Raw genomic sequence first — 113017 nt, 5'->3', positions numbered from 1 at the left:
CCCGCTGAACCAGATGCCGTCCATGACCTGGGCGGCGAGGGCGAGTGCGACAGCGGTGATCGCCCAGCGGGCGAGGAACGCGAGCATGGCCTCAGTGTGGCAGCGGGTCTGGAGACGGCCGCAGGACGACGTCCTCGACCCACCGGTCAGGTGAGGGCCAGCGCCTCGACGATCTCGTCCGCCGCGTCGTCGATGTGGCGGCGCAGGAACTCGTAGGCGCCCTCGAGGTCGTCGTCCTCGAGGAAACGCACCAGGGGCTCGTGCGACTCGGCCTGGTCGTGCGCGTTGCGGCGTACCCGGTCGACCTGGGCGAGCGCGAGCTTGAGCTCGTCCATCAGGCTCTCGGCCATCTGGACCAAGCGCGGGCTGCCGGTCAGCTCCACGAGGGAGACGTGGAACGCGAGGTGGCGCTCGTTGAGCTCCTCGTAGGACGCCCGCCCGCTGCGGACCGCGGTCGTGTAGGCCTCGAGGGTCAGGCGGACCCGCTTCCGGTTCTCGTCGGAGGCCGTTGGCCACGCCCGGACGCCGGCGCCCTCGAGCACCCACCGCGCCGCGCAGACGTCGCGGACCGACTCGGCCCGCGGGGTCGCGACGCTCACGCCCCGGTTGGGCTCGCGGGTCGCGAGGCCCTCCGCCACCAGTGCCATCAGGGCCTCACGGACGGTCGGTCGCGAGACGCCCAGCGACTCGGCGAGCGCGAGCTCCCGCAGCGGGGTGCCGCTCTCGACCTCGCCCTCGAAGACGGCGCGCCGCAGCTCGGCGGTCACGCGCTCGACCGTCGAGGCGTGCTCGACGCTGAGGGAGTCGAACGGGGGCTGCGCGGTCGGCATGCGGCCATTGTCGCGCACCTGCCCGTGACCTGTATGCTGTCTCATTGTCAGATTGTCTGACAATCCGAGAAGCCGCAGAGGGGAGCTGGAATGACGCTGGAGTGGGGTCGGCACTACGCGATGGTGGAACCGACGGAGTACCGGATCGAGTACGCCATCAACCCCTTCATGGATCCTGCCGTCCAGCCCGACCCCGAGCGGGCGACCGCTCAGTGGCAGCAGCTCGCCGACACCCTCCGCGCCGCCGGGGCCACGGTCGACGTGATCCCGGGCCGGCCCGACAGCCCCGACATGGTCTACGCCATGAACCTCGGCCTGGTCCTGCTGCGCCCCGAGTGGGAGGGCGCCGGACGCCGGTCGGTCGTGATGTCCCACATGCGCTTTCCGCAGCGGCGCAACGAGACCCCGAGTGCGCAGCGCTGGTTCGAGACCCACGGGTTCGCGACGTCGTACGTCGGACGCGACGGGGTGGGTGCCCACTTCGAGGCGGGCGACGCCTTCCCGTTCGGCGGCGACCTCGTCGTCGGTGTCGGCCCGCGGACCGACGAGCTCGCCCTCAAGCACCTGGCTGCCGACCTCGGCGTGACCGTGCGCGGGGTCCGGATCACCCACCCGGGGATGTACCACCTCGACCTCGCCTTCTGCCCGCTCGACGAGCGCCGCGCGATCATCTGTCCCGACGCCCTCGAGCCCGCCTCCGCCGAGGCCCTGCTCGCGCTCGTGCCCGACCCGCTGGTCATCACCGAGGAGGAGGCCGTCGGCAGCCTCCTCGCCAACTCGGTCGTCGTCGGCCGCACGGTCGTCATGCCCGCCTGCCCGCCGCGGATCCGGGCCTGGCTCGAGGAGCGCGGCTTCGAGATCGTGCTCGTCGACGTCTCGGAGTTCCACCTCGGCGGCGGCTCGATCCGCTGCATGACGAACCCGCTCGACATCACCCTCGGTCGCGAGCTCACGCCGGTGCCGGGCGGCCAGGTCGTCCTGCCGCCTGCGGAAGAGTTCACCGCGGCATAGGGTCGCGAGCATGGTCGAGCCGCTGCCCCATGTTCGCGAGATCCCGCCGTACGTCCCTGGCAAGCCGCCGACGGCGCAGCCGGGGCTGACGACCTACAAGCTCTCGTCGAACGAGAACCCCTACCCACCGCTGGCGGGCGTGCTGGCGACCACCGAGCAGGCGGTGGCGGCGATGAACCGCTATCCCGACATGGGCTGCGCCGCGCTCTACGACGCGCTCGCCACCAAGCTCGGCGTCGGCACCGACCAGCTGGCCGCCGGCACCGGGTCGGTGGCGCTGATCTACCACCTGCTGACCGCCTACTGCGGACCCGGCGACGAGGTGGTCCACGCGTGGCGGTCCTTCGAGGCCTACCCGATCGCGGTCACCGCGTCCGGCGCGACGGGCGTCCGGGTGCCGGTCACGGCCGACGGCCGCCACGACCTGGCCGCGATGGCGGACGCGATCACCGCGCGCACCCGGGTCGTCCTGCTGTGCACGCCCAACAACCCGACCGGGCCGGCGCTCGGTCACGCCGAGGTCGCCACGTTCGTCGCCGGGGTCCCGGAGGACGTGCTGGTCGTCATCGACGAGGCCTACCTCGAGTTCGTGCGGATGGCCGACCCCGTCGACGGGCCGGCGTTGCTCCGCGCCCACCCCAACGTGGTGCTGCTGCGGACGTTCTCCAAGGCCTACGGCCTGGCCGGGCTGAGGGTCGGCTACGCCGTCGCGTCGGCCGACGTGGCCGGCGCGCTCCGTGCCGTCGCCCTGCCGTTCGGGGTCTCGTCCGTCGCCCAGGCGGCTGCCGTGGCGTCGCTCGCCTCCGAGGACGAGCTGTTCGCGCGGGTCGAGTCCCTCGTCGCGGAGCGGGACCGGCTGGTCGCCGGGATCACTGCCGCCGGCTGGTGGGTCCCCGAGCCACAGGGCAACTTCGTGTGGTTCGACCTCGGCGAGCGGACGGCCGAGCTCGCCGCCGCCGCGGGGGAGGCGGGCATCGCCGTACGTCCGTTCGCCGGCGAGGGCGTGCGGGTCAGCGTGGGAGAGCCCGAGGCGACCGACCGGCTCGTCGAGCTGCTCGGCCGCCTCGCGCCACCGGCCTGACGGTCCCCGTCCGGCTGCCGGCGAGGGCTTACGGTTGGGCCACACCCGACCGATGTCGCGAGGAGTCCCGGTGCCCGGACCCACCCCCAGCCAGCCCGGCTGGTACCCCGACAACAACGGCACGATGCGCTGGTACGACGGCGCCGCGTGGACCGACCACGTGCAGCCCGGCTCCGCCGGACCGGCCGAGGCCACCGTCGTGAGCGGGGCCCCTCCCGAGCCCACCCGGCCGCTCGGCCAGCACGAAGGCCCTCCCGGCTGGCAGGGCGGGCAGCCTCCCTCGGGTCCGCACTCGAGCCCGCCGCCGAGCCCGCCGTCGGGCCAGCCGGTGGCGCCGTACGGCGCCGTCCCGCAGCCGTCGTTCCCCGGTGGCCCCGGTGGCCCCGGTGGCCCTGGGTTCCAGCCGTCGTCCGGCGGCGGCAACAAGGGCCTGCTGATCGTCCTCGCCGTCGTCGGCGCGATCGTGCTGATCGCGGTCCTCGCGGTCGGCGCGTGGGCGGTCTTCCTGCGGGACGACGACAGCGACGGCGGGGGCGGCGACAGCGGCGGCGGTGACGACAGCTCGCTGCCCGACACCCCGCCCGAGGAGGTCGTCGAGGCGTTCTTCGACGCGGCGCGGGACGGCGACTGCGAGGCCGCGCTCGAGCTCGTCAGCCAGAACTTCATCGAGGAGAACGACGCGAACTGCGACGACGAAGAGGACTTCATGGAGGCCGGGGAGTTCGAGGCCGAGGTCGGTGAGGCGACGATCGACGAGGAAGCCGACCCGCCGACCGCGTCCGTCCCGGTGAACCTCACCATCGAGGGCTTCGGCGAGCAGGAGGTGCCGCTCGGCCTCGTGGTGGAGGACGAGGAGTGGAAGATCGACTCCTTCGAGGAGGAGGACGGCGGCACCGAGGGCACTGAGGGCACCGACGGGGCCGACAGCCCGTCGGCGCCACTCTCCACGCCGGAGCTGTCCATCCCCACGGACGGGATCGAGATCCCGAGCTTCCCGACCGACCCCTCGGAGATCGAGTCCTACCTGTCGGAGTTCTCCGAGTACCTCACTGTCACTCCGTAGCCGGGCCGGCGGGAGTTTCACCGGCCGGCCGGTGAAACTCGCGCTGGGCGTACGAAGGTTCATCGGCCAAGCGCGAGTTTTCTCGTCCAAGTTCGGCCCCTGGTAGGGAATTCGGGCGATTCGGTGGACAGGAGCGACTCGTCTCCACAGTCTTGACCCATGAGCCAGCCCCCGTACGGTGTCCCGCCCCAGCCCGGCCAGCCGGCGCCCTACCCCGGCCAGCCGGCCCCGCAGGGCTACCCGCAACAGCCCGGCTACCCGGCCGCGCCGCCGCCCCAGGGGTACCCGCCGCAGCCCGGGGGACAGCCGCCCGCGTACCTCCAGGGCGGCGCCCCCGGCGGTGCGCCCGTCGGCGCTCCCGGTGGGTACGCCGGTGGCGGCCACGGCCCGGCGCTGCCGCCCCCGCCGCCGAGCAAGAAGCGCACCATCGGCTTCCTGATGGGTCTGCTGACCGCGCTGGCGCTGATCGCCATGGTCGCCATCGTCCTCATCATCAGCCTCACCAACTAGGCCCGGTCGACTTCCCAGCGGCGTCTGACGTTTGGGGTACGCCCCGCCATGCAATGATTCCGGCCATTGCGGCCTTCGCCTGACGGGCCGTCCCGACCTGCAGGAGCGCGCGATGTCCGACCCCAACCAGCCCTCGACCCCTCCCGGGTGGTACCCCGACGGCCAGGGTGGCCAGCGCTGGTGGGACGGCAACCAGTGGACCGAGCACACCCAGCCTCCCCAGGGCGGCGCCCCCGCCGCTCCGGCAGCGCCCGCCGCGCCCTCGTCGCCGCCCTCGGGCACGCCCGGCGCCGACCTGCCCACCCAGGTGGCTCCCAACCGCGCTTCCGGCTATCCCCAGTCCGGCCAGTCCGGCCAGTCCGGCCAGCCGCAGCAGCCGCAGCAGGGCGGGTACGGCGCACCCGCCGGAGGCTACGGCCAGCCGACCGGCCAGCAGCAGTACGGCGGCTTCCCCTCCGGCGGCAGCGGCTCGTCCGGCGGCGGCAAGGGCAAGCTGATCGCGATCATCGGCGGCGCCATCGGTGCCCTCCTCCTGGTGGTCATCCTGCTCGTCGTCCTGTTCTCGGTGATCGGTGGCGGCAGCCCCGAGGACGTCGCTAACGACTACCTCGAGGCGTCCGTCGACGGTGACTTCGGGCGCGCCTGTGAGCTCGTCACGAAGGACGACCAGGAGCAGGCGTTCGAAGATCTCGACATCGACGAGTGCGGCGACGTCGAGGACGCCGTCAAGGACAGCCCGGAGTACGACGAGGAGGAGTTCGAGGAGTACCTCGACGACTTCGAGACCGAGTACGAGATCGGTGACGTGAAGGAGGAGGACGACACCGCCGAGGTCGAGTTCACCTCCACGACCGAGTACACGGGCGACGACGAGAGCGTCGAGGACTACTTCGAGGGCGGCGAGCAGGACGGGACGATCTACCTCGTCAAGGAGGACGGCGACTGGAAGGTCGACGCGGAGAAGTCCGACTCCGTCGGCATCTTCTGACGCGTCCCCCGGATGCGACTCGTCCTGGCCGCGTTCGCGGTCGTCCTCTCGACGGTGCTGGTGCCGTTGGGGATCACCTCGACCTGGCTGTCGCTGCAGGTCGACAGCACGGAGGCGTACGTCGACACGGTCGCTCCGCTCGCCGAGGACGAGGAGCTGCGGGAGCGGCTCTCCGTCGAGGTGGCCAACGCCGCGATGGCGGACCTGCGGTCACGCGTGCCGGACGCCCTGGTGCCCGGCGGCGTGGACGCGCTGGTGCAGACGTCGACGCGTGCGGTGATCGAGAGCCCGGGCTTCCCTGAGTTCTGGCGCGAGGCGAACGCGGACACCCACCGCGAGTTCCTGGCGATCGTCCACGAGCGGGACCACCAGCTCGACGACGACGGCTGGGTGGTCGTCGACCTGCGGCCGCTGCTGGACCAGGTCCTCGCGGAGTTCTTCGAGCAGGCGGGGATCCCGGCGGTCGACCTTCCGCAGACCCCACTGCCGCTGCCGGTCATGCCGGAGTCCAAGCTCGAGGAGGCGCGCGGGCTCTACCAGGTCCTGGAGGGGCTCGCCCTGTGGGTCCCACTGCTCTGGGCCGGGCTGGTCACCCTCGCCGTGCTCGTGGCGCCGGGACTGCGCGGGCGGCTGCGGACCGGCGCGGCCTGTGCCATCGGCGTCGTGCTCGGCGGCGGCCTCGTCCTGCTCCTCACGCCTCCGGTGACCGACGTCGTCGTCGACCAGGTGGAGCCGGAGAAGCGCGATCTCGCACGGCTGGTGATCGAGGTCGTCGTCCAGTCCCTCGACGAGACCGCGCTGGGCGCGGTGGTCATCGGGCTCGTCGTGGCGGTGGCGCTGTTCGTCGTCTCGTTGTTCACGCGCCGGCCCGCGCACGGCGCTCGTTCCTGAGGACGGTTCCCGGCGCAATCCGCCCCGGCTGACCGGTGCCAGGCCTTAGCCTTCCCCCGTGAGCAACCAGTACCCCGGCCAGCCCGGTGACCTCCCCCCGACCCAGGTGGCGCCCGGCGGTGGCGGGGTACCTCCGCAGCAGCCCGGCTACCCCCAGGGCTACCCGCAGCAGCCGCCGCCCCCGCCGCCGTACGGCGCGCCCGGGGGTGGCGGTGGCTACCCGCCCGGCGGCGGTTATCCCGCCCCGCCCACCGGTGGTGGCGGTGGCAAGAAGCTCGGCCTGATCCTCGGCATCCTCGGCGGCGTCCTGCTGCTCGTCCTCATCCTGATCGCGGTCCTCTTCTGGCCGATCGGGCTGCTGACCGACGACGACGGTGACGACGACGCCACCCCGAAGGTCACCCGGACCATCACCGCCAGCACCGAGGCCAGCTCCCCGACCACGTCGCCGACCGAGGTCACCACGACGCCGACCACCGAGCTGACGACCGAGTTGACGACCGACGCCGGCACCCCGCCGCTCGAGGACGCCGAGATCACCGCGATCGCCTACCTGAACTCGCTCGTCGAGGGCAACTGCCTCGCCGTGCAAGGCCTCTCGACGGAGGAGTGGTGGGGCAGCACGTACGGCAGCCAGCGGGCGTGCGAGCGCGACGCGGGCGACCAGGAGATGTCGACCGTCCAGTACGACGAGTTCGAGGAGCCCGTCGACAACGGCGACGGCTCCTACACCCTGGTCGCGTCGGTCCAGGACTCGACCGACACCACCGGCACGACCTACACCGCGACCTGGATCGTGGTGCCGTCCGACGACAACTCGACCTGGCTCGTCAACCAGTTCCAGCTGGCCTGAGACGGCGCGCCTAGGCTGGTCGCATGGCCAGCACGCCCAGTCCGTCGTCGTACATCGCCACCGGCGGAGCGTTCGAGCGGGACGCCAGCTACGTCTCCGACCGGATCACCAAGGACGCCCGGCGTCCTGAGCACGGCCCGGTCGACGGGGACCTGTGGCCGGTGGAGCCGGGCCGCTACCGGCTGATCGCCGCTGCGGCCTGCCCGTGGGCCAACCGCACGCTGATCGTGCGCAAGCTGCTGGGGCTGGAGGACGTGATCTCGGTCGGCATGCCGGGGCCCGTCCACGACAGCCGCAGCTGGAGCTTCCACCTCGACCCCGACGGGCGCGACCCGGTCCTCGGCATCGAGCGCCTCCAGGACGCGTACTTCCGGCGGTTCCCCGGCTACCCGCGCGGCATCACGGTGCCAGCCGTCGTCGAGGAGTCGACCGGCCTCCTGGTGACGAACGACTTCCCGTGGATCACCCACGACCTCTTCCACGAGTGGCAGGAGTTCCACCGTCCCGACGCCCCCGACCTGTGGCCCGCCGAGCTGCGCGCCGAGATGGACGAGGTCATGGAGCGGATCTACACCGAGGTCAACAACGGCGTGTACCGCTGCGGGTTCGCCGGCACGCAGGAGGCGTACGACGCGGCGTACGACCGCCTCTTCACCGCGCTCGACTGGCTCGAGGAGCGGCTCACCGACCGGCGCTACCTGATGGGGGAGCGGATCACCGAGGCCGACGTCCGGCTGTTCACGACCCTCGCGCGGTTCGACGCCGTCTACCACGGCCACTTCAAGTGCAACCGGCAGAAGCTGACCGAGATGCCGGTGCTGTGGGCCTACGCGCGCGACCTCTTCCAGACCCCGGGCTTCGGGGAGACGATCGACTTCGACCAGATCAAGGCCCACTACTACGTCGTGCACAGCGACATCAACCCGTCCGGCATCGTCCCGAAGGGACCGGATCCCGAGGCCTGGCTGACCCAGCACGGACGGGGCTGATGGGGGTCGGGCACGGCCACGGCCACCAGGCGTCGCGGGCCGCCGACCGGGTCCGGCTGCGGTGGGTCCTGCTCGTCACCGGCACGGTGCTCGTCGTCGAGCTGGTCGGCGCCTGGATCACCGGATCCCTCGCGCTGCTGGCCGACGCCGCCCACATGGCGACCGACGCGGGCGCCGTGGTGCTGGCGCTCGGGGCGTCGTACGTCGCCGCCCGGCCCGGCGGTGCCCGCTCCACGTTCGGCTACCACCGGGTCGAGGTCGTCGCTGCGCTCGTCAACGCCGTCGTGCTGCTGGGCGTCTGCGGGTACCTCGCCTGGACCGGCGTCATGCGCCTCACCGACCCGCCCGTGGTCGACGGCCCGGCACTGGTGGGGTTCGCGCTGGTGGGCCTCGTCGCCAATGCGGTGGCGCTCAAGGTGCTGTCCGGCGGGGACGGCACCTCGCTCAACCTGCGCGGCGCGATCAACGAGGTCATCGCCGACCTGCTCGGATCGGTGCTCGCGGTCGCGGCGGGCGTCGCGATCTGGATCGGCGACTGGCACCACGCCGACCCCGTGGCGTCCCTCCTCATCGCCGTGATGATCCTGCCGCGGGCCGCGCTGCTGATCCGCGACTCCGGACGCGTCCTCCTCGAGATCGCGCCCGCCGACCTCGACCTCGACGACGTGGTCCACCACCTGTCGCACGCGCCCGGCGTCGTCGAGGTCCACGACCTGCACGCCTGGACCATCACCAGCGGCATGACCAGCCTCTCCGCCCACGTCACCGTCCGCGACGACGTGCTCCAGGAGCGGGGCGTGGGCGCCATCCTCGACGCCCTCGGCGACTGCGCCGCCACCCACTTCGACGTCCGCCACACCACCTTCCAGGTCGAGCCCGAGTCGCACCAGGAGCACGAGGACCTGGGCGAGATGCACTGACGAAGCGCAGCGGCGCTGCGGCTGGTCGTGTGTCGCGCGTGGATGGGGGCGGTGCGGAGAAGTCGCTCTGGTCGTATGACCCGCGTCCTTTTCGTGCCGACGGGTACTGGTCAGAGGCGTGTCCGTCGAGTCTTGCCTTCGGGTGAGACACGCTCACACCCCGGTGCGAGCGCGGCGGGCACGCCCTGTGTCCGCGCTGCCCGCCGACACGATGCCCCGAGACTGCCCCGAGGTCGCCCCGAGATTGGTGGTGGGGCGCCGGAGCGCTACCTTTGGCCCAACGACCAGTGTGGTCCGGATCACGTCACGCCACCCCTGTGACCTCCTGGCCGCACCGACCCGACGACCCGATGCCGCGGAGACCCTGCGGCCAGGTGACAAGGAGTGGTGTCCCATGAGCGACGGCGCCGTACAGCCCGAGTTCGGACCTGATCTGGCCGAGGTGTTCGGCCCTGCGCACGCCGACGGAGGCCCCGAGCTGATCCAGCTGCTGACGCCCGAGGGGGAACGGGTCCACCACCCGGAGTTCGACCTGGACTTCAGCGCCGAGGAGCTGCAGGGCCTCTACCGCGACATGGTCCTCGTGCGGCGCCTCGACGTCGAGGCGACCGCGCTGCAGCGCCACGGCGAGCTCGGCATCTGGGCGCAGCTGCTCGGCCAGGAGGCCGCACAGATCGGCGCCGGCCGCGCGCTCCGCTCGCAGGACTTCGTGTTCCCGACCTACCGCGAGCACGGCGTCGCCTGGTGCCGCGGCCTCGACCCGCTGAAGCTGCTCGGCCTGTTCCGCGGCGTCGACCACGGTGACTGGAACCCGTCGGACTACAACTTCAACCTCTACACGATCGTGATCGGCGCCCAGACGCTCCACGCGACGGGCTACGCCATGGGCATGCAGCGCGACGGCGTCGTCGGCACCGGCGACCCCGACCGCGACGCGGCGGTGCTGGCCCACTTCGGTGACGGCGCCAGCAGCCAGGGCGACGTCAACGAGGCGTTCATCTTCGCGGCGTCCTACAACGCCCCGGTCGTGTTCTTCTGCCAGAACAACCAGTGGGCGATCTCGGAGCCGATCGAGCGCCAGAGCCGGATCCCGCTCTACCAGCGGGCGCTCGGCTTCGGCTTCCCCGGCCTGCGGGTCGACGGCAACGACGTCCTCGCGACGTACGCCGTCACCCGCGCCGCGCTGCAGCGGGCCCGCGACGGCCAGGGCCCCACCTTCGTGGAGGCCTACACCTACCGCATGGGTGCGCACACCACGACCGACGACCCGACCCGCTACCGGCTCACGGCCGACGTCGAGCACTGGAAGCTGAAGGACCCGATCGCGCGGCTGGAGGTCTACCTCAAGCGCAACGGCCTCGGTGACGACGACTTCTTCGCCGACCTCACCGCCGAGGCCGACGAGCTCGGCCACACGCTGCGCGAGGGCTGCAAGGCGATGCCCGACCCGGAGCCGCTCGAGATCTTCGACCGTGTCTACGCCGAGACACCACCAGAGCTGGCGGCGCAGCGTGACGGCTTCGCCGACTACCTCGCGAGCTTCGAGGGGGCACACTGATGGTCTCGACAAGCTCGACCGGCCAGAAGGTCACCCTCGCGAAGGGGCTCAACCTCGGCCTGCGCAAGGCGATGGAGGCCGACGACAAGGTCCTGCTCATGGGCGAGGACGTCGGCAAGCTCGGCGGCGTCTTCCGCATCACCGACGGCCTGCAGAAGGACTTCGGCGAGGACCGGGTCATCGACTCGCCGCTGGCCGAGTCCGGCATCGTCGGCACGGCGGTCGGCATGGCGATGCGCGGCTACCGGCCGGTGGTGGAGATCCAGTTCGACGGCTTCGTCTACCCGGCCTACGACCAGATCGTCTGCCAGGTCGCCAAGATCCACTTCCGCAGCAAGGGCCGGGTCAAGATGCCGATGGTCATCCGGATCCCGTTCGGTGGCGGCATCGGCGCGGTGGAGCACCACTCGGAGTCGCCGGAGGCGCAGTTCGCGCACACGCCCGGGCTCAAGGTCGTGGCGTGCTCCAACCCGGTCGACGGCTACTGGATGATCCAGCAGGCGATCGCCCACGACGACCCGGTGATCTTCCTCGAGCCGAAGCGGCAGTACCACGCCGACAAGGCCGAGCTCGACGAGACCGCGACGCCCGCGCCGCTCTTCACGTCGAAGGTGGTGCGCCCGGGCAGCGACGCGACGCTGCTGGCCTACGGCCCGACCGTGAAGACCTGCATGAAGGCGGCCGAGGCCGCTGCCGGTGAGGGCCGCTCGCTCGAGGTGATCGACCTGCGCACCCTCTCGCCGCTCGACATGGGTCCGGTCCTCGACTCCGTACGCCGCACCGGCCGCGCCGTCGTCGTCCACGAGGCGCACGTCAACCTCGGGATGGGCGCCGAGCTCGCCTCGCGCATCACCGAGGAGTGCTTCTACTCGCTCGAGGCCCCGGTGCTCCGCGTCGGTGGCTTCGACACGCCGTACCCCGCGTCGCGGATCGAGGAGGAGTGGCTCCCCGACCTCGACCGAGTCCTGGACGCCGTCGACCGCAGTCTGGAGTTCTGACCCGTGCCTGAGTACCTCCTCCCCGACGTCGGCGAAGGCCTCACCGAGGCCGAGATCGTGACCTGGAAGGTCAAGGTCGGCGACGTGGTCGCCGTCAACGACGTCGTCGTCGAGATCGAGACCGCCAAGTCCCTGGTCGAGCTGCCCTCGCCGTACGCCGGCGAGGTCACCGCGATCCTGGTCAAGGAGGGCGAGACGGTGCCGGTCGGCACGCCGATCATCGCCATCGGCGCTCCGGAGAGCGCGCCCGTCTCGGCCCCCGCCGAGCCGGCTCCGCCGATGGAGATCGACCTCTCCAACCCTGCCGCCAGCGGCAGCGGCGAGGGGGAGTCCCTGGTCGGCCGGATGAAGGCCGATCGCGGTGCACAGCGACGGGCCCGGACCCGTCCGGCTGCGGAGGCCGCGGGGGTGCACACCGCCCGCGCGGACGTGCACGACGTGTTCAACCAGCACGCGACCGACCAGCACGGCAAGGTCGAGCAGATCGTCTCGGCGGTCGTCGACGACGCCGAGGGCCAGCGCCGCGCGGCCGGTGAGCCGGTCCCGACGCCCGAGCCTGCAGCGACGGCCGTCGGTGAGGCGGCCCCGGGCGACCTGCGGGTGCTCGCGAAGCCGCCGGTCCGCAAGCTCGCCAAGGACCTCGGGATCGACCTCCGATCCCTGGCGCCGAGCGGCCCGGGCGGCACGATCACCCGGGCCGACGTCGAGCAGGCCGCGGCGGCGCCGGGCTCGACGGGTCTCGAGACGATCGCCAGGGCGACCTCCTCGACCACCGGTGGGGAGCGGGAGACGCGCGAGCCGATCAAGGGCGTGCGGAAGATGATGGCGTCGGCGATGACGGCGTCGGCATTCACCGCCCCCCACGTGACCGAGTGGGTGACCATCGACGCCACCGGCACCCTCGACCTGGTCGCCAGGCTGAAGGAGCGTCGCGAGTTCAAGGGAGTGAAGGTCTCGCCGCTGCTGGTCTTCGCGAAGGCGGTGCTGCTGGCGCTGCGCCGTACGCCGATGATCAACTCCACCTGGGACGAGGCGGCGGGCGAGGTCGTGGTCAAGCACTACGTCAACCTCGGCATCGCGGCGGCGACGCCGCGCGGCCTGGTCGTGCCGAACGTGAAGGACGCCCAGGACCTCGGCCTGGTCGACCTGGCGCGGGCGCTGGAGGAGCTCACCTCCGTCGCGCGGGAGGGCCGCACCCAGCCGGCCGACATGGCGGACGGGACGTTCACGATCACCAACGTCGGCGTCTTCGGTGTCGACGCCGGCACCCCGATCATCAACCCGGGTGAGTCGGCGATCCTGTGCATGGGCGCGATCAAGCCGCAGCCGTGGGTGGTCCCTTCGACAGGCTCAGGACAAGCGGAGTACCAGGTCGTGCCGCGGCAGGTCACCACCCTTGCGCTGTCGTTCGACCACCGCCACATCGACGGCGCGACCGGCTCGCAGTTCCTCGCCGACGTGGCCGGCATCATCGCCGATCCCGCGACGGCGCTCCTGTTCTGAGCTCGGGCCTGCCTGTGGACGGCTGACGACGGGTCGGCCGTCCGCAGGGTAGGAACGGGTGCGTGTCCACGCCGCCCACGGACGGGTTCCCGGGGCCGGGCGAGCGGATCGGTCAATACGAGATCGTCCGCCGGCTCGGGCTCGGCGGCATGGGCGTGGTGTTCGAGGCCGTCGACACGGTCCTGAGGCGGCGGGTCGCCCTCAAGGTGATCGCGCCGTACGTCGCCGACGACCCGGCGTTCCGGGCGCGGTTCACCCAGGAGGCGCAGGCCCAGGCGTCCCTCGACTCGTCCCACGTGGTCCCGGTGTTCGCCCACGGGGAGGCCGACGGCGCCCTCTACATCGCGTCACAGCTGATCCCCGGTGGTGACCTGGGCGCGATGCTCCGGGCCTCGGGCGCGCCGCCACCGCGGACCGCGCTCGACCTGGTCGCTCAGGTCGCGACCGGTCTCGGTGACGCCCACGCGACGGGGCTCGTGCACCGGGACGTCAAGCCGGCCAACGTGCTGGTGCGGACCCGCGGCGAGGAGGTGTCGGCGTACCTCACCGACTTCGGGATCGCCCGGCGCACCGGCGTCGACCCCGCGCTCGCCTCCGACGGGTGCGCGGACGGGACGCCCGGCTACCTGGCGCCGGAGCTGCACACGGGCGGGACGCCGGGACCGTCCACCGACGTCTACTCGCTCGGCTGCCTGCTGTGGGCGGCGCTGGTGGGGCGCGCGCCGTACGCCGGCGCCCCGGACAGGCTCGCCGGCGCCCACCGGTCCGCGCCGGTCCCGCAGCTCGCCGTGGGCGGGCCGTTCGAGCAGCAGGTCAACGCCATCCTGTGCCGCGCCATGGCGAAGAGCCCTCGCGACCGCTACCCGTCGGCGCACGCGCTCCGCGACGACCTGCGCCGCGTGCTGCGTGACTGCCCTGCCCCGCCGAGGGTCCAGGCGGCGGACCCCGAGGAGGGGCGGCCGGCCGGCCGCACCCGTCCGCGGGGTCTGGCCGGCGTGCTCGCGTCGACGTTCGTCGTCCTCCTCGCCGGCGGCGGCATCGGCCTCGCGCTCACCCTGCGCGGTGACAGCACCGACGAGCAGCGGGCGGTCACCAACATCGCGGCAGCGCTGGTCGAGGATGCCGACTTCGAGGAGCCCGAGGCCGAGTGCACCGCGCGGCGGCTCGTGGAGCGGTCCGGCGTCCAAGCGCTCCGGGAGCAGGGCCTGCTCGACGGCGACCTCGAGCTGACCGCCGACTCCGGCGGCAGCATCGACCCGCGGGTGCTCGCCGACGTCATCAGCGTCGGCGCCTCCTGCGTCTTCGAGAAGGTCGGCGGCGGTCAGCCGTCCGCGACGCGCACGAGGCCGGCCACGGTGGCGACGTACAACGTGCCGTCGGGTCCGAGGTAGATCGCGGCGTAGTGGTTGTTCCACTGGATCCCGGTGCCGGTCAGCCGGCTCCAGACCACCTTGCCGGTCCGGATGTCGATCGCGGAGACGTACCACGCGTCGACCAGGTCGTCGCGGACCGGCTTGGTGTAGGCGTAGACGAGCCCGTTGCCGAGGGACGCCTTCGCGACCGACGTCGGCGCGATCACCTCGTCGTTGGTCCAGGCCACCCGGCAGCCGTCGGCGCCGATGAGCACCCGTGCCATGCCGGGCGTCGTCGAGCGGCCGAGCATCGTCGACTGCACGCCGCTGTAGCCGTAGTTGTTCTCGATGATCACCGAGCTCCCCGCCGCCACGAGGCTGTTCTCGGTCGTGCTCGCACCTGAGGCGAGGACCGGCACCTTGCAGTGCTGCCGCCGCGTCACGCCGAGGCGCCGGTCGTAGACCACGACGTTGCTGCGCGGCTCGGCGTTGTCGGCGATCGCGAGCCACCTCCGGCCGATCAGGGTCGGCGACGTCCCGGATCCCTGCGAGAGCATGCCGGGCTTCTGGGTGGTGCCGCGGTCGTAGGCGCGACGCCAGGTGACGCGCGGCCGCCCGGAGTCGTCGGCGTCGAGGCGGTACGCCGCGTGCGTCGTGACCGCGTACATGCCGCCGGTCTCGTCGGCCGACACCGAGTTGAAGATCCCCTCGCCCGCCGGGAGCCGGACTACCCGGACCGTGCCGGTAGCGCGGTCCAGGGTGCCCACCGCTCCCTGCTGGCTGAACCACCAGAGCCGGCCGTCCCAGTCGACGCCGGTGGCGACCAGGCAGTCGTCCTCGGCGATGTACGACGCCATCGGCCAGTCACGCAACCGGGTCAGCGTCCCGCCCTCCGACACTGCGATCTCGGCGATCGTCCTGTCGGTGGTGGTCGCGAAGGCGTGGTCGTGAGGGTCGAGGAAGAAGTAGGTCCCCCCGCAGATGTCGGTCAGCGGGTTGGCGCCGCTGGTGAGGTCGCGGCCGGACACCAGCAGCTCGTCGACCGCCTCGAGCGTCACCGGGTCGATCACCATCATCGTGAAGCCCTCGAGCCCGCCGCAGAGCCCGACCAGCCGGTCCCGGGAGTCGAACGCGATCGTGGCGCACTCGCGGATGCCGTAGCTCCGCGACCGGACCGACAGCCGGCGCCCGAGCGGGCCGCTGACGTCGTACGCATCGGTGCTGTAGGCGTCGTTGTGCATGCTGCTCGTGCCGTTCGGCGACAGGTACGGGTGCTGCGGGACCTCGGGAGCGGCCAGCGGCCGCGGGGTGGCGGCGGAGCCCTCGAACTGCGGCACCAGCAGGTCCGTGGGGAGCGACGGGATCGGCAGCCCGGGGACCGCCGGGATCGGCGGCAGCGCCGGGTCGTCCGCGACCGCGGGTGTCGCCGGCCCGGTGAGCAGGACGAGGCCGAGGACGGCCGTCGCCGCGGAGAGCGTGCGCATCCCCGGAGTGTAGAACGCGTTCTACCTCTGCGTCAGGGGGTCAGTCGCGGGGCGGCGTCGTCCTGCCGAGGAGCCAGTCCTCGAAGAACGCGGTGAGCTCCTCGCCCGTGTGCTCCTCGATCCAGGCGAAGTACTCCTCGCGGTCGGCCGTGTCGTTCTCCTGCTCGGCCGGCCAGTCGCGGACCATGGCGAAGAACGCCTCGTCGCCGATGCGCTCGCGGAGCTCGTGCCACATGAGAGCGGGGCCGAAGTAGATGTTCCCCGACCCGAAGTTCCTCGGGTCGTAGTCGGCCGGCGGGCCGGCGTACGCCCGCTCCTCGCCCTCGAAGGCGGCCCACTGGTCCATCTTCTCGTCGACGGAGATGCCCTCGTCCTCGGCCTCCCACATGCCCTGGAGGTACATCGCCATGCCCTCGTTCATCCAGACGTCGCTCCAGTCGGCGGGGCTGACCGTGTCGCCGTACCAGTGGTGCGCGAGCTCGTGGACCACCACCGGCTTCGAGGTGGCGTACGGCGTCGCGCCGAGCGTCACCATCGTCTGGGTCTCCATCCCGCTCTCCCCGTCGTAGATGAGGATCCCGAAGGTGTCGAACGGGTAGGGGCCGAGGTACTCCTCCAGCCAGTCGATGGCCTCGGCGGCATACTCCGTCTCGCCGATGGCCGACGGGTCGTCGGTCGGACCCCAGATCGTCACCGGCACGCCGCTGTCGGACGCGAGCTCGATCGGCGTGTAGTCGGCGAACGCCACGGTCACGAGGTACGACGACGCGGGCTCGGCGAGGTGCCAGGTGGTCGTGCGCAGGCCTCCCTCCGTGGTGGTGTCGGTGAGCTCCCCGTTGGCGACCCCGGTCCAGGGCTCGGGGACGGTGAGGGTGAAGTCGTAGAGCGCCTTGTCGGCGGGCTGGTCGTTCGCGGCGAACCACGTGAACGCGCCGTACGGCTCCTGGATCGTCCAGACCTCGTGGTCGGGGGTGACGTGCCAGCCGACGCCCAGCTCGAAGTCCGACCGCAGGGTCGGCGCGTCGTAGGGCTCGGGGGTGCCGGAGTAGGACATCTCGAGCTCGTACTGCTCGTCCTCGGTGACGGGCAGCCGGACGAACAGGTCCTTGTCGTCCCGGTCGTAGCCGACCTCCTCGCCGTCGACGGTGAGCGAGTCGATCGCGAGCGCGTCGTCGAAGTCGAGCTGGAAGCGCTCCGCGTCGTCGGTCGCGCGGAAGGTCAGGACCTCGGTCGCCACCAGGGTGTCGGACTCGGGTGTCCACGCCAGGGAGAGGTCGTAGTGGAGCGCGTCGACGAGGGGGTCGCCCACCTCGGGATAGACCGAGTCCTCCCGCGTCTCGCTGACCGCCACGGCCGTGTCCTCGGCCATCTCGGTGTCCGGGGCCTCCGGTGTGGCGGTCCCGCTCGGCGGCGGTGTGGTCGGTCGGTCGGCAGTCTCGGCGCCGTCGCCACCACAGCCGGCGAGGACGAGAGCGAGGGCCGCAACGGGAAGAAGAATCGGAGGCCGGGGCAGGGACACCGCCACATCATGCCTGGAACCCGTGTCGTGACACCGTGTCCACCGTTGTTCCATTACGCCACGAGCGTCCTGGAGGAGGGGTTACGATCCGGACGCCGCTCAGCGGTCCCGGGGAGGGTCGCTGTCTCTCATTTGCGTTTAGGAGCTCCAGCCATGAAACGTCTTGCCCTCAGGGGCGCGCTGTTAGCCATGCTCGGCAGCGTCATCCTGCTACCGGGTGGTCCGAGCCACGCCGCGCCCGTCGTACCCACCAAGGCCGCGGCCGCGGCCCCGCGCCCGACCGACTTCGGCCTCCACGCGATGGGCTACGGCACCGCCATCAAGGGTGGGGACATCCCGCTCTCGTCCGGCGCCACCGGCTACGCGCACATCAGCTGCACGACGCTGGCCGGCCTCAACCGGTCCAACGGCCTCGCCCAGGTCGAGCTGCCGGGCCTCGGCACGATCGAGACGCTCGACACCAAGGTCGCGACGATCAAGAGGGGCAAGAAGGTCACCTCCATCGCGCGGCACTCGCTGGCCGGCATCACGCTCGTCGAGACCGAGCTCGGCAGCCTCGCGCTCGGCGCCGTGTCCTCGAAGGCCAAGGTCTGGCACGACGGCTCCGGCTTCCACTCCGAGGTCGACAGCCAGGTGGCCGGCATCGTGCTGACGCCTCCGGGTGGCGACCCGCAGGTGATCGAGATCCCGACGCCCGGCCAGCCGGTCGAGATCCCCGGCCTGCTGAGGATCACCCTCGGCGAGTCCAAGGTGACCAAGAAGCCCGGGTTCATCTTCGCCCGCGCGCAGGCCCTCCTCATCGAGATCCTGCCGACCAAGACCAAGGTCAAGGTCGCGCTCTCCCGTGCGCGCATGACCGACGACGTCGTCAACTCGATCATGAGCGGCTACGCCGCCGGCCTGAAGGGCAAGGTCCTCAACACCGGTGACGACACGATCGTCACCCTCGGCCGGACGCCCACCCGTCCCATTCCGTGCGAAGGGACCAACGGCGAGGTCAAGGCGACCAAGACGGTCGACCTCAACATCCCGTCGGCCATCGAGGTCGGTGTCGCCCAGGCCAAGGTCTTCGGCACCCAGTGGGGCCGCCGCCGGGCGCGCGCCTGGGCCGAGGGTTCGATCGCCAGCGTCTCGCTGGGTGGCGGTCAGCTCGTCATCGAGGGCATCAAGGGCCGCGCGAACGTGAAGCGGGTCCCGGGCAAGCTGGTCCGCAACACCAGGGGCACGGCGACGCTGAGCATCACCGCCGACGGTGAGCAGCACACCATCCCGCCGTCCGGCGTGCTCGAGATCCCCGGGCTGGCGAAGCTCGAGGAGAACGTCACCACGATGATTCGTGGCGGCATCGAGGTGGTCGCGCTGCGGGTCACCCTGCTCGACGGCGCCGGTGCCGTGATCGACCTCGGCGTCGCCCGCGTCCAGGTCAAGAAGGCGATTCGCTGACGCTGAACCGCTGACGCGCGACGGCCGCTCCCCGGCAGGGGGCGGCCGTCGTACTTTTCGGGTGGCGGGCGGGGCGAGCCGTGGCCGTGGAATACCCGGTCGACCGGGTATCCCACGGGTTGTCAGCCATTGCAGAGGCGGACAACCCGTGGAACAACCGGTCGACCGGGTATTCCACGCACGCCCCCGGCCAGCCGCCTCCCCGATTCAGGACAATTGACCTAGAACCCGTTGCCTCGGCGGTGCTCCGTCGTTGACGATGTGGCGGCGGTCACCGCGACCGCTGCGGGCTGGCGACAAGGGGTCGACGTGGGGCGCAGGCAGTCGGTGCGGGTCGGACTGGCGGTCGTCGCAGCGGCGACCGTGGTGGCGGCCGCGATCTCGGTCCCCGGCGGCACGAGCAGCGGTGCCCTCGACCTGACGGCCGCGGCCGAGCAGGACCGGAGCAGCAGCGACGTCCCGCACGTCGACCAGCCGGGCACGCCGCCGCACAGCCACCACGACCCGAGCACCAAGAACCTGATCTCCCGCGCCGGGTTCGAGGAGGGCACGGTCGACCCGACGACGGCGGAGCAGCGGAAGGCGGCGACGGCGTACGTCGAGCGCGAGCGCGCCCTGCCCGACCCCACGCTCACCGACGTGCGTGCCTACCCGGCGCGCACCACCGTGCCGCAGACCCGCTACGCGATGGCCGGTGCCTGCTACACCCTCCAGGCGCCGTCCGGCGCCTACGTCGTCCGGGACGGTGCGTCGGTCGCCCTGGCCGAGGTGCGGGCGTCGGCCGCTGCCCGCTTCTACTTCAAGGCGACCCGCCTCGGCGGCTACCTCCTCCACACCGCCGACGGGGTGCTGGCGAGCAGCGACGGAGCCATCGAGATCGTCGCCGAACCGAGCCGCGACGCGGACTGGACCGTCAACCGGCGCGCCACCGGGCGGTTCACCTTCCGTACCGTCGAGGGCGCCGCCCTGACCGCCCGGCGCGGCGACCTGGTCGCCGGTGACCGGGCGACGGGCTTCCGGTTGCAGCACGCGACCTCCCGCTGCTCCGCGTACCCGGAGGCGGGGATCAACATCGCCGGCCGGCCGCACGGCGGCGTGACGTCCTTCCAGGAGGTGCGCGGCTACGTCGACGCGCACACCCACGGCATGGCCTTCGAGTTCCTGGGCGGCGACGTGCACTGCGGGCGTCCGTGGCACACGTACGGCGCGCCGTACGCCCTCGTCGACTGCCCGGACCACACCCTCACCCAGGGCAACGGGGCGATCCTCGAGTCGTTCCTGTCCGGCGAGCCGTCGCACGACCCCGTGGGCTGGCCGACGTTCAAGGACTGGCCGGCGCCGAACTCGCTCACCCACGAGGGCACCTACTACCGCTGGCTCGAGCGCGCGTGGCGCGGCGGGCAGCGGCTCTTCGTGAACCTGCTGGTCGAGAACAACAAGATGTGCCAGCTCTACCCGATCAAGCACAACTCCTGCGACGACATGGACTCGATCCGGCTGCAGGCGAAGGACATGTACGAGTTCCAGGACTACGTCGACGCGCAGTTCGGGGGGCCGGGCTTGGGGTTCTACCGGATCGTGCGGACGCCGTTCGAGGCCCGCCGGGTCATCAACGCCGGGAAGATGGCCGTGGTCATGGGCATCGAGACCAGCATCCCGTTCGGGTGCACGTTCAAGGAGGTCCTCGGCAAGGACCAGCCGGCGTGCGACGTCGCGGAGATCGACGCCAACCTCGAGGAGATGCACACCCTCGGCGTCCGCCAGATGGAGCTCGTCAACAAGTTCGACAACGCGCTCTCCGGGGTGGCCGGGGACTCCGGCGAGGTCGGGCTGTTCGTCAACTCCGCCAACTTCCTCGAGACCGCGAGCTTCTGGCAGATGGAGCACTGCGAGCCGGCCGACGGCGAGAGCCACGACAAGAACCAGACAGCGCTGCCGACGCTGCCCGAGCAGGACGCGATCTTCGGCGCGATCTACGCCCTCTTCGGAGACGCGGTGGCGCTGCCGCAGCTGCCCGTCTACCCGCCGCCGGCACACTGCAACAAGCGCGGCCTGACGGATCTCGGCAAGCACCTGATCCGGGGCCTCGCGAAGCGGCACATGATCTTCGACCCCGACCACATGAGCGTGAAGGCGCGGCAGGCGTCGATGGACCTCATCGAGGAGATCGACTACCCCGGTGTCATCTCGAGCCACTCCTGGTCGACGCCCGACACCTATCCGCGGATCTACCGGGCGGGCGGGTTCATCACGCCGTACGCCGGTGACTCGACCGGCTTCGTCGACAAGTGGCGTCGCCACGTCGAGTGGGCGGACCCGCGCTACTACTGGGGCATCGGCTTCGGCGCCGACATCAACGGCCTCGGCGCGCAGGGCGACCCGCGCGGCAGTGACGTCCCGAACCCCGTCACCTACCCGTTCACCGGCATCGGTGGTGTCCAGGTCGCCAAGCAGCGGGCAGGGGAGCGGGTCTGGGACATCAACGTCGACGGTGTCGCGCAGTACGGCCTCTACCCCGACTGGGTCGAGGACCTGGGTCTCGTCGCCGACGCTCAGCACGCGGGCGACGGAGCCGCGATCCGCGACGACATGGGGCGCGGTACCGAGGCCTACCTCCAGATGTGGGAGCGCGCGGTCGGCATCGCGCCCGACTCGTGCCGCAACCCCGGCCTGCGCCGGTCGGTCGCCAGGGTCCGGAGCCTGGTGCAGCCGGGCATGAGCACGACCGAGGTGATGCGGAGGGTCGGTCAGCCGTTCCGCCGGCTGGGCCGGACCTACGGCGTCTGCGCGAAGACCGCCGACGACCCGCGGGTGATGGTCCGGATCGTGTTCGACAGGACCGGGCACGTCGTGCGCGTCGTCGCGCCGTAGGGGCCGCGTGGGAGTGAGGTCTTCCTCACTCCGTCCCGGACGTTACCAGCGGGTAGGATCCCGGCGACGGTGCGCTCGAGCCTCGGGTGTGCCCACGCCTCGGGCAATCAGCCCGGGACCTGGAGTCGGGATTCCGTAGTCTGAGCCCGATTCCCCGGATATTGGAGTGCGACGTTGACCCTGACGCTGATCGTTGGCCTGCTGCTCAACGCGATCATCCTGCCGCTGGCGGCCAAGCGGGTGTGGTTCCTCTACCGCCTGATCTCCCACGGGCAGCCGGCGCCGGACCGCCTCGAGAACGTCACCAAGCGCACCGCGGGCGCCATCCGCGACCAGCTCCGTGAGGTCGTCGGACAGGGCCGCCTCCTGAAGTGGTCGGTGCCCGGCATCGCCCACGCGTTCGTCATGTACGCGTTCCTGATCCTCGCCTCGGTCTACCTCGAGGCCTACGGCGTGCTCCTGTCGCGCAACCCCGAGTGGGCGATCCCGGTCATCGGGCACTGGGACGTCATCGGCTTCGGCCAGGACCTGATCGGCGTCCTCTGCCTGGTCGGTCTCGCGACCTTCACGATCATCCGGCTGCGCAACGACCCGGCGAAGATCGGCCGGAAGTCGCGGTTCAAGGGCTCCCACCTCGGCGGCGCCTGGCTGACGCTGTTCATGATCTTCAACGTCATCTGGACGATGTTCCTGTTCCGCGGCGCTGCGTCGGCCGCCGGCAACTTCCCCTACGGGAAGGGCGCGTTCGCGTCGTACGGGCTCGGCACGATCTTCGACGGCCTGAGCCACGATGCCCTCGAGGTGGTCGAGCACGTCGGCCTGCTGCTCCACATCGGGGTCATGCTCGTCTTCCTGCTGCTGGTGCTGCACTCCAAGCACCTCCACATCTTCGTGGCGCCGCTGAACGTCATGTTCAAGCGGCCCGACGCGGCGGCCAACGGCGAGAACCCGAGCTCGGTCGCCCTCGGCAAGGTCAAGCCGATGATGAACGACGGCAAGCCGGTCACCCTCGACGACGTCGACGACCTCGACGAGGACGCCACCCTCGGCATCGGCAGCATCAACGACTTCTCGTGGAAGGGCGTCCTCGACTTCGCGTCCTGCACCGAGTGCGGCCGCTGCCAGTCGCAGTGCCCCGCTTGGAACACCGAGAAGCCGCTCTCCCCGAAGATGCTCATCATGAACCTCCGCGACCACGCGTTCGCGGCGGCGCCGTACAACCTGGCGTCCGAGGAGAAGCGCGGCTCGCTCGACCCGGCGATCGTCGCGGAGGCGGAGCGGCCGCTGGTCGGCGAGACCGAGGGTGTCGCCTGGCACCCCGACGGCGGCGCGGTCATCGACACCGACGTGCTGTGGTCCTGCACGAACTGTGGCGCCTGCGTCAACCAGTGTCCGGTCGACATCGAGCACGTCGACCACATCACCGACATGCGCCGCTACCAGGTGCTGGTGGAGTCGAACTTCCCCTCCGAGCTCAACGGCCTCTTCCGTGGCCTCGAGAACAACGGCAACCCGTGGAACATGTCGCCCCGCGGCCGGATGGACTGGGCGAAGGGCCTGCCGTTCGACGTCAAGGTCGTCGGAGAGACCATCGAGTCGCTCGACGAGGTCGAGTGGCTGTTCTGGGTCGGCTGTGCCGGCGCCTACGAGGACCGCGCCAAGAAGACCACCCGTGCGGTGGCCGAGCTGCTCGACCTCGCCGGCGTCTCGTTCGGTGTGCTCGGCAACGGCGAGACCTGCACCGGTGACTCCGCGCGCCGGGCCGGCAACGAGTTCGTGTTCCAGGGCCTCGCCCAGCAGAACATCGAGACGCTCAAGGACGCGAAGGCCAAGCAGGTCGTGTCCACGTGCCCGCACTGCATGAACACGCTCAAGAACGAGTACCGCGACCTGGGCATCGAGCTCGAGGTCATCCACCACACCCAGCTGCTCAACCGGCTGGTCCGTGAGGGCAAGCTGACGCCGGTCGCCGACGGCGAGGGCGCGCACCAGCGCAAGATCACCTACCACGACCCGTGCTTCCTGGGTCGCCACAACCAGGTCTACACGCCGCCGCGGGAGCTCCTGCAGATCATGCCGGGCGCCGAGGTCACCGAGATGGAGCGCAGTGGCGAGCGGTCCTTCTGCTGTGGCGCCGGTGGTGCCCGGATGTGGATGGAAGAGACCATCGGCGAGCGGATCAACGTCAACCGCACGAACGAGGCCGTCGCCACCGGCGCCGACCAGATCGCCGTCGGCTGCCCGTTCTGCCGCGTGATGCTCGCCGACGGCCTCACCGAGGCGCAGGACACCGGCAGCGCGCGGGCCGAGGTCGAGGTCCTCGACGTCGCCCAGATGCTGCTGGCGTCGGTCAAGGGCGAGGTCGCGACCAAGCTGAAGCCGGGCGAGGGCGCCGACCCTGGCGCCGTCAAGGCCAAGAAGGCCGAGGAGCAGGAGCTCGACGACCCGGCCAAGGTGGGCGCGGCTGCGAAGGCCTCGGCCGACTCCGGGGGCTCCTCGCTGTTCGACGAGGCTCCCGCAGAGGCCCCGGCCGCCAAGGCCGAGCCGGCCGGTGGCTCGCTGTTCGACGAGGCTCCCGCGGAGGCCCCGGCGGCCAAGGCCGAGCCGGAGTCGGGCGGTTCGCTGTTCGACCAGGGCGGCTCGCTGTTCGACACGCCGGCCGAGAAGCCGGCTGAGAAGCCTGCCGAGAAGCCTGCCGAGAAGCCGGCACCGGCCGAAGCCAAGGCCGAGCCGGCGTCGGGTGGCTCCCTGTTCGACCAGGGCGGTTCGCTCTTCGACGCCGTTCCTGCCGAGGAGGCGCCGGCTGAGAAGAAGCCCGAGCCGGCCGAGGCCAAGGCCGAGCCGGCCGCGGAGAAGCCTGCCCCGGCTGCGGAGAAGCCCGCTCCGGCAGAGGCTGCGCCTGCGGCCGACCTGAGCGGGAGCCTCTTCGACATCCCGGCCGCCTCGGAGCCCACCCCGGCTCCGGCCGCGCCTGCTGCCGAGGAGCCTGCCGCGGAGGAGGAGCCTGCCGCGGAGGAGGAGCCCGTCGCCGAGGAGAAGAAGCCGGCCGCACCGGCCACGCCTCCGGCAAGCTCGTCGGGCGAGAAGAACGAGCCGCGCACCGACGTGGACATCTCGGGATCGGGCTCGCTCTTCGACCTCTGAGGAACTGCCGCGACGCCGCTGGGTGCGGTCGGGTAGGAATGGCGCGTGGACGACATCGCGAACCTCGCCGACGAGTACCAGCAGTTCCGCTACCGACAGAACCCGATGTGGGCCCACATGTCGGGGGAGTACTCCGTCGCCGGCACCTACACCGACGTGAGCGCCGCCGCGGAGGAGGCGGCGGTCAAGGAGGCGCGGGAGTTCGCAGCCCGTGCCGAGGCGGTTCCCGAAAAGGGCCTCGACGAGCAGGAGCGGCTGTCCCGCGCGGTACTGGTGTGGGACGCGAGCTCGACGGCCGAGCTCGGCGAGCTCCGCTCGGCGGAGTACTCCGCCAACCCGATCTTCGGCGCCCAGGCGTCCCTCGGGATGTACCTCCCGAAGCTCTCGATCCCGACTCCCGAGGTTGCGGACGCCATGGTCGACAAGCTCCGGGGCATCGCGCAGTACTTCAACGATCTCTCCGACCGGCACCGTGACGGCGTTGCGGCCGGGCGCACGCCCGCCGCCTTCGCGGCCGCCGACACCATCCAGCAGCTCGACGAGTGGCTCACCACGCCGGCGGGCGAGGACCGGCTGCTCCGGATCGCCGCGACGCCCGACGGCGTCGACCGCGACGCGCTGCTCGCCGGCCTGCAGCAGGTGGTCGAGGACGATGTCCGGCCCGCGTTGGCGACGTACCGCGCCGTGCTCCACGACGAGGTGATGCCCGTCGCGCGCGAGGACGAGCAGGTCGGACTGCTGCACGTGCCCGGCGGGGAGGAGGCCTACGCGCGGCTCACCCGCTACTACACGACCACCGACCTGACCCCGCAGGAGATCCACGAGATCGGGCTCGAGCAGGTGGCCGAGCTCGAGCGGCAGTACTCCGAGCTCGGGCCGGACGTCGTCGGGACCGACCACGTGCCGACGATCCTCGCCGCCCTGCGCGACGACCCGTTGCTCCACCACACCAGCGGCGACGACATTGTCGAGGCGTCGAAGGCGGCGATGGCCAAGGCGCGGGGCGTGATGGGCGACTGGTTCGGCCGGCTGCCCAAGTCGGACTGCGAGGTCGAGCCGACGACCAGCGGTGCGGTCGCCTACTACTTCCGGCCCGCCATGGACGGCAGCCGCGGCGGCGTCTTCTTCATGAACGTGTCCGATCCCGAGGGGTGGGGCCGCTACGAGATCGAGTCGACGTCCTACCACGAAGGCATCCCGGGCCATCACCTCCAGATCGCGATCGCCCAGGAGCTCGAGGACCTTCCGGACTTCCGCAAGACGGCGTTCGTGACGGCTTACAGCGAGGGCTGGGGCCTCTACACCGAGCGGCTCGCCGACGAGATGGGTCTCTACGGCTCACCTCTGGACCGGATGGGCATGCTCGCCGCCGACTCGATGCGCGCGTGCCGGCTCGTGGTCGACACCGGCATGCACGCCCTGGGCTGGACCCGGCAGCAGGCGATCGACTACCTGCTCCAGAACTCGGAGAAGTCCCTCGGTCACGCCACCGCCGAGATCGACCGCTACGCCGTCACGCCCGGCCAGGCGCTGTCCTACATGATCGGCCGGCTCGAGATCCTGCGGATCCGTGAGGCCGCGCAGCAGCGGCAGGGCGACCGGTTCGACATCAAGGCGTTCCACGACGCGGTGCTCGAAACGGGCGCGCTGCCGCTCTCGGTGCTGGCCGACCACGTGGAGCGGCGCCTGGCCTGACGCTCAGGAGGAGCTGCTGGCCTTCCCGCCCTTGCGGCCGGCCTTCTTCTTCTGCGCGGTGGTGCCGCCCTGGCTGCTGTTGCCGCCCTTGCCGGACTTCTTGCCACCGTTCTTCGAGGAGTCCTTGGAGTTGGAGATCTTCGCGGCGCGCTCCTTCGACATGCCCTTGTCCTTCAGGGCCTCGTACTGCTTCTCGTTCTTGACGTTCGCCGACTTGCTGGGCATCGCTGCCTCCTCCGGTTGTGCCTCACAGGAGTGGTACCCAGATGCGCCCGAGGCATGGCCGATCCGCCGGGAACCGGCGAGCTGTCGCAGGGCGTGGGCGGTGGAGCTCTGGATCGACGAGGACGGCGAGATCTATGCCGTCAACCAGGCAGGCGCGCCGCCCGCGGATTAGGGAGCGGGGAAGACGTACCCCAGCACCGACAGCTCCCGGCCGCCCTCGCACTCGCCGTCGACCGAGGCGTACCCGTCCGCCCGCTCTGCGCACCGGTGGAGCGGGACCGTGCCCGGCTGCTCGGACAAGAACGCGTAGCCGGCCAGCCGTCCCCTCTCGCCGGACTCTCCGCAGCTGGCGGCGAGGAACCGGTCGCCGTTCGCGGCGGTGCACTCGAACAGTGCCTGGCGGCCGGGCTGCGGCGTGCCGAGCAGGTAGCCGGCGGCCGGGCGGGCGTCGTACAACCTCTTCACGGGGGCAGAGGTGTCGAACCGGTCGCCGTCGCCGACGTAGCGGGTGAGGGCCACCATCGAGCGCGGCGCGTCGTCCTCCTCCACGTCGGTGACCGACACCCGGCGGCGGACCAGGTAGCGCTCGCCGTGAAGGGTGTCGCCGGGGAAGACGTAGAGATGGAACAGGTAGAACTCGTCGGACCAGTAGCGGGAGCCGTTCTCCGCGACGATCGAGGTGTAGCCGAAGATCTGGCCGTCGTCGACCTCGCTCCAGTCCACGCGGATCTGGCTCGGCAGGAACGGGACGATCGGCTCGGGCAGAGCCGTGAAGTGGACGCCGTCGGTTGATGCCTGGAGCACGATGCCGCCGCTGGCCGGGTGCTGCCGGGTCAGCACCACCTCGCCCGAGGGCAGGTGGAGGCTCGCCGAGGACGCCGTCAGCGCGGTCTCGAGCGCGGCGGCCCGGCCGCCGCGAGCATCCTGGGTCCAGCGCGCGCGGCCGTACTCGTCCACGGTGTAGCTGTGCCACGAGCCCGGCACGCCGCCGGACGAGACCGGCGCCCGGGCGACGCTGGTGACCGTCCTCAGGTCGGGCAGGACGTTGCGGTAGTAGAGGTAGTAGTAGCCGCCCCGACGGACGATCGACGGCTCTCCGCGCCCGGTGTGGTGGCCCTCGACCGAGCCCGTCGGGCTGCTGAGCACCTGGTTGTCGGGGTAGCCCGGCTTCGTGAACGTGCGACCGCCGTCGCGCGACTCGGCGTAGGCGACCGACTTGTCGGTCTCCTTGTTCGGGTAGTCGCACTTCCACTCGGCGTGGTACCAGCCGCGGAGCAGCCGTGGGTTCTCCTGGTCCCGCTCCACGGCCTTCAGCCAGGCGCCGCAGTCGTCCCACAGCGTCGGCTCGGAGCCCGCCTCGATCGCGAGGTCACCGGTCGGCTCGACGTCGGCGACGCTGCTGCCCTCGAGGAGCATCGTGTGGGTGTTGCCGACGTAGCCGCGCACGGTGTCGCCGACCTTGATGCCGTTGAACAGCGAGTCGACGTACCTGCTGGGACCCATCACGATCTCGGGCGGCCCGACCCAGAACGCGGCGTCGGCGAGCGCCGGCCCGGTGTCGGCCGGCGACTGCTCGCCGGTGGCGTCCGGTCGCTCTCCCGGCGCGTCCGGGCCGCGTGGGTCGTCGCCGAGCGTGCAGGCGGCGAGCACCGCCACCAGCACGAGCAGGAACGATGCCCCCCGTCGACCCGTCATGGTCACCAGCCTGCCTGACGACTGGCTGACGTCAGTTTTGATGTTGACATGACGTCACTATGACGTCATAGTGATGCACATGGACATCACCCCGTACGTCGACAGCCTCCGCCGCGACCTGCTGGCCGCTGCGGAGAGCGCGGGGGAGGAGGCGCGGCAGATCGCCGAGCGCCTCGGCTACGCCCTCGATCCCTCAGCCCGGCTCGCCCTGATGGAGGCGATCAGCCAGGCTGCCGCCGAGATCACCGCGGCGATGCCGGCCGGCGGGGTCGACGTCCGCCTCGACGGCCGCGACCTCGACTTCGTCGTCCAGGCGCCGCAGGCCACGCCGCCGGCGGCGCCGCTGCCCCCGCCGCCGCCCGCCCCTCCGGTCCCCGGGGAGGCGATCGAGGAGGGGCTGGCCCGGATCACCGTCCGGATGCCGGAGTCGGTCAAGACCAAGGCCGAGGACGCCGCGGCTGCCGCCGGTCAGTCCCTCAACACCTGGCTGGTCAACCTGGTGCGCTCGGCGACCAGCGACACCGCCATCCACGTCGACGTCGACCTGTCCAGCATCCCGTTCGGTGGCGACTTCCCCTTCGGGAAGCGCGGCAACCGCCGGGTCACCGGCTGGCTCTGAGACCACCAACCCCCACCGATCCAGGAGATCCCCATGCCCGAACACAGCTTCGACACGCCCCGGCCCGTCCAGCTCTACGTCGAGAACGGCAGCGGCCACGTCCACGTGACGGCCGCCGACGTCACCACGACCGAGGTCCGGGTCGAGGGCAAGCACGCCGACCAGGTCGAGGTGGAGTGCTCGACCAGCGGCGAGGTCAGCGTGATCGCCCCCAAGAACCGCGGTCTCTTCGGTGACCAGAAGCTCGCGATGGACATCGTGCTGCCCACCGACAGCTCGCTGGTCGTGAAGAGCGGCAGCGCCGACGTCCGCGTGGCCGGCCGGGTGGCCGACGCCTCGGTCAAGTCCGGCTCGGGCGACGTCAGCGTCGAGCGGGTCGCCGGCGCCGGGTCGATCGACACCGGGTCCGGTGACGTCGCCCTGACCGACATCGCCGGCGAGCTCCGGGTCCGCAGCGGCTCCGGCGACGTGGTCGCCGACCACCTGCGCGCCGCCGCGTCGATCTCGACCGGCTCCGGCGACGTGCGCGTCGAGCACGCCGAGGGCCCCCTCCGGGTCAAGACCGGCTCCGGTGACCTCGACGTCGCCCGCGCCGAGGCCGACGTCACCATGACCACGGGTTCGGGCGATACCGTGGTCCGGCAGGCTTCGCGCGGCCGGATCACCAGCAAGGGCGCCTCCGGCGACATCCGGATCGGCGTGCCCGTCGGCACCCCGGTGTGGACCGACATCACCACCGTCAGCGGCACGGTCCGCTCGGGGCTGGAGGGGGTCGGCGAGCCCGAGCCGGGGGCCGACTACGTCGAGGTGCGGGCCACCACCGTGTCCGGTGACGTCCACCTGCTGCCGGCCTAGCGGCCGACGCGAACGAGCCCATCCGCTGTCGGTGGCGACTGCTTGAGTAGACCCATCGACACGACGCGCAGCGAGAGGAGGAATCACGATGATCGAACCGAGTTCCGAGCTCCGGGTCCGCCAGGAGATCGCCGAGAAGATCGCCCGTGCCGACCGCCGCCGGGTCGCTGTCCGGGTCAAGGCCGGCCGCCGCGCGCGCCGCGCAGGCCTCGACTCCCTCTGACCCCATCGGCCGCTCTCTCTGCGGTCGTCCCGGCCATCCGCGCCGCGCTCGTGGCAGGGTCGGTGCAATAACCGTGCACCTGACTTGTCGTTGAGCCTGGGCACGGCTTACGAGGGAGCCTCATGAACTACCTGCTGCGTCACGCCCTGCTCGCTGCCGCCCTGTCCGCGGTGGTCGGGGCCGGCCTCGCCGCGCCGGTCACCGTCGCGGCCGCTGCACCGGACCGGCCGGCCGCCGTCGTGCCTGCCGCGGCCGCGCCGGTCGCGAGCCGGTGGAAGCCCCGGCCGACGGAGTACCCGGACACGGTCACGACCACGGACCTCCGGATCCGGATGGACGACGGCGTCGTCCTACGGGGTGATCTGATCCGGCCGGCCGACGCCGCAGGTGAGGCGGTCGACAAGAAGCTGCCCGTGATCGTGATGATCACCGCCTACAACAAGACCGTGATTGCGCGCGGGGGCGGTGGCCTGGCGGGCGCCGGACCGGCGTACCTCGTCCGGCGCGGCTACAACTACCTCGTCGTCGACGCCCGCGGCACCGGCAGCTCCGGCGGCACCTGGGCGGCGTTCAGCGCCCGGGAGAACAAGGACGCCGGCAAGATCGTCGGCTGGGCGCACCGCCAGGACTGGAGCAACGGCAAGGTCGGCATGGCCGGTGCGTCGTACATGGGCATCAGCCAGCTCATGGCAGCCGGCCACCACCCGCCGGGGCTCAAGGCGATCTTCCCGCAGGTGCCGGGTGCCGACGTCTACCGCGACATCGTGGCCTCGGGTGGCCAGATCGACGTCGGGTTCATGCCGCTCTGGCTCGGCCTGGTGACCGGGACCGGCCTGATCCCGCCGGCCTACGTCGGCAGCGACCCGACCTCGGCGATCGGCGTGCTGATCGACCACCTGGTCGCCGGCGGCCAGTTCACCCTGCCCCTCGCGCTGCAAGCGCTCTTCGGCCAGAGCCCCGCCTACGACGGGCCGTTCTACCGCGAGCGCTCGGCCATCAACTACATCGACGACGTCACGGTGCCGACCTTCCTGATCGGCGGCGAGCACGACCTCTTCCAGCGCGGCACGCCGATGCTGTTCGAGAAGCTGCAGCGCAACGGCGCACCCGTGCGGATGATCGTCGGCCCCTGGGACCACCTCGAGGGGTCCTCGGGCGCCAAGGTGGGCGAGGCGGGCCACGGCTCGCTGGCCGAGCTGCAGCTGCGGTGGTTCGACCACTGGATCAAGGGCCGTGACGGCCGGCTCGGTGAGATCGCGCCGGTCACCTACTTCGAGCAGGGCTCCGACCGCTGGCGCACCGCGCGGAAGTGGGTCGACCGCCGGAAGGGCGTCCACACCCGGCTCCTGTCCGGCACGTCGATGCAGGGTGGCAAGTACGGCGGCCTCCGCAAGGAGCGCGGCCTCGCCGGTGAGTCGACCCTGGTCCCGCTGCCGGTGTCGGGCCTCTGCACGAGGTCGGCCAACCAGTGGACGGCCGGGATCATGAACCAGATCTGGCCCACCAACCCCTGCCTCGTCGACAACAACGTCAACGACTACACCGGGCTGACCTTCCAGACCCGGCGCCTGGAGCGCCCCGTCCGCTTCCGCGGACCGATCAACGCGCGCCTCTTCGTCTCCTCCCTGGGCGGTGACGGGATGTTGTCGGTCGCGGTCGAGGACGTCGCACCCGACGGCACGGTCACCCGGCTCACGGGGGGCTGGCAGGTCATCTCGCAGCGCAAGCTGGTCAGGTCGAGGTCCCGCTACCTCGACGGGCGCCTGATCCAGCCGTGGCACCCCTTCACCAAGGCGTCGAAGGACCCGCTGTCGAGGGGCGAGATCGCCCCGGTCGACGTCGAGATCTTCCCGACCGCTGCGGTGATCCGGCCCGGCCACCGGCTCCGGTTCACCGTCCAGGGCTTCGACGTGCCGCACCTGCTCGCGCCGATCCCGGACATCCCGACCCAGGCGCTCCCGATCACGCTCCACACCGGGCCCCAGCACCCGTCGGTGATCACCTTCCCGGGCCGGCAGAAGCGCTAGCGGTCAGGAGCGCATCGCGACGCCCTCGCGCCAGTAGCCCATGAACGCGACCTGGCCGCGGTCGATCCCGAGCTCGTTGACGAGCCGGCGACGCAGCCCGGTGACGACCTTGGACTCACCCGCGATCCACGAGTAGAGGCCGGCGTACGGGGTGTCGTCCATCGGCACCCGGGTGGCTTCCGCGACCTGCTCCCCGGAGGAGGAGTGCACCGGGGTCTCCCAGAGGTCGGGGTCGATCTCGTCGTCACCGACCTCGGGCGCGGTCTCGGCGGTCCCGGTGAGCCAGGCGATCACGGCGGCGTGCAGGCTTGCGCCGCGCGGGGCGTCGCCGCGGGGCAGCCAGGTCAGCTCCAAGCCGGTCGGCCTGGCGACGTCGCGCTGGATGTCCTCCGCTGTCGGCACCTCGACGAACGCCGCGCCGGTGGCGTCGGCCGGCAGGTCGCGCAGGATGCCGCGGATCGCGGGTACGGCGGTCTCGTCTCCTGCGAGCAGCAGTCGGGTCGCCGTACCGGGCGACCACTCGACGCCGCCGAAGTCGTGGCCGAGGCGCGGCGCGAGGACCACCACCCGGTCGCCGGCGCTAGCCCGCAGCGCCCACTCGTTGCCGGGACCGGAGTGCTCGCCGGGCGCGTGCACGACGATGTCCACCACGAGCCGGGTGTCGGCGCCCGAGCCGACCAGGTCCCGGATGGTGTAGGTCCGCATGCAGCCGCGCTCGCCCTCGGGGATCTTCAGCCAGGTCGCCCACCAGGACTCGTCCATGTCCTCGAACGACGGCAGGGCCCCGGCGGCGTTCGGGAAGACGATCTTCATCCGCTGGTCGTAGAGGGCGCCGGGGGTGCCGCACTCGGCCAGGCCGGGGCCGGCGAGCTCCACCCTGACGAACGACGGCGAGACGCGCTCGGCACGGAGCACCTCGACCTCGTCCAGGATCATGGGGAGGCCGGCGAGGTACGCGTTCTTCGTGACGGTCACGAAGGTTAGGTTAGCCTAACTTCTGCGACGCCCTCAGATCTGGGTGCGGTGGAAGCTCAGGTAGGACCGCGACGGGGTCGGGCCGCGCTGCCCCTGGTAGCGCGAGCCGTACTTCTCCGAACCGTAGGGATGCTCGGACGGCGAGGTGAGCCGGAAGAAGCAGAACTGGCCGATCTTCATGCCGGGGTAGAGCTTGATCGGCAGCGTCGCGACGTTGGCGAGCTCGAGCGTGACGTGGCCCGAGAAGCCGGGGTCGACGAAGCCGGCGGTCGCGTGGGTGAGCAGGCCGAGCCGGCCGAGCGACGACTTGCCCTCGACGCGGGCCGCGACGTCGTCGGGCAGCGAGACCATCTCGTAGGTCGACCCGAGCACGAACTCGCCCGGGTGCAGGATGAACGGGTCGTCGCCCTCGGGCTCGACGATGCGGGTCAGGTCGGACTGGTCCGCCGCCGGGTCGATGTGGGGGTACTTGTGGTTCTCGAACACCCGGAAGTACCGGTCGAGCCGGACGTCGATCGACGACGGCTGCAGCATCGCCGGGTCGTAGGGATCCATCGCGATCCGTCCGGCGTCGATCTCGGCGATGATGTCGCGGTCGCTCAGCAGCACGTGCGGCACCCTATCCGTTGACTCCGCGACCGGCCGCCGGACAGTGCTGCACAATAGGCCGGTGACTTTCCAGAGGTACGTCGCCCTCGGCGACTCCTTCACCGAGGGTGTCGGGGACACCGACCCGACGCGACCCAACGGCTGCCGCGGCTGGGCGGACCGGGTCGCCGAGGTCCTCGCCCTCCGGTCGCCGGACTTCGGGTACGCCAACCTCGCCATCCGCGGCCGCAAGCTGCCGGCGATCATCGACGAGCAGGTCGGCCCGGCGATCGACCTGGCGCCGGATCTCGTCACCATCCACGGCGGCGGCAGCGACGTGCTCCGGCCGAAGGTCGACCTCGACCTGCTGGCGTCGGCGTACGACGAGGCGGTCGGCCGGCTCGCAGCGACCGGTGCGCGGGTCGTGATGTTCACGATCGCCGACCCGGGACTCAACCCGGTGATGCGGCTGATCCGCGGCCGCACGGCGGTCTTCAACGAGTGGGTGCGCGAGATCGCCGAGAAGCACGACGCGACCCTGGTCGACATGTGGCGGATGCGTGGCTGGAAGGTCGCCGAAATCATGGACGCCGACCGGCTCCACCTCAACCCTGCCGGGCACCAGGCGATCGCCATCGCCGTGCTCGACCGGCTCGGCGTACCCCACGACCTGGTGCCGCTCGCGGTGCCCGAGGTTCCGGAGCTCGCGCGGCGCGCCCAGCGGCAGGCCGACCTGGCGTGGGCCCGCGCGCACCTGGCCCCCTGGGTGGCGCGCCGGATCACCGGCCGCTCGTCCGGCGACGGTGTGGAGCCGAAGCGTCCGGGCCTGACCCCTATCGGGTAACATTCCGACCGCGCGGATGTTGCGCGCACGCGGACGTAGCTCAGTTGGTAGAGCGTCAGCTTCCCAAGCTGAATGTCGCGAGTTCGAACCTCGTCGTCCGCTCCGTAGCTGAGTCACTGTCGACGCGGCAGGAGCCACACCAGGACCGCCGCGACGACGAGCAGCAAGGCGCCGACGAGGCCCGCACGGGCGTACCCCGCGATCGTCGCGGTCGCGGCATCGGCACCCGCCGCGAGCTCATCCCTCGTCGTCAGGCTCATCACCGACGTCAGCAAGGCGGTGCCCAGTGCCGCCCCGACCTGCTGGGCGGAGTTGACCGCCGATCCGGCCACGCCGCTCTCTGCGCCTGCTCCCAGGGTGGCGACGTCGCCGGCCGTGATCATGACGACCGTCCCGCCTGCTCCGAGCAGCAGCATCGCGGGCAGCACGCCGCCGCCGTAGCTCGACTCGGGCCCGAGCACGGTGAAGGTCGCCACGGCTGCTGCTGCGAGAACCAAGCCGAGCGCGAGCACCAAAGCCGCTGAGGCGCGCGCCCGCAACGCCGGGAGCAGCCACGTGGTGAGGACGGCGCCGACGGCGAGGGGCAGGAAGGCCAGCCCGATCTGCACCGGGCTCAGGCCCCGGACCTCCTGGAGGAACGACGTCAGCACGAACATGCCCGCAAACATGGCGACGCCGACGAAAGCGGCCGCGACGTAGGCAGCGACCCGGTTCCGGTCGGCCACCAGGTGCAGGGGGACGAGGGGCTGCTCGACACGACGGAGCGCAGCGACGAACAGTCCGAGCCCGAACAGTCCGCCCGCCAGCAGGCCGAGCGTCCCGCCGTGCCGCCAGCCCCATGCAGTGACCCGGTCGAGACCCGCCACCAGCGCCGCGAGCGAGAGGCAGACGAGGACTGCGCCGACGACGTCGACGCGGCTCCCCTCGCGTCGAGGTCCTGCCGGCGCGGTCCGCAGGATGACCCCGGCCACCGCCAGGGCCAGCGGGACGTTGACCAGGAGGCACCAGCGCCACGACAAGACGTCCACCAGCGCGCCGGCCAGCAAGAACGACCCCGCGGTGCCGATGCCCATCACCACCCCGAGCACTCCGAAGGCGATCTCGCGGTCTCTTCCGTACGGGAAGCTGACCGACATCAGCGACACTGCCGTCGCGGCGACGAATGCTCCTGACCCGCCCTGCAAGGCGCGTGCGAGGAGCAGGATCCCGCCGTCGGGGGCCATGCCACCGATGAGCGAGGCACCCGCGAACCCGACCAAGCCCGCCACGAGGCAGCGCCGGAGGCCGACCACGTCCGCCAGGCGGCCCGCGAAGAGGATGAAGGTGCCGAACGCCAGCGAGTAGAGCGTGACCACTAGCTGGGTCGCCCCGGTGGAGAGCGCAAGGTCGGACCGTGCTGCCGGGAGGGCGACGTTCATGATCGTCACCGCAGCGAAGACGAGCAGGTTGGCCCCGGTGAGCGAAGCCAGGGCCCACCAACGCCGGGAGCCCCGTACGGCGTGGTCCGGGGTGGTGCCGACGGCCGTCATGCCACCTCCTCGGCCGGGACGGCCAACGCCTCGGCGAGCACGGCCAGGCGTCGGCCCTGCAGACGGGCCGCCGTGAGGACCTCCCGGCTCGGCGGTCCGTCGCCCCCGACGCTGCTGATGCCGTACGGGTTTCCGCCGGCGGCGTGCGCGACGTCGTAGTCGACGTAGCCGCTCGGAACGATGATCGACCCCCAGTGGCAGAGCGTGTGGAACAGCGCGAGCAAGGTCGCCTCGTGGCCGCCGTGCCGCTCGTAGGCACTGGTGAATCCGATCGCCGGCTTGCCGGCCAGCTGCCCGGCGTTCCAGGCGTCGCTGGTCGAGTCGAGGAACTGTTTGAGCTGGGACGCGGGCTGACCGAACCGGGTCGGCGTGCCGAAGGCGAACCCCTCGGCCCACACCAGGTCGTCGACGGTCGCGCAGGGGATGTGGGCGGTCGCTTCCAGGTGTGCACGCCACTCGTCGTTGCGCTCGATGACCTCTGAGGGCACCAGCTCGGCAACCCGACGCAGCCGGACCTCCGCGCCTGCTTCGCGAGCTCCTGTCGCGACCGCTTCCGCAAGCGCGTGGACCGTGCCGGTCGAGGAGTAGTAGACGACGGCGACGCGGGACATGGAGACCTCCTGACATCAGATAATGGAATATAATTCCAGAATCTATCTGGTTGAATGAGCCCTTCGCAAGAGGAGGTGCGGGTGGCCGTGCGACGAGGGCGACCGCGGGACGAGGCTGCGAGGTCGCGTGTCGTGCAAGCAGCGATCGAGCTGTTCGAGCGCCAGGGATATGTGGCGACGACCGTGGGCGACATCGCGGCTGCGGCACAGACGGCCGTGCAGACGGTGTACTCGGCCTACGGCTCGAAAGTCGGAGTGCTGGCTGCGGCTCACGACGTCGCCCTCGCGGGGGACGAAGAGCCGGTGCCGATCGCGGAGAGGGAGTGGTTCCGAGCCCTGGCCGAGGCATCGACCGCTGCCGAGGCGTGGCGGTGTGCCCTCGAGCAGATGCAGATGTCGACCGCGCGGGTCGCTCCGATCTACACCGCCATGATGGCTGCCGAGGCGGACCCCGACGTCGCCGCGCTGATGCGCTCGTTGCGGGCGCAGCGAGCGGAGTTCAGTCGGCTGCTCGTCGACCAGGTCGCGGGGCGCCCCGGAGGCGAGCAGGTCGACCGCGCTCGGGTGGCTGACCTCGTCTACGCAACCGAGTCCGTCGAGAGCTACTCGCTGCTGGTGACCCAGTGCGGTTGGTCCCGAGAACAATGGCGCGACTGGGTCCACGACCTGGTCGCGCTGGAGCTTCGCCGCGACGCCGGCCGGCCGCAGGACGCCGACTAGCGTGCAACCCGTGGAGTTCACCGGATTTCCGGTCGCCGCGCTCGACTTCTACGACGACCTCGAGGTCGACAACACCAAGTCGTTCTGGGAGGCCCACAAGGCCGTCTACGCCGACCAGGTCCGCGCGCCGATGGTGGCGCTGACCGACGCGCTGGCCCAGGAGTTCGGCGAGGCGAAGGTGTTCCGGCCCTACCGCGACGTGCGGTTCGCGAAGGACAAGACGCCGTACAAGACGCACCAGGGCGCGTTCGTGGGGGCGGCGCCGTCGACCGGGTGGTACGTCGAGGTGTCCGCTGCCGGCGTCCGGATCGGCGGCGGGACCTACCACGCAGCCGGTCCCGAGCTGGCTGCGATCCGCGAGGGCATCGCCGACGACCGGACCGGCAAGCTGCTCGAGCGGATCCTGCGGGACCTCGAGCGCGGCGGGTTCGACATCGCGGGGGACCAGCTGAAGACGTCCCCGCGGGGCTACGCCAAGGACCACCCGCGGATCGCGCTGCTGCGCCACAAGTCCCTGCTCGGGATGCGCTCCTACGGCTTCGAGCCGTACGTGCACACGGCCGAGCTGCTCGACCGGGTGCGCCAGGACTGGCGCCGGCTCCGGCCGCTGGTCAACTGGCTGGCCGAGCGGATCGAGGGCTGAACCTGACCCGCGCGGGCGAGGTCAGGGCAACGTGTAGGACGCCATCGTCCGCTCCGGCTCCCAGTACGCCTTCATCGACTTCACCCGGCCGCCGTCGTCGACGACGTACACCATGATCAGCTCGGTCACGGTGTAGCTGCCGTCGGGGAACGACGTCTTGATCCGGCCGATGTTGGCGCAGGTGCTGCTCTCGGGGTTGGCGAAGGAGTCGTGGATCTCGAACTCGAACCGCGCGATCGGCGCGATCGCCTTCTCCCAGAACGCCGAGATGCCCGCGTGGCCGTGGTGCCCGGCGCCCTCGGGGTCGAACATGGAGCGCCCGACGGGGTCCTCGAGCACGCAGTCCTCGGCATAGACGGTCAGCCACTCGTCCAGGTCGCCCTTGGCGACTGCCGAGTAGGAGCGCTGGGACGCGGCGCGGGCCGGGTGCGGGTCGTTCGGGGCGTTCCAGACGATCGCGTCGGAGGTGATCATGGGCCGATCCTACGACCAGAACTGGAACACGTTCTAGTGACGGACGTTACAGGTCCGCCTCATGTCCGGTTCGGGCGGCGTTCACGGAGCCGTCAGCCGGGTCCCGGACGCTGCTGGCATGGCCAAGAAGCGAAAGGTGTTCCTCCACGTCGGTCCGTCCGGCCCCGGGGACATCATCGAGGCGGCCCTGGTCCATCACCGCGACGCGCTCGTCGAGCTCGGGATCGACGCTCCCGCCAAGTCCGCGGACGAGACGTTCCTCGCCGCCGTCGAGGTCCTGCGCGAGCACAAGGCCTGGGGCTTCACCCGCAAGGAGGTCGAGGGGCAGTGGGCGACGTTGTGCCGGCGCGCCTGGAAGGGGAGCCAGACCGTCGTCCTCAGCCTGCCACTGCTCGCCGCCGCGACGCGGCCGGAGATCGACCTGCTGCTCGACGGCCTGGCCGGTCTCCAGGTCCATGTCGTCCTCACCCCCCGCCCCGACGAGGACGTCGACGCGATGGTCGACCGCTGGGGCGCTGCGGTCCGCAAGCCCGAGCGGCTGCACGTCGTCCGGCTCGAGGACCCCACCCCGAAGCGCGTCTGGAAAGCCTTCGGCAAGGTCGCGGGGTTCGGTACGGCGTCGCTCGGCCTCGCCGCCGTGCCCGAGCCGGTCAGCATCCGGCCGCTGACCTCCCTCGACGAGGCCCGCCGCGAGATCGAACGGCTGGCCCGGCGCAACCAGAGCCTGGAGCGCTGGCGGGACGAGAGCGACCGCAAGCGCAAGAAGCTGAAGAAGAGGCTCGGCTCGGTCGCCTGAGCGGGCTAGTGGGCCTTCCAGGCGTCCTCGTCGGCCGTGCGCTTGGTCACTGCCGGAGGCAGCTCGCCGTCGGCGAGCTGCTGGATCGAGACCTCCTCGAACACCTCGCGCAGCGAGCTCCGGGCCGCGATCCAGACGTGCTGGAGGACGTCGGCCGACTCGTTGTAACTGACGGCCTCGGGGCGCAGTCCGTAGACCGACACCAGGGGGCCGTCGACGGCCCGGATCACGTCGGCGACGGAGACGTCGGCCGCGGCACGGCCCATGCGCCACCCGCCTGACTGGCCGCGCTGGGACATCACGACGCCCGCCCGGCGCAGGTCGGCGAGGATCGCCTGGAGGAAGCCGTGGGGGATGTCCTGGAGTCGCCCCAGCTCCTCGGCGCTGACCGCACGTCCGTCCTCGCGGCCCGCCATCTCGATCAGGGCGCGGAGCGCGTAGTCGGACTTGGCGGAAACTCGCATGGGTCCAGTGTCTCAGATTTCTCGATCGAGTCACTTCACATGGGGGCTTGCTTGCCCGGAGCAAGCACCCCACGTATCATAAAGTTACTCGCGAGTAGGCCCCAGCGCCACTCGTGTCATCACCACTCACTCAATGAAGAAACGGTGGGACCGTGAGTCACTACAAGAGCAACCTGCGCGACATCCACTTCAACCTGTTCGAGCTCCTCGGGCGCCAGGAGATCCTGGGCGCCGGGCCGTTCGAGGAGATGGACGTCGACACCGCCAAGGAGATCCTCTCCGAGGTGGAGCGCATCTGTCGCGAGGACCTCGCGGCGTCCTTCGAGGACGGCGACCGCAACCCGCCGGTCTTCGACCCCAAGACCCACACCGCGCCCGTGCCGGCGTCGTTCAAGAAGAGCTACGACACCTGGATGGAGTCGGGCTTCTGGAGCCTGCAGACCCCCGAGGAGATCGGCGGCACCAACGCGCCGTCCTCGCTGGTCTGGGCGACCGCCGAGATGATCCTGGGCGCCAACACCCCGATCTGGATGTACGGCGCGGGCCCGTTCTTCGCGAAGGTCGTCTTCGAGAACGGCACCGAGCGCGACAAGCTGATCGCCCAGCACATCGTCGAGCGTCAGTGGGGCGCCACGATGGTGCTCACCGAGCCGGACGCCGGCTCGGACGTGGGCGCCGGCACGACGTACGCGACGCCCAACGAGGACGGCTCCTGGAACATCGTCGGGGTCAAGCGCTTCATCACCAGCGCCGAGTCCGACCTGCAGGAGAACATCATGCACCTCGTCCTCGCGCGCCCGAAGGGCGTCGAGGGCATCGGTGGGCCGGGCACGAAGGGCCTCTCGCTCTTCCTGGTGCCGAAGTACCACTTCGACCACGAGACCGGTGAGCTCACCGGTGAGCGCAACGGTGCCTACGTCACCAACGTCGAGCACAAGATGGGCATCAAGGTCTCCAACACCTGCGAGGTCACCTTCGGCGACCCGCAGATCGGCGGGGGAGAGCCGGCCAAGGGCTGGCTGCTCGGCGAGGTCCACGACGGCATCGCCCAGATGTTCGACGTCATCGAGAACGCCCGGATGATGGTGGGCACCAAGGCCATCTCGACGCTGTCGACGGGCTACCTCAACGCGCTGGAGTACGCCAAGGAGCGCGTCCAGGGCCCCGACCTCACCCAGGCCGCCGACAAGACCGCGCCGAAGGTGACGATCACCCACCACCCCGACGTGCGCCGCTCGCTCATGACCCAGAAGGCGTACGCCGAGGGCATGCGCTCGCTGGTGCTGTACACCGCGGCGGTGCAGGACCGGATCCAGCTGGCCGAGAAGGGCAGCGACGACTACAAGGCTGCCGCTGCGCTCAACGACCTGCTGCTGCCGATCGTGAAGGGCTACGGCTCCGAGCGCTCGTGGACCCTGCTCGGCACCGAGTCGCTGCAGACCCTGGGCGGCTCCGGCTTCCTGCAGGAGTACCCCATCGAGCAGTACGTCCGTGACGCCAAGATCGACACCCTCTACGAGGGCACCACCGCGATCCAGGGCATGGACTTCTTCTTCCGCAAGATCGTCAAGGACGGCGGCAAGGCGCTCGGCGACATCGCCAACCAGATCAAGGGGTTCGTGGAGGACGAGGCGGCCAACCCGCAGCTCAAGAACGAGCGGGCGCTGCTGGGCAAGGCCCTGGACGACGCCAACGCCCTGGTCGGCCACCTGGTCAACGACCTGATGAGCTCCGACGTGAACAGCGGCGGCGACCTCCGCAACATCTACAAGGTCGGCCTCAACACCAGCCGACTGCTGATGACGCTCGGCGACGTCGTCGTGGCGTGGCTGCTGCTGCGCAGCGCCGAGGTGGCCCTGGCCGCCCTCGCCGGCGACCCGGGCAGCGACAAGGCCTTCTACGAGGGCAAGGTCGCCGCGGCGCAGTTCTTCGCGGCCGAGGTGCTGCCGAAGATCAGCGCCGAGGTCGCGATCGCCCAGGCGACCGACCTGGCGATCATGGACCTCGACGAGGCGGCCTTCTGATTTGAATGGGCCGGGCGGTGTCGCAAATCGTGCGACACCGCCCGGCCCATCGCTTCGCACGGGCCAGGGGCGTCGCACGATGCGGGCTTCGCCCGCGTGCGCCACGCCGCCGGCCTCGCGGTTGACGTCGTCAGCGGTTGCGGCCCGCTGGCGGCAGGACGATAGGCGGCCCTGCTAGCGCAGGTGCGCGCGGGCGGCGGCGTGGACCGCCTCGGTGAGGCGGGCGAGGGCGGAGGAGTCGAGGCGCCAGCGCTGCCAGAAGAGGGGTACGTCCACGTGATCACGGCCGGGGAGCCGCACGAGCCGGCCCACCTCCAGGTCGGGGAGCAGCTGCGGCTCGGGCACCATGCACCAGCCGAGCCCCCGGCGGGCGGCCTCGTGGAAGTCGGTCGACGTCGGGACCCGGTGGACGGTCCGCGGCGTCACGCCGCGGGCGGCGAGCACGTCGTGCTGGAGGGTGTCCTTCTCGTTGAAGACCAGGACCGGCATCCGCTCCCAGTCCATGCCGCGCCCGCGGCGCCAGCGGTCGACGAACGCAGGGGCGGCGGCGGCGCCGTACCGCAGCACGCCGACGGGCTCCACCGCGCAGCCCTGGACCGGCGTCGGCTCGCTGGTCACGGCGGCCAGCGCGTCGCCGCTGCGGAGCAGCCCGGCGGAGTAGGCCTGGTCCTCGACCCGGAGCCGCAGCGCCACGCCGTCCCAGCCCGCCGCAGCGGAGAGCACGTCGCGGAACCACGTCGCGAGCGAGTCGGCGTTGACCGCGACCGGGAGGGTGAGGACGTGGTCGGCGGCGTCGACCTCGAGCCGCGCCTCGTCGTACAGGAGCCGGGTCTGCCGGCCGAGGCGGACGTACGCCGCACCGGCGGGCGTCGGCCGGCACGGTGACGTCCGGCTGACCAGGACCTGCCCGGCGATCGACTCGAGCGCACGGATCCGCTGGCTCACCGCGCTCGCGGTCACGTGCAGCGCCCGGGCGGCTGCCTCGAAGGAGCCGTGGTCGGCGATGGCGAGGAGCGCCTCGAGCTGGGCCGGCTGTGGCGTCATGAAGCAACGCTAAGGGATCCCAAGAAACATTCGCTGGTCTGAAGAGTGTTCCATCCCTACGGTCGAAGCGTGTCCACCGCTATCGCCGCCGGCCTGCTCACCGGTCTGTCCCTGATCGTCGCGATCGGGGCGCAGAACGCGTTCGTGCTGCGCCAGGGCATCGCGCGCGAGCACGTCGGCCCGGTGGTGGCGATCTGCGCGCTGTCCGACGCGGTCCTCATCGTCGGCGGCGTCACCGGCATCGGCAGCGTCGTGACGCACGCCGGGTGGGTGCTGGAGGTGGTGCGGTGGCTCGGCGTCGCGTTCCTGGCGGCGTACGGCGTCCTCTCCCTGGCCCGGGCTCGTCGCCCGGCCACCCTCGAGGCAGCCCGGAGCGGTGCCGCGTCCCGCGGCGCGGCGATCGGTCGCGCGGTCGCGCTGACCTACCTCAACCCGCACGTCTACCTCGACACCGTGCTGCTGCTCGGCTCGATCGCCAACCAGCACGGACCCGCCGACCGGTGGTGGTTCGCCGGCGGTGCCGCCGTGGGGAGCGTCCTGTGGTTCACCGGCCTGGGGTACGGCGCGGGCCTCGGCCAGCGACTCCTCGCGACCCCGCGTGCCTGGCAGGTGCTCGACGTGCTCATCGGGGTGACGATGCTGGCGATCGCCCTCTCCCTGGCCGTTTCCTGATCTAGAGTCCGGCGCGTGCTCAATCGCGTGCGCCTCACCGTCGGCGCGCTCCTCGTCGCGGCGACCGTCGGGCTCGTGCCTGCGGCTGCGGCGGTGTACCCCGACCCCATCCTCACCACGGACCGGACCGGCGACCCCAGCGTCGTCACCACCCGCAACGGCAAGGTGATGGTGGCCACCGGGCCGCTGCTCCGCCGTGCTCGCTGGGACGCGGGCGAGGGGTGGCGCTGGATCCGGCCGGCGCTCCGCCGGCTTCCGCGCTGGGCGAAGGACGGCGACGTGTGGGCCGCGGACCTCGCCCGGGTCGGCGACCGATGGGTCCTCTACTACGCGGCGCCCGTCCGCGGGCTCGGCAAGGGGCGCCGGTGCATCGGGGTCGCGACCGCGCCCACGGCGTACGACGCCTTCCGGCCGGTCGACGAGCGCCCGCTGGTGTGCCACCGGCGGGCCGCCACACCACCCGCGCACGACACGGTGCCGAACGCGCCGGGCCTGCCGCGGCGGGGCGTGATCGACCCGTCGTACCTCGTGGGAGAGGACGGCACGCCGTACCTCCTCTACAAGACCGACGGTGTGCCCTCGTCGATCCGGATGCTGCCGCTCGGGCCGCGCGGCCTGGGTCCGGCCGCCGGCGCCACCAGCAGCGAGCTGGTGCGGGCGGACTGGGTGATGGAGAACCCGGTGATCCTGCGGCGGGGCGCGTTCTACCACCTGTTCACGTCCGAGGACATCTGGTCGAAGTGCAGCTATCGCACGGTCTGGCGCCGGTCGGCCGACCTCGCCACCTGGCCGCTGCGGCCGCGTCGGGTGCTGCTCTCGCGGGTCACGACGGGCGGGCTCTGCGGTCCCGGTGGTGCCGACGTCCTCGTCGTCGACGGGACGCCGTTGATGTACTTCCACGGCTGGGTGCGCAACGGGACGACCGTCCCGCCGGACCCGCCGTTCGTGGCCGGCGAACGCGGCCCGGCCGCGCAACGCGTGCTCTACGGCGCCAAGCTCCGGTTCCGGGACGACGTGCCCTCGATCGCCCGTTACCTGACCCGCTGAGCCGCCTGAGCCCGTTGAGATGGCCTGAGGGCGGCGGCGGGGCGTCGTTACGATCGCCTGCATGAGCGATGCCGAGCGGCTGGCGACCTACGTCGAGACCTGGTGGCAGGCGATCGGTGACTTCACCGCCCTGCTGGACTCCCTGCCCGAGGACGCCTGGGCGCTCCCCACGGACCTGCCCGGCTGGGACGTCAAGGCCGTCGCGTCCCACGTGGCGCACCTGGAGAGCCTCCTGGCCGGCGGACCGGACGAGACCGCCGACATCGGCGACCCCCCGCACGTGACCGGGCCGATGGGACAGTTCACCGAGGTCGGGGTCGTCACCCGCCGGGACCGGGAGCCGGCCTCGATCATCGAGGAGATCCGGAGCACGACGTCGGCGCGGCACGACGCGCTCGTCGCCGAACCGCCGACCGACCCGTCCGCACCTGCCCCCGGGATCTTCGGCCTCATCGGGTGGACCCAGCAGACGCTGCTCCGCAACCGGCCGCTCGACGTCTGGATGCATGAGCAGGACGTCCGCCGCGCGGTCGGCATCCCCGGTGGCATGGACAGTGCGGCCGCCCAGCACACGGCCGACTACCTCAGCGAGGCGTTCGGCTTCGTCGTCGGCAAGTTGGTCGCGCCGCCTGCCGGCACCACCGCAGTGCTGGCGGTCGCGGGCAGCCCGGTCGTCGCCGTCGAGGTGGACGAGTACGGTCGCGGGCAGCGGCTCGCCGAGGAGCCGGCAGAGCCCGGGGTGCGGCTGAGCATGGACCGCGAGACGTTCGTCGTGCTCGCCGGCGGCCGTCGGGACGCCGGGCCCGGCGCCGTCACCATCGAGGGCGACGCCGCGCTGGGCGAGGCGATCGTCGCCCACCTGGGGACGACGCCATGAGCTGGAGCCCCGCCGACATGCCCGAACAGACGGGCCGCACCGTCCTCGTCACCGGGCCGACCATCGGTGGGCTCGGCCACTACACCGCGCTGGAGCTGGCCCGGCGAGGGGCCCGCGTCGTGCTCGCGGGACGGACCCCGGCGAAGGTCGAGGCGACCGTCGCCGAGATCCGGGCCCAGGTCCCGGACGCCGAGCTCGAGACGCTCCAGCTCGACCTGGCCAGCCTGGCCTCGGTCCGGCACGCCGCGGCAGCGGCCGCGCGGTTCGGCGCGATCGACGTGCTCGTCAACAACGCGGGCGTGATGGGGACGCCGTACTCCCGGACGGAGGACGACCTCGAGCAGCAGATGGCCACCAACCACTTCGGCCCGTTCCTGCTGACCGGGCTGCTGCTGCCGCAGCTGGCCGCGAGCGGCGACGGTCGTGTGGTCACGGTGTCGTCGCTGATGCACGCGACCGCCCGGACGGCGCCGCTCGGCGATCCTCGCCGGCCGCACGGCCGCTACCTCCGGTGGCCCGTCTACGGGCAGAGCAAGCTCGCGAACCTGCTGTTCACGGGCGAGCTCGAGCGTCGGCTGAAGGCGGCGGAGCTGCCGGTGCGCGCACTGGCGGCACACCCCGGCTTCGCGGGCACCCACCTGGCGGCCAACGGCCAGTACGGCCGCGCGAGCGGCGGCATCGCGTCGATCCTCGACGCCACGATCAAGGCGGTCTCGCAGTCGGCCGAGGCCGGCGCCTGGCCGTCGCTGATGGCCGCGACCGCTGACCTCCCGGGCGACACCTACGTCGGCCCGGGCGGCTTCCGCCAACTCGCCGGCCCCCCGCGCCCGGTCGGGCGGACCCGCCTCGCGCGGGACGAGGACGCCGCCCGCCGGCTGTGGGAGATCAGCGAGGAGACCGTGGGACTGGAGTACCCCTAGGCGCGGAGGGTCAGCGCGGCTCCAGGTGTGGTGGCAGGCCGAACCACGCGAAGACGTCGCTCTCGAAGGTCGTGATCTCGGCGACCTTGCCGTCCTCGACGCGCAGCACGTCCATCGCGAAGGCTTCGTAGGTCGGTGCTCCGGGCCGGCGGAGGTACATCGCGACGGCCGGTTGGCCGTTGGCCGTCGTGGTCCGGCACCTCCACTCGGTGTAGTCGCCCTGGCCGAAGCCGCCCTCGATCCAGCCCTGGACGGTCTCGTCGCGCCCGACCCAGACCCCGGGCTGGGGCGGCATCGCGAACCGCAGGTCGGCGCGGAGCAGCGCGGTCAGGCCGTCGATGTCGAGCGTCTCGTGGGCGCGGACGTACGCCGACACGAGCTGCCGCTCCTCCGCGCTCATGTCCTGCCTCGCTCGCGCGCTCCAGTCGAGCCGGCCGTCGGGCAGGTGGTCACGCATCGTGGCCCGGGCGCGCTGGAGGGCGCTGTTCGCGGACGCGAGGGAGAGCTCGAGGGTGTCGGCCGACTGCTGAGCCGGCCAGCCCAGCACGTCACGGAGGATCAGGACGGCCCGCTGCCGCGCGGGGAGGTGCTGGACGGCCACGATGAAAGCGAGCTCCACGGTCTCCTTGGCCACGGCCCGCTCGTGCGGATCCTCCGGCTGGTTGTCCGGCCACGGCTGCAGGTAGAGCACCTCGGTGCCCGATCCGCCCGCGCCCTGCAGCTCGACGGGGACCGGCGTGCGGTCCCGCCGCTTCTCGAGGAAGTCGAGGCAGGCGTTGGTGGCGATCCGGTAGAGCCAGGTGCGCAGCGACGCCCGCCCCTCGAACGACTCCCGCTTGGCCCACGCGCGCAGGAACGTCTCCTGGGTCAGGTCCTGGGCGTCCTCGTAGGACGCGAGCATCCGGTAGCAGTGCACCAGCAGCTCGCGGCGGTAGCGCTCGGTCAGCAACGCGAACCTGCCGGCATCGCCGCTGCGGGCCGCTCTCCTGAACTCGGCCTCGTCGGCGCCGGTCGGGCTGGTCGGGCGGGGGTCGGCTGTCTCCACGGTGTCTCCTACGGTCGCAGGGCTGTCACTTGATGTCGACGACCGAGAGTGCGAGATCTGAGCGGTCGGATGTGTCGGGGGCCGATCGAGGACCGATGAGCTTTGTCGGTGGCGACCGTCAATATGAAAGACGCGACGAGAGGACGATCCATGACCGAGCAGGCCAGCACCACCCCGAGGGCCGGGCGGCGTGAGTGGTGGGGCCTTGCCGTGATCGCGCTTGCCTGCGTGCTCTACGTGATGGACCTGACCGTCCTGCACCTCGCCGTGCCGGCGATCAGCGCCGACCTGCAGCCCAGCAGCACGCAGATGCTGTGGATCATCGACATCTACGGGTTCATGATCGCCGGGTCGCTGATCACGATGGGCAGCCTCGGTGACCGGATCGGCCGCCGTCGGCTCCTGCTGATCGGGGCCGCGGCGTTCGGGGTCACCTCGGTGCTCGCCGCGTTCTCCACGTCGCCGGAGATGCTGATCGTCACCCGTGCGCTGCTCGGAGTGTCGGGCGCGACGCTGGCACCGTCGACGCTCTCCCTGATCCGGAGCATGTTCCACGACCCCCGGCAGCGCACCACCGCGATCGGGATCTGGATCACGAGCTTCTCGGCGGGCGCTGCGATCGGGCCCGTGCTGGGTGGGGTGGTCCTGGAGTACTTCTGGTGGGGCGCGGTGTTCCTGCTCAACGTCCCGGTGATGGTCGCGCTGCTCGTGCTCGGGCCGCGGCTGCTGCCGGAGTACCGCGACCCTGACGCGGGCCGCGCCGACCTGCCCAGCGCCGCGTTGTCGTTGTCCGCCATGCTCGGGCTCGTCTACGGGCTCAAGCGGGCCGCGCAGGACGGGATGACGACTGCCGCGGTCGTCACCGCCCTGGCCGGGGTGGCACTGGCGATCGTCTTCATACGACGCCAGCGACGGCTGGTGGACCCGCTCATCGACCTGTCGCTGTTCCGGATCCCGGCGTTCAGCGCCGCGCTGGCGACGTACGGCATCGGGATCTTCGTCATCTTCGGCGGGTTCCTCTTCATCCCGCAGTACCTCCAGCTGGTGCTCGGCATGACGCCGCTCGAGGCCGGGCTGTGGACGCTGCCGTGGGCGCTGTCGTTCGTCGTGGGCTCCAACGTGACACCGGTGCTGGCCCGCCGGATCGACCCGACCTGGCTGATGGGCGGCGGCCTGGTGCTGGCTGCCCTCGGGTTCGGTCTGCTCCTCGGCATCGAGCCCGGTAGTGGGCTTCCGCTCATCGTCCTGGGGTCGGTCGCGTTCTCGCTCGGCATGTCGCCGGTCTTCACCCTCACCAACGACCTGATCATGGCGTCCGCGCCGCCCGAGCGGGCGGGGGCCGCGGCCGGTGTCTCCGAGACAGCGGCGGAGGTCGGTGGTGCCCTCGGCATCGCGGTGCTCGGCAGCATCGGCGTGGCGGTCTACCGCCGCGACGTCGACGACGCCCTTCCCGGCAGCCTTTCCTCCGAGCAGGGCGAGGCAGCCCGGGGCACGCTCGGCGGAGCCGTCGAGGTCGCGGAGGGGCTGCCCTCGGCGGCCGGGGAGGCGCTGGTGGCCGCCGCCGAGGCGGCCTTCACCACGGGTGTCCACCTCGGCGCGCTCATCGCAGCGGTCGCGTCGCTGGCCCTGGCCGCGTTCGTCCTCACCCGCGGCCGGGCCGGCCTGTTGAACGAGGAGCCGCAACCGGTCGACGAGCTGGTCGCCTGCGGCGACGACGGGCGGTCGTAGCGCTGCCCGAGGTGCAGCCGCACGTCACGGCGTCAGGCCGAGCTGGGCCAGCATCCCCGTCGCGTCGAAGTGGGCGTGCTCCTCGGTGATGCGGTCGTCCGGACCCAGGGTCCAGAAGATGCCCATGTCCACGGCGAAGGACCTGCCGGTCGCCGGGATCTCACCCTCGGGGCCGGGCATGGGACCCGTCATCGTGCCGGCGGCATGGACCTCCCACGCGATCGCCCCACTCGCGACGACCGGGTCGCCGGTGACGGTCCAGACCATGTCGGGGAACGCGCGCCGGAACGCCGCAGCGGTCGCGAGCACCGTGTCCCGCCCCTTGGTCGGCTCGGGCATCAGCGGATCCTCGAGGACGACGTCCTCTGCGTAGAAGGCGCCGAGCCCGGCTGAGTCTCCCGAGTTGTAGGTGTCGACGTACCTCTGGACCACGTCTGAGCCAGTCATCTCTCGCCTCCGGTCTCGAGCTGTGCGGACGTCCTCGAATCTGGTCCGAAGCGGTCCCGTCGTCCATGCCAGAAACCTGGCAATCTCGGCCGTCGCCTCGTTACCGTTGATGGCGTCGGAATCCGGAGGCCGCGATGGCGCGACTATCGATGGACGAAGCGGGCGGCCGTGTCCGCAGTCTCGCCCGCGCGGGCCTGGATGCCCACGCGTTCTTCGAGGCCGCCGGTGAGACCGTGGCCCGCGCCGTCCCGATCGGCGGAGCGCCGCCGTTCTGGAACACCGTCGACCCCTGGTCGCAGCTGATCACGAGCGTCCACTTCAGCGGCGACTGCTTCTTCGACGTCGGCGGCCAGATCGCGTGGGAGTACGCCGCCGACGACGTGAACAAGACCGCCGACGTCCTCGCCAGCGAGCGAGGCGTCCAGACCTTGCACGAGGTGACCGGCGGGCACCCGGAGCGCAGTCCCGTCTTCCGCGAGTACCTGCGACCGCAGGGCATCGACCAGGAGGTTGCCGTCGCGCTGCGCGCGAGGACGGGCGAGGCCTGGGGAACCCTGCGGCTCAACCGGTCACCCGGTCAGCCGGAGTTCAGCACCCACGAGCTCGCCTTCCTTCGCGCGCTCGCCCCTCATCTGGCCGAGGGCGTGCATCGCGCTCTGTTGCCGGGAGAGGCGCTGGAGCCCGACCTGCCGGACGCGTCCGGGTTGGTGATCCTGGGCGACGGTCTCGCGGTGGAGTCGGTCTCCGCGAACGCCCACCGATGGCTGGGCGAGCTGGCCGGTGACAGCGGCGGCATCCCGGTCGCGGTCCTGTCCGTCGCCGTTCGAGCCGGCAACGGGGACGAAGCCGCCGTCGTGCGGGTCCGGGCGGGCACGGGTCGGTGGTTCGTGCTCCACGGGACGTCGATGACAACTCCGTCAGGTCAGCGGGCCGCGGTGATCATCCAGCCGGCCGCACCTGCGCGGATCTCGTCCGTGCTGATGGCCGCCTACGGCCTCACTCGTCGGGAACGCGAGATCACGAGGCTGGTGCTGATGGGACGGTCCACGGCGATGATCGCCGACGAGCTGGTCCTTGCTCCGGTGACCGTCCAGCAGCACCTCAAGAGCATCTTCGACAAGACGGGGGTCCGCAGTCGCCGCGACCTGGTCTGTACGGTGTTCGACGGGCGGTCCCTCGACCAGCGGTGAGGCGAGCTCAGCGGCCGCGCGGGCCGTACTCCGGCCGCAACTTGTTGAACGCCGCCTCCCGGGCGGCCTTGGTGTTGCGCGCCGCGAGCAGGAAGGCCTGCTCGACGCGCTCGCGGGCGAAGGTACGACGCGGCGACGCGTGCCAGGTGTTGTTGAAGAGCCTCTTGGCGGCTGCCAGCGCGTCCGGCGACTTGGCGGCCAGCTCGGCGGCGAGCCGCTCGGCGCCGGCGGTCGGGTCGTTGTCGAGCGTGGTGACCAGGCCGAGCTCGGCGGCGCGGCTGCCGTCGAACACCTCTGCCGTCATGGTGAGCAGCTTGGCCCGGTCGATGCCGACCAGCTCGGCGATGCTCTGGATGCCTGACATGTCCGGGATCAGGCCCCACTTGCCCTCGAGTACCGACCAGCGCGAGTCCGGCGTCGCGATCCGGAAGTCCGCAGCCAGCGCGATCTGGAGACCGCCGCCGAGGCAGTGGCCGTGCACCGCCGCGATGACCGGAACAGGCACCCGGCGCCACGCCCAGCACGCCTCCTGGAACAGGTTCGTGCCGCGGAACGGCACCGGGACGAACGCCTTCGCGATCCCGGCCGGGTTCCGCATCACGCTCGCGAAGTCGAGGCCGGCGCAGAACGCGTCGCCCTCGCCGGCCACCACGACCGCGCGCAGGCTCTTGTCCTTGCGCAGGCCGTGGGCCGTCGCCGCGAGGTCGCGGAGGATCGGCAGGGTCAGTGCGTTGAGCTTCTCGGGTCGGTCCAGTCGCACGTGGGCGACGCCGTCCTCGATCCGGCAGGTCACGTTGCTCATGGAGCCAACCTTACCCGCAGGTAACTTAAGGCGGGAGGCCAACGCGGTCAGCGGTAGAAGCGGACCTCGTGGGTGCCCTCGCTGTAGGTCACCACGCCGCCCTGGACTCCCCAGGCGACGGCGTCGGAGTCGCGGAGGCCGATCCGGTACCGCTCCTCGGAGTGCTCGACGTCGTCGTACACCACCAGCTCGGAGCCGTCGACCTCGTAGACGTCGTCGGCGGTGGTGTCGGCGCCGTCGAACTCCTCCGGGCACTCCTCCGCCGTGGCCTCGCGGACGACCTCACCCGTGGCCGGGTCGAGGATCTCGCCGCCGAGGTCGTCGCAGGCCTGGACGGTGCCGTCGTCGAGCACGGTGAGCTCGATGGTCCCGTAGCCCGGTCCCTCCTGCCACCACTGCTGGCCCTCGGTGTCGTAGCCGGTGACGGCGGAGTCCTCCTCCAGGTCCCACTTGGTGGCGACGAGGACCATGTCGCCCACGGCGACCGCGTCGGTGGCGTCCCAGTCGTCCTCGATGGAGGTCGACCAGGCCACCGACGCGTCCGCCGGGATCGCCTTCACGGGTGCGCCGTCCACGGTCTCAGCGGACGGGTCCGCGTCCTCCTCGCACGCGCTCAGCGCGAGGACCAGTACGGCGAGGGCGAGCAACGGGGTGAGCGATCGGGGAGCCATGTCCCCAACGTTTCCAGCGCCGGTCCCGCCATGCGTCACTTCGACCGAAATGGTCCTCAGGGACGAGCAGCGGTCACGCCGCAGCGACGTACTTCTGCTGCGCCTTCGCCTTCATCTCCAGCGCCCGGGTGAGCACCCGGCGGGTCTTCCGGTCGCCGGTGGCCAGCTTGTAGAGCAGCTTCAGCTGGCTCGGCAGGTTGCGCTTGTTGGTGGTCTCCAGCCAGCCGTTCGGCAGCGACAGGCGGAAGACCTTGTGCCACGCGGAGTAGACCTGGGGCACCAGCGGGCGGCTGCAGTAGTTGAGGTCGTACTTCTCGAAGACGGCCTTCACCTTCGGCGCGACCTCGGCGTAGCGGTTGCTGGGCAGGTCCGGGAACAGGTGGTGCTCGATCTGGTGGGACAGGTTGCCCGTCATGATGTGCATCGCCTTGGAGCCCGAGATGTTGGCGGAGCCCAGCATCTGGCGGAGGTACCACTCGCCGCGGGTCTCCTTGTCGGGGATGGAGGCCAGCTCGAACGTCTCGACGCCCTCGGGGAAGTGACCGCACATGATCACCGAGTGCGACCACAGGTTGCGGACCAGGTTGGCCGTCGCGTTGGCGGCCAGCGTCGGCAGCAGCGAGCCGGTCGGGGCCGACAGCAGCGGGTGCACGACGTAGTCCTTGGTCGCCTGCCGGCGGATCTTGGCCAGGGTCTGCTTCGCGCGCCGCTGGAACTCGGGGTCCTTCATCCCGGCCGCCCGGTCGCCCTTCGGCTTGCGCAGGTTGCGGCCGAGGTCGAGGTCATACGCCGCGATGCCGTACTCGAAGATGCAGGCGTTGATGAAGTTCCACAGCGGCTGGACGAGGAAGCGCGGGTGCCAGCGCTGGTCCTCGTCCACGCGCATGATGCCGTAGCCGAGGTCGTTGTCCTTGCCGACGATGTTCGTGTAGGTGTGGTGGATCTGGTTGTGCGAGTGCTTCCAGCCCTCCGAGGGGGAGGCGTTGTCCCACTCCCAGCTCGTCGAGTGGATCTTGGGGTCGCGCATCCAGTCCCACTGCCCGTGCATGACGTTGTGGCCGATCTCCATGTTCTCGAGGATCTTGGCCACCGACAGGCCGGCCGTGCCGACCAGCCAGGCCGGCGGGAGCGCGCTGAAGAGGAGCACGGCGCGCGAGCCCAGCTCGAGCTTGCGCTGGACGTCGACCATCGTGCGGATGTAGCGCGCGTCGCGCTCGCCGCGGGAGTCGAGCACCTCCTGGCGGATCGCGTCGAGCTCGGCGCCGATCGCCTCGATGTCCTCGGGCGTGAGGTGGGCGGTGGGGTTCTGCTGCTTGCGGGTGATCGTGGTCATGGAGCTCCTCAGATCAGTGGTCGAGGTGGCAGTCGCCGGCAGCGGCGCTGATGCAGGTCTGGATCTTCACGCCGCCCGGGGCGGTCTCCCCGGGGACGGCGACGGTGATCTCACCGTTGCGGAGGTCACGGACGGCGCCCTCCTTCATCGGAAGCACGCAGCCCATGCAGATGCCCATCCGGCAGCCGCTGGGCATGAGGACGCCGGCCGACTCGGCGGCGTCGAGGATCGGGGTCGCCCCGTCGGCGTCGACGACGGTGCCGTCGGCGAACGCGACGGTCCCACCCTCGCCGGCTGCGCCGTCGGGGGCGAGCAGTGCGGGACGGAACCGCTCGGTGTTGAGCGACAGCCCGCGCTCGTCGTACCACTCCTCGAGGGCGTCGAGCAGGCCGCTCGGCCCGCAGGCGTACGCCGCGCGGAGGCCGATGTCGGGCACGAGGGACTCGAGGCGGGCCAGGTCGAGCAGCCCGTCGCGGTCGTCGAAGTGCTCGATCAGCCGGAGGTGCCCGGCCGCGGCGTGGGCGCGGAGCTCGTCCTTGAAGATCGAGTGCGGCTCGGCCTGGTTGACGTGGACGAGGGTGATGTCGACGTCGGGCCGGTGAGCCTTCGAGAAGAGGTTGCGCAGCATGCCGATGACCGGGGTGATGCCGGAGCCGGCGGTCACCATCAACAGCTGCTGCGGGATCGGCATCGGGAGCACGAAGTCACCGGCGGCCTGCTGGAGGTGCACCAGCTGGCCGGGGCGGGCCTCGTGCACGAGGTGGTGGGAGACGACGCCGCCGGGGATCGCCTTGACGGTGATGCTGATGTTGCCGTCGGCGCGCGGGCCGTGGGTCAGCGAGTAGCAGCGCCACAGCCGGACGCCGTCGACGTCGACGCCGACCTGGACGTACTGGCCGGGCTCGTGGCCGAACCAGTCGCGACCGGGCTTGATGACGATCGTCGCCGCGTCGGCCGTCTCGGGCTCGACGGAGACGATCTTGCCGCGCAGGTCGGTGCCCGAGCGCAGCGGGTGGAAGCTGTCGAGGACGTCGTCGATGGAGAGGGGGGTCACGGCAGCGTCGGCGACGGCACGCAGGCGGCGGCGCAGCCGGCCGCGCTGGGCGCTCCGGACCAGGAAGGGGGCAGAGAAGCTGGTCGAACTCACAACACTCAGACTTCCTGATCCCCGCGGTAGAGTCATGACAGGTCGCGGTGAATCTGGAGCCGGTTTTTGTCCTTCGCGAACAAAAGGAGTGGTTCATGGCGCGTCGAGTGCTCGCCACCACGATGGTACTGCCGCCCGAGGTGACGGTCGCCATGCGGGCGGCCCTCCCGATGGTCGCCGAGGACGTGGTGGCTGCGGTCATCGACGAGGTGCCGAGCTACACCGACGCGTTCAGCGGGCCGATGGGCGAGACCATCCGCTCGGCCGTCCAGCTGGCCCTGGGCGGCTTCCTGTCGGCGGCGGAGCGCCGGCGTGGCAACGAGCAGACCCGGATGGCGCCTGCGATCGAGGGTGCCTACCAGCTGGGGAGGGGCGAGGCGCGCAGCGGGCGCAGTTCCGAGGCGCTCCTGTCGGCGTACCGGATCGGTGCCGGCGTGGCGTGGCAGCGCCTCTCCGCCGTGGCCGTCGAGAACGGCGTGGACGCGGCGACCATGGCGACCTTCGCCCAGGCGGTGTGGGCCTACATCGACGAGCTCTCCGCCGCCAGCGTCTCCGGGCACGGCGACGAGTCGGCGACCGCCGGCCGGGTCCGCCAGCGGCTGCTCGACCGGATCGCGCGGCACCTCATCACCGGTGCCCCCGAGAAGACGGTGGTCGCCGCTGCCGAGCGGGCCGAGTGGGCGCCGCCCTCGACGCTGACGGCCGTGATCGTGCCCGAGTCGCAGGTCGGGTCGCTCCTGCAGATGGTGCACCAGGGCACACTGCAGGCGAACGACCTGCCCGAGCTCGACGCTGCCTCCCTGCTCCTCGTCCCCGACGTCCACGGGCACCGCCGGGGCGCGCTCCTCCGGGCGGTCGAGGGGCGCAGCTGCACGGTGGGCCCGGCGCGGCCGTGGCTGGAGGTGCGGACGTCGTATGAACGCGCCCTGCGGGCGGAGGAGCGCGGGCTCGACGGCGACACCGAGGCGCACCTCCCGGAGCTCGTCCTGACGGCCGATCCCGGCGCGCTCGCCGACCTGCGGGAGGCCGCGCTCGCCCCGCTGTCCGGCCTCCGCCCCGCGACCGCCGGCAAGCTCGCCGAGACGCTGCGCGCCTGGCTGCTCCACCAGGGCCGGCGCGACGATGTCGCCGCCGCGCTGTTCGTGCACCCGCAGACCGTGCGGTACCGCATGACGCAGCTGCGCGAGCTCTACGGCGACAAGCTCGACGATCCGCAGACCGTCCTGGCGCTCACGATCGCCCTCGGGATCGGACCGGAGGCCCCGGCCTAGGCTCGGTGGACGACCGCACCGGCGACGACCGTCAGGGCGACCCCCGGACGGACGGCCGTCAGCGGGTCGTCGTCGAGGACCACCAGGTCGCCGGGTGCGCCCGGCTGCACCGTCAGGTGCCCGTCGACCGAGGCGGCGAGCGCCTCACGGCGCGTGAGCGCCTGCTCGCCGTGCCAGGCAGGCCGGTCGTCGCCGGTACGACGCACGGCCGCGTCGATCGCCAGCCACGGGTCGAGCGGAGAGACCGGGGCGTCGGAGCCGAAGCTGACCGGGACGCCGGCGTCGAGCAGCCACCGGAACGCGAAGCACCGGTCGGTGCGGTCCGGCCAGACCTGCTCGGTGAGGTCGCGGTCGTCGACGAGGTGGTGGGGCTGGACGCTGGCGCGCAGGCCGCGCCGGGCCATCCGCTCCACGTCGCCACGGGTGACGAGCTGGACGTGCTCGAGGGAGCCGCCGGCGCCGGTGCCCTCGTAGGCCGTCAGCGCGGCGCCGACGGCAGCGTCGCCGATGGCGTGGGTGGCGACCTCGAGGCCGGCCGCGTGGGCTCGGCCGACCAGCCGGGTCAGCTCGGCCGGGGCGAGGTTGGGGGCGCCCGCGGGCTGGCTGGGTTCGGCGCCCGTGGCGTAGGGGTGGTGGCACCAGGCCGTGCGGGTGTTGAGGGACCCGTCGCTGATCACCTTGAGCGGACCCATCGTCAGCCGGGCCTCGCCCGGGAGGAGCGGGTCGCCGGTCCGCAGGCCCTCGGCGAGCACGGGCTCGAGCTGGTCGGCGTAGACGGCGACCTCGACCCGGAGCCGGTCGCAACCCTCCGACCAGCGCTCGCGCCAGGCGTGCACCCCGCCCGTGAACTCGAAGTCGACCAGCCCCACCACGCCCAGTGCGGCCGCGTCGCCGAGCGTGCGGCGGTACGACGCCGGGTCGTCGCCGGTGTCGGTGAGCGCAGTGAGCCGCTCGTAGGCCTCGAACCACTCGGTCTCCGCGACGACACCCTCCCGCAGCGGCAGCCCGAGCGCGGCCTGCGCGGCGCGGTTGAGCCAGGCGTGGTGGGCGTCGCCGGCGATGAGGACCACCGGCGTCACGCCCGCCGCGTCGTCGAGGTCCGACGTCGTCGGCTCGCGTGACCACGTGCCCGGCCGGTGGCCCCAGCCGATCACGGGCCGGCCTGGCTGCTCGGCCACCTTCGCCGTCACCAGCCGGACCGCCTCCTCCGGCGACCGCACCTCGCTGGTGTCGAGCCGTCCCCGCGCGAGCGTCCACTGGCCGAGGTGGACGTGGGTGTCCCAGAGTCCCGGCATCACCCAGCGGCCGGCGGCGTCGTGCTCCTCGACGCCCGGAGGACGCCGGAGCGCCGGTCCCACCTCGGTGATCGTCCCGTCCTCGACGAGGACGTCGACCGGCTCGGCGGTGGTCGGGTCAGGGACGGCGATCGGGACCCGGCGAGCGTCGCGGATCAGCAGGCCGGTCATGGGGAGACCGTACGGCGGTGAGCGGCGGGACCGAAGCCAGGGGATGCTCGGGGCGGGTGGCGTCGGGGTCGTCGACGTCCGCGCAGGTGCCGCGGCGCAGGCGCAGCTGGTCGAGCGGGAAGACGTTGTAGACGGCGACCTTGCCGTTGCGGGCGGGGCAGCCGACGGTGCGCTCGGCGCGGCGGCCGGTCGCGGTGTCCTCCGGTCCGATCCGGACCGGCTCGCCGGCGGCGTCGAACAGCTGGACCCGGTCGATCGGGTTGCCTGCGGTGTCGTAGGCGAAGAGGTTGTGGATCGGCCGGCCGTCGAGCCGCAGTCCACTGTCGTCGGCCCGGGAGCCGTCGGCATAGCCACGGTCGTAGGAAACCCAGTTCTCGTGGTGGATCGTGCCCGTCCACGGCGCGCTCCACAGAGCAGGAGCGAGCAGCGCTGTCGCGTTGAGCACCAGCAGCGCGACCCGGCTGCCGGTGGCGCGGTCCGGTCCGGACCCGGGCCAGACGCGCCCCATTCCGATGAGGGTGCTGACCGCGATCGCGGCGACCAGCACGGCCTCGCCGACGAGCGGTGCGCCCAGGCTCGGGATCACGCTGATCGGCTCCCAGCTGCCGGAGAACGCGTCGAGCGTCGTGACCGCGATCCACGCCCGGGCCAACCACCACGCGGGCCGGAGCGCGACGAGGACCTCCCAGGCCGGCGCGACCCGCGGCTGGTCCACGAGGGCGAAGAAGCGTGCCCGGGACCGGTCCATGACCTCGCCGGGCGCGCGGAGGTCCGGCAGCTGCGGGAGCGTGCGTCGCCGGCGGTCGGGGAGACCGGCCGCCGCCCGGAGCTCCGCGGCGTAGGTGGCGGGGTCACCGAGCGGGGCGCCGTCGGCCAGCTGGTCCGACAGGTCGGCCTCGAGCCCGCCGGTCAGCTCGTCGCGGGTCTCCTCGTCGAGATCGGCCAGGCGTCGTCGTACGTCCTCGACGAAGGCGGCCACCTCCGGCCGGACCAGGATCTGGGCGTCCGTGGGGTCGGGGCTCATGCGCGGGCTCCTCGGGGAAGAAGGGACGAGACGGTGTCGGCGAAGGCGGCCCACTCCTTGGCCTGGCGGGTCAGCTGGTCGCGACCGGCCGGGGTGATCCCGTAGTACTTGCGGTGCGGGCCCTCGTCCGACGGCACGACGTACGACGTCAGGGCGCCTGCCGCGTAGAGCCGGCGGAGCGTGCCGTAGACCGACGCGTCGCCGACCTCGTCGAGCCCGCCCGACCGGAGCCGCCGGAGCACGTCGTAGCCGTAGCCGTCCTCCTGGTCGACGACCGCGAGCACCGCCAGGTCGAGCACGCCTCGCAGGAGCTGGGTGGTGTCCATGCACCGCACAGTACTACGCACCGCGCACTAGTGCGCGGCAGCCACATGCCGTCCGCGTGTCGCCGCCGGTTCCGCGAGTCCGGAACGCACCGAGTTCGGCTCATCCGGAGATGAGCCGACTCGGCGAAGGCGGCAGGTCAGCCCTGCAGCGCCGCGATCGCGTCGGCGATGGCGAGGGTGCGCCGGGCGGACTCGACGTGGAGGTTCTCGACCATCCGGCCGTTGTAGGTGACGACGCCTCCGGTGGAGGACTCGAACGCGTCGATCAGGCCGCGGGCGTCCTCGATGGCCTGGTCGGACGGGGCGAAGCCCTCGTTGGCGCCCTCGACCTGGCCGGGGTGGATCAGGGTCTTGCCGTCGAAGCCCATCTGGCGGCCCTGCTCGACCTCGGCGAGGAAGCCGTCGAGGTTCTTCACGTCGTTGTAGACGCCGTCGATGATCACGATGCCGGCGGCCCGGGCGGCGAGCAGGGCGAGCCCGAGGCCGGTGATCACGGGCTGGCGGCCGGGCACGTGCTCGGCGTAGAGCTCCTTGACCAGGTCGTTGGTGCCCATCACGAAGCCGGTGAGCCGCTCGTGCGCCTGCGCGATCGACAGCGCGTTGAGCATCGCGATCGGCGTTTCGACCATCGCCCAGAGCTTCGTCTTCTCCGGCGCTCCGGCGGCCTCGAGCGCGGCGACGAGCTGGTGCACCTCGTCGGCGGAGTTCACCTTCGGCACGAGCACGACGTCCGGCCCGGCCGCGGCGGCCGCCTTGATGTCGTCGTCGTGCCACTCGGTGCCGATGCCGTTGACCCGGATGATCAGCTCGCGGCGGCCGTAGTCGCCGGACTGCACCGCGGCGGCCGCGGCCTCACGGGCGGTCGGCTTCGCGTCCGGTGCGACGGCGTCCTCGAGGTCGAAGATGATCGCGTCGGCGGCGATCGTCTTGGCCTTCTCCAGCGCCCGCTCGTTGGAGCTGGGCATGTAGAGGACGGAGCGGCGGGGGCGGAAGTCGGCGGTCATCAGGCAGACACTCCCTCGGCCGGGATGGCGTCGTAGGCGGCCTTCAGCTCCGGGTCGATCTCGGCCAGCTTCTCGGCGAGCTCGACGAGGACCAGACACTGCTTGAGGGAGGCGTCGTCCTCCATCTTGCCGTCGATCATGACGGCGCCGGTGCCGTCGCCCATCGCGGCCACGACGCGGCGGGCGTGGGCGATGTCGTCGACGCTGGGGGAGAAGACCTTGTTGGCGATCGCGATCTGCTTGGGGTGCAGCGACCAGGTGCCGACGCAGCCGAGCAGGAAGGCGTTGCGGAACTGGTCCTCGCACGCGACCGTGTCGGCGATGTCGCCGAACGGGCCGTAGTAGGGGTAGATCCCGTGCATCGCGCAGGCGTCGACCATCTTGGCGATCGTGTAGTGCCACAGATCCTGCTGGTACGTCGCGCGCGGCGCGTCGACCCGCGAGACGCCCAGCTCGTCCCTCGGCGGGTCCTCGCGGACCAGGTAGCCCGGGTGGCCGCCGCCGACGCGGGTGGTCTTCATCTTGCGGTCGGCCGCGAGGTCGGCCGGGCCGAGAGAGAGGCCCTGCATCCGCGGCGAGGCGCCGCAGATCTCCTCGACGTTGGCGACGCCACGCGCGGTCTCGAGGATCGCGTGGACCAGGATCGGCCTGGTGAGGCCGGCCTTGGCCTCGAGCTGGGCGAGCAGCCGGTCGACGAAATGGATGTCCTCGGCGCCCTGCACCTTCGGGACCATGATCACGTCGAGCTTGTCGCCGATGGCCGGCACCAGCGTGGTCAGGTCGTCGAGCACCCAGGGGCTGTCGAGCGCGTTGATGCGCGTCCACAGCTGCGTCGGGCCGAAGTCCGTCGACTGGGCGATCTTCACCAGGCCCTCGCGGGCGGCGACCTTGTTGTCGGCCTTGATGGCGTCCTCGAGGTTGCCGAGCAGCACGTCGACGGTGCCGATCATCCCCGGGATCTTGGCGGCCATCTTCTCGTTCGACGGGTCGAAGAAGTGGATCGCACGGCTCGGGCGGGCCGGGATCTCGCGGAGCGGGGCCGGGGCGCCGACGGCGAGCGGGCGGAAGAAGTCCTTGGCACTCTTGTGACTCACGTCTGCAGAACCTACCGCCGGGTCACCTGGTGGCGGTATGACGCATGTCTCGGCGAGACGGGCTTGGGACAGTTTCACCGGCCGGCCGGTGAAACTGTCGCTGGGAGTACGAAGCTTCATCGGCCAAGCGACAGTTTTCTCGGCCAAGTTCGCCGGTCCGGCTGTCCGTACGCCGCCGTACCTCGCTCGCACCCCGGCAGCGAGCCGGCGAACCCGCCGACCGTGAAGTTCCAGGCGCTGCTCAGCGGCGACGCCACCGCCATCTGCGCCGCGATCCGGTCGGCGGGGGAGCTGCAGCGGCGATAGCGGCGCGCCGCGCCGCCCGGCGCGACCGCCAGGCGGCCACGGTCTCCTCCACCTGGCGCGGCATCGTGATCAGCGGCGGCCCGTCGACCGGCGTGTACCGCGCGCGGATCACGCGGGCGTTGAAGTCCTCGACCTGCTCGCGCACCTCGTCCTCGGAGCCCAGCCGGTCGAGGAGCGCGTCGAGCTCGGCATCGTCCTTGCGCAGCTGCAGCGCCGGCGGCAGGACCGCGATCTTCTCCCGCTCGATGAGCTGCTTGACCCACCACTCCGGGTCGTGCTCGACGCCGAGGCCCTCGATCGGCTTGCCGGCGCCCGGCAGGTTGTCGAAGTCCCCGCGCTCCATGGCCCGCCGGATCTGGACGTCGACCCACGTCTGCTGCTGCTCGATCCGGGCACGGGCGGCCGCCCGCTCGGCCGCACGGTCGGCGGGAGGAGGCAGCTCCTCGGGTTCGCCCATGACGCCACCAAAATAGCCCGGCGGCTACAGCGAGACGTCCGCCCGTCGTTCGTCGTACGGCGTGCGCGGGCCGCCGCGGCGGGAGAACTGCTCGACGTACAACCGGGCGTAGAGGCCGTCCGGGTCGTCGAGCAGCTCCTCGTGCGTGCCCTGCTCGACGACCCGGCCGTCGGCGAGTCCGAAGATGACGTCGGCCGACTGGATCGTCGACAGCCGGTGCGCGATCGCGATGGTCGTGCGGGAGCGGGTCGCCCGCTCGAGCGCCTCCTGGACGAGCCGCTCGGTCTCGGTGTCGAGGGACGACGTCGCCTCGTCGAGGATCAGGATGGCGGGGTCCTTGAGGAGCACCCGGGCGATCGCGAGACGTTGCTTCTCCCCGCCGGACAGGCGGTAGCCGCGCTCACCGGTGACCGTCTCGTAGCCCTCCGGGAAGCTCATGATCCGGTCGTGGATGTTGGCGTCGCGCGCTGCCTGCTCGATCGCCTCGGCGGTGGCGTCCGGGCAGGCGTAGGCGATGTTGTCGCGGATGGTGCCGTGGAAGAGGTAGGGCTCCTGGGTCACCATGCCCACCGCGTCGGCGAGCGAGGAGAGGGTCAGCTCGCGTACGTCGTGCCCGTCGATGAGCACGGCGCCCTCGGTGACGTCGTAGAACCGCGGGACCAGGTAGGTCGCCGTCGTCTTCCCCGAGCCGGAGGGGCCGACGATCGCGGCGAGCTGTCCAGGCTCGACCACCAGCGACACGTCCTGGAGCGCCCAGTGCGGGCCCTCGGGCCGCTCCACCTCGGCCTCGATCCGGACGCCGCTGTCGCCGAACCGGTCGCGGTCGATGGTGCCCGAGAGCGCCCGCGGCTCGGGGTACCTGAACCACACGCCGCGGAACTCCACCCGGCCGCGCACCGCGTCGTGGTCGAGCGCGATCGCACCCGGGCGCTCGGTGATCGCGGGCTCGAGGTCGAGGTACTCGAAGATCCGGCGGAACAGCGCCAGCGACGTCTGGACGTCGAGGCTCACCCGCATCAGCTGGAGCAGTGGCATCTGGAGCCGCCCCTGCAGCGTCGTGAACGCGACCAGGGTGCCGGCCGTGAGCGTGTCGGCGCCGATCACGGACGAGCCGGTGATGATCCAGCCGGCGACGAGGTAGATCAGTGCCGGTGTGATCGCGAAGAAGGTCTGCACCACCGCGAAGAACGTGCGGCCGGTCATGGCCTGCTCGACCTGCAGCCGGGTCTGCCGCTGGTTCGCCTCGCGATAGCGGGCCACCTCCTGCGGGGACCGGTTGAAGACCTTCGCCAGCAGGATGCCGGAGACGCTGAGCGCCTCCTCGGTGATCGCCGTCATCTCCGACAGCGACTCCTGGGTACGGCGGGCGAGCCGCTGTCGTCGCCGGCCCACGCGCAGCTGGAGCCACACGAACAGCGGCATCAGGATCAGGGTCAGGATCGTGAGCTGCCACGACAGCACCACCATCGAGACCAGGGCCGCGGTCACCGTCACCGAGTTCTGCACGATCGTCGTCGCGGTGTCGGTGAGCACGGTGCGCACGCCGGCGACGTCGTTGGCCAGCCGGCTCTGGATGGCGCCCGTCTTGGTGGCGGTGAAGAACGCCAGCTCCATCTTCTGCAGGTGCTCGAACAGGTCGCCCCGCAGGTCCGCCATCGCGGAGTTCCCGACGGTGGACGTCAGCCAGTTCTGGCCGATGCCGATGAACGCGGTGACGATCGGGATCACGCACATGCCGGCGACCAGCCAGCCGAGCAGGCCGAGGTCGGGCGCGCTGCCGTCGAGCGGGAAGAGCGCGTCGTCGAAGACCGCCCGCACCAGGAACGGCACGATCGAGGTCAGCGCCGCCGACGCCACGACCGCAACCAGGACGAGCGCGATCTTGCCGCGGTACGGCCGGAGCATCTGCGCCACCCGGGGGATCACGGGTTCCCGCGAGCCGAGGTCCTCCTGGGTGAGGTGGGTGACCACCGGGCTGGGACGCATCAGCCCTCCCACCCGTTGCCGTAGCGGCCGCGGTGGGCCACCTCGGTCCAGGGCGTACGACGCCGCCGGCTGGCCGAGCCCGCGGCCCCGGTGCTGCGGGGTGCCGGGTGGCCGATGGTGATCGCCCCGATCGGGTGGGGGTCGCCGCTCTCCGGCAGGCCGAGAGCGCGTCGTACGTCCGCCTCGCGGTCGGGCACGATTCCGAAGAAGCAGGCCCCGAGCCCCGCGTCGGTGACGGTCTGGAGGATCAGCAGCGACGCCATCGCAGTGTCGAGGTCCCAGAACGGCATCGGCCAGCGCCTCTCGGCCTTGTCCGTCCAGCCCTTGTCCGGCTCGGCGTAGCGCTCCAGGTAGGCCGACTTCACGCTGCACGGCACGATCACGACGGGCGCCCGCATCATCCCCGCCAGCCACCGGTCGCGACGGTCGACGTCGGCTGCGTCCTCAGAAGACGCGACCCAGAAGCGGCGTACGTCGTCCGGCCGGTCGAGCACCACGAACGCCCAGCCCTGGGAGAAGCCCGCGCTCGGCGCCCGGGTGGCGTGCTCCAGCGCCTGCTCGATCACCGCCGGGTCGACCGGGTCGGTGGTGTAGCTGCGCACCATCCGGCGGCGGCGTACGACCTCGGAGAACTCCACGGGTCACTATCCCACCTCATGACCCCAAGGACCGCCCTCGGTGAGCCCGTCTGAGGTAGCGACGACGGCGCCGCCGAGGCCCACGTCACAGCGGATAAGGCACTTGCCCGATGTGCGGACCTACCTCAGACGGCGAACCTCTGAGTGTCGTCGAGATCACCAGGAGCACACCATGTTTCCCAAGGACACCTACCTCGTCCTCTCCGAGATGGAGTACCGCAAGGACCGGACCCGCAAGGGCATCGCCGCGCAGCGCGGTGGCCGCTCTCGCTCGTCGTGGATCCGCCGGGTCGCCAACGCGGAGAAGTCCGTCTGATCGACCGCCGGGCGCGCCGCGCCCGGCGGTCGCTCGCATGTTTGCCGAGCGATCTGCCCACTCGATGACGCAGACCGGAATGAACGCGCGCCTGTCGGCGCTGGGCACCATGATGGAGCCCGTGGCAGCGCACACCAGTCGCACCCTCGTGGGGCGCGACGCCGAGCTCGAGCAGCTCTGCGAGCTGCTCGGCATCCACCCGCGCCGCGCCCGCCAGGGCGTGGTGCTGTTGAGCGGCGACGCCGGGGTCGGCAAGACCCGGCTGCTCATGGAGCTGCGCGACCGGGCCCAGGCCGAGGGCTGGCAGGTCGCCGCCGGCCACTGCCTCGACTTCGGCGAGAGCGCCCTGCCCTACCTGCCGTTCAGCGAGCTGCTCGGCCGTTTCGACACCGAGCTGCCCGAGGTCGTGGAGCGGGTCTCGGCCATGCACCCGGCGCTCGGCCGGCTCCAGCCCGGGCGCCGCGTGCGCACCAGCTCCGAGGGCTCGAGCGAGGCCGAGCCCAGCGCCGACCGCGGTGAGCTCTTCGACGCGATCCACGCCCTCCTCGACGCGGCCGGCGCCGAGGCGCCTCTCCTGGTGGTCATCGAGGACACCCACTGGGCCGACCAGTCGACGCGCGACCTGCTCGGGTTCCTCTTCACCCGGTCGTTCATCAACCCGGTCTCCCTCGTGGTGTCGTACCGCTCCGACGACCTGCACCGCCGCCACCCCCTGCGCCGCCAGGTCGCCGAGTGGTCGCGGCTGCAGACGGTCGACCGCCTTGCCCTCTCGCCACTGCCCGACGACGCGGTGCGCGAGCTGGTCCGGGAGCTGGCGCCCGAGCTGCTGGGCGAGCGGGAGCTCGCCGACATCATCGACCGGGCCGAGGGCAACGCGTTCTTCGTCGAGGAGCTGGTGGCGTCGGGAGCAGGGGCCTGGGTCCCCGACGACCTCGCCGACCTGCTCCTGGTCCGGCTCGACCGGCTGTCCGACGAGGCGCGTCAAGTCGTGCGGATCGCCAGCGTGGCCGGCCGCAAGGTCAGCCACAGCCTGCTCGAGGCCGCCGCCGGCCTCCCGGCCGCCGAGCTCGACGCCGGCGTCCGCCAGGCGGTGGAGATGAACGTCCTCGTCGCCGGCACCAAGACCTACTCCTTCCGGCACGCGCTCCTCGGTGAGGCCGTCTACGACGACCTGCTGCCGGGGGAGCGGGTGCGGCTGCACGGGCAGTACGTCGCCGCCCTCGCCGCCGGTGCCGGCCGGGGAACCGCTGCCGAGATGGCCCGCCACGCGCGGCGGGCGATGGACTTCGACCGCGCGGTCACGGCCGGCATCGAGGCGGGCGACGAGGCGGTCTCCGTCGGCGGTCCCGACGAGGCCGCCCGCCACTACGAGCACGCCCTCGAGCTGCTCGAGGACACCGAGCGCGCCGAGCGGCTCGGCATCGACGTCTCGAAGATCGTGGTCAAGGCCGCCGACGCCCACAGCGCCGCCGGCGACAGCCAGCGCTCCGCGGTGCTCCTGGCCGAGCACATCGAGCGGCTCCCCGCGGACGCGCCGGCCGCGGTGCGTGCACGGCTGCTCAGCAACTACGCCTTGGCGCTCTCCATCACCGAGACGCCGCTCGACCCGGTCGAGATCGTCAACGAGGCGCTGGCCCTCGCGCCGGAGGGCGAGAGCCCCCTGCGGGCGAAGGTCCTCGCGATCCATGCCCGGGTCCTCTCCGCCTACCACCGCCTCGAGGAGGCGGAGAACTCCGCGACCGAGGCGCTCGGGCTCGCCGAGCGGCTGGCGATGCCGGTCCTCGCGTCCGAGGTGGTCACGACCATGAGCAGCCTCCGGTTCAAGCGTGGTGACGGCAGTGACGGCGACGCCGTGCGCGCGGCGCTCCAGGACGCCGTGGCCCGGGCGGCCGCCGCAGGAGCGGTCTCCGCCGAGCTGCGCGCCCTCTTCCTCATCGGCCGTTCTCACCAGGAGGCCGCGGAGTGGGACGACGCCGCGCGGTGGTTCGCCGCGGCCGTCGACAGAGGCCTCGCGGCCGGCCTGCCGTGGGCGCCGTACTCCATCGAGGCGCGGTGGCAGCTCGGCTGGGTGCGCTACGCCAAGGGCGAGTGGGACGCCGCCCTCGACCTACTCCAGATCGCCGACGACGACGGCGGGCCGCTCATCCCGCGGTCGATCATCGAGGCGACCCGTCTGGCGATCCTCTCCGCGCGCGGCAACGACGTCTCCGCCGACCTCCGACGGCTGCGCAAGGTCTGGCCCGACGAGGGCGGGGTCGCGGTCTTCTCCGCCGGCATCGAGATCGAGGCGGCCGCGCAGGAAGGCGACGCGGGCGCCGCGCTCGCGACCTACGACGACGTCGTCGACGTGCTGACGCGGATCTGGACCGAGCACTTCGCCGGACGGGTCCGGCTGGCCGCACAGACGATCGCTGCCGTCGCGCGCGCGATGCCGGCCGCCTCTGCCGCCGAGCGCAGCGCCCTGCTCGACCGGGCAGCGGCGCTCCGTGCCGACGGTGACGCGGTGGTCGAGCGGTTCGTCGCCGGCAACGCATCGTGGGGACCCGAGGGCCGCGCCTGGGCCCTGCGGCTCGCCGCCGAGCACCTGCGGGTGCGCTGGCTCGCCGGCGTCGACGTGCCCGACCGCGACGAGCTGCTCGCAGCGTGGGCCGGCACGGTCGCGGCGTACGAGGAGCTCGGGAGCGTTCCGGAGCTGGCACGGGCCCGCACGACGTACGCCGGGATCCTGCGGCTGCTCGGCGACACCGCCGCGGCGCGCGAGCAGGGTGACCTGGCCCGGGAGGCGGCACACCAGCTTGGCGCGGTGGTGCTCCTCGACGAGCTGCGCGCCTCTGGCAGCACCCCGGCGCGCGCGACCTCGACTGCTTCCCAGCGGCTGACCGCGCGCGAGCGGGAGATCCTGGCGCTCGTCGCCGAGGGGCGCAGCAACGGCGAGATCGGCCGGCAGCTGTTCATCAGCACCAAGACCGTGAGCGTCCACGTCTCCAACATCCTCGGCAAGCTCGGCGCCGCCGGGCGGACCGAGGCGGCCGCGATCGCCCGCCGCGACGGGCTCTTGGACTGAGCCCGACCCGGGACCCCGGCCGAAGATCCGACCACGGTAGGAATCGCGGTCCGTCCGGGCGGCGTACGGTCGACACCGTGACCGCAGAGCTGACCGACCCGACGCTCGACACCCGATCGCTCACCCTGCAGCGCTTCGAGGGCAGCACGCTCATCGGCGACCCGGACCAGCCGCGGATCCCGCGCGCCGATCTACCGGCCGGGCCGCGGTGGCCGGCGCTGGTGCAGACGGTGGCGCTGATGCGGTTCCGCCACCAGTTCCACCCCTACCTGCACCAGAAGTACGGCGACGCGTTCACCCTGCGGCTCATCCCGGGCTCGCGACCGCTGGTGCTCTTCACCGACCCCGACGTCACCAAGGAGATCTTCGCCGGCGACCCCGCTGTCTTCCACGCGGGCAAGGGCAACGCGGTCCTCGGGCCGATCATGGGCCGGAACTCGCTGCTGCTGCAGGACGACGTCGAGCACCACCGGGCCCGCAAGCTGCTGATGCCGGCGTTCCTCGGGCACGCACTGCGCGGCTACCGCTCGATGGTCGCCGAAGTCGCCGCCGCCGAGGTGGAGGGCTGGTCGGACGGCGAGGAGTTCGAGTCGCTGGACCGGATGAACCGGCTGACCCTCGAGGTGATCCTGCGCGTCGTCTTCGGCGTCTCCGACGAGGCGCGACTGGCCGAGCTCCGGCCGCGGGTGACGGCCACGGTCGACATCAACCCAGCCATCCTGTTGGGCTGGGCGTACCCCTGGCTCCAGCGCTTCGGCCCCTGGCGCCGCACCGTCGACAACCAGGTCGAGCTCGACCGGTTGATCTACGCCGAGATCCGCGAACGCCGTGCCGCTGCCGACGTCGGCGACCGCAAGGACGTGCTGTCCCGGCTGATGGCCGCCGGCGATCCCGAGAACCCGGGCGACGGCCTCGACGACACCGAACTGCGCGACCAGCTCGTCACGCTGCTGCTCGCGGGCCACGAGACCACAGCGAGCGCCCTGTCGTGGGCGCTCTACGAGCTCGGCCGCGATCCGGCGCTCCTCGCCCGCAGCCGTCGGGCCGCCGAGGCCGGCGACGCCGAGGGGCTCGCCTGGCTCGAGGCGGTGCTCAAGGAGTCGATGCGCCTCCACCCGATCATCCCGATGGTCGTCCGCACCCTGCAGAAGCCCGCCCGCGTCGGCGGCCGCGACCTCCCGGCCGGCACGACCGTCGGCCCGTCGATCCTGATGAGCCACCAGCAGGAGCGGAACTTCCCCGACCCCGACGACTTCCGCCCCGAACGGTTCCTCCCCGAGGTCTCCGGTGCCGACGCTCCGTCGCTCCACGTGTGGATCCCGTTCGGTGGCGGCGTGCGCCGCTGCATCGGGGCCGGGTTCTCGCTCATGGAGGGTGCCGAGGTGCTCCGCCAGGTCCTCTCCCGGTACGACATCACGTCGGTCCAGCCCGACGTCCCCCGGGTCCGCAACATCACCAGCGTGCCGCGGAAGGGTGCGCGGATCCGGGTTGCTCGGAGGGGCTGAGGGCTGCGCTGCGCTGGCTGTTCTTGGCCACGCCTTTCGTGGGTGTCGCGCCGTAAGCGTGGGGCGGTGCCGGGAGGTCGCTCCGGGCCAAGAGCGGGGTCCCCGCCGCCGTCGTGCCGGGGACCGGATCGGTTCCTGGGATGGGTGACGGGGTTGGTGGTTGAGGTGTGAGGCGCGCCAGCGCCGAGCCTCGAAACCACCTCTGGGGATGCCGATGGCCCCGCCGGAGGCGGGGTGCGGGGCGTGGCGGCTACTGGTCGGGCGGGTCGGTGGCGTGGAGGTCGTGGGTGCCGGTGGGGTCGACCAGCCACTGGCCAGTGGGTCCGGTCCACAGGTAGGTGCCCGGGGTGAGCACCCGGTAGGTCATTCGGCCGGCGGTCTTGAGGCGGTGGTGGCCGCGGCAGAGTGGCGCGAGGTTGCACTGACAGGTCAGACCGCCCGCCCCATGCGGCGTCGCATGGTCGAGGTCGCAGCGTGAGGTCGCGGTGGTCGGGCTTGTCGAGACCGTGCAGTGGGGGAAGACGCAGGGGTGGTCGCGCAGGGTGACCTGGCGTCGGATCCGGTCGGGGATCTCGTAGGAGTCGACGGGTTGGTGGCCGGCCAGGTCGAGCACCGGGCGGACGGTGACGGTGGCGCCGGGCGTGCGGATCCAGGTCTTGATCTGCTCGGCGGAGATCGGGGCGCGGGTGTTTGCGAACCGGCCGACGGTGTTGGTCGAGCTTGTCGAGACTCCGGTGGACAGGTGGAGGACGAGCTCCACTTTTGCGACCGGGGACGGTGCGGGTGGTCTCCCCGGTGTCGGGGTCGGGGATCTGGAGGTCCAAGGCGAGGTCGTGGCGGGCGAGCTCACCGGCCGCGATCGCCCGCCGGACGTCGAGGGTCTCCTCACAGCCCAGCTGGCCGAGGACCTTGGCCCGACGGGCGATGGCGTGCTCGAGGTCGAGGTCGATGTCGAAGTGCCGGTGGTCCTGGGCTTCCCGGTGGCGTTCTTCTGCGGCTGCGGGTCGAACCGGGCCAGGGCTTCCTCGACGAGCCGGTCGACCTGGGCCCAGGTGATCCCGTGGGCGAAGGGCGAGGTGCCGGTCCACGAATCCGGCGGCGTCAGAAGGCAGCATGCGGGTGGTGTCGGCGATCCGGAGCGCCTTCCACACCGGCACCCGATCCTCCAGCATCCGTGCCCAGGTCTTCGGCAGCCGGTAGGCGAGCTCGATCACCTGGCCGACGTAGGAGCGCCCGGAGTCCAAGGACCGGCCGAGGAGCGCGGCGAGCTCCATGACCGCGAAGTCACTGATCAACGGCGCACCGGGGCCGGCGACCGGAAGCCCCGTGTCCGGGCCACGTTCGGTCAACGTCGACGCGTCACCGGACTCCTCGTCCACGACATGCTCGCCGGCCCACTCCGCGATCGCACGGACGGTGGCGATCTCCCGCTCGGCAATGACGGTGCGGTGCTCGCGGATCTCGGCCAGCAGCTCCTGCGACCTCGACCCGTCGGCCGGGTCGCGGAGAGGTGCGGTTCCGAGATCCATGACGCCTATTCAACCGCCGCGAACCGACATCACCATGCGCCCAGAACCCGCCTGTGGACAGGTGATCCGCTGGCCCGCGACCTGTGCACGACAAGTGGTCCATGCGCCGTGGTTTCCACGCTCGGCGCTGGCGCGCCTCGCGCCACAACCACCGCTGCGGGCTAGGAGACCAGGCGGGGGACCACGTCGACGGTGGCGGCAATGCTCTCGAAGAGATCGCAGTAGGTGAGGTAGTCCTCGCGGGCGACCGAGCAGGTCAGGGTGACACCGAGGCCGTCGACGAGCCAGGCCCACTGGTCGCACAGGACGTCGGCGGAGCCGAGCCGGTGGGCGAAGCGGTGGTAGGCGACGCGGTGGTCGCCGAGGTCGAACTCGTCGGCGTCCTCGAGCGCGAAGTCGGCGAGCTGGGCGCGGAGGTCGAGGAGCGCCTGCCCTCGCCACGCTGCCAGGTCGGCGTCGACGACCGTGCAGCGGAGGACGATCTCCGGGCACACGCCGGTGGCGGGCACGGAGCGTGGCCGGGCGGCCAGGATCACGCCGTGAGCGAGGTTGCGGCGGACGTGCCAGGTGCGGGGGACGGTCAGGGTGACGTCGTTGTCGGTGATCAGGTGACGACTCGTCATGCCGGCAGCCTGCGCCGGCAGAGAGTACGGCGAAACGCGGCCTGTCCCCGCCTGTGGACGGCCGCGTGCGCGGCCTCCGTCAGAACGCCGCCCGCACCTGCTCCTCGGTGAGGCCGTAGTCGGCCAGGTCGTAGCGGTGCGACGGGCGCGCCTGTCCGGTGCGCGACTCCGCGTCGATCCGCCTGACCTCGGACCGCGCGGCTTCGCTCCAGGAGATGCCGAACGCGTCGTAGATGCCCTCGACGGTGGCGACCGGGTCGGCGACGAACGCCCGGTAGTCGACGTCGACGAACTGCGCGGCAGCGTACCGCTGCCGCGCCTCGGTGAACGCCCGCCACGACCGCTGGAGCATGCCCAGCTGGGTGTGACCGATGGTCTCGCCGACGAAGGTCGTGGACGTGCCGGCGGTCGCCTCGGCGGACAGGGAGCACGCGGACGCGATCGACGTCACCGGGTCGCGGTGGGTGCACACGACCAGCGCGTCGGGGTAGACCTTCATCAGCGCGTCGAGCGCGACCAGGTGCGAGGGGTTCTTGAGGACCCAGCGCTGCTCCTGGTCGTGCAGCCCGATCAGCTGCAGGTTCTTGCGGTGGCGCTCGTAGGCGTCGGTCCAGTCCTGGCCGGCCAGCCACTCCGAGTAGCGCGGCACGTTCGCCAGCGACTCGAAGGAGATCGACTTCCCGGTCTGGCGGAGGAGCCGCCAGCACTCCTCCGGCGAGGTGGCGTCCATGTAGTGGATCCCCATGAACTCGGGATTCGTGACGTGGTGCTGCCGGAACGCGTCCTGCATCGCGGTGAAGATCGGGTCCGACTCCCAGGTCTCCCGCGGCGGTCGGGGCTGCGGGAACTCCGTCAGCCAGAGCTCGAGACCCTGGTGCGCCGGGTCGGCGCAGAGCAGCCGGTGCAGCGCGGTGGTGCCGGTGCGGGGGAGACCGACGACGAAGATCGGGCGCTCGATCGGGACGTCGGCGTGCTCGGGGAACTCCGCGAACCGTGCCTCGGTCATCAGGCGTCCCACCAGCGCGCTCTTCACCTGCGCGCGGTGGAAGTAGTTGCCGACCGGCGTCAGCCCCGCCTCCGGGGAGGCGAGGTCGTCGACCAGCAGCCGCAGGCCCTCCTCGTGGGCGGTCCCGCCGAAGTCGGTCAGCCCGGTGGTGCGTACGGCGGCCGCGGCGATGTCGTCGTACGACCCGACGTCCGCGCGCTGGCGCGGTGCCGCCTCAGTTGTCATGGAACTCGCCGCAGTCGACGTTGAGCATCACGCCGGTCACCGCCGAGGCCAGGTCGCTCGCGAGGAACAGCGCCACGTTCGCGACCTCGTCCGGCGTCGCCAGCCGCTTGAGGTCGGTCGGCTCGGCCTTCTCGGCGTACACCTCCTCGTGCGTGCGCCCGGTCTCCTGCGCGATCCAGTCGAAGTAGGCCTTGTTGACGTCCTCGTAGATGTACGACGGCGCCACGCTGTTCACGCGGATCCCGCGCCGCCCCAGCTCGGTGGCCAGCGACGAGGCCAGGTGCGCGAGCGTGCCCTTCGAGAGCTTGTAGCCGGAGTACTCCGGCTGGCTGCTGTAGACGACGCACGAGTTGAGCATGACGATCGACCCGCCTGGCTTGGTGGGGCTCGCCGCCAGGGCGTCGGCGAAGAGCGACGACAGCCGCAGCGGGGCGAAGACGTTGGTCTCCTGGGCCGCGCGCAGCCCGTCGAGCTCGAGGGTGGTGATCGGGTCCATCGGCGGGATGCCGAACGCGTTGTTGATCAGGCAGTCGACCCGCCCGAACTCCTCGAGCGCGGCGTCCACCAGCCGCCGCCGGGAGTCCTCGTCGGTGATGTCGGTCGGTACGACGAGCGCCCGCCGCCCGTGCTCGCGCACGCGCGCCGCCATCTTCTCGAGGCGCTTCTCGGTGCGGCTCACCAGCACCAGGTCGGCGCCCATCTGAGCGGCCTGCTCGCCGAGCGCACGGCCGAGGCCCGGCCCGACGCCGGAGAGCACGATGACCTTGTCCGTCAGCAGTGGGATCACGCGGGCCAGACTAGAACGTGTTTCAGTTTTGCGCCAGCGCCTCCGAGCGGAGGCGGGGCGTCACGCGGTGCTGCCCGGCTCGAGCCGTGCTCCGGCCGGCAGCTCCGTCCCCGCCTCGATGCGGGAGCCCCGGCCGACCAGAGCGACGAGGTCCGGGTCGTCCACGTCGGTCGCCGGGGCGCCGGTGACGGAGTCGCTGCCCACCACGCAGTCGCGGTCGATGATCGCCCAGTCGACGCGCGCGCCCGCCTCGATGACGGTGTCGGTGAAGACGACGCTGTCCCGCACCACGGCGCCGGCCTCCACCACGACCCCGGGGCCCAGGACGCTGCGCACGACCTCCCCGGAGACCCGGCAGCCCGGGCTGAGCAGGCTGTCCACGACGCGGCCGTCCTCCAGCACCCGCGCGGGCACCCGCTGCGGCTGGCGGGTGCGGATCGGCCACCGGAGGTCGTCGAGGACGCCCTGGTCGTCGACCAGGACGTCGCGGTGCGCCTTCAGGTACTTGTGCGGCTCACCGAGGTCGCGCCAGTAGCCCTCCATCGGGTGCGCCACCACGCGCCGCCGCTCCACCAGTCGGGGCAGCAGGTGGTCGCCGAAGTCGGCCAGTCCCGAGTCGCCCTCGCCGCTGTCGGCTGCGAGCTCCCGGTGCAGCTCCTCGAGGGTCTCGACCAGCGTGCTCGGCCGGTAGACGAAGATCTCCGTCGCGACCGTCGTGCTTGCCGGTTCCGAGGGCTTGTAGTCGAAGCCGGTCACCACGCCGTCGCCATCCACCTGCAGCACGGCGTGGTCGGATGCCTCCTCCAGGGACACCTCGCTGGTCACGACGGTGCAGTCGGCGTCCCGCTCCCGGTGGGTCGCCAAGGCGTCGTCGAAGTCGAACTTGTAGACGTGGTCGGCGCTCATCACCACGACGTACGCCGGGTCCGCCGCGCGGATCTGGTCCCGCAGCCGGTAGAGCTCGTCGGCGTTGCCCTTGGCGAAGCCCTCCTCGTCGGTGGACCCGGTGCCCTCCTGGGGCATCAGGAGCCGCAGCCCGCCGTAGGTGCGGTCGAGGTCCCAGGGCCGGCCGTTCGCCACCTGCTCCTCCAGCGAGGACCCCTGGAACGAGACCGAGAGCCACACCTCGCTGATCCCGCTGTGCGCGAGGTTGGACAACGGGAAGTCGACCAGTTGGAAGACCCCCGCGAACGGCAGGGCGGGCTTCGCGAGCTCCCGGGTCAGGACGTCCATGCGGCCGCCCGCGCCGCCGGCCTGGATGATGGCGAGGACCCGTTGGCGCGACACTTCGGCATCGTGCCACACGGGAGGAACCTCAGCGCGGCACGTGCGCCAGCAGCTCGTCGACCATCTGCTCGAAGAGCCGGACCTGGAGCGAGAAGTGGCCCTCGCCCAGCTCGAGGTGGGGCACCACGCCCGGTATCTGGGCGGCGAGCCACTCGCCGTGGTGGAACGGCACCATCAGGTCGGCGCTGCCCTGCCAGAGGTACGTCGGCACCCGGATCCCGGCGAGGTCGAACCCCCAGTCCTTGGTGAACGCCAGGTCGTCGTCGCACCACCCGTAGAGCTCCTGGACGCCACCCTGGAGGTTGCGGATGATGTCCTCGCCGAGCTCGCCGCTCAACACCGCCCGGTCGACGTCGGGGAGCAGGGTGTCGAGCGTCCGGATCACGCCCTCGGCGTCCGCCTCGAGGATCTCGCCGCGCTCCTTCTCCAGGAACGGCAGCAGCGCGTCCTCGCCCTGCAGCGCGAGGTTGAACTCCGTGATGTTGTCGGCGCCCATGCCGTCGAGGAAGTCGGGCTGGTCGACGTACGGCTTCACGGCGCACACCGCGAGCACGGCCAGCACCCGGTCGGGCAGGCCGGCACCCGTGGCGAGTGCGTGTGGCCCGCCGCCGGACTGGCCACCCGTGAGGAACCGCTCGGCACCGAGGCGGTCGGCGATCGCGGCCATGTCGGACGCGACGTCGGCGACGCTGCGGCCGGGGTTGCGCGTCGAGCCGGCGGCACCGGCGCGGGAGTAGCTGGCGTAGCGGAGGCCGCGGCTGTGCAGCACGCGTTGCTTCTCGCGTCCCTGGTAGAGGCAGCCGGGCGTGCCGTGGTGCCAGATGATCAAGGTGCCGTCGGTCGGTCCGCTCACCTGGACGTCGAGGGTCCGGCCGTCGGGGAGGTCGAGGGCGATGCGCTCGGTCATCCTCGGAGGATCGCACACCGACGCCCCGGGAATAGCCGCCGGCGGGCCGCGTTGCACGAACGTGTGAGCATCCCTCGGGTCACCCTCAACGACAACACGTCCATCCCGCAGTACGGCCTCGGTGTGTGGCAGGTGCCGGCAGCGGAGGCCGAGCGCGTCGTGACCGACGCGTTCGAGATCGGCTACCGCCACATCGACACCGCCCAGATGTACGGCAACGAGGAAGGCGTCGGCGCGGCCATCGCGAGCTCCGGGCTCGCCCGCGACGACATCTACGTCACCACGAAGCTCAACAACAACAACCACGAGAGGGCCGCCGCGCGCGAGTCGCTCGAGGTCTCGCTCGACAAGCTGGGCCTCGAGAAGGTGGACCTGTTCCTCATCCACTGGCCGCTGCCGACGCGGTACGACGGCGACTTCGTCTCCACGTGGGAGACGCTGGTCGAGCTCCGGGAGGAGGGGCTGGCCACCTCGGTCGGTGTCTCCAACTTCCAGCCCGACCACCTCGACCGGATCGTGGCGGCGATCGGCGTCGTGCCTGCGGTCAACCAGGTCGAGGTGCACCCCTACTTCGCCAACGAGGCCGTCCGGGAGGCGACCGCCCGGCACGGCTCGCACGTCCAGGCCTGGTCGCCGCTCGGCCAGGGCGGTGGCGAGCTCGGCGACCCGGTGGTCACCGGGATCGCGGACGCGCACGGCAAGACGCCCGCGCAGGTGCTGCTCCGTTGGGCGCTCGACCGCGGCGACATCGTCTTCCCGAAGTCGGTCCGCAAGGAGCGGCTGGCCGAGAACTTCGACGTCTTCGACTTCGCGCTGACCGCCGACGAGATCGCCGCGATCGCCGCGCTCGACAAGGGCGCCGCCGGCCGTCAGGGCCCTGACCCGGACGTCTTCGACTGGATCCCCGCTAGCTGATCATCCGCCGGGCCACGGCCCGCTGGCGGGCGGTGATCCGGGCGGCGTACTCCTCGTCGGTCAGCGGGGTCAGCTGGGGGAGCAGCGTGGGGACGTCGTCGACGTCCACGACCTGCACTGTCGGCCCGTCCGCCTCGGTCAGCGCGCGCTCGAGACGCTGCCACCGCAGCATGATCGGGCCGGTGCGGTGGCCGGTGGTCTCCAGCCAGTTGGCGATGGGCGCACCGCCCAGCGGAGGCCGCTCGGAGATGACGAAGCGCATCACGCCGTCGTCGTGGGTGAACGCCTGCGCCTTGGTCAGTGACGTCTGGTGCGTCTCGTAGTCGGTGGAGGCGTACCAGTCCGAGCCGACCTGGATCCCCTGGTAGCTGCAGTCGTCGCACCGCGGGACAGAGACGATCATCGCCTCGTCCTCGGCGAGCTCGTAGTGGCCGATCGAGGAGAACTGCGAGGCCAGGCCGCCCGGTGTCGACGCCGGGACGGTCAGCGTGTTGGCCGGCTCCTTGTACTGGAAGAACTGGGGGAACGCGAACCATGTGTGGATCGACCCGATCAGCGACCGGGCGGCGACGTCGTACTTCTTCGCCAGCAGCTCCCGGGTCAGCGGCCTCCGCGGCCTGCCCAGGGTGTCCGGCCGCTCGATGGTGAGGGTGCCGCGCTCCTCGCGGTCCCAGTCGTTGAAGACCTCGCGCACGATCATCGTCTTCGCGCCCGGCTCGGCGACGTAGGTGAACTCGAACGTCCCGTCGTCGGCGATGTCGAGCTCGCGGTCGTCGAACGCCAGCAGGCTGGTCGCCGCACTGTCGGCCGTGTAGGCACCGCCCATCACCTGGAACGACAGGTCGGCGGACGTCCCACGGCGACCGCGTACGACGTACTCGGACCCCTCGCGGAGGTAGGCGTTGAGGTAGACCGCGTCCGGGTTGTCGAGGCCCTGCCGCGAGAACTGGTGGGTCGGGTTCACGAACAGCGGCTGCTCGAGGTCGTAGTCGAACGCGGTCTGCAGCGCCATCCGGATCCGGCCGGCGAGGTAGTCGTAGCCCTCGAGCCGGTCCGCCTCCGTCCTGATGAACGGCGCGTTGGCGATCAGCTCCTCGGCCTCGGCGATCGCGTCGGAGAGCACCTTGGTGAGGCCGAGCGCCTCGCTCATCCGTTGACCTTGGCGATCACGGATTCGGCGTACTGCTCGAGGTGCTTGACCTTCGTCTCCAGCGGCTCGGTGTCCGGTCCCTTGATGTAGGGGATCCGGAAGCCCACGATGCAGTCGGTGACGCCCTTGTCCTCGAGCCGCTTGACCCCGTCGGGGGTGTAGGCGTCGTAGGAGATGACGTGCACTTCGAACTCCGAGGAGTCGCGGGTGTCTCCTTCTTCCTTGCGGATCTCGGCCAGGCGGGGGAGCAGCCGGTCCAGCTCCTCGCCGTCGCCGCCGGCATGCATCCACCCGTCGCCCTTGCGTACGGCGCGCCGCAGGGCGGCGTCGGAGTGGCCGCCGACGAGCAGCGGGATCTTCTCCGTGGGTGCCGGGCACTGCTGGAGCGGCGCGAAGTCGTAGAACTCGCCGTCGTAGCCGAAGAACGTCGGCTCCTCGCCCGGCTGGGTGAGGCCACGCAGGATGTCCATGCACTCGTCCATCCGCTTCCCGCGCCTCTCCCACGGGACGCCCATCGCCGCGAAGTCCTCCGGCCAGGGCGAGAGCCCGACGCCGAGCCCGAGCCGGTTGCCGGAGAGGAAGGCCAGCGACGACGCCTGCTTCGCGACGAGGACCGGCGGCCGCACCGGCAGCTTGAGCACGAACGGGGTCAGCCGCAGCGTCGAGGTGACCGCGAACAGGTGCGCGCAGAGGATGAACGTCTCGATGAACTCCTTGCCGAGCAGGAACTCGCGGTCCCCGGTGTCGGTGTAGGGGTACTGCGAGTCGGACTCCTGGGGGTAGATCAGGCTGTCGGCGATCGTCATCGACGTGTAGCCCGCTGCCTCGCAGGCCTGAGCCAGGGGAGCGTAGTAGGCAGCCTGGGTCATGCCCTCGGCAAAGCTGAACCTCATCATGGCGCCTTTCGGTTATTGAGCCTGTCGAAATATAGAACGTGTTCTAGATTTCTGCCAGAGTGGTGCTCGTGCCTGACGCAAAGGAACGCCCGGCCGGGCTCGACTCGCCGGTCGTCTCGAAGATCATCAAGTACGGCGCCCGCGCCCACGTGCCGGTCTTCCGGCTCACCAACGGCCGGATCGGCTCCAAGTGGCGGATCGGCGCCGGCTGGAAGAAACCGGTGCCGGTGCTCCTGCTCGACCACCTCGGCCGCAAGAGCGGGAAGACGTTCACCACGCCCCTGCTCTACCTCGAGGACGGCGAGCGCCTGGTGGTCGTCGGCTCCCAGGGCGGACTGCCGAAGCACCCGCAGTGGTTCCACAACCTGGTGGCGCACCCCGAGGCCACGGTCAGCCTCCGCGGCGAGCGTGAGCGCCGCGTGCGGGCCCGCGTGGCCGACCCGGCCGAGCGGGCGGCGCTGTGGCCGCGGCTGGTCGACCTGTACGCCGACTTCGAGAGCTACCAGTCGTGGACCGACCGGGAGATCCCGGTCGTGGTGCTCGACCCGGTGCGCTGACCGGTTGGAAGGGAGTTGAGAGGGTGGGGTCATGGACCTGGCAGAGCTGAGTGACCGGACCGAGATCAACGACGCGCTGATCCGCTACACGATCGCGGTCGACACGGGCGAGTGGGACCGGCTCGACACCGTGTTCACGCCGGACGCCCAGATCGACTACAGCGAGACCGGTGGGACCGTCGGCACCTATCCCGACGTCAAGGCCTGGCTGGCCGAGAACCTCCCGGCGTTCTCCAAGAAGCGGATGCACACGCTGGGGCAGGTCGCGATCTCGTTCGCCACCAACACCCGGGACGCGGCCCGGGTGACGGCGTACTTCCACAACCCGATGCTGGTCGCCGACGGTCCTGACGGGGCCGGCGGCGAGCGGCTGGTCGAGGTGGGTGGGCTCTACCACCACACGTTCACCCGCACGAGCGCCGGCTGGCGTTCGCAGCGGCTGCACGAGCAGCTCGTCTGGACCCGCGGCTTCTGAGACCGCCCGCGGACGGCGGGTTTTGTCCCGGTTGCGCCGGTCCGTGACAATGGCGCGGTGACCGACGAGCAGGAGAAGTCCGACAACCCGGTGGTGTCCGGGTTGGTTGCCCTGCTCGCGGTCTCGCTCGCGGTCGGCCTGGTCCTCGGAGGCGTCGCGCTCGTCGGCACCCGCATGCTCGGCCTCGGGGACGACTCCTCGAGCTCCGCCGGAGCCACCGGCAAGGAGTCGGCGATCATCCCGAGGCCGTCGAAGACGGCCGGCAACGGGCCGCAGGTCACGCTCGAGACCGAGGAGGCCCAGGAGACCGAGACCGACGCCGGCGACCCGGAGCCGTCCGAGACCAAGACCACCAAGGCCGAGAAGTCGATCACGCTCCAGGCGGGCCAGACCGCCGTCGGCAACTTCGAGCGGATCGACCTCACCGGGATCTACCCCGGCGGCGAGGGCGCGATCCTCCAGGTGCAACGGCTCGAGGGCGGCCAGTGGGCCGACTTCGACGCGACCATCCCGGTCAGCGGCGAGCAGTTCAACACCTACGTCCAGTCCGCGCTGACCGGCGTCAACAAGTTCCGGGTGATCGACAACGCCACCGGCGAGGCGTCGAACCCGGTCACGGTCACCGTCGGCTGACGGGGCCGCCGGTTCGCCGTACGGTGGACCATGGCCCGGGGGCGGTACTACGTTCGCTCGCTCGTCGCCGCGCTCCTGCTCGGTGTCCCGGCGATGCTCGCGGCATGTGTCGAGGACGTCGACCCGGTGCAGGGCGGCAGCTCGCCGTCCGCCGGCTCCCCGGTCCCGACCGGCACGTCCGCACCGCCGCCGGCGGAGCTCGTGGTCGTCGGCCACGCCGCCCGGCCGCAGCTGCGGCTGAGCCGGCAGGAGTCCGACCGGCTGCTCGCCGGCGCGACCGACACCTGGCGCGGGCTCCGCGTGGTCCGCGGTGAGGACGCGGCCGCCGAGCGCTCCGTCCGCGCGGTCGAGCGGGACCCGCGCACGATCGCGGTGGTCCCGATCGAGGCGGTCGGGCCGACCGTGGTCGCGGCGGCCGTCGCGGGCGTCGACCCGGTCGTCGACCACGTCGACGCGACCCACGTGACCGTCGCCGGCGACCTGATGCTCGTGCGCGGGGTGCCCGACGCCGCTGCCGCCCTCGCGCCGCTGACGCCGCTGCTGCGCCGCGCCGACCTGACGGTCGGCAACCTGGAGAGCACGCTGTCGACCGCCGGCAGCCCCACGCAGGGCGACGACTCCTTCGGCGGCGACCGCTCGCTCGTGCGGGTGCTGGGTCGCGCCGGCTTCGACGCCGTGTCGCTCGCCAACAACCACGTCGGCGACTACGGGCCGCGCGCCCTGGTCGAGACCGTCGACCTGCTGGCGGCGGGCCCGGTCGAGCCGTTCGGGGCCGGTGCGACGCTCCGGCAGGCCTCGCGGCCGGTGGTCCTCGACGCGGGCGGCACCCGGTTCGCGTTCGTCGGGTTCAACGCCATCGGCGAGACGCCGGCGGCGACGGCCGGCACTCCCGGTGCGCTCTCGGTGCGGATGCCGCCCCGGACCGGACCGTTCGTGCCGGCCGACCTCGACCGGGTGGCGCGCATCGTCGCCCGCGCCGACCGGCTCGCCGACGCGGTCGTCGTGCTCCCGCACTGGGGGACGCAGTACACCCACACGCCCGAGCCGATCCAGCGCCGGGTCGCGCGGGACCTCGTCTCGGCCGGAGCCGACCTGGTCGTCGGCGGGCACCCGCACTGGGTGCAGGGGATCGACGTCGTCGACGGCGTGCCGGTGCTGCACTCCCTGGGCAACTTCGTGTTCGACATGGACTTCATGCAGGAGACGCTCGAGGGAGTCGTGCTCGAGACGACCTGGTGGGAGGGCGAGCTCAAGGCGCTGCGGCTCGTGCCCTACGCGATGGACCCCGTCGACTTCGCCCCGCGACGGGTCACGGGCGACCGGGCGGCCGACATCCTCGGCGACGTCCGCGACGCCTCGACCGGCCCCTATCGATGAGGCCCGTCAGCGGAGCCAGCTGACGACCACCCGCGCCGCCCGCTCCAGCTGGCGGCGATCCACGACCGACGGGACGTCGGCTGCGGAGTGGTAGGCGGCGTACGACGTGCTCCCGAGCCGGACGCCCGGCAGCCCGTCCCGCACGAAGGACCAGTGGTCGCTCGAGCGCTGCCCGCTCTCCACGACGTACGGCGCCCCGACCCGCTCGGCCGCCCGGACCAGCTCGGCGCGCAGCGGGTCGCCCTCCACGGCGCTGCCGATCACGACCGCACCGCCGACGCCGACCCGGTCCAGCGACACCATCCCGCGCAGGGTCCGCCGCTCCTCCGGGGTGAGCCGGGCGACGTACGCCCGCGAGCCGTAGTGGTGGTCGTCGTCCGTCGGTCCCCGCGGCTCCTCGGCGCCGAACGCGATCAGCACGACGGGCAGCCGGGTCCGGCGGGCGGTCACCGCCTCCGCCACGGCCAGCAGCACGCCGATGCCGGAGGCGTTGTCCTCCGCCCCGGGTGACTGGGGGACCGTGTCGAGGTGGGCGCCGACGGCGAGCCACGGGCGCCCGGGCCGTACGTCGCCCCGGCTCGCGACCAGGTTGACCGAGTCGCCCCCGTCGACGGGCACGCCCCACGAGACGCCGGCCGGCACCGGGAACCGCTGCCGGTCGACCTGCCAGCCCCAGCCCTCGAACCGGGCGGCGACCCAGTCCGCGGCGCGGAAGAAGGACGGCTCCGTCCCCGGTCGCGGCCCGATGACGCCGGCGAGGTGGTGGACCGCCCGCATCGCCGTGCCGACCTCGACGTCGCGCGGGCGCGCGCGGCGGCACCCGCCGAGCGTCCCGACCGCTGCCGCGACCGCGCCGGTGAGAAGCTCACGCCTCCCGAGCCGCAGGCCTGCCGCCATCCGCTGAGCCTGCCACGACGACCGCGTACCGTCTCCCCGTGGGGGGAACAACCCGGCTGGCGACCCCGTTGCACCGTGTGTCAGACTTGAGTCAACGCGACTCAACTTACTTGCTGGACATCTGGTCCAGGGTCACGCACAGAGCAACGGAGGAGCAACAACATGGCACGTGCTGTCGGCATCGACCTCGGTACGACGAACAGCGTCGTCGCGGTTCTCGAGGGCGGCGAGCCCACCGTGATCGCGAACGCCGAGGGGGCGCGCACCACGCCGTCGGTCGTCGCGTTCGCGAAGAACGGCGAGGTCCTCGTGGGTGAGGTCGCCAAGCGGCAGGCCGTCACCAACGTCGACCGCACCATCCGGTCGGTCAAGCGCCACATGGGCGAGTCCTGGACCACGGAGATCGACGGCAAGTCCTTCACCCCGCAGCAGATCAGCGCCTTCATCCTGCAGAAGCTGAAGCGGGACGCGGAGGCCTACCTCGGTGAGACCGTCACCAACGCGGTGATCACGGTCCCGGCGTACTTCTCCGACGCGCAGCGCCAGGCGACCAAGGAGGCCGGCGAGATCGCGGGCATGAAGGTCGACCGGATCGTCAACGAGCCCACCGCGGCTGCGCTGGCCTACGGCCTCGACAAGGGTGAGGACCAGACCATCCTCGTGTTCGACCTCGGTGGCGGCACGTTCGACGTGTCGCTGCTCGAGATCGGCGAGGGCGTCGTCGAGGTCAAGGCGACCAGCGGTGACAACCACCTCGGTGGCGACGACTGGGACAACCGCGTCGTCGAGTGGATGGTCAAGAAGTTCAAGGACAACAACGGCGTCGACCTTTCGGCCGACAAGATCGCCGCTCAGCGCCTCCAGGAGGCGGCCGAGAAGGCGAAGATCGAGCTGTCGTCGTCGAGCGAGACCACGATCCACCTGCCCTACATCACCCACGGCGAGAACGGCCCGCTGCACTTCGAGGAGCGGCTGACCCGGTCGGAGTTCCAGAAGCTCACCGCCGACCTGCTCGACCGCACCAAGGCGCCGTTCCAGTCGGTCCTGAAGGACGCCGGTGTGCCGATCTCGGGGATCGACCACGTCGTGCTCGTCGGTGGCTCCACTCGGATGCCCGCCGTCACCGAGCTCGTCAAGGACCTGCTCGGCGGCAAGGAGCCCAACAAGGGCGTCAACCCGGACGAGGTCGTCGCCGTCGGCGCCGCGCTGCAGGCCGGTGTCCTCGCCGGTGAGGTCAAGGACGTGCTGCTGCTCGACGTCACCCCGCTGAGCCTCGGCATCGAGACCAAGGGCGGCGTGATGACCACCCTGATCGAGCGCAACACGACGATCCCGACGAAGCGGAGCGAGATCTTCACGACCGCCGACGACAACCAGCCGTCGGTCGAGATCAAGGTCGCGCAGGGCGAGCGCCAGATGTGGGCGCAGAACCAGCCGCTCGGCAACTTCGAGCTGACCGGCCTCCCGCCGGCGCCGCGCGGCGTGCCGAAGATCGAGGTCACCTTCGACATCGACGCCAACGGCATCGTGCACGTCTCCGCGAAGGACCAGGCGTCGGGCCGCGAGCAGTCGATGACCATCTCCGGCGGCAGCGCGCTGTCGAAGGACGAGATCGACCGCATGGTCCGCGAGGCGGAGCAGTACGCCGAGGAGGACGCCAAGCGGCGCGAGGTCGTCGAGGTCCGCAACCAGGGCGACCAGCTCGTCTACACGACCGAGAAGTTCCTCGCCGACAACGGCGAGAAGATCCCGGACGACGTGAAGACCGAGGTCACCGCCGACGTCGAGGCGCTGAAGAAGGTCCTCGAGAACGCCGACTCCAGCGTCGAGGAGCTCAACTCCGCGATCACCAAGCTGGGCGAGTCCAGCCAGAAGATGGGTGCGGCGATGTACGCCGCGGCCGAGGCGGACGCGGCGGCGGCCGGCGGCAGCACCGGTGCGACCGGTGAGTCCGACGACGACGTGGTCGAGGCCGAGATCGTCGACGAGGAGTCGTCGACGGGCGAGGACGAGGCCAAGTGACCCACGGCGACACGCCTGACGAGGTCATCCCGGACGAGGTCACGACGCAAGAGGTCGACGAGCAGCCGGAGGTCGAGGAGGCCCCGCAGGTCGAGGACGTCGAGGAGGCCCCGGAGGTCGAGGAGGTCCGTCTCGGGACCGAAGGGGCTCCGGAGCCCGAGGTCGAGGCCGAGCCGGTGGTCGAGCCCGAGGCCACGCCCGAGGCTGACGAGCTGGCCGTCACGAAGATGGCGCTGGAGGAGCGGACCCTCGACCTCCAGCGGCTCCAGGCCGAGTTCCTCAACTACAAGCGCCGGGTCGACCGCGACCGGGAGCTGGTGCGCGAGAACGCGACGTACGCCGCGCTCACGCCGATCATCGACGTGCTCGACACCATCGACCGCGCTCGTGACCACGAGCCGCTCGAGGGAGGCTTCAAGGCCGTCGCCGAGCAGCTCGAGCGCGTCGTGGCCGGGCTGGGCATGGTGAAGTTCGGCGCGGTCGGAGATGCCTTCGACCCGACCGTCCACGAGGCGCTGTCGCACATCGGCACCGACCCCGAGGTCGAGGTCACCACGTGCAAGGTGGTCGCGAAGGCGGGCTACAAGATCGGCGACCGGGTCGTGCGTGCGGCGCAGGTCCTCGTGGTGGACCCCGTCGAGGAGTGATCGGTGGGACGAGGCGAGTGACACGAAGGGAGGTGTGCGATGAGTGAGGCCGGCAACGGTGGCGGCATCCGTGCGGACTGGGCGACCAAGGACTTCTACAAGGAGCTGGGCGTCGCCAAGACCGCGAGCGCGGACGAGATCAAGAAGGCCTATCGCAAGCTCGCGCGCGCCAACCATCCCGACGCTGTGAAGGATGCCCCGGACGCCGCGCAGAAGCACGAGAAGTTCAAGAAGGTCGCCGAGGCCTACGACGTCCTCGGCGACCCCGAGAAGCGCAAGAAGTACGACCAGGCGCGCGAGCTCTTCGGGTCGGGTCGCGGCTTCCCCGCGGGCGGCGGCGGGTTCCCCGGCGGCATCAACGTCGAGGACCTGTTCGGCGACCGGCCCGGCGGAGCCGGCGGCTTCGGCGACCTGTTCGGCGACTTCATCGGCTTCGGCGGTGGCGGTCGTCGGCAGCAGCCGCGGCCGCGGCGGGGGGCCGACCTCGAGACCACGGCGACCGTCGGGCTCATCGACGCGCTCGAGGGCGTGACCGTCTCGCTGCGGCTCGCCTCCGACGCCGCCTGCGCGACCTGCGCGGGCACCGGCGGCAAGCCGGGCACGAGTCCGCACCGCTGCCCGACCTGCGACGGCACCGGCTTCGTGGTCGCGTCGGTCGGCGGCGCCTTCTCGATGAACGAGACCTGCCCCGGATGCGGTGGCCGGCAGCTCGTCTACGACGAGGCGTGCCCGACCTGCCACGGCAGCGGCCGCGGGAGCGCGACCCGCACCATCCAGGCGAAGGTGCCGGCCGGCGTCAGGGACGGCCAGCGGATCCGGCTGCGCGGCAAGGGCGCGCCGGGCGAGCGGGGCGGACCCGCCGGCGACCTCTACGTCACGGTCAGGGTCACCCCGGACCGGGTGTTCGGCCGCAAGGGCGACCACCTCACCATCGACGTACCCGTCTCCTTCGCCGAGGCCGCCCTCGGCGCTGCGGTGAAGGTGCCCACCCTCGGCGGGCCGCCGGTCACCCTCAAGATCCCGCCCGGCACGCCCAACGGGCGCACCTTCCGGGTGCGCGGCAAGGGCGCACCGAAGCCGGGCGGCGGCCACGGCGACCTGCTCGCCACGGTGGAGGTCCAGGTGCCCGCCACGCTCTCCGAGGACGCGCGGAAGGCGCTCGAGGCCTACGCCGCCGCCACCGCTGACGCGCCGTTGCGGGCCGGTCTCTTCAGCAACGCGGAGCAGTGACGCCGATGCCGACGCGACCTCGTCCTGGTGCCGAACCCCCGCCGCCCGAGGCCCCGGTCTTCGTGATCAGCGTGGCCGCCGAGCTCAGCGGGCTGCACCCGCAGACCCTGCGGACCTACGAGCGGCTGGGCCTGATCACCCCCGGCCGGACGCCTGGCGGTGGACGGCGCTACTCCTACCGCGACATCGAACACCTCCGGGAGATCGCCGAGCTGACCAGCTCGGGCATCGGCATCGAGGGTGTCCGCCGGATCCTCGAGCTCGAGTCCGCAGTGGCGACCCTGCGTGCCCAGCGCGACGAGCTCCTCGCCGAGCTCGACGCCGCCCACGAGGCGCTCCGGCAGGCCCTCGCGGCCACCCGGTCGGGCGACAACAAGCTCCCCGCCGTGCGCCCCCCGACGCCGGCCCAGTCCATCGTCGTCTGGCGCCGCCGCCCCTGAGAGTCCGCCGACCGTTGGTCGAAGAGGTCGCGCAGCGACCGTCTCGGACCCTGGCGCCGGTGGTTGAGGTGCGAGGCGCGCCAGCGCCGAGCCTCGAAACCACCCCCGGATGTCCTGTGGATGCGCTTGTTCGGCTCGGACAGATGTTCTATTATGAACTCAACGTCGATGGTTGTCTCGGGAGGTGCCGTGGTCGCGCAGCTGATGCCCCAGCCGCACCCGATCACGGCCTGCGCCGACCAGCTCTCCACCGTGCTCGCGGAGGTCGCGGAGGTGCCGGCGGTGTACATGAGCCCCGCCGACAAGCGCGCCGCCCTGCTGGCGCTCACCGATGCCGAGCGGAGGCTGGCTGAGCTGAGGCTGCGGGTGATGGCCGCGTCGGCCGACGTCGCCGAGGGCGACGGCGCGCGGGATGTGGCGGCGTGGCTGGCGTCGCGGACGCAGGCCGACTCCGCGGGGCTGCGGGGTGAGCAGGCGCTAGCGAAGGCGCTGGACTGCCGGTGGGAGCGGGTGCGTTCCGGGATGGCCGCCGGGGTGGTGTCGGCCGAGCAGGCGCGGGTGATCGTCGCCGGTCTGGAGGCGTTGCCGGCCCGGGTCGGTCCGGAGGTGCTGGCACAGGCCGAGGAGCAGCTGGTCGCGTACGCGCGGGAGTTCAGACCCAGCGAGCTGCGCCGTTTGGCCCGGCACATCCTGGACGTGGTCGCCCCGGAGATCGCCGAGGCCGAGGAGGCCAAGCGGCTGGAGGACGAGGAACGCCACGCCCGGGAGAAGTGCCGGCTGTCCCTGCGGCCGCTGGGTGAGGGGTCCACCCGGGTCTCGGGGGTGATCCCGGACGCGCACGCGGCGCGGTTGCGGACCTACCTAGAGGCGTTCACCTCACCCCGCAAGGCCGACGACGCCGTGTCCGGGGAGGAGGACCGGATCCCCTACCCCCGCAGGCTCGGCCAGGCGTTCTGTGCTCTGCTCGAGCACCTCGACCCCGACCAGCTCCCCGCCCACGGCGGGGATGCGACGACGGTGATGGTCACCCTCTCCCTGGACGCCTTGAAGACCGACCTGGCGACCGCCGGCCTGCTGGACGGAGACCTCTCCTGCGGTGACAACCTGTCCGCCACCCAAGCGCGGCGGGTCGCGTGCAACGCGCAGATCATCCCCGTGGTCCTCGGCGGGAAGGGCGAGATCCTCGACCTCGGCCGCACCCGCCGCCTGTTCACTCCAGCCCAGCGCAAGGCGCTGCGGCTCCGGGACCAACGCTGTCGCGCGGAGGGCTGCTCGATCCCCGCGACCTGGTGCGAAGCCCACCACCAGCAGCCCTGGTCACAGGGCGGGAAGACCGACCTCGCCGACGGCGTACTCCTGTGCTCCTGGCACCACCACCGCGCCCACGACCGAAGATTCGCCGGAGACAAGCTCCCCAACGGCGATGTCCGGTTCCATCGACGCAGGTGACCGGAGGGGTGGGCGGGAGCCTAGATTCGACCTGTGGCGAACACGGACTGGTCGGCATGGCACGACGCGTATGCGGCGCCGGGCTCCGGGCTGTCCGACCGGCTCGCCGCCGTGCGTTCCCAGATCGACCGCGTCCTCGACACGACCGCGCCGAACCCGCTCCGCGTCGTCAGTGCCTGCGCGGGCGACGGCCGGGACCTGCTCGGCGTGCTGGCGCGACGCTCGGACGCGGGCCGGGTCACCGCCCTCCTGGTCGAGTACGACGCCGTGCTGGCCGCCCGCGCGCGACAGACAGCCGCGCCCCTGCCTGCGCGGGTCGAGGTTCGACAAGCCGACGCGGCGCAGAGCGATGTCTACAGCGACGCGGTGCCGGTCGACCTGCTCCTGCTCTGCGGCATCTTCGGCAACATCAGCGACCGCGACGTCCGGCGTACCGTCGAAGCAGCCCGCCAGCTGTCCGCGCCTGGCGCCGAGGTGATCTGGACACGCCACCGCGGAGAGCCGGATCTCACGCCCTCGATCAGGGAGTGGTTCGCCGCCGCCGGGTTCGAGGAGCTCGCGTTCGTGGCGCCCGAGAGCGACACGTGGTCGGTGGGCGTCCACCGCCTCGTGGCTCCTCCGCGTCCGCTCGAGCCCGGTCGTCACTGGTTCACGTTCCTGCGGTGAGGCCGGGTCCGCGGAGCGGTTCTCTACCCCGCCAGTATGTGCGACAGTCCGTTGCGCGGATGGGTGTGCCGGTGCCCACGCCAGGCACTACCCTCAGGGCACTCGGGTGAACGTTCGGGTCTCATGGGGCGGCCCGATCGGTGGACAGGGGTGCATGCGTGGACGCAGTACAACAGTGGCTCGAGGACTGGGTGCACCACGTTGACTGGTTCGCGTTCATCTCGATCCCGTTCTTCACCGGCATCGTCGGCTGGCTGATCAACTGGTCGGGCCTGTGGATGCTCTTCAGCCCCGTCAAGTTCTACGGGTTCAAGGTCCCCGGTCTGCGAGAGCTCGCGACCGTCATCCCGCGCAAGCTCCAGGAGGTGCCGGGGATCCCGTTCGGTCGCGTCGGCTGGCAGGGCATCGTCCCTGCGCGGGCGGCGAAGATGGGCAGCATCGCCGTCGACAAGGTGATCGCGAAGCTCGGCACCCCGGCCGAGTTCTACGCGCAGCTGGAGCCCGAGGAGATCGCGGCGCACATCGTCAGGGTGTTCGAGCCCGACCTCCCCCAGATGGTCGACGAGATCATGCGCCGCGAGCAGCCGAAGCTGTGGCGCGACCTCCCCGCGCCGCTCAAGCAGGGCGTCATCGCGCGGGTCCAGGCCCAGCTCCCCGGCGTCGTCACGACGATCACCGACGAGATCGGCGTGCACATCAACCAGCTGCTCGACCCGAAGATCATGGTCATCGACCACTTCCGCAAGAACCCCGACCTCGTGGTCCGCGTGTTCCGCGACGTCGGTCAGAGAGAGCTCAACATGATGGTGCTCTTCGGGTTCATCTTCGGGTTCCTGCTCGGCATCCCCGTCGCGGTCATCGACCAGACCTGGCACATCTGGTGGCTGCTGCCGATCCTCGGCGTGATCGTCGGATGGGTCACCAACGCGCTCGGCATGTGGCTGATCTTCGAGCCGCCGGAGCCGAAGCGGATCCTCGGCATCAAGATGCAGGGCCTGTTCCTGCGCCGCCAGGACGAGTGCGCCGAGGTCTACGCCGGGATCATCGCCGACGACGTCGTCACGCTGGAGCGGATCGGCGACTTCCTCATGGACGGGCCTCGGGGTGACCGCACCCGCCAGATGATCGCCACCGCGATGCGACCGGCGATCGACAAGGCAGCAGGCCCGCTCCGCGGCGCCGCCAAGGTCATGGTGGGCGCCGACACGTTCGACCGGATCCGCGAGTCCTTCGCCATGGAGGCCGTGGGCCGCACGATCACGCCGTTCCGTGACCCGGCCTTCAGCAAGCGTCAGTCGGAGAAGATCAGGGTCCTGATCGCGCGGCGCACCAAGGAGCTGCCGCCGCGGGACTTCGTGGAGATGATGCGCTCTGCCATCAAGGAGGACGAGTGGATGCTCTACGCCCACGGCGCGATCATGGGCGCGGCCGGCGGGATCATCCACCTGGGTTTCTTCAACTGGGGCTGGATCCCCGGGTTCCCTCCGTGACCACGAGAAGGCTGTACTGAGTGACGATGACTGAGAACCTTGACAGGGACGGGCTTCCCCAGCTGCCCGCGGTGGCGGGCAACGGGGCGGTCGTCGACTCGCTGCCCGGGCTGGCGCGGGTCGCCGCGACGGCCGCCGTCAACACGACCGGCTGGGGCCTGCGGACGACCGCGCGGAACTGGCGCCGGGTGGGCCGCGCCGCGACCAACCGCGACGAGGCGGTCGCCCTCATCCGCGACGTCGGGTCCGTGGTCGGCACGGTCGGGGACATCGCCCGCCAGGTCGCTGACGGCGTGCCGGTCGGCACGGCCCTCCTGAAGGCGGGCGAGCAGCTGAGCGGTGCGGACACCGGCCCGACGTCCCGGCCGCCCTCAAGCGACAACGGCCGGGTGATCGGCGAGGTGACCTCGGTCCGGGCGACCTCGCTCCGGGAGCGCGGCCAGGAGCTGCTCGAGAAGTCCCGTGACGTGTGGGCCACCGACAACGGGCACCCTGCCTTCGACCGGATCCTCGACGACCTGGCGCCCGACGAGGCCCGCATCCTGGTCATGCTGCTCAAGAACGGCCCGCAGCCGAGCGTCGACATCCGCACGGGCGGGCCGGTCGGCATGGTCAGCAGCCAGCTCATCGCGCCCGGCCTCAACATGATCGGCGCCCGCGCCGGCCTCCGCTACCTCGACCAGGTGCCGTCGTACCTCAACAACCTGTACCGGCTCGGCCTGATCTGGTTCTCCCGCGAGGCGCTGCGCGACCACCTCGAGTACCAGGTCCTCGAGGCGCAGCCCGACGTGCTCGCGGCCATGCACTCGGTGAAGTTCCCCAAGGTCGTACGCCGCAGCGTCCATCTCACGCCGTTCGGCGAGGAGTTCGTGAAGCAGGCGCTCGTCGACGAGGTGACCGCGGCCAGTCCCGCGCTTCCCGAGCACGACACGCCCCCGGAGATGGAAACGGAGTAGCGACAGCCTCGCTCCCGGAAAAAACCCAAAGTTGAGCGGAACAGACTCAACTTTGGCGACGTTGGAAGTGGTGACGCGCTGGCCCTGGTGATCCCGGGGCCGGAGCCGTCACCATCAGACATGCCGACGTCGTAGGAGGACCCACCGCAGATGAGCCAGTTCGGGGCCGACAAGTTCACCACCCGCAGTCGTGAGGCGATCGAGGCTGCCCAGCTCGCCGCGACCACTGCGGGCAACAGCAGCATCGAGCCGATCCACCTGCTCGTCGCCCTGCTGCTCCAGGAGGGTGGCACCGCGGCCTCGATGATCGCCAAGGCGGGCGCCGACCCCGTAGCGCTGGCGCGGACCGCGGCGGCGAAGCGGGACGCGCTGCCGTCGGCCACGGGTACGACGGTGCAGCAGCCGGCCGGCTCCGCGGCCCTGACCCGGGTCCTCGCGCAGGCGCTCGACCTCGCCACCTCGATGAAGGACGACTACGTCGCGACCGAGCACCTGCTCATCGCGCTCGCCACCGTGGAGAGCAGCGCCAAGGAGGTGCTCACCGACGCCGGCCTGTCCGAGGCCGGCCTGCGTGACGTGCTCACCGCCGTGCGCGGCAACCGCCGGGTGACGTCGCAGGAGGCGGAGTCGACCTACGAGGCGCTGGAGAAGTACTCCGTCGACCTCACTGCCGCGGCCGAGGAGGGCCGCCTCGACCCGGTGATCGGGCGGGACGCGGAGATCCGCCGCGTGGTGCAGGTGCTGTCGCGTCGTACCAAGAACAACCCGGTGCTCATCGGCGAGCCCGGCGTCGGCAAGACCGCCGTCGTCGAGGGCCTCGCCCAGCGGGTGGTTGCGGGCGACGTGCCCGACTCGCTCAAGGGCCGGCGGGTGCTGAGCCTCGACCTGGCGGCGATGGTGGCGGGTGCGAAGTACCGCGGTGAGTTCGAGGAGCGGCTCAAGGCCGTGCTCGAGGAGATCAAGGACGCCGGCGGCCAGGTGATCACGTTCATCGACGAGCTGCACACGGTGGTCGGGGCCGGCGCCGGCGGCGACTCCTCGATGGACGCCGGCAACATGCTCAAGCCGATGCTGGCGCGCGGCGAGCTGCACATGATCGGAGCGACGACGCTCGACGAGTACCGCGAGCGGGTCGAGAAGGACCCCGCGCTGGAGCGGCGGTTCCAGCAGGTCTTCGTCGGCGAGCCGTCGGTCGAGGACACCATCCAGATCCTGCGCGGCATCCAGGAGAAGTACGAGGCCCACCACGGCGTGCGGATCACCGACGCCGCGCTGGTCGCCGCCGCGACGCTCTCCGACCGCTACATCCCCGGCCGGCAGCTGCCCGACAAGGCGATCGACCTGATCGACGAGGCGGCGTCGCGGCTGCGGATGGAGATCGAGTCCGCCCCGGAGGAGATCGACAAGCTCCGCCGCCTGGTCGACCGGATGCGGATGGAGGAGTTCGCGCTCGCCAAGGAGAGCGACGAGGCCTCCGTGGAGCGGCTCGCGGCCCTGCGCGCCGACCTCGCCGACAAGGAGGAGGCGCTGCGCGGGCTCGAGGCGCGGTGGGAGCGCGAGAAGGCCTCGCTCGAGGGCGAGGGCGAGCTCCGCCGCCAGCTCGACCAGCTCCGGATCGAGGCCGAGAAACTCCAGCGAGAGGGGGACTTCGAAAAGGCCAGCGAGATCCTCTACGGGCGCATCCCCGCTCTCGAGAAGCAGCTCGCCGACGTCGAGACGGCCGTGGAGCTCGACGCCGAGCCGCTCGTCGGCGAGGAGGTCGGCGCTGAGCAGGTCGCCGAGGTCGTCGAGGCCTGGACCGGCATCCCCACCGGGCGGATGCTCCAGGGCGAGACCGCCAAGCTGCTCGAGATGGAGCAGGTGATCGGCGCCCGCCTGATCGGCCAGGTCGACGCGGTGCGCGCGGTGAGCGACGCCGTACGACGTGCGCGCGCCGGCATCTCCGACCCCAACCGCCCGACCGGGTCGTTCCTCTTCCTGGGGCCGACCGGCGTCGGCAAGACCGAGCTGGCCAAGTCGCTCGCGGACTTCCTGTTCGACGACGAGCGGGCGATCGTCCGGATCGACATGAGCGAGTACGCCGAGAAGCACGCGGTCGCGCGCCTGGTCGGTGCGCCTCCGGGCTACGTCGGCTACGAGGAGGGCGGCCAGCTGACCGAGGCGGTGCGGCGCCGGCCGTACTCCGTCGTGCTGCTCGACGAGGTGGAGAAGGCCCACCACGACGTCTTCGACATCCTGCTGCAGGTGCTCGACGACGGCCGGCTGACCGACGGCCAGGGCCGGACCGTCGACTTCCGCAACACGATCCTGATCCTCACGTCGAACATCGGCTCGCACTTCCTGGTCGACCCGATCACCGACCCGGAGAAGAAGCGGGAGTCGGTCCTCGCGCTCGTGCGGCAGAGCTTCAAGCCGGAGTTCCTCAACCGCCTCGACGAGATCGTCACCTTCGACGCGCTTTCGAAGGCCGACCTGGCGCACATCGTCGACCTGCAGCTCGCGATGCTCGAGGAGCGGCTCGCGGTACGCCGGATCACCGTCGACGTCACCGACGCCGCCAAGCAATGGCTGGCCGACACCGGCTACGACCCGGCGTACGGCGCCCGCCCGCTGCGCCGGCTCATCCAGACCGCGATCGGTGACCAGCTCGCGAAGGCGATCCTCGCCGGGGCCGTCACCGACGGCGGCAAGGTTGTGGTCGACCGCGGCGACGAGGGTCTGGAGCTCCGGGTCGGCTGATCCCCGGTGGGGACCCGTCTGGTGGAATGGAGCCATGAGCCAGAACGCGCCCCGGCCGGGTCAGGCCACGTTCGCTGCCTGGCTGATCATCGGCGGCTCGGTGATCCTGGTGCTGACCGCGTGGCAGCGGATCTCCACCCTGCACACCTTGGAGGCGCAGGAGGAGCTCCAGCGCGTGCTGTCCGAGCCTCCGCTCTCCGGCACGGGAGTCGGCCTCGAGGGCCTGAAGACCACGATCCGGGTCCTCTGCATGGTCGCCGCGGCGGCCGCGACGGCGTCGGCGATCCTCGGCGTCCAGGCCCTGCAGAAGTCGACGAGCGCCCGGCTGGCGCTGACGCTGCTCGCCCCGTTGGTGCTGGTCGGCGGCTTCGCCACCCGTGGGTTCTTCGCGCCCCTCGTCGTCGCCGGCGTCGCCATGCTGTGGCTACGACCGACCCGTGACTGGTTCGCCGGCCGGCCGTGGCTCCCGGCCTCCGCCAGCACGCCCTCCCGCCGCCACGACCCGTTCGCCGTGCAGCCGCGTGAGGGGATCGACACCCCCGCCAAGCCGGAGGCGCCGGTCGTCCCACCGGCCCCACCCGCGCAGGAGTCGCGACCGACCACGCAGCCCGGGCCCCACTCCAGCCCCTACGGCGCCCCGCTGCCGGAGACCCCCGAGCCCGAGCCGGCCGTGTCGCCGTACGCGCCTGCGAAGCGCCCCGGCGCCCTCATCTCGGCCTGCGTCATCGTGTGGGTGTCCTCCGCGCTGGTGTCCGGGATGATGCTGCTCCTGTCGCTGGTCATGGCCGTGGCGCGGGACGACTTCTTCGCCGAGCTGGAGCGGCAGCAGGCCGACCTCGACACGCAGGGGATGACCGAGGCCGACCTGGCGACCGGCACGTTCGTGATGACCGCGATCATCCTGGTGTGGTCCGTGGCGGCGAGCGTGCTGGCGGTGCTGGCCATCCGGCGCCAGCAGTGGGCGCGGATCGCGCTCGTGGTGTCGACGGCGGTCGTCGGCCTGCTGCTCCTCGCGGCGACCCTGGTCAACCCGCTGCTGGTGGTGCTGCTGGGAGCGGCGCTGGTGACCGTCTGGCTGTTGCTCCGGTCCGACGTCTCGGCCTGGTTCAAGCGCTGAGGTCGGCGGCCCCGAGCCGTCGTAGCGCCTCGTCGATCACGCCCGCCTCCTTGCAGAACGCCCACCGCACCAGCTGCCGGCCCGCGCCGGGCGCGTCGGGGTCGTCGTAGAACACCTCCAGCGGCACGGCGACCACGCCCGCGCGCTCCGGCAGCGCCCAGCAGAAGTCGCGGCTGCTGGCCCAGCCGAGGTGGGAGATGTCGGTGGCGACGAAGTAGGTGCCCTGGGGGACGTACGGCGTGAGCCCGACCCCCTCGAGCCCGGCGACCAGCCGGTCGCGCCGCTCCTGGAGCGAGCGCGCCAGGTCGGCGGGGTAGTCGGGGCAGTCGTCGAGCGCGGTGGCGACCGCGGGCTGCAAAGGCGCCCCCGAGGTGAAGGTCAGCCACTGCTTGGCGGCGAACAGCGCGCCCACCAGCGGCGCAGGCCCGGTCGCCCAGCCGACCTTCCAGCCGGTGAAGGAGTAGGACTTGCCGGCACTGGACAGGGTCACCGTCCGCTCCCACATCCCCGGCAGCGTCGCGAGCGGCACGTGCTCGTGGTCGTCGAAGACGAGGTGCTCGTAGACCTCGTCGGTGACGACGACCAGGTCGTGCTCGGTCGCGACCTCCGCGACCGCCGCCAGCTCGGCCCGGCTCAGCACGGTCCCGGTCGGGTTGTGCGGACTGTTGAGCAGGATCAGCCTCGTCTGCGGACCGACCGCGGCGCGCAGCGCCTCCGGGTCGAGCCGGAAGTCCGGAGAGCGGAGCGTGACGGGGCGTCGTACGCCGCCGGCGAAGGCGATCATCGCGGTGTAGGAGTCGTAGTAGGGCTCGAGGACCACCACCTCGTCGCCGGGGTCGACAAGCCCGAGCAGGGCGGCCGCGATGCCCTCGGTGCAGCCGGTGGTGACGACCACCTCGGTGTCCGGGTCGACGTCGAGGCCGTAGTGACGCTGCTGGTGACGCGCGATCGCCTGCCGGAGCGCGGGGATGCCCGGCCCGGGCGCGTACTGGTTGGCGCCGCCCTGCAGCGCCGCCACGGCGCTGGCGATCACCTCCGGCGGCCCGTCGCGGTCGGGGAAACCCTGGCCGAGGTTGACCGCCCCGGTGCGGACGGCGAGCGCCGACATCTCGGTGAAGATCGTGGTCGGGATGCCGTCGAGACGGCGGGCTCCGATGCGCACGGGGCCGACTCTAGCGACGCCCCCTCCTCATCCCCAGGGATGAGAGAGGTCATCCGCAGGATCCAATTTCGCCGGATCCGCTGCGTGGCCCTTCCGGAGCGGGTGAGATGAGCGGATACGCCGAGCCCCCGGAGGACGCCATGTCCCGATCCGAAACACGCCCGACCCCGTCTCGGAACGCGCTGCGCCGGCTGCTCGCCCTGCCGCTCACCGCGGTGATGGCTCTCGCCGCCGTCGCGCTTGCTCCCGCGCCGGCGCACGCGGCCGCTCAGTGGAACTCCGGGGCGTCGGAACGCACCTGGATCACCAACTGCCCGTCGTACGTGTTCGGCACGCCCTACAGCGAGTACGGGATCGGCGCGTTCGTCTCCTACTGGGGCGATCGGGCGTCCAACCCGGTCACGCCGGCGGTCGGCGAGACGACGTACCTCAGCGTTTATACGATCCTGCTCGGCTCCCACTGCAGCGACCCGCGCATCTTCCCCAGGTTCGTGCTGCCGTCCGGCGTCGCCTTCGACAAGTCGCAGCCGATCGCGTGCTACTACACACCGCCAGGTCGGAACCAGACGCAGTTCCAGGTCACGCACACCGGGCAGTGCCCACAGTGGAGCAACGTGCAGTCGGACGGCACCTACTACAACTCCTACCCGAACTGGGACACCGGCTGGCCGCTGCCGCAGGCCGAAGACGGATACAACGGCTCCAGCTGGGAGTTCCTGGTGCCGATCCGGGCGACCTCGCAGCAGAACGGCTCCCAGCTGGGTGCCTACATCCAGATCGCCGACGGCAACTCCAACGCGCCGCTCAGTCCGACCATCGACTTCTGGACCGGCCCGCCCGCCGTCACCACGCCGGGCGCGCCCACCAACGTCACCGCGACCGCGACCTCGCCGACGAGCGCGCGGGTCTCGTTCAGCCCTCCCGCGAGCAACGGCGGCGCGGCCATCACGGGCTACACGGCCCAGTGCTCGTCGAGCGACGGCGGCGTGACCCAGACCGTGAGCGGCACCTCGAGCCCGATCGACGTCGGCTCGCTGACGACCGGCAGGTCCTACCGGTGCCAGGTCCGCGCCACCAACAGCGCCGGCGCAGGTGCCTGGTCGTCGCAGTCGGCGAGCTTCACGCCCTCGGCGCCGACGGTGCCGGGGAGGCCGACGAACGTCGTGGGGACCCCGACGTCGTCGACGACGGCCGACGTGTCGTTCACCACGCCGTCCGACGGCGGCAGTCCCATCACGTCGTACGTCGCCCGCTGCGTCTCGGCCAACGGTGGCGTCACCCGCGCCGCGACCGGGACGAGCTCGCCGGTCACGGTGCGGCACATGACCGGCGGCGCGAGCTACTCCTGCGGCGTACGAGCCTCCAATGCGGTCGGCAACGGCGAGTTCTCCACGTACTCCGGCACGTTCGCACTGCCTCCGACGAGGCCCGGTGTCCCCACGAACGTGATCGCGACCGGCGCGACCGCGACGTCCGCGCAGGTGTCGTTCTCGCCGCCGGCGTGGAACGGCGGCAGTGCGATCACGTCGTACGTCGCGCGGTGCTCGTCGCCGAACGGCGGGACCACCCGGACCCGGAGCGCTGCCGGCTCGCCGATCACGGTGCCGAACCTGACGCGGGGCAAGAGCTACCAGTGCCAGGTGCGCGCCCTCAATGCCGTCGGCGCCAGCGCCTACTCGGCGCTGACGAGCACCTTCCCGTTGGCGGCCAGCGTCCCGGACCCACCCCGCAGCGTCACCGTCGCGCCCGTCACGTCGAGCTCGGCGAGGGTGACGTTCCAGGCGCCGGCCTACGACGGCGGCAGCGCGATCACGTCGTACCTCGCGCGGTGCGTCTCGACCGACGGCGGCGTCACCCGCGCGCGGCCGGGCGCCGCCTCGCCGATCACCGTGCTCAGCCTCACGCCGGGCAAGGGCTACCGGTGCCAGGTCCGGGCGAGCAACGCGGTCGGCAACAGCGCGTTCTCGAGCCTCAGCTCCGCCATCCGACTGCCGGGCTGACACCCCGGCAGCCACCCGCCCGGTCAGAGGAGAGCCCCATGCCCTTTCCACGTCGCGCGCGAGGCACGCTCCTCGCTCCCGCACTGCTGCTCGCCGGTGCGCTCCTCGCTTCCTGCGGCGGCGACGACCCGGACGACGATGCTGCGCCGACGGAGACCGTCACGGTGACGGCGCCGCCGGAGGAGACCACCACGGCGAGCGAGTCGGCAACCACTGCCGAGAGCCTGACGACGCCCGCCGGCGAGGCGCCGGACGTCGCGACCGTGGAGGCGATCGCGCAGGCGACCTTCGAGCCGGTGGCCGACTGTCCCGACGGCAGCTTCCAGGAGGTGGACGACCTTCTCACGACGCTGTCGGAGGAGTTCGCCGCGCAGGCGACAGCACTGCACAGCTATGCCTGCGGGGGGCGCATCGACCAGGTCGTGTACGCCGTCATGCCCGACGAGGCGACCGCCGCGCAAGCCCTCGATCCTGCCAGCGGCGTGCTCTCCAACGCACCCGCCTGGGTGGCGGGGAACGTCGTCGTCGCCATGAACTACGGCGTGGAGGGTGACGGCGTCGACATCGGGGCCTTCTTCGCGGAGCTCACCGCCGCCTGCGGGTGCGGCGAGACCCGCTACACAGGCTGACGGCGGTTAACCTTCAGCCCGTGACCACGACCGATCCCGAGCTCGCAGCCGACATCGACGCCACCTGCCGCCTCAGCGGGGAGTTCACGCTCCGCTCGGGCCAGGTGAGCAACGAGTACTTCGACAAGTACCTCTTCGAGGCCGACCCCCTGCTGCTCGCCCGCGTGGTCCGGGAGATGGCGCAGCTGCTCCCGGCGGACACCGAGCTGCTCGGGGGCCTGGAGATGGGCGGCATCCCGATCGCGACCGCGCTCAGCGGCATGCTCGGCACCCCGGCGCTGTTCGTGCGCAAGGAGGCGAAGAAGTACGGCACCTGCAAGCTCGCCGAGGGCCCGCCGTACGACGGCAGGCGGGTCACGCTCATCGAGGACGTGATCACGACCGGCGGCGCTGTGCGCGACGCGACGAACGCGCTGCGCGAGAGTGGCGCGATCGTCGACACCGTGGTCTGCGCGATCGACCGCAGCCCGGAGGGCGTCAACCCGCTGGCGGACGTGGGCCTCGAGGTGCGGGCCGTCCTGACCAAGGCCGAGCTGGACGCCGTACGTTCCCAGGGATGAACAACATCGTTCTCAGGAACGATTGAATCCCTGTCGAGGCGTCGCGCCGGCCTCCCAGGGGATTGGCTGTGCACCGCAGTCCATCCCACCTGGAGAACCCACGATGTCCGAGATACTTGTCCGCCCGTCACCGAAGCGCCGACTGGTCCGACGCCTGAGCCCCGTGCTGCTCGTCGCGGCCGTCGTGGCCGCGGTGGTCGGCTTCACCGCCCCGCCGGCGTCGGCGGCAGCGAAGTGGAACTCCGGGCCCACCCGCTACACCACGATCACCAACTGCCCGTCGATCATCTGGGGCAACCCCTACCAGGAGTTCGGCATCGGGGCCTTCGTCTCCTACTGGGGCGACCAGCAGTCGAACCCGATCACCCCGGTCGTGGGTGAGACGACGTACCTCGACACCTACGCCATGCGGGTCGGCTCGCACTGCAGCACGCCGATCATCTACCCGCGGTTCGTGCTGCCGGCCGGGGTGGAGTTCGACCGGACGCAGGCCATCAAGTGCTACTACACCCCGCCGGGCCAGGCCCAGCGCCAGGTGACCCACACGGGCGAGTGCCCGCAGTGGCAGAACATCTCTGCCAACGGCTACTACTCCAACTCGGTGAGCGGCTGGGGCGGCGGCTGGCCGCTGCCGTCGGTCAACGGCAACAACGGCTCCGCGTGGGAGTTCCTGGTGCCGATCAAGGCCACCTCGCAGCAGTTCGGCGCGCAGCTGACGACCGAGCTCAGTGTCGCCGACGGCAACTCGGGACCGACGCTCAACCTGAACGTCCCCTTCTACACGGGCCCGGCGCCGGTGACGGCGCCCGGAGCGCCGACGAACGTGTCCGCGAACGCGACGTCGCCGACCTCGGCCCAGGTGTCCTTCAACCCGCCCGCCGACAACGGAGGCTCGGCCGTCACGGGCTACACCGCCCGGTGCGAGAGCCCGGACGGCGGTGTCACCCAGACGTCGACCGGCAACGCCAGCCCGATCAGCGTCACCGGACTGAGCCCGAGCAAGACCTACGCCTGTGACGTGCGTGCCACCAACAACGTCGGGTCGGGCAGCTGGTCGACCAGGTCGGGGAACTTCAGCACGCCGGCGGCGACGACCGCGCCCGGCGTCCCGACGAACGTGTCGGCCACGGTCCTGTCGTCGAAGAGCGTCCGGGTCGGGTTCAACCCGCCGGCCAACAACGGCGGCAGCGCGATCACGTCCTACCGTGCCCAGTGCTTCTCGCCCGACGGCGCGCTGACCAGGGTCAAGGACGGTACGTCGTCCCCGATCACGCTCACCACGCTGTCGCCGGCGACGACCTACCGGTGCCGGGTCCGTGCGACCAACGCGGTCGGCAGCGGCAGCTACTCGCCGTACACCGCCGACGTGACGACGCCGGCCGCCGTCCCGTCGCGCCCGACGGGCGTCACCGCGCAGGCGCTGACCTCGACGACGGCACGAGTGTCGTTCCCGGCTCCGGCCGACAACGGCAGCGCGATCACGTCGTACACGAGTCAGTGCGTGTCAACCAACGGTGGCACGACCCGGGCGAAGACCGGGACCGCGTCACCGATCACCGTGGGTCTGCTGAGCCCGGGCAAGACGTACCACTGCCGGGTGCAGGCGACCAACGCGGTCGGCAACAGCGCGTGGTCGGCGTTCAGCTCGACCTTCACGCTGCCGGCGGGCTAGTCGCGGGTCGCGTCCAGCCCGAGGATGTCGCGGTCCGGGTGGCCGTCACCGTCGTTGTCCTCCGCCGACTTGGCGGAGGTGCGGCGGTGGCGCCACCACTCGTAGGCGATCGGGACGGCCGAGAACGCGAGGATCACCAGGATCGCGTAGTCGATGTTGTCGGAGAGGAACGGCCCGACCTTGGGCACCGTGCCGAGGAAGTAGCCCAGCAGCAGGATCGAGGCGACCCAGAGGACGGCCCCGATCGCGCTCCACTTGAAGAAGCGCCCACGGTCCATCCGGGTGACGCCCGCGACGACCGTGACGTAGGTCCGGACGAACGGCACGAAGCGGCCGATGACGAGGGCCTTGTTGCCGTGCTTGTCGAAGAACTCGCGGGTCTGGTCGAAGTACTTCCGCTTCAGGAACCGGCCGTCGCGCTCGTAGAGCGGTGGGCCGATCGCGCGGCCGATCTCGTAGCCGGCGATGTTGCCGAGGAACGCTCCGACGGTGAGCAGCCCGAGCGCGATGGCGAGCTCGAGGATCGGCGGGCCCGGGAAGATGTCGATGCTCTCGCCGGCGATGAAGATGCCGAGCGCGAACAGCAGGGTGTCACCGGGGAGGAACGGGAAGAAGAGACCACACTCGACGAAGATGATGACCAGGCTCAACCAGAAGAGCTCCGCACCGAACTGGTCGAGCAGCCACTCGGGCTCCATCCACTTCATGCCGAGGAGCATCGGCTCGATCGCCGGGAGGGCCCACCCTGTCACGGGATCACCGTACCTGCCGGTCCCACATGTCCGGTCGCGATCGCGATGACCCGCCGGAGCACGTAGGGTCACGGCCGTGTCGGAGGAGGAGCCGCGAGCGCCGTACGACCCCATGCCGCACGGTCCGGCCGAGATCGGCGTGGGGCCTTGGGAGGGACCGTGGCCCGAGGGTGAGCAGTACGACGCCCGCCTGCTCGCCGAGGGCGACCGCCGCAACGTCGTCGACCGGTACCGGTACTGGACCGTCGAGGCGATCGTCGCCGACCTCGACACCCGCCGGCACTCCTTCCACGTGGCGATCGAGAACTGGCAGCACGACTTCAACATCGGGACGATCGTCCGGTCGGCCAACGCGTTCCTCGCGCGCGAGGTCCACATCGTCGGCAACCGGCGGTGGAACCGGCGCGGGGCGATGGTGACCGACCGCTACCAGCACGTGCGGCACCACCCGACGGTCGCGGACCTGCACGACTACCTCGCCGGACCCGAGGGTGCTGCGGACGGGGGCCCTGTTCCTCTGCTCGGCATCGACAACCTCCCCGGCTCCGCGCACCTGGAGAGGATGGAGATCCCGGAGCGGGTCTGCTTCCTCTTCGGTCAGGAGGGGCCCGGCCTGTCGGCGGCGGCGCGCGAAGCCTGCGACGGGACGTTCTCGATCGCCCAGTTCGGCTCGACCCGCTCGATCAACGCCTCGGCCGCTGCGGCGATCGCGATGCACGGGTGGGTGCGGGCGCACGCCGACCTCAGCGACGAGTCCGCCTGGCGGGGCTGAGCGACCGCTCAGCGCGGGCGGACGTCGTCGCCGCGGCGCAGGGTGCGGTCGGGGCAGTCGTTGATGACCTGGCCGTGGAGGACGATCGGCCGGCCGAGCGTCACCGTCTCCTCGAAGTCACGCCCCAGGACGGAGCCGATGACCTCGACCTGGTCCCAAGTCTCCGCCGAGCGCTCGTGGTAGTAGCGGCAGTTGTCGAACCGCAGCGTGAGCGTCAGGTCGGTCTCGCCCCAGGGGCTCACCTTCAGCGGCAGGTTGTCGCCGACCTGGACCAGCAGGGGGAGCTCCTCCTCGGCGAGGTCCGCCTCGGTGATCCGCAGCGGCAGGGGTCCTCGGTTGTGGACCGGGACGGTGAGGGTCACCTCGTCGTGGTGCCGGTAGTCGAGCGCGTAGGTCCCCGCGTCGCCGTACTCGGGCACGAGCAGGCCGGCGTCCACCGGCAGCGCCGGGTCGACGTCCTGGCCGAGGCTCACCGTGAAGGGCAGCAGCGCCCAGGCTGCCACCGGGACGGCCAGGGCCGCGACCGCGACCGGCGCGCGGCGGAGGTTCATCGCGCGCGGGCCCGGTGTGCTCCCAGGCGCAGCGCGGCTGCTCCGACCAGGCCGGCGGCGACGACCATCAGCGGCACGGCAGGGCTCTCCGGGCGCTGGTCAGCGCCGGCCGACGCGGCGGCGATGCTCTCCGCGGTCGGCTTCGGCGGCGTGACGATCCAGTTGCAGCCCGCCGGGCTCGGGTTGGAGTAGCGGTCGTACGCCGCACACGGGACCAGCGTCGTCGTCTTCACCACGTTGCTGATCGGGAGCAGCGACGGGTTGTCGCAGTCGGGGAGGTGGCCCAGCGTCGCGTTGTGGCTGATCTCGGCGCCCGGCGGCGCCACGTTGTCCTGCCAGCAGTTGCCGACGCCGGCATCGTCCCACCAGAAGTCGAGCCCGTTGGGGCTGGCCTTGCCGCCGGGCGTGATGCCCATCCGGTTGCGGGTGAAGTAGTTGTGGTTGGAGTTGTCGGTCTGGTGCAGCGGGTCGTAGTCGCCGCGCAGCAGGGCCGGCGGCACCCAGAACAACATGAAGCCCTGGCGGTAGTTGCCCCACACCTCGTTCTGGTCGACGTAGTTGTGGTTGCCGACCATCATCCCGCCGGTGCCGACCGGCAGCGGGAACGCCGGACAGACGACGCCGCGCTCGTGACCGCGGTCCGCCGGTCGCTCCTGCTGGCAGGGCGCGTCGTCGCCGTCGACGTTGCCGTAGTAGTTGACGTTGTTGTTGTAGATCAAGTTGTGCGAGAACCAGCCGTGGTCCTGGGGCATGCCGGGGTGCCCGGCGAGGATCGACTCGACGACGAACCCGGTGCCGTTGTGGTGGATGCGGTTGTGGTGCACGTAGACCGAGTTGCCGGCGGTGCCGGAGAACCCGAGCGCGTTGTGGTGCATGTTGCAGTTGCGCACCTCCACCGCCCAGCGGGTGAGCGGGCCGGTCTTCTTGCTGGTCGCGTTCACGTCGGCGGCGCTGCCGGGGTAGATGCCGGAGTCGCCGTTGTGGTGGGCCTCGCAGTTCCGGATGAGCCCGTGGTCCGAGGTGAAGGTGAGGACGCCGTACAGGTCGTTGTAGCGGGTGACGACCCGGTTGACCTGGTAGCCGTCGGTCTCGTGGACGTACACGGCGTTCTCGCGGAACAGCTCGAGGGTCATGTTGCCGAGGTAGAACCCGTCGGCGCGGTCGGCCTTGATGCCGTTGTGCTTGACCCAGTCGCCGTCGGCGCGGAACCCGCCCCGGAACACGACCGCCGCGGGGGAGGGACCGGTGCCCTTGATCTGGAGATCACAGACCGCGCTGTCGCAGACGATGTCCTCGTCCTCGGGGTCGTCGCCGGCGATCGTGACCAGGTTGACGACCTCGCCGCACGAGTGGGACAGCTCGTAGCTGACGACGCCGCCGTCGTACCCCTCGATGCAGGCGGCGTTCCACGAGGGCCGCTCCCGGTAGACGCCGGGCAGGACGTAGATGTTGGTCTTCTGGACCTCGACCGCGTCGACCGCGGCCTGCAGGTTGCGGTGGTCGCAGCGGTCGAGGAGCCAGAGGTTGCGCCGGCGGAGTCTGTCGTCGCGGATCCTGCGGATCCGGTCACGCGAGCTGGGCGCGCAGACCACGATGACGTCGGCCGCCTGGCGCAGCGGGCGGTGGGCCGGCGTCGTGCCGTTGCCGGGCGGGAACTCCGAGTCCCGCTCCTCGTGCGCCCCGGCTGGCGGCGCGGCCAGGACCAGGGCGAAGAGACCGAGAAGGACGACGAGAGCACGACGCATGGGGGCCTCCTTCACGGAGGCAGCCCGCGTGCGCCTCCGCACTACGGTGAAACGTGTTGCTGCCAGCGGAGGTTACGGGTTGCGGGTCAGGTGACCCGCTCAGGATCGAGTCTTCGCGAAGCAGATCGCGTCGCGGAAGCCGGCTCGCCAGCTCTGGCGTGAGCGCGGCCACTCGAAGAGGAACTCGTCCGGCATCCGTCCGCGGCACTTGCGGAGCGCGATCCGGCGGGCAGCGTTGTAGCCGGGCCAGCCGTCGGTGCTGATGCGGATCGACTCGGTCGCCCGCCAGTGGTGATAGCGCAGGCAGTTGTTGAGGACGTAGTCGAGGCGACGATGCTGTCGGCACCGCGCGAACTTGTCCTCCAGCGGCAGCGACGCGAGCACCGGCAGGCCGCGGGGCGAGAGCTTGAGCAGCTCGTCCGCGGCGTGGAGGACGACGTCACACCGGATCCACGCGGCACCTGCGTTCCGTTGCGCCTCGGTGGGCGCGTACGTCGTCAGCACGAAAGCGGACCGGCTGACCGTGCGCGCGGTGCCGCCGAGACCGTCGACCATCGCCGTGAGGCACGGCGTGGTGGCCTCCTTGAAGACCGCGCCGGCGTCACTCCAGTCGGGCGCGGTGTCGAACTCGACCACGCCGACCGTCACCGCGTTGTGCCAGTCCGAGCACGCGACGGCGGGCTCGGGCTCGGTCTGGGCGAGGAACTCGTCGTACGTCAGATCGTGACAGCTGCCGACCTCGGGCGGCGTGATGTCGACCCCTGCCCGGGCAGGGCTCGCGGCGGTCAGGGTGGTCAGCGCGGTGAGGGCGACCAGCAGTACGCCGGCGCCCAGTCGCAGCGTCATCAGGCGCGCGTCTCCTTCAGGCAGACCGCGAAGCGGTGCCCGGCGCGCCAGGCCAGCCTGTTCTGCGGGTACTCGTAGTAGAACGCGGTGTTGAGCCGCGCCCGGCACTTCCGGATGGTCCAGCGCCGCATCGTCCGCGCGCCGGGATACCGGTCCGCCGCGTGCCGGACGTGGTGGGTCGCCCGGAACGCGTGCCGGTGGGAGCAGACCACGCTCTCGTAGCTCGCGGCCCGTCCCAGCCGGCACTTCGCGATCCCGTCCGGATGCGGGAGGTCGCCGAGCGCCGGTCGTCCGTCGGTCGGGAGGTTCTTGAGCCGGTCGCCGTTCGGTAGGCCGAGGTCGCAGCGGATCCACTTCGCGCCGGCGTCGCGCTGCACCTTCGTGGGGATGAACCAGTAGATCGTGTAGGCGGACCGCACCCGCGCCGCCACGCTGCCGTCGAGGTAGGCATCGACGCTGCGCCAGCACGGCACGAACATCCGTCGACCCAGGGCCTCGAAGTCCCGCCAGTTGGGAGCCTCGGCGAGCTGGATGTTCTTCACCGTCACGGTCGTGTGGCGCGCGGTGCACGGCACCCTCGGGTCGGGCTCGGAGTTGGCCCACGCCTCCCGTTTGGTGAGGTCGTGGCAGCTCCCGACCGCCGGAGGTGAGGTGTCGACGCCGGCCCGGGCAGGGCTCGCCGCGGTCAGGCTGGTCAGCGAGGTGAGGGCGGCCAGTACGACGGCGGTGCCGAGTCGCAGCTTCATGGTTCTTCTCCCGGGTCGGTTGTCTCCCGGAATGTAAAGGGATTCCGCCGGGCGCGGGCCGGAACGGCGGAATCCCTGAGGCGCCGCGGGTCACTGTCGCTCGCCCATGGATGCGGATCGGGACCGCGATCGGTTGCCCCGCCGGCAAGGTCTAGGGTGGAACCGCCGATCTGAACCCGTGAGCAGGAGCAGCGCAGCCATGCCCATCGCCACCCCCGAGAAGTACGCCGAGATGCTGGACGCCGCGAAGGCCGGAGCCTTCGCCTTCCCGGCGATCAACGTGTCGTCGTCCCAGACCCTCAACGCCGCCCTCAAGGGCTTCGCCGACGCCGGCTCCGACGGCATCATCCAGGTCTCGACCGGTGGTGCGGAGTACCTCTCCGGTCCGACGGTGAAGAACATGGTCACCGGCTCCGTCGCGTTTGCGGCGTACGCCGCCGAGGTCGCCAAGAGCTACCCGGTCAACATCGCGCTCCACACCGACCACTGCCCGAAGGACAAGCTCGACGGCTTCGTCCGGCCGCTGCTCGACATCTCGGCCGAGCGGGTCGCGCGCGGCGAGGCCCCGCTGTTCCAGTCGCACATGTGGGACGGGTCCGCCGTACCCCTCGACGAGAACCTCAAGATCGCCGAGGAGCTCCTCGCCAAGGCCGCGGCCGCCAACATCATCCTCGAGATCGAGGTCGGCGTGGTCGGCGGCGAGGAGGACGGCGTCGAGGGCGGCATGGGCGAGCACCTCTACACCACCCCTGAGGACGCGCTGGCCACCGTCGCGGCGCTGGGTGTCGGCGAGAACGGCCGCTACCTGACCGCGCTGACGTTCGGCAACGTGCACGGCGTCTACAAGCCCGGCAACGTGAAGCTGCGCCCGGAGATCCTCAAGGCCGCGCAGGAGGCGGTCGTGGAGAAGCTCGGCCTCGACGCCGGCTCGAAGCCGTTCGACCTGGTCTTCCACGGCGGCTCCGGCTCGACGGCCGAGGAGATCGGCGCGGCCGTCGACTACGGCGTCGTGAAGATGAACGTCGACACCGACACGCAGTACGCGTTCACCCGGCCGGTCGCCGCGCACATGTTCACCAACTACGACGGCGTCCTCAAGGTCGACGGCGAGGTCGGCAACAAGAAGACCTACGACCCGCGCTCCTGGGGCAAGGCGGCGGAGGCCGGCATGGCCGCGCGCGTCGTCGAGGCCTGCGAGAACCTGCGCGCGGCGGGCAAGACCGTCGGCTGACCCTCAGGTCGCGGTGCCGGAGTAGACGTAGCTCGTGAACTTCGGCCCGGGCAGGTAGCCCTCGTCGAGGTCGCTGATCGTGAAGTCCTGCCGGACCAGGGCGGGGATCGCGCGGTCGAGGTTGCAGCCGCCGCCGATCCGGTTCTGGATCGGGTTGAGCCGGCGCTGCCACTTCTGCACGCCCGCGGTCGGAGCCCGGCCGTGCTCGAGGAACAGCAGCTCACCGCCGGGCTTGAGCACGCGCCGCATCTCGGCGAGTGCTGCCGTCGGGTCGGGGATCGTGCAGAGCGTGAACGTCATGACGATCGAGTCGACGGCGTCGTCCTCGAGCGGGATCCTCTCGGCCGACAGGCCGAGCACCCGGACGTCGATGCCGGCGTCATCCGCACGCTTCCGCGCCCGGCCGTGCATGTGCTCGGCCGGGTCGACCGCGATCAGCTCGGAGATCCGGTCGCGGTCGTAGAAGGGGATGTTGTGCCCGGTGCCGACCCCGACCTCCAGAACGCGACCGTGTGCGTGCGGGACCAGCGCCTTCCGCTTCTTCTGGATCGGGCCGATGGCGCACGAGTGCTCGATGATCCACGGCAGCAGGTAGCGCTCGTACGGGTTCATGGCCCGACGGTACGCCGCCCCGCGTCACCCGGTAGGGCAGCGCGAGGCGGCGGTCTCGAGGCTCAGCGGGCGCTTAGAAGCCCTTGCACTGGTCTTCCTTGTTGCCCTGGACCTGGTTGGCGCTGCCCACGGGCGGCGGCGTGTTGGACTTGCACTGCAGGTTGCCCCCGACGACGTTGCGGTAGATCTGCCAGCGGCCGTCGTTGGAGAACACCTGGATGTCGGCGTTGACGACGGTACGACGGACCTCGCCGCCGCCACCGGACTTCACCTGGATGCTGCCGCCGATCTGGGAGCGGCGGACGGTGCCGTCTACGGTGCGGTGGGTGACCTCGACCCGGCGGTGGTTGTCCGCCTGGACGTTGCCGTTGACCTTGACGCCGCGGGCGTAGAGGGTCGCGTTGCCGTAGACCTTCACGCTGCCGTCGACGCGGGTGCCGACGAGGGTGCAGGTGGCGCCCTGAGGTACGACGACGTCGCCGTCGATCTGCACCGCGCGGATGGTGCCGGTGCAGCGCCGGTCATCGGCGTGGGCCGGGCTGCTCACGCCGATCGCGAGACCGGCTGAGGCGGTGGCCACTGCCGCGGTGGCGGCGAGTGTCTTCGTGATTCGGTTCATGACAGCTCCTGTTGGTTGGTTCGGATGTGACCACCGTCGCGGGGGCAGGTGAGGCTTCCGTGAGCACCTGATGAGAAGCCCCTCATGCGCCGCGCGCGGCCGATCGGGCCTCGGGCAGAATCGTCGGCATGACTGGACCTGACCTGATGGCCGGACCGCCGCCCACCCGCCTGCCCGAGGACCCCGCTGCCGGAGCCGTCGCCGCGGGTGAGCAGCCGGCGGCCGTCGTACGCGCGTTCCCCGCGTCCCCTCTCGCCTGGGCGAACCTCGCGGACGCCGCTGTGGCGCAGGACGCCGACGACGTCGATTGGGTGACCGTCTACGCCTACGCCCGGGTCGGCTACCACCGTTCGCTCGACATGCTCCGCCGCAACGGGTGGAAGGGCCACGGCCCGGTGCCGTGGGAGCACGAGCCCAACCGCGGCTTCCTCCGCTGCCTCGCCCAGCTCGCCAAGGCCGCCCGTGCCATCGGCGAGACCGAGGAGTGGGACCGCTGCTCCACCTTCCTGCGCGACTCCAGCCCGACGGCGTACGACGAGCTGCTGGGCGAGTAGGGGGCGTCCGCACGGCGGCGGCGTGCTGTAACTACGTGTTATGGCACCTACCCGGGTGGTCGACCACCCTGGTAGTGACCACAACGCCCGGGTAGTCGGGCCGGAGGGCGCACGACGCCCGGCCCCTGCGACGCGGCTGTCCACAGGCGGGCCCGACGGGGCTGGCGCGCGGCGTACGACGCCTGCACCCTCCCCGGATGGACCCGCGTGTGGTGGCCGCCCTCTCCGCCAACGGCGGCGTGATCAGGTATGCCCAGCTGCTCGACCTCGGGGTCAGCCCCGGTGAGGTCCGGCACCTGAAGCGGCGCAACGTGCTGCACCCGCTGCGGCGTGGCGTCTACACGACGACCGAGCTCTGGGACTCCCTGGACGAGTGGAGCGGGCGCCCGCGACTGGTCGCTCGGGCCGTGATCCTCACCGTGCAGCGCGGCTGGGTGCTCAGCCACAACTCTGCCGCCGACGAGCTCGGGCTGGCCACCCTGCGGCCGCCAGTGCCGCTGACGCACCTGACGCGGCCCGGCTGGACCAACGCGTGGACCGAGAACGACGTCAAGCACCACCTCGCCGGGTTCGCCGAGAGCCAGGTGGTCGAGACCAACGGCGTCAAGGTGCTCGGCGCGGCCCGGACCGCCGTCGACATCGCCCGCGAGCACGGCGTGATCCACGGGATGGTCGCGTGCGACTCCGCCCTCCGGCTGGGTCTGGAGAAGAGCGCGCTGATCGCCGCGTACGACCGGATGGACAAGTGGCCCGGCCGTCGTTCGATCGTCACCTCCGTCGACCTCGCGGACGGCCGGGCCGAGAACCCGCACGAGTCCCTCGGCCGCCACCTGGTCGTCGAGGCCGGGATCGGCGAGCCCGACCTCCAGTTCCCGGTGCGGACCGCGGACGGCATCAAGTGGTGCGACATCCGCGTCGGCAACCACATCATCGAGACCGACGGGCGCATCAAGTACCGGTCGAAGGCGAACGGTGGCGTCGCCGACGACGTCGAGCAGGCGCTCTGGGACGAGAAGCAGCGCGAGCGACTCGTCCGGGACCGGCGCACCGTGGTCACCCGCGTGGTCTGGGAGGACTACTGGGGCCGCCGACGAGTGGAGGCCGTATGCCGCCTCCGGGCCGACCACGAGGAGTCGGTCCGTCTCTACGGCCGGGAGCTCGCCCCGGAGCTCGCGGAGGAAGCCGCAGCGATCCGGGCGGCGTACGGCGACCGCCGGCCTGCCTGAGACCCGTTCCCTGCCCGGTCACTGCCCGGTCCCTGCCCAGCCCCTGCCCGGTCACTACCCGGGTGCTGTGGTCACTTCCCGGGTGGTCGACCACCCGGGAAGGTGCCATAACACGTAGTTACAGGTGCGCCGCGCCGCCGCGACCCCGGCCCGCCTCGCCCCGATCAGGCAGGCGGCGGCGTGAGCAGGCTCCGCACCCGCTCCGGCCCCAGCGCGGCGAAGAGGGTGGGGAGGCGGGGGCCGCGCTCGGCGGCGACGAGCAGCTCGTAGAGCAGCTTGAAGAAGGCCTTCTGGTCGGCCTTGACCTCGTCGGTCGGCGGGTCCTCGAGGGACATGCCGCGGCAGAGCTTCGGGACGCCGTAGATCAGGGCGGTGAGGGCGTCGGGGTCGTCGAAGGAGTCGGGGAGCCGGTCGAGCAGCTGGCGGAGCCAGAGCTCCTCGTTCTCGTCGAGTCCCCGGAGTCGGTCGGCGTCCGGCTCGGAGCGGACGGACGTGCGGTCCTCGGGGTCGACGTAGTGCGTCATCCAGGTCGCGGCCTTCGACAGCCGCGGCTCGAGGTCGGCGACCGACCCGTGCTCGAAGCCGACCTTGCGGACCGTCTGCGAGATCAGGTCGGGCGAGCCGGCGGTGACGTCGGCGACCGACGACAGCATCCGGAACGGCACGACGACGGCGGGCACGGGCAGCTTCCCGGCGGCAGCCGTCGCGGAGGCCCGCTCCCAGGCGAGCACGGCGGCGTCGCGCTTGGCCGGGTCGGCGGCCTTGCGGGTGAGGGCGTCCCACTCGTCGTACAGCCGCAGCACCTCCTGGCCGAAGTCGACGTTGAACGCCTGCTTGGGCTGACGCCGCACGTAGAGCCAGCGCAGGATCGGCGCCTCGAGGATCCGCAGCGCCTCGGACGCCGTCGGCACGCCGCCCTTGGACGACGACATCTTCGGCATGCCGGCGACACCCACGAACGAGTAGCCGACGAACGACGGCGCGGTGCCGCCGAAGATCGGACCGATCAGCTCCTTGCCGACGGTGTACGACGAACCCGGGCTGGCGTGGTCGACCCCGGCCGGCTCGAAGTCGACGGCCTCGAAGGTCCACCGCATCGGCCAGTCGACCTTCCAGACCAGCTTGCCCTCGTCCTGGGTGGCGACGTTGGTGACGTAGGAGTCGCCGCAGACGTCGCAGGTGTAGGCGAGGTCGGTCGTCTCGTCGTCGTACGACGTCAGCGTGACCGTGTCGCGCCCGCAGCCTCGGCAGTACGGCTTGTAGGGGAACCGGGCCAGATCCTCGCTCGCGCCGTGGCCCTCCCCGTCAGCAGGGTCCTCCTCGGCGGTCGACTCGCCCTCCTCGACCGGGTCGGCCTTCTTGGTGCGGTAGCGCGCCATCACGGTCTCGATCTCGCCGCGCTTCCGGACCGCGGTCAGGATCTGCTCGCGGTAGGTGCCGGAGCGGTACATCGCGGTCTGGTCGACCTCGACCATCTCGCAGCCCATCTCGGCGAGCGCGGAGCGCAACGGCGCCTTGTAGCGCTCGGCCCAGCTCGCGAACTCGCCGGTCGGGTCCGGCACGGCCGACAGCGGCCGGCCGATGTGCTCGTTCCACGCCTCGTCGACGCCGGCCGGGACCTTCCGGAACCGGTCGTAGTCGTCCCAGCTGTGCAGGTGGCGCACGTTGATGCCGCGGCGCCGGATCTCCTCCGCGACGAAGTGGACGGTGAGGAACTCGCGCAGGTTGCCGAGGTGGATCGGGCCGGACGGGCTGATGCCCGAGGCGCAGGTGACCAGGTCGGGGAGAGTGCCGCCGTTGACCGACTCGGCGTGCCGGAGCGCCACATCGGCGGTCCGGGTCACCCAGTCGGTCGGTTCGGCGTCGCTTCCACGTCCTCGTGCCACGCGCGAAACGTTAGTGGGTCAGGCCGCCGGCACGATCAT

At 71.5% G+C, this 113017-nt stretch carries 106 protein-coding genes and 1 tRNA gene (2 of these 107 running past the window's edge); 61 read left to right on the top strand and 46 right to left on the bottom strand.

All coding sequences use genetic code 11. From position 1 onward, the window contains the following. A protein-coding gene (locus tag F0U47_RS09470; protein ID WP_149750025.1) for a phage holin family protein crosses the window boundary here: on the bottom strand, positions 1-87 show its start. It extends 315 nt beyond the left edge of the window; 87 of the gene's 402 nt are visible here — the first part of the coding sequence; the start codon lies at positions 85-87; the stop codon falls past the left edge of the window. Positions 88-146: 59 nt separating this feature from the next. Further along, entirely contained in the window at positions 147-830 is a 684-nt protein-coding gene (locus F0U47_RS09465; RefSeq protein ID WP_149750024.1) for a GntR family transcriptional regulator, read from the bottom strand. Positions 831-920: 90 nt separating this feature from the next. Here F0U47_RS09465 and F0U47_RS09460 point away from each other — a divergent pair, with 90 nt between their 5' ends. The 13 genes from F0U47_RS09460 (at position 921) to F0U47_RS09400 (ending at position 14586) form a co-directional block, all read left to right on the top strand. Next, complete coding sequence (locus F0U47_RS09460; RefSeq protein WP_149750023.1) at positions 921-1841, top strand: dimethylarginine dimethylaminohydrolase family protein; 921 nt, start codon at positions 921-923, stop codon at positions 1839-1841. Between the two features lie 10 nt (positions 1842-1851). After that, positions 1852-2922, top strand: a complete 1071-nt coding sequence (gene hisC, locus F0U47_RS09455) for a histidinol-phosphate transaminase (protein ID WP_149750022.1) — start codon at positions 1852-1854, stop codon at positions 2920-2922. 70 nt (positions 2923-2992) lie between these two features. Beyond that, a complete protein-coding gene (locus F0U47_RS09450) occupies positions 2993-3985 on the top strand; it encodes a DUF2510 domain-containing protein (RefSeq protein WP_188111247.1) in 993 nt (330 codons plus the stop codon). A gap of 159 nt (positions 3986-4144) precedes the next feature. Further along, positions 4145-4495, top strand: coding sequence for a hypothetical protein (locus F0U47_RS21110; RefSeq protein ID WP_188111246.1), 351 nt, complete (start codon positions 4145-4147; stop codon positions 4493-4495). Positions 4496-4607: 112 nt separating this feature from the next. After that, on the top strand, positions 4608-5483 hold the full coding sequence (locus tag F0U47_RS09440) for a DUF2510 domain-containing protein (RefSeq protein ID WP_149750020.1): 876 nt from the start codon (positions 4608-4610) through the stop codon (positions 5481-5483). Between the two features lie 12 nt (positions 5484-5495). Then, complete coding sequence (locus F0U47_RS09435) at positions 5496-6374, top strand: hypothetical protein (RefSeq protein WP_149750019.1); 879 nt, start codon at positions 5496-5498, stop codon at positions 6372-6374. 58 nt (positions 6375-6432) lie between these two features. Then, a complete protein-coding gene (locus F0U47_RS21105; RefSeq protein ID WP_188111301.1) occupies positions 6433-7227 on the top strand; it encodes a hypothetical protein in 795 nt (264 codons plus the stop codon). 23 nt (positions 7228-7250) lie between these two features. Beyond that, positions 7251-8216 carry a glutathione S-transferase family protein gene (locus tag F0U47_RS09425; protein ID WP_149750018.1) on the top strand — a complete coding sequence of 322 codons (966 nt, stop codon included), beginning with the start codon at positions 7251-7253 and terminating at the stop codon, positions 8214-8216. Then, entirely contained in the window at positions 8216-9136 is a 921-nt protein-coding gene (locus F0U47_RS09420) for a cation diffusion facilitator family transporter (RefSeq protein ID WP_149750017.1), read from the top strand. Before F0U47_RS09425 ends, F0U47_RS09420 begins: the two co-directional genes overlap by 1 nt. Positions 9137-9530: 394 nt before the next feature. After that, positions 9531-10694, top strand: a complete 1164-nt coding sequence (pdhA, locus tag F0U47_RS09415; protein WP_149750016.1) for a pyruvate dehydrogenase (acetyl-transferring) E1 component subunit alpha — start codon at positions 9531-9533, stop codon at positions 10692-10694. After that, positions 10694-11692: an alpha-ketoacid dehydrogenase subunit beta gene (locus tag F0U47_RS09410; RefSeq protein ID WP_149750015.1), complete on the top strand. Its 999-nt coding sequence runs from the start codon at positions 10694-10696 to the stop codon at positions 11690-11692. The genes pdhA and F0U47_RS09410 overlap by 1 nt, the downstream gene beginning before the upstream one ends. Before the next feature lie 3 nt (positions 11693-11695). After that, on the top strand, positions 11696-13195 hold the full coding sequence (locus F0U47_RS09405; protein ID WP_149750014.1) for a dihydrolipoamide acetyltransferase family protein: 1500 nt from the start codon (positions 11696-11698) through the stop codon (positions 13193-13195). A gap of 62 nt (positions 13196-13257) precedes the next feature. Beyond that, the gene (locus F0U47_RS09400; protein ID WP_149750013.1) at positions 13258-14586 is read left to right on the top strand and encodes a serine/threonine-protein kinase; all 1329 of its coding nucleotides are present in this window, start codon (positions 13258-13260) and stop codon (positions 14584-14586) included. Here the strand turns inward: F0U47_RS09400 and F0U47_RS09395 are convergent. Both F0U47_RS09395 and F0U47_RS09390 read right to left on the bottom strand, forming a co-directional pair. After that, positions 14517-16031, bottom strand: a complete 1515-nt coding sequence (locus F0U47_RS09395; protein WP_149750012.1) for an SMP-30/gluconolactonase/LRE family protein — start codon at positions 16029-16031, stop codon at positions 14517-14519. The genes F0U47_RS09400 and F0U47_RS09395 overlap by 70 nt on opposite strands. A gap of 40 nt (positions 16032-16071) precedes the next feature. Further along, positions 16072-17550 (bottom strand): M1 family metallopeptidase, encoded by a 1479-nt coding sequence (locus F0U47_RS09390; protein WP_188111245.1) that lies wholly within the window; start codon positions 17548-17550, stop codon positions 16072-16074. Positions 17551-17703: 153 nt separating this feature from the next. Between F0U47_RS09390 and F0U47_RS09385 the strand changes: the two genes are divergently transcribed. The 4 genes from F0U47_RS09385 (at position 17704) to F0U47_RS09370 (ending at position 26703) form a co-directional block, all read left to right on the top strand. Next, positions 17704-18993: a choice-of-anchor P family protein gene (locus tag F0U47_RS09385; RefSeq protein ID WP_149750010.1), complete on the top strand. Its 1290-nt coding sequence runs from the start codon at positions 17704-17706 to the stop codon at positions 18991-18993. Between the two features lie 309 nt (positions 18994-19302). After that, positions 19303-21864, top strand: coding sequence for a peptidase (locus F0U47_RS21100; protein WP_188111244.1), 2562 nt, complete (start codon positions 19303-19305; stop codon positions 21862-21864). Between the two features lie 174 nt (positions 21865-22038). Next, positions 22039-25008, top strand: a complete 2970-nt coding sequence (locus F0U47_RS09375; RefSeq protein ID WP_149750009.1) for a (Fe-S)-binding protein — start codon at positions 22039-22041, stop codon at positions 25006-25008. 45 nt (positions 25009-25053) lie between these two features. Beyond that, positions 25054-26703, top strand: coding sequence for a DUF885 domain-containing protein (locus F0U47_RS09370; RefSeq protein ID WP_149750008.1), 1650 nt, complete (start codon positions 25054-25056; stop codon positions 26701-26703). Between the two features lie 3 nt (positions 26704-26706). Here F0U47_RS09370 and F0U47_RS09365 read toward each other — a convergent pair whose 3' ends face one another. Both F0U47_RS09365 and F0U47_RS09360 read right to left on the bottom strand, forming a co-directional pair. Then, positions 26707-26928: a DUF7218 family protein gene (locus F0U47_RS09365; RefSeq protein WP_149750007.1), complete on the bottom strand. Its 222-nt coding sequence runs from the start codon at positions 26926-26928 to the stop codon at positions 26707-26709. Between the two features lie 168 nt (positions 26929-27096). Continuing rightward, on the bottom strand, positions 27097-28623 hold the full coding sequence (locus F0U47_RS09360) for a hypothetical protein (RefSeq protein WP_149750006.1): 1527 nt from the start codon (positions 28621-28623) through the stop codon (positions 27097-27099). Positions 28624-28702: 79 nt separating this feature from the next. On the opposite strand from F0U47_RS09360, the gene F0U47_RS09355 reads away from it, so the two are divergent. From F0U47_RS09355 to F0U47_RS09345, 4 genes are all read left to right on the top strand, one after another. Beyond that, positions 28703-29242 (top strand): pilus assembly protein HicB, encoded by a 540-nt coding sequence (locus tag F0U47_RS09355; protein WP_246159540.1) that lies wholly within the window; start codon positions 28703-28705, stop codon positions 29240-29242. 33 nt (positions 29243-29275) lie between these two features. Next, entirely contained in the window at positions 29276-30097 is an 822-nt protein-coding gene (locus tag F0U47_RS09350; RefSeq protein ID WP_149750004.1) for a DUF4097 family beta strand repeat-containing protein, read from the top strand. Between the two features lie 88 nt (positions 30098-30185). After that, positions 30186-30320 (top strand): hypothetical protein, encoded by a 135-nt coding sequence (locus F0U47_RS22000; RefSeq protein WP_281290967.1) that lies wholly within the window; start codon positions 30186-30188, stop codon positions 30318-30320. A gap of 122 nt (positions 30321-30442) precedes the next feature. Further along, positions 30443-32347 carry a CocE/NonD family hydrolase gene (locus F0U47_RS09345; RefSeq protein ID WP_149750003.1) on the top strand — a complete coding sequence of 635 codons (1905 nt, stop codon included), beginning with the start codon at positions 30443-30445 and terminating at the stop codon, positions 32345-32347. Positions 32348-32350: 3 nt separating this feature from the next. On the opposite strand, the gene F0U47_RS09340 is transcribed toward F0U47_RS09345, so the two are convergent. Beyond that, entirely contained in the window at positions 32351-33322 is a 972-nt protein-coding gene (locus tag F0U47_RS09340; RefSeq protein ID WP_246159539.1) for a siderophore-interacting protein, read from the bottom strand. Between the two features lie 33 nt (positions 33323-33355). After that, positions 33356-33931, bottom strand: coding sequence for a dCTP deaminase (gene dcd, locus F0U47_RS09335; RefSeq protein ID WP_149750002.1), 576 nt, complete (start codon positions 33929-33931; stop codon positions 33356-33358). Between the two features lie 61 nt (positions 33932-33992). Between dcd and F0U47_RS09330 the strand changes: the two genes are divergently transcribed. After that, a complete protein-coding gene (locus tag F0U47_RS09330) occupies positions 33993-34754 on the top strand; it encodes an SGNH/GDSL hydrolase family protein (protein ID WP_223162704.1) in 762 nt (253 codons plus the stop codon). A gap of 29 nt (positions 34755-34783) precedes the next feature. Next, a tRNA-Gly gene (locus tag F0U47_RS09325) sits at positions 34784-34856 on the top strand. An 11-nt stretch (positions 34857-34867) separates the two neighbouring features. On the opposite strand, the gene F0U47_RS09320 is transcribed toward F0U47_RS09325, so the two are convergent. Together F0U47_RS09320 and wrbA are read right to left on the bottom strand one after the other, a co-directional pair. After that, positions 34868-36283, bottom strand: a complete 1416-nt coding sequence (locus F0U47_RS09320) for an MFS transporter (protein ID WP_149750000.1) — start codon at positions 36281-36283, stop codon at positions 34868-34870. Further along, positions 36280-36894: an NAD(P)H:quinone oxidoreductase gene (gene wrbA / locus F0U47_RS09315; protein ID WP_149749999.1), complete on the bottom strand. Its 615-nt coding sequence runs from the start codon at positions 36892-36894 to the stop codon at positions 36280-36282. Before wrbA ends, F0U47_RS09320 begins: the two co-directional genes overlap by 4 nt. 132 nt (positions 36895-37026) lie before the next feature. On the opposite strand from wrbA, the gene F0U47_RS09310 reads away from it, so the two are divergent. Both F0U47_RS09310 and F0U47_RS09305 read left to right on the top strand, forming a co-directional pair. Continuing rightward, a complete protein-coding gene (locus tag F0U47_RS09310; protein WP_188111243.1) occupies positions 37027-37614 on the top strand; it encodes a TetR/AcrR family transcriptional regulator in 588 nt (195 codons plus the stop codon). A 10-nt stretch (positions 37615-37624) separates the two neighbouring features. Further along, positions 37625-38257: a DUF2461 domain-containing protein gene (locus F0U47_RS09305; protein WP_149749997.1), complete on the top strand. Its 633-nt coding sequence runs from the start codon at positions 37625-37627 to the stop codon at positions 38255-38257. Between the two features lie 21 nt (positions 38258-38278). Here the strand turns inward: F0U47_RS09305 and F0U47_RS09300 are convergent, their stop codons facing one another. Continuing rightward, a complete protein-coding gene (locus F0U47_RS09300) occupies positions 38279-38731 on the bottom strand; it encodes a nuclear transport factor 2 family protein (protein WP_149749996.1) in 453 nt (150 codons plus the stop codon). A 118-nt stretch (positions 38732-38849) separates the two neighbouring features. On the opposite strand from F0U47_RS09300, the gene F0U47_RS09295 reads away from it, so the two are divergent. Beyond that, positions 38850-39527, top strand: a complete 678-nt coding sequence (locus F0U47_RS09295) for a hypothetical protein (RefSeq protein ID WP_149749995.1) — start codon at positions 38850-38852, stop codon at positions 39525-39527. Between the two features lie 5 nt (positions 39528-39532). On the opposite strand, the gene F0U47_RS09290 is transcribed toward F0U47_RS09295, so the two are convergent. Next, the gene (locus tag F0U47_RS09290; protein WP_149749994.1) at positions 39533-39991 is read right to left on the bottom strand and encodes an RrF2 family transcriptional regulator; all 459 of its coding nucleotides are present in this window, start codon (positions 39989-39991) and stop codon (positions 39533-39535) included. Positions 39992-40143: 152 nt separating this feature from the next. On the opposite strand from F0U47_RS09290, the gene F0U47_RS09285 reads away from it, so the two are divergent. Further along, complete coding sequence (locus tag F0U47_RS09285) at positions 40144-42015, top strand: acyl-CoA dehydrogenase (protein WP_149749993.1); 1872 nt, start codon at positions 40144-40146, stop codon at positions 42013-42015. A gap of 174 nt (positions 42016-42189) precedes the next feature. Here the strand turns inward: F0U47_RS09285 and F0U47_RS09280 are convergent, their stop codons facing one another. Next, positions 42190-43059 (bottom strand): LysR family transcriptional regulator ArgP, encoded by an 870-nt coding sequence (locus F0U47_RS09280; protein ID WP_149749992.1) that lies wholly within the window; start codon positions 43057-43059, stop codon positions 42190-42192. Positions 43060-43128: 69 nt separating this feature from the next. On the opposite strand from F0U47_RS09280, the gene F0U47_RS09275 reads away from it, so the two are divergent. From F0U47_RS09275 to F0U47_RS09260, 4 genes are all read left to right on the top strand, one after another. After that, the gene (locus F0U47_RS09275; protein ID WP_149749991.1) at positions 43129-43731 is read left to right on the top strand and encodes a LysE/ArgO family amino acid transporter; all 603 of its coding nucleotides are present in this window, start codon (positions 43129-43131) and stop codon (positions 43729-43731) included. A gap of 15 nt (positions 43732-43746) precedes the next feature. Next, positions 43747-44778 carry a family 43 glycosylhydrolase gene (locus F0U47_RS09270; RefSeq protein WP_149749990.1) on the top strand — a complete coding sequence of 344 codons (1032 nt, stop codon included), beginning with the start codon at positions 43747-43749 and terminating at the stop codon, positions 44776-44778. 61 nt (positions 44779-44839) lie between these two features. Continuing rightward, entirely contained in the window at positions 44840-45655 is an 816-nt protein-coding gene (locus tag F0U47_RS09265) for a maleylpyruvate isomerase family mycothiol-dependent enzyme (protein WP_149749989.1), read from the top strand. Further along, positions 45652-46575: an oxidoreductase gene (locus F0U47_RS09260; RefSeq protein ID WP_149749988.1), complete on the top strand. Its 924-nt coding sequence runs from the start codon at positions 45652-45654 to the stop codon at positions 46573-46575. The genes F0U47_RS09265 and F0U47_RS09260 overlap by 4 nt, the downstream gene beginning before the upstream one ends. 10 nt (positions 46576-46585) lie before the next feature. On the opposite strand, the gene F0U47_RS09255 is transcribed toward F0U47_RS09260, so the two are convergent. Beyond that, positions 46586-47620: an RNA polymerase subunit sigma-70 gene (locus F0U47_RS09255; RefSeq protein ID WP_149749987.1), complete on the bottom strand. Its 1035-nt coding sequence runs from the start codon at positions 47618-47620 to the stop codon at positions 46586-46588. Between the two features lie 123 nt (positions 47621-47743). On the opposite strand from F0U47_RS09255, the gene F0U47_RS09250 reads away from it, so the two are divergent. After that, positions 47744-49348, top strand: a complete 1605-nt coding sequence (locus F0U47_RS09250; RefSeq protein WP_438362052.1) for an MFS transporter — start codon at positions 47744-47746, stop codon at positions 49346-49348. Positions 49349-49372: 24 nt separating this feature from the next. On the opposite strand, the gene F0U47_RS09245 is transcribed toward F0U47_RS09250, so the two are convergent. Beyond that, the gene (locus F0U47_RS09245; protein ID WP_149749985.1) at positions 49373-49795 is read right to left on the bottom strand and encodes an ester cyclase; all 423 of its coding nucleotides are present in this window, start codon (positions 49793-49795) and stop codon (positions 49373-49375) included. Positions 49796-49929: 134 nt separating this feature from the next. Here F0U47_RS09245 and F0U47_RS09240 point away from each other — a divergent pair, with 134 nt between their 5' ends. Further along, the gene (locus F0U47_RS09240; RefSeq protein ID WP_149749984.1) at positions 49930-50985 is read left to right on the top strand and encodes a response regulator transcription factor; all 1056 of its coding nucleotides are present in this window, start codon (positions 49930-49932) and stop codon (positions 50983-50985) included. A gap of 7 nt (positions 50986-50992) precedes the next feature. Here F0U47_RS09240 and F0U47_RS09235 read toward each other — a convergent pair whose 3' ends face one another. The 4 genes from F0U47_RS09235 to F0U47_RS09225 form a co-directional block, all read right to left on the bottom strand. Continuing rightward, the gene (locus tag F0U47_RS09235; protein ID WP_149750566.1) at positions 50993-51787 is read right to left on the bottom strand and encodes a crotonase/enoyl-CoA hydratase family protein; all 795 of its coding nucleotides are present in this window, start codon (positions 51785-51787) and stop codon (positions 50993-50995) included. Positions 51788-51834: 47 nt separating this feature from the next. Then, positions 51835-52458: a hypothetical protein gene (locus F0U47_RS21095; RefSeq protein ID WP_188111242.1), complete on the bottom strand. Its 624-nt coding sequence runs from the start codon at positions 52456-52458 to the stop codon at positions 51835-51837. A gap of 73 nt (positions 52459-52531) precedes the next feature. Continuing rightward, positions 52532-53791, bottom strand: a complete 1260-nt coding sequence (locus tag F0U47_RS09230) for a fatty acid desaturase family protein (protein ID WP_149749983.1) — start codon at positions 53789-53791, stop codon at positions 52532-52534. Between the two features lie 13 nt (positions 53792-53804). Further along, positions 53805-54938 carry a ferredoxin reductase gene (locus tag F0U47_RS09225; RefSeq protein ID WP_246159538.1) on the bottom strand — a complete coding sequence of 378 codons (1134 nt, stop codon included), beginning with the start codon at positions 54936-54938 and terminating at the stop codon, positions 53805-53807. Between the two features lie 95 nt (positions 54939-55033). Here F0U47_RS09225 and F0U47_RS09220 point away from each other — a divergent pair, with 95 nt between their 5' ends. Then, positions 55034-56209, top strand: coding sequence for a PucR family transcriptional regulator (locus F0U47_RS09220; RefSeq protein WP_149749981.1), 1176 nt, complete (start codon positions 55034-55036; stop codon positions 56207-56209). Here F0U47_RS09220 and F0U47_RS09215 read toward each other — a convergent pair. The 8 genes from F0U47_RS09215 to F0U47_RS09180 all read right to left on the bottom strand — a co-directional run bounded on the left by F0U47_RS09215 (position 56206) and on the right by F0U47_RS09180 (position 64510). Further along, positions 56206-57675 (bottom strand): amidohydrolase, encoded by a 1470-nt coding sequence (locus tag F0U47_RS09215; protein ID WP_149749980.1) that lies wholly within the window; start codon positions 57673-57675, stop codon positions 56206-56208. The genes F0U47_RS09220 and F0U47_RS09215 overlap by 4 nt on opposite strands. Continuing rightward, positions 57623-58699: a hypothetical protein gene (locus F0U47_RS09210; protein ID WP_149749979.1), complete on the bottom strand. Its 1077-nt coding sequence runs from the start codon at positions 58697-58699 to the stop codon at positions 57623-57625. Before F0U47_RS09210 ends, F0U47_RS09215 begins: the two co-directional genes overlap by 53 nt. Further along, positions 58696-59025: a PadR family transcriptional regulator gene (locus F0U47_RS09205; RefSeq protein WP_188111241.1), complete on the bottom strand. Its 330-nt coding sequence runs from the start codon at positions 59023-59025 to the stop codon at positions 58696-58698. Before F0U47_RS09205 ends, F0U47_RS09210 begins: the two co-directional genes overlap by 4 nt. 137 nt (positions 59026-59162) lie before the next feature. Then, entirely contained in the window at positions 59163-60029 is an 867-nt protein-coding gene (locus tag F0U47_RS09200; protein WP_149749978.1) for an HpcH/HpaI aldolase/citrate lyase family protein, read from the bottom strand. Beyond that, positions 60029-61123 (bottom strand): HpcH/HpaI aldolase/citrate lyase family protein, encoded by a 1095-nt coding sequence (locus F0U47_RS09195; protein ID WP_223162703.1) that lies wholly within the window; start codon positions 61121-61123, stop codon positions 60029-60031. The genes F0U47_RS09200 and F0U47_RS09195 overlap by 1 nt, the downstream gene beginning before the upstream one ends. A gap of 241 nt (positions 61124-61364) precedes the next feature. Next, a complete protein-coding gene (locus F0U47_RS09190; RefSeq protein ID WP_149749976.1) occupies positions 61365-61886 on the bottom strand; it encodes a DnaJ family domain-containing protein in 522 nt (173 codons plus the stop codon). Between the two features lie 24 nt (positions 61887-61910). Continuing rightward, positions 61911-63872 (bottom strand): ABC transporter ATP-binding protein, encoded by a 1962-nt coding sequence (locus F0U47_RS09185; protein ID WP_149749975.1) that lies wholly within the window; start codon positions 63870-63872, stop codon positions 61911-61913. After that, a complete protein-coding gene (locus F0U47_RS09180) occupies positions 63872-64510 on the bottom strand; it encodes a nitroreductase family protein (protein WP_149749974.1) in 639 nt (212 codons plus the stop codon). The genes F0U47_RS09185 and F0U47_RS09180 overlap by 1 nt, the downstream gene beginning before the upstream one ends. Before the next feature lie 172 nt (positions 64511-64682). Between F0U47_RS09180 and F0U47_RS21090 the strand changes: the two genes are divergently transcribed. The 3 genes from F0U47_RS21090 to F0U47_RS09170 all read left to right on the top strand — a co-directional run bounded on the left by F0U47_RS21090 (position 64683) and on the right by F0U47_RS09170 (position 69395). After that, entirely contained in the window at positions 64683-64826 is a 144-nt protein-coding gene (locus F0U47_RS21090) for a hypothetical protein (RefSeq protein WP_188111240.1), read from the top strand. 64 nt (positions 64827-64890) lie between these two features. Continuing rightward, positions 64891-67890, top strand: coding sequence for a helix-turn-helix transcriptional regulator (locus F0U47_RS09175; protein ID WP_188111239.1), 3000 nt, complete (start codon positions 64891-64893; stop codon positions 67888-67890). Between the two features lie 77 nt (positions 67891-67967). Then, the gene (locus F0U47_RS09170) at positions 67968-69395 is read left to right on the top strand and encodes a cytochrome P450 (protein WP_246159537.1); all 1428 of its coding nucleotides are present in this window, start codon (positions 67968-67970) and stop codon (positions 69393-69395) included. Positions 69396-69645: 250 nt separating this feature from the next. On the opposite strand, the gene F0U47_RS09165 is transcribed toward F0U47_RS09170, so the two are convergent. Beyond that, on the bottom strand, positions 69646-70155 hold the full coding sequence (locus F0U47_RS09165) for an HNH endonuclease signature motif containing protein (protein WP_149749972.1): 510 nt from the start codon (positions 70153-70155) through the stop codon (positions 69646-69648). Between the two features lie 73 nt (positions 70156-70228). Between F0U47_RS09165 and F0U47_RS09160 the strand changes: the two genes are divergently transcribed. After that, entirely contained in the window at positions 70229-71089 is an 861-nt protein-coding gene (locus F0U47_RS09160; RefSeq protein ID WP_149749971.1) for a hypothetical protein, read from the top strand. Here F0U47_RS09160 and F0U47_RS09155 read toward each other — a convergent pair. The 5 genes from F0U47_RS09155 to F0U47_RS09135 all read right to left on the bottom strand — a co-directional run bounded on the left by F0U47_RS09155 (position 71086) and on the right by F0U47_RS09135 (position 75759). Further along, positions 71086-71547: a hypothetical protein gene (locus tag F0U47_RS09155; protein WP_149749970.1), complete on the bottom strand. Its 462-nt coding sequence runs from the start codon at positions 71545-71547 to the stop codon at positions 71086-71088. The genes F0U47_RS09160 and F0U47_RS09155 overlap by 4 nt on opposite strands. Before the next feature lie 79 nt (positions 71548-71626). Beyond that, complete coding sequence (locus F0U47_RS09150; protein ID WP_149749969.1) at positions 71627-72778, bottom strand: sulfotransferase family protein; 1152 nt, start codon at positions 72776-72778, stop codon at positions 71627-71629. Next, on the bottom strand, positions 72768-73565 hold the full coding sequence (locus F0U47_RS09145; protein ID WP_188111238.1) for an SDR family oxidoreductase: 798 nt from the start codon (positions 73563-73565) through the stop codon (positions 72768-72770). Before F0U47_RS09145 ends, F0U47_RS09150 begins: the two co-directional genes overlap by 11 nt. Before the next feature lie 60 nt (positions 73566-73625). Further along, positions 73626-74852 carry a glucose-1-phosphate adenylyltransferase family protein gene (locus tag F0U47_RS09140; protein ID WP_223162702.1) on the bottom strand — a complete coding sequence of 409 codons (1227 nt, stop codon included), beginning with the start codon at positions 74850-74852 and terminating at the stop codon, positions 73626-73628. A gap of 28 nt (positions 74853-74880) precedes the next feature. Further along, positions 74881-75759 carry an alpha/beta fold hydrolase gene (locus F0U47_RS09135; RefSeq protein ID WP_149749968.1) on the bottom strand — a complete coding sequence of 293 codons (879 nt, stop codon included), beginning with the start codon at positions 75757-75759 and terminating at the stop codon, positions 74881-74883. A gap of 63 nt (positions 75760-75822) precedes the next feature. Between F0U47_RS09135 and F0U47_RS09130 the strand changes: the two genes are divergently transcribed. Next, positions 75823-76674 carry an aldo/keto reductase gene (locus tag F0U47_RS09130; RefSeq protein WP_149749967.1) on the top strand — a complete coding sequence of 284 codons (852 nt, stop codon included), beginning with the start codon at positions 75823-75825 and terminating at the stop codon, positions 76672-76674. On the opposite strand, the gene F0U47_RS09125 is transcribed toward F0U47_RS09130, so the two are convergent. Continuing rightward, positions 76667-77824, bottom strand: a complete 1158-nt coding sequence (locus F0U47_RS09125) for a hypothetical protein (RefSeq protein ID WP_149749966.1) — start codon at positions 77822-77824, stop codon at positions 76667-76669. The two genes, F0U47_RS09130 and F0U47_RS09125, sit on opposite strands and share 8 nt — an antisense overlap. Next, positions 77821-78717 carry a TIGR03619 family F420-dependent LLM class oxidoreductase gene (locus F0U47_RS09120; protein ID WP_149749965.1) on the bottom strand — a complete coding sequence of 299 codons (897 nt, stop codon included), beginning with the start codon at positions 78715-78717 and terminating at the stop codon, positions 77821-77823. The genes F0U47_RS09125 and F0U47_RS09120 overlap by 4 nt, the downstream gene beginning before the upstream one ends. A 71-nt stretch (positions 78718-78788) precedes the next feature. Between F0U47_RS09120 and F0U47_RS09115 the strand changes: the two genes are divergently transcribed. The 4 genes from F0U47_RS09115 to F0U47_RS09100 are packed head-to-tail and all read left to right on the top strand — an operon-like array spanning position 78789 to position 81762. Further along, entirely contained in the window at positions 78789-79277 is a 489-nt protein-coding gene (locus F0U47_RS09115) for a nitroreductase family deazaflavin-dependent oxidoreductase (protein ID WP_149749964.1), read from the top strand. Positions 79278-79308: 31 nt separating this feature from the next. After that, positions 79309-79752: a nuclear transport factor 2 family protein gene (locus F0U47_RS09110; protein WP_149749963.1), complete on the top strand. Its 444-nt coding sequence runs from the start codon at positions 79309-79311 to the stop codon at positions 79750-79752. Positions 79753-79809: 57 nt separating this feature from the next. Beyond that, positions 79810-80385, top strand: coding sequence for a hypothetical protein (locus F0U47_RS09105; protein ID WP_149749962.1), 576 nt, complete (start codon positions 79810-79812; stop codon positions 80383-80385). A gap of 30 nt (positions 80386-80415) precedes the next feature. Beyond that, positions 80416-81762 (top strand): CapA family protein, encoded by a 1347-nt coding sequence (locus F0U47_RS09100; RefSeq protein WP_149749961.1) that lies wholly within the window; start codon positions 80416-80418, stop codon positions 81760-81762. Positions 81763-81768: 6 nt separating this feature from the next. Here the strand turns inward: F0U47_RS09100 and F0U47_RS09095 are convergent, their stop codons facing one another. Beyond that, positions 81769-82659, bottom strand: coding sequence for a M28 family metallopeptidase (locus F0U47_RS09095; RefSeq protein WP_149749960.1), 891 nt, complete (start codon positions 82657-82659; stop codon positions 81769-81771). 162 nt (positions 82660-82821) lie between these two features. Here F0U47_RS09095 and dnaK point away from each other — a divergent pair, with 162 nt between their 5' ends. The 10 genes from dnaK to F0U47_RS09040 all read left to right on the top strand — a co-directional run bounded on the left by dnaK (position 82822) and on the right by F0U47_RS09040 (position 95415). Continuing rightward, positions 82822-84681, top strand: a complete 1860-nt coding sequence (gene dnaK, locus F0U47_RS09090) for a molecular chaperone DnaK (RefSeq protein WP_149749959.1) — start codon at positions 82822-82824, stop codon at positions 84679-84681. Beyond that, positions 84678-85328, top strand: coding sequence for a nucleotide exchange factor GrpE (gene grpE, locus F0U47_RS21800; protein ID WP_246159536.1), 651 nt, complete (start codon positions 84678-84680; stop codon positions 85326-85328). The genes dnaK and grpE overlap by 4 nt, the downstream gene beginning before the upstream one ends. Positions 85329-85367: 39 nt before the next feature. Beyond that, the gene (dnaJ, locus tag F0U47_RS09075) at positions 85368-86558 is read left to right on the top strand and encodes a molecular chaperone DnaJ (RefSeq protein WP_149749958.1); all 1191 of its coding nucleotides are present in this window, start codon (positions 85368-85370) and stop codon (positions 86556-86558) included. A 5-nt stretch (positions 86559-86563) separates the two neighbouring features. Next, positions 86564-86998 (top strand): heat shock protein transcriptional repressor HspR, encoded by a 435-nt coding sequence (locus F0U47_RS09070; RefSeq protein ID WP_149749957.1) that lies wholly within the window; start codon positions 86564-86566, stop codon positions 86996-86998. A gap of 168 nt (positions 86999-87166) precedes the next feature. After that, a complete protein-coding gene (locus tag F0U47_RS09065; protein ID WP_246159535.1) occupies positions 87167-88447 on the top strand; it encodes an HNH endonuclease signature motif containing protein in 1281 nt (426 codons plus the stop codon). A 33-nt stretch (positions 88448-88480) separates the two neighbouring features. Continuing rightward, the gene (locus F0U47_RS09060) at positions 88481-89113 is read left to right on the top strand and encodes a class I SAM-dependent methyltransferase (RefSeq protein ID WP_149749956.1); all 633 of its coding nucleotides are present in this window, start codon (positions 88481-88483) and stop codon (positions 89111-89113) included. A gap of 158 nt (positions 89114-89271) precedes the next feature. Then, entirely contained in the window at positions 89272-90603 is a 1332-nt protein-coding gene (locus tag F0U47_RS09055) for a DUF445 domain-containing protein (protein WP_149749955.1), read from the top strand. Positions 90604-90629: 26 nt separating this feature from the next. Next, positions 90630-91559, top strand: a complete 930-nt coding sequence (locus F0U47_RS21580; RefSeq protein WP_149749954.1) for an Abi-alpha family protein — start codon at positions 90630-90632, stop codon at positions 91557-91559. A gap of 150 nt (positions 91560-91709) precedes the next feature. Next, positions 91710-94298, top strand: a complete 2589-nt coding sequence (clpB, locus tag F0U47_RS09045) for an ATP-dependent chaperone ClpB (RefSeq protein WP_149749953.1) — start codon at positions 91710-91712, stop codon at positions 94296-94298. A gap of 34 nt (positions 94299-94332) precedes the next feature. Next, positions 94333-95415 carry a hypothetical protein gene (locus tag F0U47_RS09040; RefSeq protein ID WP_149749952.1) on the top strand — a complete coding sequence of 361 codons (1083 nt, stop codon included), beginning with the start codon at positions 94333-94335 and terminating at the stop codon, positions 95413-95415. On the opposite strand, the gene F0U47_RS09035 is transcribed toward F0U47_RS09040, so the two are convergent. Then, on the bottom strand, positions 95405-96577 hold the full coding sequence (locus tag F0U47_RS09035) for a pyridoxal phosphate-dependent aminotransferase (RefSeq protein WP_438362051.1): 1173 nt from the start codon (positions 96575-96577) through the stop codon (positions 95405-95407). The two genes, F0U47_RS09040 and F0U47_RS09035, sit on opposite strands and share 11 nt — an antisense overlap. A 107-nt stretch (positions 96578-96684) precedes the next feature. Between F0U47_RS09035 and F0U47_RS09030 the strand changes: the two genes are divergently transcribed. From F0U47_RS09030 to F0U47_RS09015, 4 genes are all read left to right on the top strand, one after another. Next, positions 96685-98577 (top strand): fibronectin type III domain-containing protein, encoded by a 1893-nt coding sequence (locus F0U47_RS09030; protein WP_149749951.1) that lies wholly within the window; start codon positions 96685-96687, stop codon positions 98575-98577. A gap of 38 nt (positions 98578-98615) precedes the next feature. Next, positions 98616-99206 (top strand): hypothetical protein, encoded by a 591-nt coding sequence (locus F0U47_RS09025; RefSeq protein ID WP_149749950.1) that lies wholly within the window; start codon positions 98616-98618, stop codon positions 99204-99206. A 20-nt stretch (positions 99207-99226) separates the two neighbouring features. Continuing rightward, positions 99227-99766 carry an orotate phosphoribosyltransferase gene (gene pyrE, locus F0U47_RS09020; RefSeq protein WP_223162701.1) on the top strand — a complete coding sequence of 180 codons (540 nt, stop codon included), beginning with the start codon at positions 99227-99229 and terminating at the stop codon, positions 99764-99766. A 103-nt stretch (positions 99767-99869) separates the two neighbouring features. Then, positions 99870-101438, top strand: a complete 1569-nt coding sequence (locus F0U47_RS09015) for a fibronectin type III domain-containing protein (protein ID WP_149749949.1) — start codon at positions 99870-99872, stop codon at positions 101436-101438. Here F0U47_RS09015 and F0U47_RS09010 read toward each other — a convergent pair. Further along, positions 101435-102190, bottom strand: coding sequence for a DedA family protein (locus tag F0U47_RS09010; RefSeq protein WP_246159534.1), 756 nt, complete (start codon positions 102188-102190; stop codon positions 101435-101437). The genes F0U47_RS09015 and F0U47_RS09010 overlap by 4 nt on opposite strands. A 112-nt stretch (positions 102191-102302) precedes the next feature. Between F0U47_RS09010 and F0U47_RS09005 the strand changes: the two genes are divergently transcribed. Next, entirely contained in the window at positions 102303-102962 is a 660-nt protein-coding gene (locus tag F0U47_RS09005; RefSeq protein WP_149750556.1) for a TrmH family RNA methyltransferase, read from the top strand. An 8-nt stretch (positions 102963-102970) separates the two neighbouring features. Here F0U47_RS09005 and F0U47_RS09000 read toward each other — a convergent pair whose 3' ends face one another. From F0U47_RS09000 to F0U47_RS08985, 4 genes are all read right to left on the bottom strand, one after another. Beyond that, positions 102971-103513, bottom strand: a complete 543-nt coding sequence (locus tag F0U47_RS09000) for a hypothetical protein (RefSeq protein ID WP_149749948.1) — start codon at positions 103511-103513, stop codon at positions 102971-102973. Beyond that, a complete protein-coding gene (locus tag F0U47_RS08995) occupies positions 103510-105258 on the bottom strand; it encodes a right-handed parallel beta-helix repeat-containing protein (RefSeq protein ID WP_149749947.1) in 1749 nt (582 codons plus the stop codon). Before F0U47_RS08995 ends, F0U47_RS09000 begins: the two co-directional genes overlap by 4 nt. A 99-nt stretch (positions 105259-105357) precedes the next feature. Further along, complete coding sequence (locus tag F0U47_RS08990; protein ID WP_149749946.1) at positions 105358-106104, bottom strand: hypothetical protein; 747 nt, start codon at positions 106102-106104, stop codon at positions 105358-105360. Continuing rightward, positions 106104-106850: a septum formation family protein gene (locus F0U47_RS08985; RefSeq protein ID WP_149749945.1), complete on the bottom strand. Its 747-nt coding sequence runs from the start codon at positions 106848-106850 to the stop codon at positions 106104-106106. The genes F0U47_RS08990 and F0U47_RS08985 overlap by 1 nt, the downstream gene beginning before the upstream one ends. 199 nt (positions 106851-107049) lie before the next feature. Here F0U47_RS08985 and fbaA point away from each other — a divergent pair, with 199 nt between their 5' ends. Beyond that, positions 107050-108081, top strand: coding sequence for a class II fructose-bisphosphate aldolase (gene fbaA, locus F0U47_RS08980; RefSeq protein WP_149749944.1), 1032 nt, complete (start codon positions 107050-107052; stop codon positions 108079-108081). Between the two features lie 3 nt (positions 108082-108084). Here the strand turns inward: fbaA and F0U47_RS08975 are convergent, their stop codons facing one another. Beyond that, positions 108085-108693 carry a class I SAM-dependent methyltransferase gene (locus tag F0U47_RS08975; protein WP_149749943.1) on the bottom strand — a complete coding sequence of 203 codons (609 nt, stop codon included), beginning with the start codon at positions 108691-108693 and terminating at the stop codon, positions 108085-108087. 73 nt (positions 108694-108766) lie between these two features. Further along, on the bottom strand, positions 108767-109312 hold the full coding sequence (locus tag F0U47_RS08970) for a hypothetical protein (protein WP_149749942.1): 546 nt from the start codon (positions 109310-109312) through the stop codon (positions 108767-108769). 128 nt (positions 109313-109440) lie between these two features. Between F0U47_RS08970 and F0U47_RS08965 the strand changes: the two genes are divergently transcribed. Next, on the top strand, positions 109441-109866 hold the full coding sequence (locus F0U47_RS08965) for a DUF3151 domain-containing protein (protein WP_149749941.1): 426 nt from the start codon (positions 109441-109443) through the stop codon (positions 109864-109866). Positions 109867-110063: 197 nt separating this feature from the next. Beyond that, entirely contained in the window at positions 110064-111092 is a 1029-nt protein-coding gene (locus F0U47_RS08960) for a type IV toxin-antitoxin system AbiEi family antitoxin domain-containing protein (protein ID WP_149749940.1), read from the top strand. Between the two features lie 164 nt (positions 111093-111256). On the opposite strand, the gene lysS is transcribed toward F0U47_RS08960, so the two are convergent. Next, positions 111257-112978: a lysine--tRNA ligase gene (lysS, locus tag F0U47_RS08955; RefSeq protein WP_149749939.1), complete on the bottom strand. Its 1722-nt coding sequence runs from the start codon at positions 112976-112978 to the stop codon at positions 111257-111259. 18 nt (positions 112979-112996) lie between these two features. Beyond that, positions 112997-113017, bottom strand: the end of a protein-coding gene (locus F0U47_RS08950; protein WP_246159533.1) for a diacylglycerol/lipid kinase family protein. Its footprint extends 909 nt past the window's final position; the window shows 21 of its 930 coding nt (coding positions 910-930); the start codon falls outside the window, past its right edge; it ends in the stop codon at positions 112997-112999.

The organism is Nocardioides antri (genome assembly GCF_008373765.1).
GTDB classification, from domain to species: domain Bacteria; phylum Actinomycetota; class Actinomycetes; order Propionibacteriales; family Nocardioidaceae; genus Nocardioides; species Nocardioides antri.
Note: the sequence above shows the minus strand (reverse complement) of the source record. Positions and strands in the feature narration are given on the sequence as shown.

Coding starts and splice junctions, on each gene's coding strand:
- F0U47_RS09040 (WP_149749952.1), top strand. CDS start 94,333: ATGAGCCAGAACGCGCCCCGGCCGGGTCAGGCCACGTTCGCTGCCTGG.
- F0U47_RS09355 (WP_246159540.1), top strand. CDS start 28,703: ATGGACATCACCCCGTACGTCGACAGCCTCCGCCGCGACCTGCTGGCC.
- F0U47_RS09215 (WP_149749980.1), bottom strand. CDS start 57,675: ATGACCGGCCTGCTGATCCGCGACGCTCGCCGGGTCCCGATCGCCGTC.
- F0U47_RS09440 (WP_149750020.1), top strand. CDS start 4,608: ATGTCCGACCCCAACCAGCCCTCGACCCCTCCCGGGTGGTACCCCGAC.
- dnaJ (WP_149749958.1), top strand. CDS start 85,368: ATGAGTGAGGCCGGCAACGGTGGCGGCATCCGTGCGGACTGGGCGACC.
- F0U47_RS09220 (WP_149749981.1), top strand. CDS start 55,034: ATGGCGCGTCGAGTGCTCGCCACCACGATGGTACTGCCGCCCGAGGTG.
- F0U47_RS09410 (WP_149750015.1), top strand. CDS start 10,694: ATGGTCTCGACAAGCTCGACCGGCCAGAAGGTCACCCTCGCGAAGGGG.
- hisC (WP_149750022.1), top strand. CDS start 1,852: ATGGTCGAGCCGCTGCCCCATGTTCGCGAGATCCCGCCGTACGTCCCT.
- F0U47_RS09350 (WP_149750004.1), top strand. CDS start 29,276: ATGCCCGAACACAGCTTCGACACGCCCCGGCCCGTCCAGCTCTACGTC.
- F0U47_RS09290 (WP_149749994.1), bottom strand. CDS start 39,991: ATGCGAGTTTCCGCCAAGTCCGACTACGCGCTCCGCGCCCTGATCGAG.
- F0U47_RS09295 (WP_149749995.1), top strand. CDS start 38,850: ATGGCCAAGAAGCGAAAGGTGTTCCTCCACGTCGGTCCGTCCGGCCCC.
- F0U47_RS09005 (WP_149750556.1), top strand. CDS start 102,303: ATGCCGCACGGTCCGGCCGAGATCGGCGTGGGGCCTTGGGAGGGACCG.
- F0U47_RS09235 (WP_149750566.1), bottom strand. CDS start 51,787: ATGAGCAACGTGACCTGCCGGATCGAGGACGGCGTCGCCCACGTGCGA.
- F0U47_RS09250 (WP_438362052.1), top strand. CDS start 47,744: ATGAAAGACGCGACGAGAGGACGATCCATGACCGAGCAGGCCAGCACC.
- F0U47_RS09030 (WP_149749951.1), top strand. CDS start 96,685: ATGAGCGGATACGCCGAGCCCCCGGAGGACGCCATGTCCCGATCCGAA.
- F0U47_RS09245 (WP_149749985.1), bottom strand. CDS start 49,795: ATGACTGGCTCAGACGTGGTCCAGAGGTACGTCGACACCTACAACTCG.
- F0U47_RS09460 (WP_149750023.1), top strand. CDS start 921: ATGACGCTGGAGTGGGGTCGGCACTACGCGATGGTGGAACCGACGGAG.
- F0U47_RS09210 (WP_149749979.1), bottom strand. CDS start 58,699: ATGAGCCCCGACCCCACGGACGCCCAGATCCTGGTCCGGCCGGAGGTG.
- F0U47_RS08990 (WP_149749946.1), bottom strand. CDS start 106,104: ATGACGCTGCGACTGGGCGCCGGCGTACTGCTGGTCGCCCTCACCGCG.
- wrbA (WP_149749999.1), bottom strand. CDS start 36,894: ATGTCCCGCGTCGCCGTCGTCTACTACTCCTCGACCGGCACGGTCCAC.
- F0U47_RS09025 (WP_149749950.1), top strand. CDS start 98,616: ATGCCCTTTCCACGTCGCGCGCGAGGCACGCTCCTCGCTCCCGCACTG.
- F0U47_RS09320 (WP_149750000.1), bottom strand. CDS start 36,283: ATGACGGCCGTCGGCACCACCCCGGACCACGCCGTACGGGGCTCCCGG.
- F0U47_RS09465 (WP_149750024.1), bottom strand. CDS start 830: ATGCCGACCGCGCAGCCCCCGTTCGACTCCCTCAGCGTCGAGCACGCC.
- F0U47_RS09095 (WP_149749960.1), bottom strand. CDS start 82,659: ATGGCGGCAGGCCTGCGGCTCGGGAGGCGTGAGCTTCTCACCGGCGCG.
- F0U47_RS08960 (WP_149749940.1), top strand. CDS start 110,064: ATGGACCCGCGTGTGGTGGCCGCCCTCTCCGCCAACGGCGGCGTGATC.
- F0U47_RS09300 (WP_149749996.1), bottom strand. CDS start 38,731: ATGATCACCTCCGACGCGATCGTCTGGAACGCCCCGAACGACCCGCAC.
- F0U47_RS09435 (WP_149750019.1), top strand. CDS start 5,496: ATGCGACTCGTCCTGGCCGCGTTCGCGGTCGTCCTCTCGACGGTGCTG.
- F0U47_RS09205 (WP_188111241.1), bottom strand. CDS start 59,025: ATGGACACCACCCAGCTCCTGCGAGGCGTGCTCGACCTGGCGGTGCTC.
- F0U47_RS21095 (WP_188111242.1), bottom strand. CDS start 52,458: ATGGCTCCCCGATCGCTCACCCCGTTGCTCGCCCTCGCCGTACTGGTC.
- F0U47_RS09240 (WP_149749984.1), top strand. CDS start 49,930: ATGGCGCGACTATCGATGGACGAAGCGGGCGGCCGTGTCCGCAGTCTC.
- F0U47_RS08970 (WP_149749942.1), bottom strand. CDS start 109,312: ATGAACCGAATCACGAAGACACTCGCCGCCACCGCGGCAGTGGCCACC.
- F0U47_RS09280 (WP_149749992.1), bottom strand. CDS start 43,059: ATGACGCCACAGCCGGCCCAGCTCGAGGCGCTCCTCGCCATCGCCGAC.
- F0U47_RS09345 (WP_149750003.1), top strand. CDS start 30,443: ATGAACTACCTGCTGCGTCACGCCCTGCTCGCTGCCGCCCTGTCCGCG.
- F0U47_RS09110 (WP_149749963.1), top strand. CDS start 79,309: ATGGACCTGGCAGAGCTGAGTGACCGGACCGAGATCAACGACGCGCTG.
- clpB (WP_149749953.1), top strand. CDS start 91,710: ATGAGCCAGTTCGGGGCCGACAAGTTCACCACCCGCAGTCGTGAGGCG.
- F0U47_RS08985 (WP_149749945.1), bottom strand. CDS start 106,850: ATGAAGCTGCGACTCGGCACCGCCGTCGTACTGGCCGCCCTCACCTCG.
- F0U47_RS09385 (WP_149750010.1), top strand. CDS start 17,704: ATGAAACGTCTTGCCCTCAGGGGCGCGCTGTTAGCCATGCTCGGCAGC.
- F0U47_RS21110 (WP_188111246.1), top strand. CDS start 4,145: ATGAGCCAGCCCCCGTACGGTGTCCCGCCCCAGCCCGGCCAGCCGGCG.
- F0U47_RS09200 (WP_149749978.1), bottom strand. CDS start 60,029: ATGACCGCCGACTTCCGCCCCCGCCGCTCCGTCCTCTACATGCCCAGC.
- F0U47_RS09000 (WP_149749948.1), bottom strand. CDS start 103,513: ATGAACCTCCGCCGCGCGCCGGTCGCGGTCGCGGCCCTGGCCGTCCCG.
- F0U47_RS09070 (WP_149749957.1), top strand. CDS start 86,564: ATGCCGACGCGACCTCGTCCTGGTGCCGAACCCCCGCCGCCCGAGGCC.
- F0U47_RS09395 (WP_149750012.1), bottom strand. CDS start 16,031: ATGCGCACGCTCTCCGCGGCGACGGCCGTCCTCGGCCTCGTCCTGCTC.
- F0U47_RS09185 (WP_149749975.1), bottom strand. CDS start 63,872: ATGCGTCCCAGCCCGGTGGTCACCCACCTCACCCAGGAGGACCTCGGC.
- F0U47_RS09360 (WP_149750006.1), bottom strand. CDS start 28,623: ATGACGGGTCGACGGGGGGCATCGTTCCTGCTCGTGCTGGTGGCGGTG.
- F0U47_RS08995 (WP_149749947.1), bottom strand. CDS start 105,258: ATGCGTCGTGCTCTCGTCGTCCTTCTCGGTCTCTTCGCCCTGGTCCTG.
- F0U47_RS09120 (WP_149749965.1), bottom strand. CDS start 78,717: ATGAGGTTCAGCTTTGCCGAGGGCATGACCCAGGCTGCCTACTACGCT.
- F0U47_RS08965 (WP_149749941.1), top strand. CDS start 109,441: ATGACTGGACCTGACCTGATGGCCGGACCGCCGCCCACCCGCCTGCCC.
- F0U47_RS09065 (WP_246159535.1), top strand. CDS start 87,167: ATGGTTGTCTCGGGAGGTGCCGTGGTCGCGCAGCTGATGCCCCAGCCG.
- F0U47_RS09100 (WP_149749961.1), top strand. CDS start 80,416: ATGGCCCGGGGGCGGTACTACGTTCGCTCGCTCGTCGCCGCGCTCCTG.
- F0U47_RS09125 (WP_149749966.1), bottom strand. CDS start 77,824: ATGAGCGAGGCGCTCGGCCTCACCAAGGTGCTCTCCGACGCGATCGCC.
- F0U47_RS09190 (WP_149749976.1), bottom strand. CDS start 61,886: ATGGGCGAACCCGAGGAGCTGCCTCCTCCCGCCGACCGTGCGGCCGAG.
- F0U47_RS21580 (WP_149749954.1), top strand. CDS start 90,630: ATGACTGAGAACCTTGACAGGGACGGGCTTCCCCAGCTGCCCGCGGTG.
- dnaK (WP_149749959.1), top strand. CDS start 82,822: ATGGCACGTGCTGTCGGCATCGACCTCGGTACGACGAACAGCGTCGTC.
- F0U47_RS09365 (WP_149750007.1), bottom strand. CDS start 26,928: ATGCCCAGCAAGTCGGCGAACGTCAAGAACGAGAAGCAGTACGAGGCC.
- F0U47_RS09230 (WP_149749983.1), bottom strand. CDS start 53,791: ATGACCACGATCACCCGCAAGCAGCAGAACCCCACCGCCCACCTCACG.
- F0U47_RS09175 (WP_188111239.1), top strand. CDS start 64,891: ATGACGCAGACCGGAATGAACGCGCGCCTGTCGGCGCTGGGCACCATG.
- F0U47_RS08975 (WP_149749943.1), bottom strand. CDS start 108,693: ATGAACCCGTACGAGCGCTACCTGCTGCCGTGGATCATCGAGCACTCG.
- F0U47_RS09420 (WP_149750017.1), top strand. CDS start 8,216: ATGGGGGTCGGGCACGGCCACGGCCACCAGGCGTCGCGGGCCGCCGAC.
- F0U47_RS09155 (WP_149749970.1), bottom strand. CDS start 71,547: ATGACGAGTCGTCACCTGATCACCGACAACGACGTCACCCTGACCGTC.
- F0U47_RS09265 (WP_149749989.1), top strand. CDS start 44,840: ATGAGCGATGCCGAGCGGCTGGCGACCTACGTCGAGACCTGGTGGCAG.
- fbaA (WP_149749944.1), top strand. CDS start 107,050: ATGCCCATCGCCACCCCCGAGAAGTACGCCGAGATGCTGGACGCCGCG.
- F0U47_RS09425 (WP_149750018.1), top strand. CDS start 7,251: ATGGCCAGCACGCCCAGTCCGTCGTCGTACATCGCCACCGGCGGAGCG.
- pdhA (WP_149750016.1), top strand. CDS start 9,531: ATGAGCGACGGCGCCGTACAGCCCGAGTTCGGACCTGATCTGGCCGAG.
- F0U47_RS21090 (WP_188111240.1), top strand. CDS start 64,683: ATGTTTCCCAAGGACACCTACCTCGTCCTCTCCGAGATGGAGTACCGC.
- F0U47_RS09260 (WP_149749988.1), top strand. CDS start 45,652: ATGAGCTGGAGCCCCGCCGACATGCCCGAACAGACGGGCCGCACCGTC.
- F0U47_RS09135 (WP_149749968.1), bottom strand. CDS start 75,759: ATGACCGAGCGCATCGCCCTCGACCTCCCCGACGGCCGGACCCTCGAC.
- F0U47_RS09015 (WP_149749949.1), top strand. CDS start 99,870: ATGTCCGAGATACTTGTCCGCCCGTCACCGAAGCGCCGACTGGTCCGA.
- F0U47_RS22000 (WP_281290967.1), top strand. CDS start 30,186: ATGATCGAACCGAGTTCCGAGCTCCGGGTCCGCCAGGAGATCGCCGAG.
- F0U47_RS09150 (WP_149749969.1), bottom strand. CDS start 72,778: ATGACAACTGAGGCGGCACCGCGCCAGCGCGCGGACGTCGGGTCGTAC.